Source organism: Microbacterium hydrocarbonoxydans, assembly GCF_011752045.1.
Taxonomy (GTDB): domain Bacteria; phylum Actinomycetota; class Actinomycetes; order Actinomycetales; family Microbacteriaceae; genus Microbacterium.
Genome location: NZ_JAAKXW010000001.1, coordinates 1,413,443 through 1,527,320, shown reverse-complemented (window position 1 = coordinate 1,527,320; position 113,878 = coordinate 1,413,443). Strand labels below are relative to the sequence as shown.

The window sequence follows — 113,878 nt, the reverse complement described above, 5'->3', positions numbered from 1 at the left end:
GCCTCGTTGACCTTCGTGATGCCCTCGAAGACCGCCTTGCTCGAGGTGTCCTCCGTGACGGCGCCGACGACCGCGCTCGGCGTGCCGTAGGGCGGGGCGGAGAGCGTCTGCGCGTGCTCCGTCGAGGTGGCGAACTTCATGAAGTCGACCGCGAGCGCCGCCTGCGGCGACTTGGCGTTGATGAGGTAGCCCTCGGGGGACCCCTCGATCGCCGCCGGGTCTCCCTCGGCGCCGGCGCCGGCGGGCAGCTGGAAGATGCCGAAGTCGTCAGCGGTGACCTTCGCGCCGTCGACGGTGATCGAGTCGAACTCGAGCACCTCCTGGTAGTACATCGCGGCGCGGCCGCCGGCGAGGGCCTCCTGCGCCGTCGTGTACAGCACGCCGTTGGTGCCCTTGCCGGAGTCGGTGCAGGTGGTCACCAGCTCGCTGAACTGCTCCAGTGCCGTGACGTAGCCGGGGTCGTCCCAGGTGGCGGTCTCGGGGTCGAAGTCGGCGTGCAGGACGTCCGAGGGGACGTTGTAGGCGAACAGCTGCTGCAGGTAGTGCAGGGCCGGCCAGCCGTCCTTGTTGCCGAAGGCGATCGGCTCGTATCCTGCATCCCGCAGCGGACCGCAGGACTCGATGAGCTCGTCGAAGGTGGTGGGGACCTCGATACCGGCGGCGGCGAACGCGGCCTTGCTGTAGCCCATGAACTTGCCGTTGTTGTACAGCGGGATGCCGTAGTACCTGCCGTCGTACTCGAAGGCGGACAGGGAGCCTTCGCCGAACGTGTCGCCCCATTCGGTGCCGGGGGCGATCACCTCGGTGAGGTCGGCCGCGATGCCGCCGCGCACGAAGTTCTCCGCCCAGTTGCCGGTCCAGGTGAAGAAGATGTCCGGGAGCGCCTGGGATGCGGTGAGCGTCTTCGTCTTGTCCTTGATGGACTGGTCGGTCTCCTGGATGAGCTCGATCTTCACCTCGGGGTGGAGCTCCTCGTACTCGGCGGCCAGATCCTCGAAGTACGCGTCGAGCGGGTCGCCCCCGAACTTGGTGAGGATGCTGAGCTCGCCCGAGTACTCGGGGTCGGCCGAGATGTCGGCCGCGGGCGCGGTCGGGGTGCTCGCGCAGCTCGCGAGGGTCAGTGCGGTCGCCGCCGCGGCCACGACTGCGAGGGTGCGTGGAGTGCGCATGTCTTGCCTCTCTTCGGGGGCGATCGAGGCCGCCTTCGGGCGGCGACCGATCCGCCATTGGATTTCGGTGCCTGGATGGCGAGTGTAGCCAAAAGCTGATACCGGTACCACCCCCAATCTCGGAATGGGTCCGCGCTTTCTGGAAAAGCTCGAATCTTGCACGGATTGTTGACCGCATGACAGGATCTGTGCCAGCATGACTGCCACCTGATACCGGTACCATAACCTCGCTGCGGAAGGCTTCACCGCCGACCCGCGCTGGAAAGGAACTCCTCTGATGCTCGGCTTCGACGAAACCGCCTTCCGTGCGCAGACGGCCAGTGCCGTCGCGCTCCGCCCCCAGATCGAGAAGCTCGTCGACGAGCTGCTCGCCCAGGGCATCGACAACGTCCTGCTCGTCGGATCCGGCGGCACCTACGCGCAGGCGTGGCCGTATGAGCTCTTCGCTCGCGAGCGCTCGACGCTTCCGGTGCGCGCCGTCATCGCCGCCGAGCTCGTGGTCGCCGGCGATGCCCTGCTCGGCAAGACCACCGCCGCCGTCTTCACCTCGGTCTCCGGCACCACGGAAGACGTCCTCGCCGCGATCGAGTACGTGCGCGACGCCGGCGCCACGACGATCGCGTTCACCGGGCACGCCGACTCGCCGATCGCCCTCGGAGTCGACCACGCGCTCGTCTCCGAGCCGAAGACCTGGCCGTTCGACATGCAGCTGCTCCTTCTCGTCGGGCGCCTCCTCGAGCGCCGCGGCGAGTTCGACGGTTACGCCTCCCTGGCCGACGAGCTCGTGAACCTCCCCGACGCGCTCGTCGCCGTCGCCGAGCAGGCCGAGCCGGCGGCAGCATCCTTCGCCGAGGCGCACAAGGACACCGACTACTACTTCCTCATCGGCGGCGGGCCGCTGTGGGGCTTCACCTACCTGTACTCGATGTGCATCCTCGAGGAGATGCAGTGGCTGCGCACCACCCGCGTGCACAGCGCGGAGTTCTTCCACGGCTCGCTCGAGCTGCTCGAGGAGGACACGGCGGTGCTCGTCTTCCAGGGCGAGGACCGCACGCGTCCGCTGACCGATCGCGCCGAGGCCTTCGCGAAGCGGATCACGAACGACGTCACCGTCTTCGACACCCGCGAGTACGCCCTCGAGGGCTTCAGCGCCGAGAACCGTGCGCTCATCGCACCGATCGTCCTCGATACCGTGATGGGCCGGGTCAGCAAGCACCTCGAGCGCGTGCGCGACCACTCGCTCGACCTGCGCCGCTACTACCGCGTCATGGCGTACTGAAGCAGGCGGAACGGACCATGCGAGTACTCGGCTTCGGCGACAACATCATCGACCGCTTCCTCGACCGTGGCATCGACTACCCGGGTGGGAACGCCGTCAACGTCGCCGTCTATGCGCACCGCCACGGTGCGCACGCCGAGTATCTCGGGGTGTTCGGCGACGACGACGCAGGGTCGTTCCTGCGGGCGTCGATCGAGGACGCCGGCGTGCCCACGTCGCGCAGCCTCGTCCGCAGGGGGGAGTCGGGGGTCTCCTCCCTGCAGGTCGTCGACGGCGACCGCACCTTCCTCGGCTGGAACGGCGGCGGTGTCACCGTGCGCGAGCCGATCGACCTCGACGACGGACGTGCCGAGTATGCGGCATCCTTCGACGTCGTGCACTCGAGCGTCTACTCCGGCGTCGAGTCCCAGCTGCCTCGGCTGCGCGAGACCGGCGTGCTCGTCAGCTTCGACCTGTCGAGCGAGCCGGAGTACCGCGCCCCGGCGTACCTCGACCGGATCGCGCCGTTCGCCGACGTCGTGCTGCTCTCCTGCGCCCACCTCGACGAGGAGGCCTCGTTCACACTGCTCGAGGATGCCGTGCGGCGCGGCGCCGGTCTCGCCCTGGGTACGCGCGGCGTCGATGGCGCGGTCGTCGCCGACGGCCGGAACCGGATCGCCGCACCGGCGCGCCTGCTCGGCGGCGAGGAGCGCCTGGTCGACACGATGGGATGCGGCGACGCGTTCGTCGCGGGATTCCTCGTGTCGCTGCACGGCGACGGCTGGCGTCGCTCTCATCGGCCGGAGGCGACGGCGCTGGGGCGCGCCCTCGAGGCCGGAGCGGATGCCGCTCGCGACCAGTGCCTCGTCGAGGGGGCGTTCGGCCGCGGGCGGCGGACCCCCGCCGCGGCTAGCATGAGGTGAGCCGATCGAAAGGGGCGAAGCGGGTGACGAACGAGCGTGCCGCGCCGCCCACCATCTCGGAGGTGGCCGCTGAAGCCGGAGTCGGCAGGGCCACGGCCGCACGCACGCTCGGCGGCTACGGCTACGTCAGCCCCGAGCTGCGCGAGCGAGTGCTCGAGGCGGCCGCGCGCATCGGCTACCGCGCCAACGCGCTGGCCCGCAGCATGTCGACCGGGGTCACCCACACGATCGGCGTGATCGTAGCCGACATCGCGAACCCGTTCTTCGGCGGCGTCGTGCGCGGCATCTCCGACGCGGCGCGCCCTCGCGGGGTCGACGCGCTGGTGCTCAGCACCTACGAGAAGCTCGCCGAGGAGGTCGCCGCGACCGACGTGCTGGTGGACAAGCGCGTGGACGGCATGATCATCGCCTCGGCTGCCCTCGACCCGGCATCCGCCGAGCACATCCTCCAGGCGCGCTCCCGCGGCATCCCCGTGATCCTGGTGGACCGGGTGATTCCGGGACTCCACCTCGACGCCGTCGTGATCGACAACCGCACGGCATCCCGCGACGCGGTCGCCCGGCTGATCGCCGAGGGGCATCGCCGGATCGGGTTCGTGTGGGGGCCGCCGGTCGCGGAGCGGCCCGCACGCCGCCGGGACTTCGTCGACGTCGGCGCCGGCAACCTCTCCACCGACGGCGATCGTCTGCAGGGCTACCTCGACGCGCTGGACGACGAGGGCATCGCGTTCGATCCGGAACTCGTGATGGTCGGACTGAAGAACGAGGACCGTGCAGAGGCCGAGGTCGGGCGGATGCTCGCGCTCGCCGACCCGCCGACGGCGCTGTTCTGCACGGAGACGGATGCCGTGACCGGCGCCCTCCGGGCGATCCGGAACGCGGGCCTGCGGGTGGGGCGCGACGTGTCGCTGATCGGCTTCGACGACAGCTCGTGGGCTGCGGTGATGGAGCCGCCGCTGACGATGATCGAGCAGCCGATGCTCGCGCTCGGCGCGCGGGCCGCGGAGGCGCTCTTCGAGTTGATCGACGGGAAGTCGGATGCCGTGCGCGTGCACACCCTCGACACGCGGCTCATCGAGCGCGCATCGGTCGCGCCGCCGCGCGCCGCCGGCTCCTGACGCCCCGGCATCCGTCCGGGCTTCCGGTCAGGCTCCGGTCCGGGTCTCCGGTCCGGAAGACGGGGTGTCCAGATCGACGGTCCGCCGGGCGGTCTGGATCGCTACCTGTAGAACAGGAATGCCCACGCGAAGAATCCAAGGCATCCGAAGAGAAAGATCGCGAGCGCAATTCTCATCGCCGATTCCACGGCCGAATTGGGCGTTCGGTAATAGCGTCGCATTCTTCGGTCGTATCTGCGTCGGGCTCTCGACCGCTGAGCCCGGGACGGGGATTTCGCAGAGCCGCCGCGGAGATCGGTGACCACAGGTCTGCGACTCAAATGCTGGCCAGCACGGGGTTGCTCGGAGTCAGGTCACTCCAGTTCACCGTGCCCGTTCCCGCGATGACCGTGCCCACGCTCGAAGGCGAGGTGATGTCGAAGCACAGGCTGTAGGTGCACTCGACCTGGGGAATGGGGAGGATGGGGATGAAGATCGCCGTGAAGGTCATGCACAGTCGCGTCGGGACCTTCGGAGTGTAGGGAGGGAAGAGGTCGTTCGGCATGTTCACGTTGCCGAGAACGGAGAAGGTCGACGTGAAGCCGCTGATCTGGCCGATCGTCCCCACACCCGTCGTGCCGCCGATCGTGTAGTCGTGCTTAGTGTTGTCGCTGAATGAGATGCTGCCGCCGACCCCGACGATCGTATAGCCGGGCTTGAAGAACCCCGTGTCGCAAGCCGAACTGTCGAGGTTGAAGACGATGCTCCCGGTCACCGTTCCCAGGTTGAGGACGGTGACCGACTGTGCGGTGAAGGCGCCCAGCGAACCGGTCTGCAGGCACCCGCACCCCGGAGGATTCGTGCTCGCGGCAGCGAGCGGCATCGCGACCGCGGCGGCGACCACCGGTGTCGACCAGGCGAGCCCCTTCGTCATCGTGCGACGCGTGATCCCGCCGCTTCGGTTCGCGTCGTGCTCGGTCGTTCGGTTCATGGAAGCCCCCAGTTCTGTGCGCTGCTCCCTCGATGCAGCGTCATTTGCCTTCATTAGACAGATACCGGGCGCTTCGCGATTCTTACTCGGAATATCGGTATCCCGACCTGAATATCGATATGTATTAGGGAGCCTCGTGCCATCAGGTGTTGCGGAAGAGGAGAGGCATTTCGGGGCGGGGGAGGTAATAACCCTGCGAAACGCCTCTCCTCCCCAGACAGAGGACGGTCAACGATGACGACTATTACGCGAAGACGAGCGCAATATCGGCATTCTTCGGATGCGGTCGGCGACTTGTGCTCGGCAATTCACGCAATGAGGTGAAGAGCGCGCGCCGCACGTTCGGCGAACTCGGCGTCGCCGGTTCTCATCGCCCGCTGCAGTTCGCGGCAGCTTCTGCGCATCTGATCGAGGTCATCGGCACTCGGCACGAAAAGTCGGAGATTCCTCCGAAGGACGATGACCCATTCATCCGACAGAAGCTGATAGAAGCGATTGCAGGCGTGCCTTCGGAGGCAGGTGAGGAGGTCGATCCGCGTGCTCGCGGAGGCGACGGGATCCTCGAGCACACGACCGAGGGCTTCGACGAGGGCGATCGCCTCTGCCCGCTGCTCCGCAGTCATTCGGCCGATCGCCATCCGGGCCAGGGCGCCCGCGTAATAGCCCGCCGCTTCCATCGATTCCGTGATCTCCTCAATCGTGACCGAGGTCACGACGGTGAAGCGACTTGGCTGGATCGACACCATGCCGAGGCGTTCCAATCGCAGCAGGGCTTCACGAACCGGGGTGCGTGAGACATGCAGTTCGGCCGCGATCTCCACGTCACGGATGTAGCTCCCGGGAGTGAGGTCACCGACCACGATGCGTGACGCCACATGACGGAAGACGTCCTCGGAAAGCGGCTGTTTGGTGACATGTGCGTGCTGGGTCATCGATAGTGGTTCCGATCCTGGTCCTCAGTGTCGAGATCATCGGAACTGTGTTTCATGACGCGTATATCGGGATACAGCACGTTGTCGCTGGGGCTCCGGTCGCAGTTCGGCACGGTGCGTGTGCCGCGGACTGTGCCGAACTGCGACCGGAATCAGATCGGGCCTGACTGGATGCCGGTCAGGCGGCGGCCGCGCGGAGCCCCTCGATCAGGGGAGTGGTCGGCCGGCCGATGAGACGGGAGAGGGTGCCGTCGGTGTCAGCGAGGGCGCCGTCGCGGATGCCGGCGTCCAGGGCGGCGACGAATCCCGCAGTGCCCTCGTCGAGGCCGGCGGACTGCAGCGCGGCGAGCTGCTCGTCGAACGCGAGCGCGCGGTACTCGACGGGCCGGCCGACGAGCTCCGTGGCGACCTCGGCCAGGTGCGCGTAGTCCCAGGCGACGTCGCCGCCGAGCTCGTAGACCTCGCCGATGTGGCCGTCCTCGAGCGCGACGACGGCGGCGGCATCCGCGAAGTCCTTACGGCTGGCGGAGGCGACGCGTCCCTCGCCGACGCCGGCGGCGATCACGCCGGTCTCGGCGGCGCGGGCCACGTCGGCCGCGTAGTTCTCGGAGTACCAGTTGTTCCGGAGGATCACCGCGGGCAGGCCGGATGCCGCGATGAGCTCCTCGGTCGCCTTGTGCTCCGGCGCGAGCACGAGCGCGCTGGTCGTCGCCTTCGGCGCACTCGTGTACACGAACTTCGAGACACCCGCCGCGACGGCGGCGTCGATGACGGCCTGGTGCTGCGCGACGCGCTGACCGACCTCGGAGCTCGACACGAGGATCGCGGTGTCGACGCCCTCGAGCGCCGCGGCGACCGTCTCCGGCTCGGTGTAGTCCAGACGGGCGACGCGCACGCCCAGATCGGCGGCCTTCGCGACGTCGCGCGCTCCGGCGACGATCGACTGCGGGTCGGCTCCGCGCTCGATCAGGCTCTCGATGATGAGGCGGCCGAGCTGCCCGGTCGCGCCGGTGACGAGGATGGTCATGGGTGAGTCCTTTCGTTGGGATCACCCGGGACAACAGCATCCGCGGTCATGAACATTCCAACAGAAGGGTACCCACTTTGAAGTAAGGTACCTACATGACGGTGAGTTTTGCGCAGATAAAGGCATCCACGCCGATGGTCTTCGACCCGGGATGCAGCACCCGTGTCATCCTCGATCACGTCATGAGCAAGTGGGGCGTGCTCGTGCTGTCGTCCCTCTCGGACGGCACCCGCCGGTGGAGCGAGTTGCGCCGCGAGGTGGGCGGCATCAGCGAGAAGATGCTCGCGTCGACTCTGCGCACGCTCTCGGACGACGGGCTGGTGCATCGGGAGTCCTTCCCGACGGTGCCGCCGCACGTCGAGTACAGCCTGACCCCGCTCGGGCGGGACCTCATGGAGCGGATGCTGCCGCTGGTCGAGTGGGTCGCGGAGCACTCGGACGGCATGCTGGGACGCTCGACTCGTACCGAAACGGATTCAGTCGCACCACGGGGCTGACGCACACGGATTCCGTCGCGAAAACGCGTAACTTGACCAGGGAACCGCGGCGGCCCTACTGTTCACTTCATGTCAACGACGCCCATCCACCTGGAACGACCCGACGGCAAGGGGCTGGCGGCCGGCACGCTGGGACTCTGGGGATCCACCGTCATCGGCCTCGCCTCCACCGCACCGGTCTACTCGCTGGTCGCGACTCTCGGCTGGGTGGTCCTCGCCGTCGGCGCGCAGGCGCCGATCGCGTTCATCCTCGCGTTCATCCCGATGCTCCTCATCGCCTTCGCGTATCGCGAGCTCAACAACGCGGTGCCAGACTGCGGCACCACGTTCACCTGGGGCACCAAGGCGTTCGGCCCATGGATCGGCTGGATGGGCGGCTGGGGCGTCGCCGTCGCAGGCATGGTCGTGCTCGCGAACCTCGCGCAGATCGCCTCGGTGTACTTCTGGGCGCTGTTCGGACAGGACCTGGAGAACAACGATCTGCGGGTCGTGCTCGTCGCCGTGCTGTTCATCGCCGCGATGACGTGGGTGAGCTGGCGCGGGGTCGAGATCGGCGAGCGCATCCAGAACGTGCTCCTCGGCGTCCAGTACCTCGCACTCGTGGTCTTCATCGTGGCGGTCTTCTGGCAGATCGCCACGGGCAACGCCCCGAACGCGATCCCGTTCTCCTGGGAGTGGATGAACCCGTTCGCGTTCACCTCCTGGTCGGGCTTCACCGAGGCGATCCTGCTCGCCCTGTTCATCTACTGGGGCTGGGACACCTGTCTCGCGCTGAACGAGGAGACCAAGGACCCGAAGCGCATCCCCGGGCGTGCGGCGCTGCTCACGACCGTCATCCTGCTCTTCACCTACGTGGCCGTGACCATCGCGGCGATGATGTACGCCGGCCTCGGCGAAGACGGGCCGGGGCTCGGCAATGAGGCGAACGCCGACGACTTCTTCCTCGCCATCAAAGACGGACTCCTCGGTCCGTTCGGCTGGGTGCTCGTCGTCGCCGTCATCATCTCGTCGATCTCCTCGACCCAGACCACCATCCTCCCCACGGCCCGCGGCACTCTGGCGATGGGTGTCTACCGCGCCCTCCCCGAGAAGTTCAAGGACGTGCATCCCGTCTACAAGACGCCGTCCTTCTCGACGATCGTCATGGGGGTCGTGGCCATCGCGTACTACGTCGGCATGACCCTGATCAGCGACAACATCCTGCAGGACTCGATCCTCTCGCTCGGTCTTGCGATCGCGTTCTACTACGCGATCACCGGCTTCGCGTGCGTCTGGTACTTCCGGGCCGACCTGCGCCGCTCGCCGCGGGACTTCCTCTTCAAGGGGCTGTTCCCGCTGATCGGGGCGCTCCTGCTCACGGGCGCGTTCGTGCAGTCCGCGATCGACATGTGGGACGTCGACTACGGCTACACCGTGCTCTTCGGCATCGGCGGCACCTTCGTGGTCGGCATCGGCTCGCTGGCCGTCGGCCTCGTGCTGATGTTCGTCTGGTACCTGTTCCCGCGCTCGAAGCGGTTCTTCCGCGGCGAGAGCCTGAACCGGCAGACTGAGGTCATGGTGCCGGAGGACGCCGCAGAGTTCCCGCGCTCGATCGATGGAGGGATCTGACATGACCGTCGCCACCGCCGACCTGTACGACGAGCTCGAGGAGGGCATCCAGTCGCTGCCGCTGCAGCTGCGCTCCTTCGGGAGGCGGCGCGCGTTCGACGGCCCGATCCGCACGGTGCGCTGCTTCGAGGACAACGCGCTGCTGAAGTCGGTGCTCTCGACTCCGGGCGAGGGAGCGGTGCTCGTCGTCGACGGCGGAGGCTCCCTCAACCGGGCGCTGATGGGCGACATGATCGCCGAGCTGGCGGTCTCGAACGGCTGGGCGGGGGTCGTGATCCACGGCGCGATCCGCGACAGCGTCGCGGTCGACGGGCTCGATCTCGGTGTGAAGGCGCTCGGCACGAACCCGCGCAAGAGCACGAAGCTCAGCACCGGGGAGGCGGACGTGACGCTCGAGTTCGGCGGCGTGACCTTCCGGGTCGGGGCGCGCCTGTACAGCGACGAGGACGGCATCCTCGTCGAGCGCTGAGGCTCGGGTCGAGCCTGCCCTAGGCTTTTCTCCGTGCGCATCCGCCTCGACATCGCCTATGACGGCACCCACTTCCGCGGGTGGGCCAAGCAGCCGAATCTGCGCACCGTGCAGGGCACCCTGGAGGCGGCCCTGGCCCGCATCGTCGGCAGCGACGTGCAGTTCGTCGTCGCCGGGAGGACGGATGCCGGCGTGCACGCCGCCGGTCAGGTGGCGCACGTCGACCTCGACGAGGCGCAGTGGTCGCGGATCGAGGCCAGGCACGGCCGCGCGGCGCATGACCCTGCCGGCTCGATCGCCGGGCGCATGCGCGGGGTGCTCGGCGCCTACCCCGACGTGACCGTCACGCGGTCGTCGATCGCCCCGGACGGGTTCGACGCCCGGTTCTCCGCGGTGTGGCGGCGCTACCGCTACCGGCTCGCCGACGAGTCGTCCGGTTACGACCCGCTGCGCCGGCACGACACGACGACCCACCGCGGCGCGCTCGATGCCGAGGCGATGGATGCCGCCGCCCGCACGCTCATCGGACTGCACGACTTCGCTGCGTACTGCAAGCCGCGCGAGGAGTCCACGACGATCCGCACGCTGCTCGACTACCGCTGGACGCGCGACGAGCTCGGCGTGCTCGTCGCGGAGGTGAAGGCCGACGCCTTCTGCCACAGCATGGTGCGCGCCCTCGTCGGCGCCTGCGCCGCAGTGGGCGAGGGGCGACTCGATGTCGACGACCTCGTGGTGCTCCGCGATGCCCTCGAGCGCACCAGCGAGTTCAAGGTCCTCGCCGCGCGGGGACTGACACTGACCGAGGTCGGGTATCCGGCCGACGATCTGCTGTCGGCACGGGCCGAGCAGACGCGCGCCCGCCGCGAGATCCCCGGCGAGTGACGCCCGCCTTCGGGCACCGCGTCCGACAGGAGGGGCGACACCCGGAGAAGTCCCCGCTCGCGGGGCGGACGCGAGTAGCGTAGGAGCGATCATGAAGGTCATCTCCTACAACCTGCGCAAGCATCGGGCGGCCGGCGAACTCGTCGCGCTGCAGGAGCAGCACGACCCGGACGTCCTCTGCCTGCAGGAGTGCGATGTGCAGGAGCTGCCTCCGCGGGTGGGCGACCTCGTGCTCGCGCTGGCGACGCAGGGCAACCGGCTGGGCCTGGCGGTGTACTACCGCAGCAGCGTCTTCCGGATGGATGCGGTGAAGACGATCGGGCTGAAGAAGTCGCTGCACGACCACCTGCTGCGTCCGGCGCATGAGCGCGTGCTCGGCGTGCGGCTGCACGACATCGATGACCGGCGCGACATGATCGTCGCCTCCTTCCACGCCGCGCCGCTGACCGCGCTGAACTCGCTCCGCCGGCATCAGATCCGTGCGGCGCTCACCGAGCTGGAGAAGCTCGGCGAGGGGCTGCCGGTGCTGATGGTCGGCGACTACAACTACCCGGTGTTCAAGGAGAACCTCGGCCAGACGGTCCGCGACCACGGCTACGCGCTCACGCTCAGCGACGACCACACCTACACCCGCTACCGCGTGTTCCGCGGGCACTACGACTTCGCGACCTCTGTGGGCTTCGAGATCGACAAGGTGACCACGCTCCCGCAGGGGTCGAGCGACCACCGCCCGATCCTGGTCACCGCACGGCCGCACTGACGCTCGAGTTCCGGGGCGGGTGCCCCGGCGCGCCACATGCGTACCCCTCAGGCCGCGCCGACGCGGAACGCGGCCCGGTGCGCGGCGGGGCTCACGCCCAGGCGCTGACGGAAGTGCAGTCTCAGCGACACGGCGCTGCCGAATCCGGCGAGCTCGGCGATGCGCTCGACGGTGTCGTCGCCGCCTTCGAGCAGGGTGCGGGCGGCGTCGACGCGCTGGTCGAGCAGCCACTGCTGCGGGCTGTTCGCGGTGCGCTCGCGGAACCGGCGCGTGAACGTGCGCCGGGAGAGGTGCACCGAGGCCGCCCAGGTGTCCACGTCGATCGGGTCGGCGAGGTGCGCGCGCGCCCACAGCATGGCCCGGCCGATCGGGTCGTCCGCGGATGCCGCCACAACGGGGGCCGGGATGTACTGCGCCTGCGAACCGGTGCGATGAGGGGCGAGCACGAGTGCCCGGGCGAGTGCGGCCGCGGCGAGGCTGCCGTGGTCGGAGCGCACGATGTGCAGGCAGCAGTCCAGCGCTGCAGCCGCGCCGGCGGAGGTGATGACGTCGCCGAGGTCGGTCCACAGAACGTCCTCCCGAACGGTCACGGCGGGCTCTGCCGCCGAGAGGCGCGGCGCGGCCGACCAGTGCGTGGACACCTCCCGTCCGTCAGCGACCCCGGATGCAGAGACCACGAAGGTCCCCAGGCACAGCCCGACGATGCGCGCCCCGCGGGCGTGTGCCGCGCGCACCGCGTCGAGCAGCTCCGCGGAGGGGGAGACGGACTCGCGCCAGCTCGGGATCACGACGAGATCGGCCTCCGCCATCGCCTCGAGTCCGGCATCCACCTGGATCGCGTACCCGGCGCCGGTCGGCATCGACCCCGGATGCTCGGCGCACACCGTGACGTCGTACAGGCCCTCGACGCCGTCGAGCCCGGCGCCGCCGAACACGAGAGTCGGGACGGACAGGTGGAAGGGGCTGATGTGCGGGAACGCCAGCACGGCGACACGGCTGCGACGACCGGGATCAGACATGGCCTGATCCTATCGAACACGCGCCTTCAGGCCACTGGAGGCCGACGAGCGGATGCCGAAGACTGGGGCCATGACAACGATCTCAGCCCTTCTCGTCGGCGGTCCGACCCTGCACTTCACCTATGCGGGACTGTCCTTCCTCACCGACCCCACGTTCGACGAGCCGCGGGAGTACCCCGGCCCGATCACGCTGTACAAGCTCACGGGACCCGCCGTGCCGGCATCCGCCGTCGGCCCGATCGACGTCGTCCTCCTCTCGCACGACCAGCACGAGGACAACCTCGACGAGGCCGGCCGTGCGCTGCTCCCGGAGATCCCGCTCGTGCTGGGCACCGAGGACTCCGCCGCGCGCATCCCGCACATCACCGGCCTCGCGCCGTGGCGGCAGCACCGCGTCGGCGACGTGGTGATCACGGCTGTGCCCGCCCTGCACGGCCCGGAGGGTGCCGAGGCGCTGACCGGCGTCGTCACCGGGTTCGTGCTCGAGGCGGAAGGCGAGCCGACCGTGTACGTCTCCGGGGACAACGCCTCCGTCGACCTCGTGCGCGAGATCGCCGGGCGATTCCCTCGCATCGACATCGCGGTGCTCTTCGCAGGGGCGGCGAACGTCGGCCGCTTCGGCGACGTCGACCTCACCCTGAACGCCCGCACCGCGCTCGAGGCCGCGGAGGTGCTGGCGGATGCCATGATCGTCCCCGTGCACGCCGAGGGCTGGTTCCACTTCTCCGAGACGCGTGAGCGCCTGATCGGCATGTTCGAGCACGCCGGCCGCGGCGACCGCCTGCGTGTGCTCACGGCGGGGGAGCGTGCTGAGCTCTCCTGAGCATCCTCGAAACGCCCCGCCGGCGAGTCCGGCGGGGCGCACGTTTTGGGGGAAGCGGCCCTGATGACGTAAGCTGTCACTTTGGTACTCGACTGCCGGGTGCCACGAACGTGAGCCCTCCACTGGCGTGTTCCCCGAAGTCCTGAACTCAGGCCACTGGGAACCACCCCGGAGTGGGATTCACGAACCTCTCCGTTCGAACAAGAAAGCAGCACTATCGTGACGCGCACTTACACCCCGAAGGCCGGGCAGGTCCAGCGTGACTGGGTCGTCATCGACGCCACCGACGTCGTCCTCGGCCGTCTGGCTTCGCACGCCGCCGCACTCCTGCGCGGCAAGCACAAGCCGACCTTCGCCAACCACATCGACTCGGGTGACTTCGTCATCATCGTGAACGCCGAGAAGGTCGCGCTCACCGGTCAGAAGCTCCAGAAGAAGATCGCCTACCGTCACTCGGGCTACCCGGGCGGCCTCAAGGCGACCACCTACTCCGAGCTCCTCGAGAAGAACCCGGTCCGCGCTGTGGAGAAGGCCATCCGTGGCATGCTCCCGAAGAACAGCCTCGGCCGCCAGCAGCTGGCGAAGCTGAAGGTGTACACGGGTGCCGAGCACCCGCACGCCGCTCAGCAGCCCACGCCGTACACCCTCGACCAGGTCGCGCAGTAAGCGCCGTAAAGACTTAAGGACATACTCGTGGCTGACATCCAGGACACCACCGAAACCCCCCAGAACTACTCGACCTCGACCCCCGAGACCGACGCAGTCGAGGCGGCTCCCCGCCCCGTGCTGAGCGTTCCGGGCGCCGCTGTCGGCCGTCGCAAGCAGGCCATCGCCCGCGTGCGCCTGATCCCCGGATCGGGCACCATCACGGTCAACGGCCGCACGCTCGAGGACTACTTCCCGAACAAGCTGCACCAGCAGCTGATCAACGACCCGTTCACGGTCCTCAACCTCGCCGGCGGCTACGACGTCATCGCGCGCATCTCCGGTGGTGGCCCCTCGGGTCAGGCCGGCGCGCTGCGTCTCGGCATCGCTCGTGCCCTCAACGGCATCGACGCGGAGAACAACCGTCCGACCCTGAAGAAGGCCGGCTTCCTGTCGCGCGACGCTCGCGTCAAGGAGCGCAAGAAGGCCGGTCTCAAGAAGGCCCGCAAGGCGCCTCAGTACTCGAAGCGTTAAGGTCCACCGGTTCCGATGCCGATCTTTGGCACGGACGGCGTGCGAGGACTCGCCAATGGCGTCCTCACCGCCGACCTGGCGCTCACCCTGGCCCAGGCGACTGCTGTCGTCCTGGGCCAGGGCCGTACTGCGGAGGCTCGCAAGGCCGCAGGCAAGCGACTCACCGCAGTGGTGGCCCGCGACCCCCGGGTCTCCGGTCACTTCCTCACGGCCGCCGTGGCGGCGGGCCTCGCCTCCTCGGGCGTGGACGTGCTCGAGGCGGGCGTCATCCCGACGCCCGCGCTCGCCTTCCTCGTCGCCGACCGCGACGCCGACTTCGGCGTGATGATCTCGGCCTCGCACAACCCGGCGAAGGACAACGGCATCAAGATCTTCGCCCGCGGCGGGGTCAAGCTCCCCGACGTGGTCGAGGAGCGCATCGAAGCGGCCATGGCCGGTGAGAAGCTGCGCCCGACCGGTCCTGACGTCGGTCGCATCATCCGGTTCTCGGATGCTGAGGACCGCTACGTCGTGCACCTGCTCGCGTCGCTGCCGAACCGCCTGAACGGCATCAAGGTCGTCCTCGACTGCGCACACGGCGCGGCCGCAGGAGTCTCCCCTGAGACGTTCCGCGATGCGGGCGCCGAAGTCATCGTGATCGGTGCAGACCCGGACGGCTGGAACATCAACGACGGCGTCGGCTCGACTCACCTCGACAAGCTCGCAGAGGCTGTCGTGCGCCACGGTGCCGACATCGGGATCGCCCACGACGGCGACGCCGACCGGTGCCTCGCTGTGGACGCCGAGGGCAAGGTCATCGACGGCGACCAGATCATGGCGATCCTCGCGGTGTCGATGAAGGAGCGCGGACACCTCACCGACGACACCCTCGTCGCCACGGTGATGAGCAACCTCGGCCTGCACGTCGCGATGCGCGAGCACGGCATCACAGTGCGGCAGACCGCCGTCGGCGACCGCTATGTGCTCGAGGACATGAACGCCGGCGGCTACGCCCTCGGCGGCGAGCAGTCCGGTCACGTCATCATGAGCGAGTACGCCACCACCGGCGACGGCCTGCTCACGGGCCTGCACCTGGTGGCCGAGATGGCGCGCCAGAACAAGACCGCGGCGGAGCTCGCGAGCATCATGACGGTGTACCCGCAGGTGCTCATCAACGTCCGTGGCGTCGACAAGGACGCCGTGGACGACCACGAGGGCGTGCAGGAAGCCGTCCGCGCGGTCGAGGCCGAGCTGGGCGAGTCCGGGCGCGTGCTGCTGCGCAAGTCCGGCACCGAGCCGCTCGTGCGCGTGATGGTCGAGGCCGCAGATGAGGAGTCGGTGCAGAAGCACGCCGAGCACCTCGCAGACGTGGTGCGGGAGCACCTCGCGCTCTGATCTGACGAGCGCTCCGATCTGACGAGAAGACGACACCGGCCGGTGCTGAGCGATCAGCGCCGGCCGGTTCTTCGTGTCAGGCCGGACGCAGGGCCCGCCGCTAGGGCGCCGTGCAGATGCGGAACGTGCCGCTGTCGACGAGCGTCTCCGTCGTGCAGGGGAGGCCGGTGAGACGCGGAACGCCGTCCATGGCCGGTGCATCGAACAGGCCGACGTGGGCTCCGGTCATGACGATCGGGGCGACGGCCGCGCCCCATGGCTCCGCGGCGAGCCACTCGATGTCGTTCTCGGCGACCCAGTCGGTGATGGCTTCGATCTCCGCGCGCTGGCGCTCGAGGAGCCAGATGTCCGAGCTGGAGAGCGAGGCGATGTGGAGCGCTGCTCCCGCGGCGACGATGAAGGCCAGGGCGGATGCGGCGACGGTCCCGCCGATCCGCGCGGTGCTTCCGACCCGCACGGCGTCGCCGTGCGGTCGCATCCGCATCACCGACCACAGTGCGACGGCCGCGATGATCGGGAAGAAGGCGAAGACCCCGGGGGCTGGATGCCGAACCCACAGGGGGAGGCGCGATGCCGTGGCCCACCAGCCGACGAAGGCCAGCGCGCCGACGAGAGCGGCGAGGCCGTAGGCGATCACCAGCCTGTCTTCCTTCGCGGCCGATCGAGCCGACATGATGAGTCCGGCTGCAGCGAGTCCGAGGGTCAGGATCGCGCAGGCGATCGCCACTCCCGCGGGGAGCGACCAGGAATCGGCGAGGGTGCCGAGCTTCTGCGTGATGCTCGTCGCGGCGTCGCCCTGACCGCCGCTGCGCACGAAGCCGGCGAGTGCACGCAGGTGCTGAACGTATCCGGAGGGGCCGAGGGTAAGCAGCGCCGCCACTTCCAGCAGCAGCGTGGGCACTCCGGCGAGGAGCAGCGGCAGCCAGGAGCGGCGGAGCGCGGCCCCTGCGCGAGCCCAGCCGGTTCCATCGGTGAGCACCCATATCGCGACGGCGAAGGCCGGGAGGGCGAGCAGCGCGATGAGCTTCGCCTGGAGCGCGAGTCCGACGAGCAGGCCGGCGAGCCAGGCCCGGCGGGGGAGGACGACGAGGGCCCACACGATCAGGGCAGCGGCCGGGATCTCCCCGAGGAGGTCTGCCGGCCCCTGGATCGGAGAGAAACCGGCGCTGGTCGTGAACGCGAGCGGGACGGCGACGGCGAGCAGGGCCGCCCAGCGTCCCCCGATGCGGTGGCCGAGCACCGCCGATCCGGCAAGGAGCAGGATCCAGTAGGCGAGCGGCACGAGCCGCGCCGCGATGACGGGATCGATGCCGGTCGCCAGCAGCGCCGCCACCGGCAGCAGCACGACGGGACCAGTGGAGATCCGAGGATCGAAGGGCGTGATCATCGAGCCGGATAGGGCGCCGTCGCTGGAATAGCCGAGACCGGCGAGGAGATTCCTGGGCACGGTGAGGTTGAACGCCTCGTCCTCCCAGAAGCGCCAGATCACGAGGCTGTGCCAGGCGAGGATCGCATGCCCCACGAGCAGGGCGGCCGCAATCGCCCAGAACAGGATCGTGCGGGCGCGGGTCATGAGGCGGCGGCCTCCGGAAGGCGGATGCTGCGCAGCGGCGCGGACGGGCGCAGGGAGAGGCTCCAGGCTTCGCGGAGAGCGGATGCGACGAACTGGCGGAGGCGCTTCGGGGGGAGGCGCACGGCGGCGGCGCGGCCCCACATCGTGCCCTGAGCGGATGCTCCGCGCCGAGGGATGCTGGCCACGCGGACGTAGCGGACCCGGAAGCCGGAGCGCGCCTCTGCCAGCGAGAAGTGCACGTGCGGCACGGACGCGTCGGCGGGCAGCGCGTCGACGAGGGCGCGGATCGCCGAGGGACGGTACGCCCGCAGCGGAGTGTTCACGTCGGGGACGCGGCGTCCGGCGGCCGAGGCGATCAGCAGGCCGACAGCGGCGGTGAGGACCTTGCGGTACCACGGGTCGGTGCGGCCGTCGCGGATGCCGTGCACGACGTCGGCCTGCTCGCGGACGAGGGCGTTGATGAGCCGGGGGAAGTCGGCGCCGTGGAACTGCCCGTCGCCGTCGACGTGGACGAGCACGTCGGGCTCGGCCGCGAGTCCGAGGCGATAGGCGGCCAGAGCGGTCGGTCCGTGGCCGCGGTTCTCCGGCTGCACCTCGACCGTCACATCCGCGACGTCGTCGAACACGGTGGGGGTCGCATCCGTCGACCGGTCGTCGGCGATGTGGAAGGTGACCTCGTCCGCGAGCGGGGCCACGGCCTCCCGGATCTCGTCGATGAAGCCGCGGATGCCCTCAGCCTCGTTGAAAGCCGGCATGACGATGGCGAGGCGATGGAGGGTCACGTGGTTCCTAGACGGTGGTGGAAAGCGCCGGTGTGCGCACGAAGTAGCCTAGTAGAGCCATGGATATCCGTTCTCGACTGCGCCGACTCGCCGGTGTCGGCAGCCGCTTCCTCATCGTCGGCGCGGTCAGCACCCTCATCGAGGTGGGCGTCTTCAACCTGCTGGTCTATGCGTGGGGTGTCGACGTGATCGCGGCGAAGGTGATCGCGTCGCTGGTGGCGCTGGTGAACGCGTACATCGGCAACAGGGAGTGGACCTTCCGTCACCGCGACCGCCGCGGCCGTGTGAACGAGCTCGTGCTGTTCCTGCTCACCAACGCCGCGTGCACCGGGCTCGGCGCGCTCCTGGTGTGGCTGGGCGTCGAAGCGGCGGAGGCCGCGCTCGGGCGCACGCCCGGTCCATTCATCGTGAACTTCGTGAACCTCGTCAGCATCGTCGTCGTCGTGCTCGTGCGGTTCGTGCTGTACCACAAGCTCGTCTTCCGGGTCTCGCCGAAGGCCGAGCCCGCGGCTGAACCCGGCGAGCTCGATCAGCGATAGATCAGGAACGCCCAGAGCAGGAAGCAGACGCTCGCCGTGACGAGCACGACGATCCCGATGCTCTTGAGAGCGTCCAGCTTCCGATTCGGGGCGCGGTAGTAGCGATTCATCTGGCGGCGGTGGCGCCGACTGGTGCGGTGCCGGCCTGGCTGTCGTTGGGTGGTCATGGGCCCGGAGCCTCGGTTGCGCGTGCGTATGCCATCGGATCCCTCAATCCCTCAAGGCGTGCGGCCCGCCGTTCCCTCGAGGGCGTGCCGCGCGGAGCATCGCTCCGTACAAGAGTGATACCGCGCTCCACGGAGGCGTGGGCACAGCCACGGCCCGCAATTCCGGAATGACGGAATGGGATGGTTCTTCGACTTGAATGAAGAGCGGGCTCAGCCGCGCTCGCTCCAGGCGAGCTGCTCGATGTAGCGCAGCAGCACGCCCTCGCGCAGCGCCCACGGCGACACCTCGAGCTCGTCGACCTTGAGCAGCGTCATCGCCGCGTGCAGCGAGACGGCTGCCGCCACGATCTGGAACGTGCGGTCCGGGGTGATCCCTGGCAGCTCCTGGCGGGCGGAGGCGGGGAGCCGCGCCAGCCGGGGGATCCATGAACCCAGGGCGGCCCGGGGCAGCAGCATCCGCTCGTCTCCCGACCAGCCGGGCACCGGATAGCCGACGAGGCGCGCGAGCGACCTTATGGCCTTCGAGGATCCGACCACGTGATCGGGGCGCGGGAGCGCCGTGAACTGGGGGAGCACCTCCTGCAGGGTCGTGGTCGCGTGCTCGCGCAGCCGCTCCACGTCGTCCTCGCCCGGCGGGTCGTTCGGCAGGAACTGGATCGTCATTCGTCCGGCGCCCAGTGGGACGGATGCCGCGGCATCGGGAACCTCCTCCGCGCCGGCCGCGATCTCCAGCGAGCCGCCGCCGATGTCGAGCAGCAGCAGCTGGCCTGCCGACCAGCCGAACCAGCGTCGCACCGCGAGGAAGGTGAGCTCCGCCTCGGTCTCGCCGTCCAGCACCTGCAGCGGCTGCCCGAGGGCGGCCTCGATGCGGGCGATCACCTCGGCGCCGTTGCGGGCCTCGCGCACCGCGCTCGTCGCGGTCGCGAGCAGCGCGTCGACCTTCTCGGACTCGGCGACCTCGCGGGCGCGGGCGACCGCCGTCTCGAGGGCGACCACGCCGGCCTCGGAGATCGAGCCGTCGTCGGTGAGGTAGCGCATGAGACGCAGGATCGACCGGTCGCTCGTCGCCGCCAGCGGCCTCCCGCCGGGGTGGACGTCAGCGGCCAGCATGTGGACGGTGTTGGAACCGATGTCGAGAACTCCGAGGCGCACCGTATGAGACTATTCCTCCTGGGGGAGCACTGGGGGAAGGAGAGGCCGTGATGGAGATTCCGCCGCGCCCTGCGCCGCCGGCCGTTCCCGCCTCGGCTCGCGTGCCGTGGTGGCGTCACATGACGCCCTGGGCGATCGTCTACGGCCTCGTCGTCGCGTACATCGTGTTCTGGCCGACGCCCTCGGACTTCGGGCTCTCGCCGTGGCTGCGACGGATCGCCGCGATCGTGCCGGCCCTGACGCCCATGCGCGTGGAGTTCGCCGCGAACATCCTGCTCTTCGTGCCGCTGGGCATCGGCCTCGCGATCCTGCTTCCCCGGCATCGGTATCTCGTGCTGCCGCTCGGATTCCTCGCGACTCTCACGATCGAGAGCCTGCAGGGGCTGCTGCTCTCCGGCCGCGGCGCCACTGTGATCGACCTGATCGCGAACACGGCAGGGGCCTGCGTGGGGCTCGTCGCCGTCGCCGCCTTCGAGGGGCTGATGAGGCACCGCACGGGACCTCCGCTCGCCAGCCCGCCTGCGAGCCCCTGAGTGTCAGGCGCCGGCCTTCGCGCGGGCGCGCCGCTTCGGCTTCGGCTTGGTCTTCGCCGGGCTCAGCTCGGTCGGCGCCTGCTCGAAGTCGTGCGTGGAGCCGTACGTGTATGCGCCGTAGCCGTAGCTGTCCGGCCCCTTGGTCGGAAGCATCGTCACGACGACGCCGAGCAGGTCGACGCCGGCGGTCTCGAGCGTGCGGACGGTGCCGCTGAGCTCCTGCTTCTTCGTCTTGCCGGAGGCGGCGGCGAGGATCACTCCGCGAGACTTCTTGCCGATCACGGCGGCGTCGGTGACGAGCAGCAGCGGCGGCGCGTCGATGAGCACGTAGTCGAAGTACTCGCCGAGGGGCTTGAGCACCTGATCCATCGCCGCCGAGCCGAGAAGCTCGGACGGGTTCGGCGGGATGCGGCCGCTGGCGAGCACGTAGAGGTCGTTCTGGCCCCACTTCTGCAGGGCGTCGGGGGTGTCCACCCGCCCGATGAGCACGTCGGTGAGTCCGACACCGCCCTCGATGCCCAGGTAGTCGGCGATACGGGGCAGGCGGAGGTCTCCGTCGATGAGGCAGACCCGGGCTCCGGTCTCGGCGAGCGCGATCGCGAGGTTCGCCGTCGTGGTGGACTTGCCCTCGCCGGGGCCCGAGCTGGAGACCACGAAGATCCGCGGGCCCGACGTCACGTCGAGGAACTGCAGGTTGGTGCGCAGGGTGCGGAAGGACTCGGCGCGGGGGCTGCGCGGGTCGTCGTGGACGATGAGCGGGCGCTTGGTCGCGTTCGGGTCGAAGGCGATGCCGCCGAGCATCGGCCGGTCGGTGATGTGCTCGATGTCGTGCAGGGTGTGGATGCGGGTGTCGAGCACCGTGCGCAGAAGTGCGATGCCGATGCCTGCGGCCAGGCCCAGGACGCCGCCGAGGATGATGAGCATCCGGACGTTCGGACTGGTCGGCGCCGTCGGTTCGGCGGCGGGCTCGGTGATTGTGATCTGCACGGGGCTGGTCGCCCCCTCGGCCGCGGGCTGCTCGAGCGTGCCCTGGACGGCGGCGGAGAAGCTCTGGGCGACCGCGTCGGCGATCTTCGCCGCCCGCTCGGGGTCGGTGTCCGTCACGTCGATGTCGATGAGCACGGTGTTCAGCGGCGTGGTCGCGGAGATCCGGGAGGCGAGCGCGCCCACCGAGGTGTCGAGGTTCAGCTCCTCGATGACGGGCTCGAGCACGAGTGCGGTGCCCACGACGTCGACGTAGCTGGTCACCATCTGGCGTGCGAAGGTGGTGCCCTGCACGAGATCGCCGGTCGCGGCTCCCTCGGTGCGCACCGAGACGTAGAGCTGCGTGGACGCCACGTACTTGGGCTCCTGGAGCAGGGCGTAGGCGGTGCCGCCGCCCAGCCCGAGCAGGAGGAGCACCAGGATGAGGATCCAGTTCTTATGCAGGATGCGCACGTAGTCGCGAAGTTCCACGAGATTCTTTCGTCCAGTTGTCGGAGGGCGCTGTCCCCGTGCGCTCAGACCTTGGCCCGCTGCGCCCCATACGCATACGTGCCGTATGCAGTTCTGTCCGCTCCTGTCGTGGGGAGCATGGTGACCACACTACCGAGAACACGCGAATCGGCGGCTTCGATCCGCGTCACGGCGTCTGCGAGGCGGGGTTTCGTGGTCGTGCCGGCGGCCGCCACGAGGATCGTCCCGGTGGCGAAGCGCGATACGACGGCAGCATCCGTCACCAGCAGCGTCGGAGGCGAGTCGATGATGACGACGTCGAACACGGAGGTGAGCTCATCGACGAGGTGCGACATCGCGGGGGAGCCGAGGAGCTCGGCGGGGTTGGGCGGGATCGTGCCGGCCGGGAGCACGAAGAGCGCCCCGCGGCCCCAGCGCTGGATGACGTCTCCGACGGCGACCCGTCCGGCGAGCACATCGCTCAGGCCGATGCCTCCTTCGATGCCGAACCGCTCCGCGACGCGCGGGAGGCGCATGTCGGCGTCGACGAGCGCGACCCGCTGTCCCGTCTCGGCGAACGCGATGGCGAGGTTGGATGCGGTGGTGGTCTTGCCTTCGCCGGGGCCGGAGCTCGTCACGACGAACACTCCCGGCTCGCCGCGGGGGAAGAGGAAGCGCACATTGGTCCGGAGGGTGCGGTAGGCCTCGGCGATCGGATCCTGCGGGTCCGAGGCGACGACGAGCGGGCGGGTCATCGACTTCGGGTCGAAGGCGATGCCACCGAGCACGGGAGCGCTGATCGTCGTCTCGAGGTCGCCGAGCGCGTGGATGCGGGTGTCGAGCACGGTGCGCAGGAGTGCGATGCCGATCCCGGCGGCCAGGCCCAGCACGGCCCCGAGGACGAGCGACATGCTGACGTTCGGCGCCGATGGGATCAGCGGCACCTGGGCGGACTGCAGGGAGATCACGCGGATGCGGTGGGTGGCATCCGCCGTGCCGTTCTCGAGGCTCTCCGTCACCAGGGTCGAGAAGCTGTCGCCGATCGCGTTGGCGATGCGCGCCGCCTGGCCGGGGTTGGGGTGGCGGACCGTGATCGTGATGATCGTGCTGCGGAGCCCGGCGGATGCCGTCACCCGGTCGGCGAGCGCCGCCGGCGTGGTCGACAGCCCGAGGTCGTCGATCACCGGCTGCAGCACGGCCGAGCTCGTGATGATCGTCCGGTACGTCTCGACGACCTGCTGGGCGTAGCTCGTCCCCTGGGCGAGTTCCACCGGCGTGGCGGCTTCGCCGGCGGAGACCGAGATCATCAGATCCGTGGACGCATCGAAGCGCTGCGGCGTCAGCATCGCGACCAGGGCACCGCAGGAGATGCCCACGAGCAGGCCTGCGATGATGACCGTCAGGTTGCGTCGCAGAACCCGCACGAGGTCGATTAGATCCATGGATGCTCCAGCCGGCGACAGGTATGTTCGTCTGTGAAACACTATCCGCACTCTCGCCAGCGCCCGGAAGCCTCATGACCTCTTTCGCACACCTCTTCCCGAGCGGACCCCGCGCGCAGGAGGAATCGGGGGTCTTCGACGACCATCACACCGTGCGCCGCCTGCGGGAGATGATCGGCGATCCGCGTGACGAGATCGACATGGCATCTCCCCGCTCCGGCGCGCGGCTGGCGCAGCTCGTCGCCGAAGCGAAGGCGGACCCGGCCCCCGCGCTCGCCTGGGAGCCGGCCGCCGCGGGGAAGCGGCCCCGTCGTCGCATGGACGTGCTCTCCGCGGCCGCGGCATCCCTCGCGATCGCGGCACTGGCCGTCGCCGGCATCGTCGCCGGCGTGCAGACCGCGAACGCCGACCCGGCCGGCGATGCGATGCAGTCGCTCCGCGCCGACGAGGAGTCGATCCGGAGCGCCGAGAGCGCGCTCGCCGCGACGCACGAGCGCCTCAGAACCGGCCTGGAGACAGGAGCAGCGGATGCGGCGACACTGCGAACCGCCGTCGACGCGGCCCGTGAAGCGCCGGCGCCGTGGCTGGGCTGGAACGAGACGGCGGACGTGCTTGACCCCGCCGTGGCCGACGAGATCCTCGCCGAGATCGACAGGTACACCGCGGCGCTGCAGTCGGTCGTCCTGGCGGATCTGCCGGCGCCCTACGAACAGCGCGATCTCGACGCCGACTCGCTCGAGGAGGTCGGGTCCGCGATCGGCGCAGCGCAGGAGCATCTCGATGTGCTCGACGCGACGACCGAGGCGCTGAGGGAGATCAGGGCCGGCGTCGACTCGATCGACACCGCGCATGCCGCGGCACTGGAGGCCCTGTCCGCGCGGTTCGCCGAGAGCGGTGCCGCTCTGGTCGAGGAGTACGAGAATGCGGACATCGAGCTTCAGGAGGCCGTGACGGCGGCGGCCGCGGCGGTCGGGACGTCGAAGCTTCAAGGGCAGGCGGGCGCTGCGGCTGTGACCGCGTACCGTGACGCGGTCGTGGCGCTGATGGCGGATGAGCCCGTCGAAGAGGAGCGCCCGCGGACGAGCAACCCCGGAGCGGACACGGAGACCACCGAGCCGGGCACGACCGACCCCGGCACGACAGACCCTGGGACCACGGATCCCGGAGCGACGCCCCCGCCGGAGCCGACGGATCCCATCGTGATCCCGCCGGTCGAGGGCGGCACGGAACCCTGATCACTGCGGCGCGAGCCCGGCCGGTCGCGGACCGGGCGTGCCCCACCGGTCGTTGAGCGAGCGAAGCGAGACGAAACGAAACCCCGCCGGTCGTTGAGCGAGCGAAGCGAGACGAAACGAACAGCCTTCTTTCCCTTCCTCTGTCGAATCGACGAACAATTTCTTCCAGCAACTGTGGAATCATGGGTGACAGTGCTTGGGGGAGCGCAGAGAAAGTGGATGCAGGTGGGGGACGAGATCATTGAGGCGTCGTTGACAACCGGAGGAGTGCCCGTGGTGCGGTCGACCACGGAGGCGCAGAAGCGTCGTCGCGCATTCGCGGCCGCCGTCGACGGCGCAGCCTGGACGTTCGGCATCGTGCTCGCAGTCGCCTTGCGCTTCGAGTTCATGATGGGCCCACGTGGCTGGATCGCCACGATCCTGCTCGGCCTGATCGCCGCCGGCATCCACATCGGGGCGGGTTACTACCTCGCGCTCTACCGCGGTCGCTTCACGTACGGCTCCTTCGAAGAGGTGCGCGTGCTCGGGCTCCTCGTGCTCGTTGAGACGATCCTGATCGCGCTGTTCATCATCCCGCTCGGTCCGCTGATCGGGGTCCCGCGTGGAACGTCGCTCCTCGCCGCGCCGATCGTACTCCTGCTCATGTTCGGCGTGCGCTACCTGGCGCGCCTCACGATCGAGCGTGCCCGCAAGCCCGGGGCGGATGCCGAGCCGGCCATCGTCGTCGGCGCCGGCTACATCGCCGACCGCCTACTGCACCACGTGAACACCGATCCGACGGCGACTTTCCGGCCGGTGGCGCTTCTCGACGACGACCCCGCGAAAGCCAACCTGCTTCTGCGCGGTGTCCCCGTGATTGGCCGAATCGATGACGTCAAGGAAGCGGCTGAGCGCACCGGGGCGACCATGCTCATCGTCGCGATCGGCCAGGCCGACAGCTCTCTGCTGCGCAAGCTCAGCGATCTCGGCGAGAAGGCCGGCCTCCGCGTCGCCGTCACCCCGACCCTCGCCGACCTGCAGTCGGGCGCCGAGTCGCCCTCCGACGTGCGCGACATCAGCATCGAGGACCTCATCGGCCGCAACCCGGTCGACACGAACGTCGAGCAGATCGCCGGTTACATCACCGGCAAGCGGGTGCTCGTCACCGGGGCCGGCGGATCGATCGGATCCGAGCTGTGCCGCCAGCTCGCGAAGTTCGGTCCGAGCGAGCTGATCATGCTCGACCGCGACGAGACCGGGCTGCAGATGGCTCAGTTGGGTACCGCAGGCCACGGCCTCCTCGACACGAACGACGTGGTGCTCGCGGACATCCGCGATCCCGAGCTCATGAACGCCCTGTTCGAGGAGCGTCGCCCCGAGGTCGTCTTCCATGCCGCTGCGCTGAAGCATCTGCCGATGCTCGAGCAGTACCCCGACGAGGCGTGGAAGACGAACGTGCTCGGGTCGCTCAACGTCATCCAGGCCGCCCGTCGGGTCGGCGTGACGACGTTCGTCAACATCTCCACCGACAAGGCGGCGAACCCGACGAGCGTGCTCGGCCACTCCAAGCGCGTCGCCGAGAAGCTCACGGCCTGGGCCGGCGAGGAGACCTCGATGCGCTACCTCTCGGTGCGCTTCGGCAACGTGATCGGCAGCCGCGGCTCGATGCTCCCGACGTTCCAGCGACTGATCGCCGAGGGGAAGCCGATCACGGTCACCCATCCGGAGGCCACCCGCTACTTCATGACCATCCCCGAGGCGTGTCAGCTGGTCATCCAGGCTGGAGGTATCGGCCGGGCGGGGGAGGTGCTCATCCTCGACATGGGCGAGCCGGTGTCGATCCTCGAGGTCGCGAAGCGCATGATCGCGATGTCGGGCAAGAACATCGAGATCGTGTTCACCGGGCTCCGCCCCGGAGAGAAGCTGCACGAGGAGCTCGTGGGTCACCGCGAGAACCTCGAGCGGCCCTTCCACCCGAAGGTGTCGCACGCCCGCGCCGATGTGATCAGCCCCGAGCGCCTCGACAAGGCCGGCTGGGAGGCGCGGATGAAGGCGAACCCGCGCAACAACGACACGGCGATCATCGAACCGATCAACCTGGAGAAGGCTCAGCACTCGTGAACGACCGCATCTACATGTCGTCGCCCGACGTCACCCAGCTCGAGGAGGATGCGGTCGTTGCCGCGATGCGCTCCGGCTGGATCGCCCCGCTCGGCCCTGACGTCGACGCGTTCGAAAGAGAGCTCGCGGAGCGGGTCGGCGTCGCGCACGGGGTCGCCCTGAGCTCGGGCACGGCGGCATTGCACCTCGGCCTCATCACGCTCGGAGTGAAACCGGGCGACATCGTCGTGACCTCGACCATGACCTTCGCCGCCACGACGAACGCGATCGTCTACACCGGCGCCGAGCCCTACTTCGTCGATGCCGACGCGGCGACGGGCAACATGAGCCCGAGGCTTCTCCGCCGCGCTCTCGAGCGGCTCCGGGATGCCGGCGAGCATGTCGCCGCGATCGTGCCCGTGGACCTTCTCGGCAAGGCCGTGGACTACACCGAGATCCTCGCGACCGCCGACGAGTTCGGTGTGCCGGTGCTGGCGGACGCCGCCGAGTCGCTCGGAGCCGTGCACCAGGGCAAAGCGGCCGGTTCTTTCGGGCGCGCCTCGATCGTCTCCTTCAACGGGAACAAGATCATGACGACCTCCGGTGGCGGGATGCTGCTCACCGACGACGCCGAGTTCGCTCAGCATGTGCGCTACCTCGCGACCCAGGCCCGTCAGCCTGTCGTTCACTACGAGCACACCGACGTGGGCTACAACTACCGGATGAGCAACCTCCTCGCGGCGCTCGGACGCGCCCAGCTCTCCCGCCTCGACGACATGATTTCGAAGCGCCGTGAGATGCGAGAAGAGTACAAGAGCCTCTTCGCCGATGTGGCGGGGGTCGAGGTGTTCGGTGCCGAGGGCGACGAAGACGACAACGTGTGGCTGACCTCGATCGTCGTGGATACGGATGCCGCCGGCTGGACGCCCGACGAGCTCACCGCCGTGCTCTCCGCACAGAACATCGAGAGCCGTCCGCTGTGGAAGCCGATGCACCGCCAGCCCGTCTTCGCGGGCTACCGCGGTGAGATCGACGGCACCTCCGAGGCGCTGTTCGAGCGAGGGCTGACGCTTCCCAGCGGATCCGCCCTGAGCGTCGATCAGCGTGAGCGGGTGCTCGGCGCGATCCGCGGCTTCTTTGGTGGTCGGTGAAGTGCCGCACCGTCTCCACCGGTACGACAGGCTGAAACGCATCCTCGACATCGGAGGCGCCGCGATCAGTCTGCTCGTACTGTCGCCCGTGATCGCCGTCACCGCTACACTCGTCGCGTCGAAGCTCGGTCGGCCCGTGATATTTGCCCAGGCGCGCCCAGGCCTCAACGGCCAGATCTTCACGCTCTACAAGTTTCGCTCGATGCGTAACGTCGATGTAGCGAAGGGATGGGTGACGGACGAGCAACGCCTCACTTCGTTCGGTGAAACGCTCCGCGCGACGAGCCTCGACGAGCTACCGTCTCTGTGGAACGTACTGCGCGGTGACATGAGCTTCGTCGGACCGCGTCCGTTGCTCGTGGAGTACCTTGAGCGGTATACCCCGGAACAGGCTCGGCGGCACGAGGTCCGCCCCGGTATCACGGGACTCGCGCAGGCCAGCGGGCGCAACACTCTGACTTGGGAACGCAAGTTCGCTTTGGACGTCGAATACGTGGATCGACGGAGTCTGAGCGTCGACCTTCGCATCCTCGTCGCAACGGCGCGCTCGGTGCTGGCGCGTGAGGGGATCACCGCTGAGGGGCACGTCACCATGAGCAAATTCGGAGACGAGCGTGGCTGAAGACATCGTGGTCATCGGGGCGGGAGGCTTCGGCCGTGAGACGCTCGATGTGATCGAGGCGATCAACGCCGCTGCAGACGAGCCGGTGTGGCGTGTAGTCGGGGTGGTAGATGACGGTCCAGCAGACGTGCAGATGGAGCGACTGGCTGCGAGAGGATACACGCACCTCGGATCGCTGGCGGAGGCCGCAGACGCGCTGACGGCTTCGTGGTCGATCGTCGCCATCGGCGCATCGCGGATCCGAGCGAGGATCGCAGCTCAGATAGACGACCTCGGGGGACGAGTTGCGACGTTGGTGCACCCTCGTGCTGTCGTGGGCTCGCACCTGCGAATCGGTGAAGGGTCGGTGGTTTGCGGGGGGGTCCAGCTGTCGACGAACGTCGATCTTGGGTGTCACGTGCATGTGAACCCCGGTGCGATCATCGGCCATGACTCGATGCTCGAGGATTTCGTGTCGGTGAACCCCGGCGCAGTGATCTCAGGCGACGTACGTGTGGGTGAAGGCTCGCTCGTAGGAGCCGGAGCCGTCGTACTTCAGGGACTTGCTGTGGGGGAGTATGCGATTGTGGGGGCTGCGGCGTGCGTGACGCGTCCGGTAGCGGATGGTGTCACAGTGATAGGCGTGCCCGCGCGATGACCGGGAAGCAGCGTCTATGCGTAATGGTGACGAGTCCGATCACGGCTACGACTTTCCTCAAAGGGTACTTGCGCTTTCTCCAGGATGACGCGTGGGAAGTCAACCTGATCTGTGCCGACGGGAAGGGGCTCCGACAGTTTGCTGAGCGAGAAGGTGTGAACTTCAGGCCTCTTGTGATGAGGCGTGACCCGTCGCCGTGGAGCGACATTCGATCTGTGATACAGGCATACCGTCTCCTGCGAAGAATCCAGCCCGACGTTCTCGTATATGCCACACCGAAAGCGAGTCTGGTGGGTGCGCTCGCTGGGGCGCTAGCCCGTGTGCCGATCAGGGTGTACGAACTTTGGGGGCTACGGCTCGAAACGTCCGTCGGTCTAGCGCAGAGAGTCTTTCGGGTACTTGAGACGCTGACGGCTCGGCTGTCGACGTTGGTGATCGCCAACAGCCGCAGTTTGGCCGAGCGAGCGATTCAACTTGGCGTCAACGGTGGCCGAGACATCGTGGTGCTCGGGCACGGATCGTCCCACGGTGTGGATGCTTCGTTCTTCTCGCCGCTTGCAGCGATGCCTGACCCCGATCTAGAGACGCAGACAGCGGTTGTCAAGAGCGGGACTCCGGTGGTCGGCTTCATCGGACGACTCCACCCGGACAAAGGCATCGACACGCTCGCCGAAGCTTTGGGTATTTGTGTCTCGCGCGGACTCAAGTTTCAGCTCTTGGTGGTCGGCGGGGACGAGGGAGCCGGCCTTTCGCAACTACTCGAACCAGTGCGCGCCGAGATACCTGTGCACGTCGTTGGTCACACCCCTGATCCCCGGCCCTACCTCCGGATGATGGATTTGTTGGTATTGCCCAGCAAGAGAGAAGGATTTCCGAACGTGGTGCTCGAGGCAGCCTCCATGAAAGTGCCCGCCGTGGTCTCCGACGCCACTGGGTGCGTTGATTCGGTCGTGGCGGACGAAACCGGAATGATCGAGCCGGTGGGCGACGCGAATAGCTTTGCCGCCGCGATCACAAGATTGGTTGAGGATGGCCGTCTGCGGGCGCAGATGGGAGCAGCTGCCCGCCAGCGGGCTGTTGCTCACTTCGCTCCATCCGACGTGTGGGCTCTGCACTCCGCGCGTTGGAGGTCGACGGGACTGGCGCAGTGAACGCTCATCGCTGCGTGAGGGACTGCAAGTGATCGTCGAGGTCATCCGTGGACTCAATATGGGTGGGGCGGAGACACTCCTCTTCACAAGACTCCGATATCTCAAGGCCAATAGACCCGAGCAATTCAAACGAACAATAGTCGTGAACACGCTCGGCACGTCGTCGTACTACACAGAAGCACTCCACGAACTTGGGGTCCCTTTGATCACGTTGCCGTCCGCCAACCCGATCGTCGGGGCGATCGAGCTCCGTCGATTTCTCAGATCGACGAACAACGTGTCAGCGATCGTGTTTCATTCGCCAGTAACCTCCTACTTCGAGAAGTTGCTGAGATTCGTGCGCTCCCGCCCGGCTCAGCCGCGAATCATCGACGTGGTCCACAGCACCCGCTATCGGTCGATCTATCGGGCTCTCGGAGCTCTTCTAGACCGCAAGGCAGATGTTGCTCTTGCGGTGAGCGACGACGTTGCAGCAGCCTCAACGACCGCTCACTTCCGGCAGGTAACAACTCTTTTCGCTGGTGTCGATGTCGACCGAATGCGAACGTGGGTGGGGGACAACGCGGGAGCGCCGTCTGACCTTCGACGGGATGAAGGAATCCCCGCCGAGTACCGCTTGATGGTGGCGGTGGGAAGTCTGATTCCGCTCAAGGGTCACCGCTACCTCATAGAGTCGCTCGCGGATTCGCGCCTCGAAAAGGTTGCGCTCGTGCTCGTGGGTGACGGGCCCGAACGATCGTCCTTACAGTCACTGGCCAAAGCTCTCGGCGTGTGCGACCGAGTCAGGTTCGCGGGTCGAGTTCCCGACGGTTGGCGCTGGACTGCCGTCGCCGATCTGATCGCGCACCCAAGTGAGTACGAAGGGCTACCGGTCGCTCTCATGGAGGCCGCGGTGTTGGGCACGCCGATCGTGGCCACGAATGTCGGCGGCATCAGTCAGGTGTTGCAGAAGGGCGCAGATGGCGTTCTCATTGAGCGCCAAGATCCCGAGTTACTGGCCGATGCGATTTCCGATGTGCTTGCACGGACCCCCGAGATCAGCTCCATGTTTGTGAACCGTGCGCGGTCAGATTCATTTTGGTCCATGCGGCGATACGTTGATGAGTTCTATTCCGTTGTCGGATCGGTTGCGGACTCGCGCTAGACCGTCACCTGGAACCGGGTGCGCTGTCCGCTTGTCTGGAAACCACTAAGCCGAGCACCCAGCTCATTACATCAGCTACAGCAAGGGCTGTGTACAACGCCAGGAGGCTGGGGACTAGGCCCAGTCCCATGGCCAACGTGAGTGCAATCGCCGCCAGCAGCAGCAGGACACGTGTCGACTCAACGAGTGTGAGCACTCTGGCACGACCAAGCACTCGGAAGGCGCTCCTGACGGGGTTGGCAAGCATCCGGGTCGCAGCCACGACGGCCATTGTCTGAGCGATCACGGCGGCAGTGTGCCAACCGTCGCCTAGAAAGACCGGAAACGCTACAGGGGCGAGGATATATAGCCCTAGGAGGGCGAGTATCGCCGGCGTAGTGAGCCAGAGCGATGTCTTGAGGTAGACCCGTGCTTTGTGCGTGGTGTCGTTGCGCAGTGCCTGCGAGAGTTCTCCCGTGAACACCGAACTGGCAGCCATCCCGATGAGCGCCAGTGGAACCGCGACGAGTCGTTCGGCCATCCCAACCTGACCGCCCTCGGCTACTCCGAAGTAGAAGATGACGAAGAGTAGGGGAGTCTGTTGCGCGAGCAAGGTCAAGGCCGTCATGGGCGCGAATACCAACGGGAATCGCCAGTACTCGGCAACGGCGTTGAGGCATTCCCGTAAGCTGACACGTCGGGTGTACTGGCGCCCGTAGGGAGCCAAGAGCACTGCTCCGAGTGTTGTCCCGATCAGCGCGCCGGTGACGAGTCCGCTGAACCCGGCGGAGCGTGCGAGACCGCCGAACGATAGTTGGGCTGTCGTGATGGCGATTGATTGAGCAGTGTTCCGATTCCCGATGCTGCCGTATCGGCCATTGCGCACCGCGAGCTGGGTGAGAACCGTGGCTAGTCCCGTCACAATGAGGAGGCCGGGCACTGCTAGCGCAAGAAACGGGCGCAACTCAGGATCGATCGTCGATGGAGTGGGCCCCCACGCGACCACGCACGAGAGCATCACCGCAACAACAACGAGCACCGCTATGCCGGCGAAGGCGATCGGGGCGACCTCGCGGTCCTGGCGAGGTTGTAGCACGGCTTGATCAAAGCCGAGCAGGGCGACAGGCGTCAAGATCGCGACGATAGAGAGAGTAAAGGTCAATACACCGAACTGATCTGAATCGTAAATGCGCGACAAGAATGGGAGCGCGAAAAAGGTGAGTACCTGGCCAACCGCGGTCCCCGCCAGGATCTGGGCGAAGCCGCGGCGAGGCGAATGACGATCTGAGTCCATACTGTAGGCGCCCTAGTTCGCGCTGGAGTGAATCGACCGTGATCCAGAGATCTCCTGTCGGAACTCGTTGAAGTCAAACTGAATAGTGCGATAAGCGTGCTTGGACTCCGGGGCCATCACTCGGTGAATTGCCTCGAGCAGGGTCCTGTCCTCCGTGTCGGCGATGAGGGAGATGTAGGGGCATCGCCCAGCAATCCAATCGTGATAAGTACCCGTGACCTTGTGGTTGGTGTTCGGCAGTACTACGCACGGAGTGCCCGTCACGGCGGCGAAGATCATTCCATGGAGCCTGTCGGTGACAACCAGGGAAACACTCCGGTACAGATCAAGGGTGGACAAGGGTAGCCTGTACGAGTCTGCTTGATCGACTTCTTCGTTCGGTACACCGTGATCGCGGTCAATAATGGTTCCGTGGCTCTCCGCGACGCGGCGAATACGCTCGTGATCCGCAGGCGTGAGGGCTCGTTCTGTGTCTGTACGAAGCGCCAGCAGGACGCCCTCCCGGCTCTTCTCGGGGAGCGACTGGTAGTCCGTGATCAACGAGAGCACGATGTCTGGTGCGAAACCGACGTGCCCTGGAAAGAAGTCCTTCATCGTCGAGTAGCTGGTCGTCTCGCGTGCGAACAGCGTCAACCAACCAGCGCTCTTTGAAAGAGCCCGAGCCTCCCGGCGTGCACTCAGTTCGCGCTCGGGACGGTCCATGTAGATGATCGACTGCGGGAACGAGATGATTCTTTGGCCGCGCAGGTACTGCGCAACAAATTCGCGCCCGAGTTGTGCACGAGGATAGAGGTCACCCATGCTTCCGCCACCGACGAGGAAGACGACGTCACGAGGACTCAACTGACGTCGGAGGCTTCGCAATACACGATAAGTGTTACGAATGGGAACGCTCTGCACGCTGAACTGCGGAGCGTTGAGTTGGAGGAACCGCTCCTGGGCGTAGCCGATAGCCAGGTCGCCTATGTTCCCGTAGTCAGGGACCAGCATAATAACAGCATTTGGCCGCGACGGGTCCAACTTGATACCGCCGCCTGAAGCCGCCGTCATGAACCTCTGATAGGCGCGAGCGAGCAACATCTTTACCCTCATCGAGGCTCCTTCTGGAGTTTTTGGCGAGTCATTTGGCTTAACCGGACACGAAGCAATCCGAGAGCGCGAACAGCCTTGGGGCCTGCGAATGCAGCGAGGGCGAAGCCTCTTGCATCCATCCGGTTGCGAGCGTCCAGGAGAACCTCTCGGCGATACTCACGCAAAGGGGAAACAACTTCTGGAGCAACGGCTGATGCAGCGGCAAAGGAAGGAAGCTCTGAAATGTAGAAGACGCTCTCCATGAATGCGCGGGCTCGTGCGGCGCTCACCACCCGTTCCCCCAAAGGGGCAACTGCCGCGATCGCCTCAGACGCGAACCTTATGGCATCCATGCGTCGGTGTATCTGTTTCTGGGCAGTGATACTCGTTGGTCGCTGGATATAGAAATACGTCGCGTCATGGGTCAACGCGACGAGATTCGCGCGCCCAAAGATCCGATACGTGACGGGAAGATCCTCATAAAGCGCGCCCTCGGGGTATCGGATTCCGTCGAAGAGTTCGGCGCGGTAGAGCTTCGCCCAAGCGCTATTAGTCACGCCACGCTGGTGGAAGAGGCGGGTGAGCGCGGTTTCTCGATCAAGCAGTTCGGTAGCTTCGCCGGATGTCCTACCGACGCTGGGGTAGTCCGGTGTTGGGTCGACAGCGACGAAATCGGCAACTGCGACATCTACGCCCGGGCTTTCGAATGCGGCGACGAGCCTCGCGACGTGGTCGTGCGACACGACATCGTCTCCGTCGACGCAGAGTAGGAACGGGCTATTCGCGGCGTCGATCCCCGAGTTCCTTGCCGCCGAAAGTCCGCCGTTAGGTCGATGAATGACTCGAACTCTGCGGTCATGCTCTGCGAACCGGTCACACATTTCGCCACTGGCGTCTGTCGAGCCATCGTCCACGAGGATCACCTCGAGGTTTGAGTGAGTCTGCGCGAGTATGCTCTCTACACAAGGCCGGAGGTACTCGGCCACGTTGTACACCGGGACGATGACGCCGACGCGTGGAACCTCCTGTGTTGGCATACTCGTGGCTTCCCATCTCGCGGCAATTAGCAGTACTTCCGCGGGACGACGGTCGGAGAGCTGCTCGGTTCTAACGATTCTAACTGGCCCCCTGTCCGGCGAAGGAGCGGTTGTTGAACTGCGCAGAGGAAGCCCGCCCCTATCGAGTCGGGTAGCGGCGCTGGCGAGCAAAGGGTGCGCGACTCGCTGTGGGGCCCACAGCATTCGGGGATGACGAAGCTCGTGGTGGCGCGCTTCCCACGAACAACTTACGTACGCCGTGTAGTGAGTCGTCGACGGTCATCTCCGTGGATCTGTGGCCCTCCCTCTCCGCGCTATCCTCGAGATGGTCAGCGATGAACACAGTGCGGCCTACAATGCGGACTCGTGCGATAGCCGCTCCGCTTGCCGGTAAGAAGCGGTTAGACATGCGAGAAGCCATCTCAAGAGCGGTGGCGGCGACCACGGAGCGGCTGTGAAGAACAATGACGCGAAGGGGGCTAGGCGAGCATGATCGGTGAGACCAACACCCGTGCCTTGACTCTTGAAGACAGCGCGATACTTGCCCACGCCCTGACGGGGTGGATAGCTTCGTCTGCCGGGGTGCGCGCGCTTGCGATTAAGGGCCCCGTTGCCGAGCACTACCAGCTCAGAGATCCCTGGGTGTCAGCTGACGCGGACATCCTTGTTGAACCGTCTCGTTTTCAGGTGTTCTGTCGAGAACTGGAGGCCCGCGGATGGCGGCAACGCGTAGCCCGCCCCACGCCGTCGATCCTTGAGTCGCATTCGACGACCTATATTCACCCGGATTGGCCGTGTGATATCGACGTACACAACTCGTTTCCTGGATTCTTCGAGGATCCGAGCGTTGTGTTCGACGAACTCTGGTGTAAACGAGGAACTATGGTCGTGGCCAACGTCGCTATCACGATTCCCTCACGTCCAGCATCGGCTGCGATCGGAGCGTTGCACGCGCTGAGGAATCTGAGTGTTCCGCGGCATCAGCGCGAACTGGCCTTCGTGACTCGAGCGATCGTTGAAGCGTTCACGGACGGCGAGCGCAGTGAGTTTCTCGAGCTCGCTCGTCGTGGAAGGTCGCTGTGGGTTCTCACAGACATCATCGAGATCATCGCCCCCGGCGGCACGAGGGTCGACGTGACGCCCGAACAGATGCGCGTCTGGGTCACCAACCTCAAGTATGGGGCGGACGGATCAGCCGTAGGTTGGTTGATGGCCGCAAGCGTCGGGTCTCTTCGACAACGAGTGGCGACCTTGGCGGCCGCAATCTGGGTGCCCAGAGACCAGATCCCCCGTAACGATCCAGCGGTCGTGCCGACGCGTCGCGACGCATGGGCACACCAGTTAATTCGGTGGCGCCGCGGTGCACGGGCGCTTGGCAGGTACCTGGCCGGACAAGCCAGACGTGGGAGTTAGAACCCTCCGCCGAGAATTAGGACACGACCGTCCGCGATGCAGTGATGCTTCGACTCCTTCGCGCTGACCGGAGATTCTCTCGACGATTGCGCCAGAGTGTGTACCCAAGTGCGGCAATGGGGATGAGTGCCATCAGCGGCATGAGCCGCATTCTCACGACTAGCCCGTAGTTTCCAGCTGTGATCGAAAGGATCGCGACGAGAGTCAGCGAGATCGTGATCATCACGACGACGGATCGCGGGAATCTCCGGGAGGCGGGTTTCCCGATGGCGCGCGCGTTGCGGACCGTGGCGATGGCGAGCACAGCACCGACAACGCAGAACAACCAGAACAGGTTCGAGATGATAGCGAGCAGAATCGCCCCGCTGCCATTGAACTCATGCGGGAAGGGTCCGAACGCGGCCCTCGGAAGGTTGAACAGGATGATGTCGACGATGCTGCCCGCCTGATACGCGGTGTCGCCGCCCTCGAAAGCGCTCGAAGCATCGGAGAGTGCCTGGTTGCGGAGGGCGATGCTCTCCACGCTCAGATCGGCGGTGCTGTCAACGTAAGTCCAAGTGAGCGTAAAGATTCCAAGGAAGACGGGAGCGACGATCATGACCCGCGCAATCGAAGATCTGAACTTCGTCGCGTAGACGACCACCCCACTCAGTAGGAGGCCGGCGACAACGCCCATCGCTACTTGTGCCCTCACGGAGAGCATGATCGTCGCCGCAAGCGCCACGAGCACCAGCGGCCCGAATCGCGGCTTCGCGAGAAACTTTAGGAAGCCCAGGATCATGATCCCCACGAGGAACATGCAAATGATCTCACGCAGCATTCGGGGTGCCCAGATCGCAGTCGCCGGGCAGAGCGCGGAGAAATAGCACGAGAACAGAATCGCTCTGTTCGCCGAGCGCTCAGGAAGTTGTAGCTCTTCTGTGGCCGTTGCGGTTAGTGCCCCGACAACCGGCACGAGCAGCACGAAGAGCAACATGCCCAAGGCGATCGGGACAAGCGGCGCTGGTTCCGTCGCGGCATACAGGGGGCCGATGATCCATGGATACCCCTCCTTGCCACCGTGGAGGCCTGTGGGGAGTTGATCGTGACCGAGCAAGTAGTCGGCGACCGCGATCGATTGCTCGTGCCATGTCACCTCGTCGGAAACGAGATAGGGGTCTACCGTGAGGCGATAGAAGAGCGCACCGACACTGGTGGCAACGGCAACGAGCATAGGACCGAACACGGATACCTCTCGGGGGATGCTGCGGCGAATCGCGCCTGCCGCGAGCAACGTCCCGAATCCGAGGAGTGTGATCACTGTGATCGAGGGGAATGAGAACGCGTTCTCGATCACTGGTTCTCTCACGGATTTCCTCTGGATAGGTCTCGAGCGTTTCCTCCGAGCGTAGTCGGCACCCGCGCCCCTCGTCGCCAATCGTGTGGCGCACCGTGACGCGCCGATGCCCCCCGTTCGGTCGATTCACTGGTTTAGGTTCTCCTAAAACCCTCCGGGTTCTTCGACTGCCAGTTCCAGGCATCGCGACACGCATCCTCGAGTTCGAGGCGAGTACGCCATCCGAGTTCCGAGTTTGCACGCGCAGGGTTTGCAATCGACGTTGCGACATCACCGGGACGCTCCGGCGCGAGTTCATATGGCACTGGCCGTCCGGCAGCCTTCTCGAATGCCTTGACGACCTCGAGGACGCTGTAGCCGATGCCGGAGCCGAGGTTGTACAAAGACAGGCCGGGCGCGGCGTTGAGAAGGGCCGCAACATGTCCAGCGGCGAGGTCGACGACGTGAATGTAGTCACGAACACCAGTGCCGTCGACCGTGTCGTAGTTCGCACCGAACACACGTAGCCTCTCCCGTCGGCCAGCTGCGACCTGCGCCACATACGGCATCAAGTTGTTCGGGATGCCTGCGGGATCCTCGCCGAGGAGTCCAGACGGGTGGGCGCCAACTGGGTTGAAGTAACGAAGTAGAGTGGCAGAGAGCTCGGGCCATGCTGACTGCACGTCCCGGATGATTTGCTCGTTCATCGCTTTGGTCCACCCGTATGGGTTCGTGATGCCTACCCCGACAGGATGCGTTTCGTCTATGGGGTTGGTCTGGGGCGACCCGTAAACAGTTGCAGATGAGCTGAACACAAGTTGCGTCACATGCCTGGAGCGCATCACATCCAGCACATTAAGTGTGGTATCGAGGTTCGTTCGGTAGTAGGCGAGGGGCTGCTGTACTGATTCAGCTACAGCCTTGAGACCCGCAAAGTGGACCACCGCCTCAAAGTCGCTTCTCTCGAGAGCAGCGGTCGCTTCGGACTTGTCAGCTAGATCCGCCTTGATGAACTGAACGGCGACCCCCGTGATCTTCTCTACCCGGCGCAGTGATTCAGAGTTCGAGTTTGAGAGGTCGTCGACCACGACGACATCGTGCCCGGCCTCGATCAATGAGACCGCGGTGTGGGAGCCGATGAAGCCGGCACCGCCGGTGAGAAGTACGCGCACACTGAGACCCTATCGAGATGGTGGCGTCCTCGTGGCCAATGGAGCGGGCGGACCGCGGCGGCAGGCTTGAGCGTGTGTCTCGATAGACTAGGGATATGTCCGAGCGGATTCTGGCGAGCGGTGGTAGCGCGATCCAGGTCGATGCCGCGGGACAGAAGCTTAGGGCTCGGGTTCGCGTTCATGATGAGTGATCCCTCCAGTGAGGCGCCGCCGGACGCGCATGATCCTTCTCGTCGGAGCTATTGGCAATTGCAAGCTGCGGCGTTGGCGGATACGCGGGGTCGCGTCGTGGCGATGGTCGCTCTCGATGGCTCTGAGCAACGCGATGTAGTTGAGTATTTTGCAGATCGCTATTGCTACGTGATCGATGAAGCCGTTGGCCTGGATCTGCACGGACGTGTTGTCAATTGCCGAACATCGAGATCGGGCACGACAGATTCTGTTCCTGGAACCTCAGCCTGTACTCCGGCAGGAGATCAGGCTGTCGGCCGTCGCTTACCAACGTGGTTGGCCAAGATCGTTGTGCTCGACTGTGACTCTGAATCTCCAGCTCTTCCCACAGTCGAGCACCTCAGTCTTGAATCAGCGCTCCAAGCTCTGGTGCCGATGAGTCGCGGGTTACGCAAACTACAGGCTCCGTTGCGGACTATCGAAGCAGTTCTGGCCGCCACGGGAGGTGCGGTTCGGATCCGCTATCGTCACCCCTCAACTCTCTCATCATCGCTGGCGGATTTCCTCGAGTTCGAGCCACCGTCACGCCCGGCGCGGGTACGTTCGGAATCGGCTTTTGGGGTGGTCGATCTGCAGGCATCTCGAGGAGATCGCTTCTTTAGATCTGCCGTGCTCGATGCGCTCTCCTTGGAGTTCGATAAGACCGCGGTGCTGTTCGCCGGCACAGCAAGCGATGAGTTACGGGTCTTAGACAAGATTGAAAGCGACGTTTGGAGAGCTGCATCGGGATCACCACGCGAAGCCCTAGAAGCAGCTTGGAATATGGGTGGCTCGCAAGACGACCGAAAGCGCACGGGTGGCCTAAGCGAGGTATTGCGCGGCATGGTTTCTGGTGGCTTACTGAGCAACGATCCCGCCTGGAGGATAGGCGACGCCGTCGCGTGGACATACTCTCGCGATCGAGTAACGGTGCTCAACCTTGAGGCATCGTCGCCTCAGCCGATCGTGCTTGAAGGGTCAGCGATCATCATCTGGTCGATCATTGCTGGGAACGGCTCGATTCTGCAACCGCGACTGATCGAAGAGTGCGCAACCAGCGTCGGCCTAGACGCTTCAGTGGTCACTGGTGATGTTGTCAGGGTGCTGCATGAGTTGCACAGTCGTGGAGTGCTCGTCCCATGCTGACGGAGCAAGCAGATGCCGCTGATCTGCGGTTGCGACGCGGCGCGGACATAGCCCGTCGCGCGAACGGTTCACGAGACCGGTCGCCGCGACTCGCGGGCATCAGATTCCGTCGACCGGGTGCCCGGTTCGTGATTTTCGAAACGTGTGATGGCCTTCGCTTAGACCCGCGCACCTGGTTTCATCGGCGCCATGCTCGTGGTGCTCCGGGCTCCTGCTCGCGCTGCACTGTCCGGTGAGTCTCACCCGGGAGAGCATCCAGTCTAAGAGAGATTTCCCTGCTTCCTAGTAGGTGCGAACCATGCTTAACTCCCCGATCTGCTGAGCTTGATATCTCTTGGGCAGCGTGCCGCTGGTGAGAATTCAAGAAATGCCGCTCAATAAGCCAGAACATCAGGTACGCGACCCCGACTGCCAGCGGCAGGCCGACGAAAGTAACGAGCATGTACAGCATGACTGTCGGAATTTGGAGTGGTAGGAGTAGAAGATTGAAGAGGCCAAGAATTGGGCTGTGGAAGAGGTAAATGCTGTACGAGATCAACCCGAGGAACATCATCGGACGTGACTGGAATGGCACGGCGGCGCGCGGGGTGCCCGACGAGAGGGTCCGACGACCGGCCCATATCAAAGCCGAAGCAACCGCTAAACCCGCGATGACTTCCACGAAGGGGTCTGCAGGAACATCGAACAGCCGGGGGAGTGCGGCGGCTGGGATGATCGCCAAGGCCAGCGTGATGGTCGTGGGCCCAGCCCATCTCTGCTCCGAATTACTCAGGGTCAACTGTGCAGCCAGCATCCCGACAGCGAACAGGGCGACTAGCCATGGGTGCGCGAAGGTGCCTGTCTGCAACGCGACGGGGATCATCGTCACAACCAGAAGGGCACCGACGACCAGTGTGCTGGGAAGCCGACGCCACAGGGGCAGAAGGGCGAAGGACATGACGAAGTAGATCTGCCACTCGAGGGCGACGCTCCACAATGGACCGTTGATGGTGAACATCTGGTGAGGAGACAGGTTGTGCAGCAGAAGCAAGTGCGCGACCACTGACTCCAAGGTGACGGGGAGCTTGGAGTCCCAGGCCGTCCCCGTTGGCTGCTGCATCACCGGGACGATGGCGATCAGCAGTAGCGCGAATGCCATCGCCGCGTAGTACGGCGGCAGGATTCGTCGGGCACGCCGCTTGATGAACGCGCCAACACCGCCACGGAATGTGAGGTCCCGCGTTCGAGTGACGGGAAGCATGAGGACGTATCCGGATAGGACGATGAACACCGGTACACCTACATAGCCGAGCCCGATAACCTCCTTCCAAAGGGGCATCGCTGCCTCGGCATCACCAGTCCTGCCGGTGAAGAGGTACGCGTGGTATGCCGCGACCAACAGGGCCGCGCCCCCGCGCAACCCATCCAGATACCGGAACTCGACTCTCTTGGGTGTGGGCACGGGGGCAGTCTACTGACTGCCCCCACACGCGCTCAGCAGTAGGCTTGGACGTGATGAGCGGAACGACCGGGGCATCCGCATTGCGCGGCGATGACGAGAGCACAAGGCTTTCGGATGGATCAGGGTTCCTTCGCAACGTCGGACTCTATATCTATGTGTTCTACGTGATCTACACTCCGACGTTCTCGGCATCATTCTTCGCGAGCAAGTTCTTCATCTTGGGTGTGCTGGCCCTGCTCTTAATTGTTCATGTCCTGTTCACTCGGCAGCAGCGCGTGTTCGAGCTCCTCAATTACGAGCCACTCAAGCGGTTCCTGATCGTGATGTTCGGGCTGAGCCTGTTCGTCGCGCTCGTGCACCTTGCAACTCACCCAGAGGTTGAAAGCTTCGTAGACCTGCGCATCGTACAGAACAACGTCATCCTTCTGATGGCGATCCATGTCACTTTCATCATCTACCTATGCAAGAGTCGTGGATTCACAGCTGAATCCTCGCTTTCGATGCTCTACAAGCTCGCGGCTTTCCAAGGGATCTGGGGGCTGATGTCGTTTGTGTTTCCGCCGCTGAAGGAAATCTCAAACTGGCTGTACGAACTCGCAGCCGGCGACCGTGGCGATTACTTGCTGAGTTCCCGCATTTATGGCTTTATGGGCGAGTACACGTTCGTGACACCGATCTATCACGGAATGCTCGCTGCCGTCGCAGTATATTTCACATTGAACTATAGGTTCCGTGGTATCCGTTACGTGCCGCTGATTCTGGTTGCCATCCTGCTTAACGGGCGCACCGGTATCATCGTGTTTGCAGTCATGGCGGTGCTGATGATCCTGGGGCAGACTTTCCGGGGAAAGATTGGCGCGGTCATTGTGAGCCCTTTGGCGAGGCTGTTCACGGTTGCCTCACTGGCGGGCCTCATGTCAGTGGCATGGTTCGTTGTGTCGCAACTCAGTCCGATCACCGCACGATTCCTCCAGGGGCTCGTCGAGGACACCAGCGCGCTGGTGAATGACGGGTCGCTCCAGGGGAACTATGGTGTCCTGTTCTCGGAAGTGCTCGTCGTTCCTGAAGGACTCGCGCTCATATGGGGGACCGGAGACGACATCTATGCGAATGAGGGTTTCAGGACAGACGTCGGGCTGACGAATGACCTGTTTATGGGTGGACTCATCTTTGTTGTCCTCGGTTACGGCACGCTGGCCTACTTTCTTCTGAAGGACTCGAAGCCTGACACCATCCTTTTCGTCGCGCTCTTTGTCGGCTTCGCTATCGGAATCCTGAAAGGGCAGATCTTCATCGGTACACCCGTCCTATTCCTATTCGTATTCGTAGTCCTAGTCCACAAACAGATCATCGAGGGTGAGATGCCTGCAAAGATCGTTTGGCCTGCAACGCGCCATGACCGAGCGGCCTGAGCGGCATTCCCGCGTGTCGCGCCTCACAGCGTGGTGAGTGTCGCGCGAACGACACGTTCGACCTCGCCGATCGCGGGGGTGAGCTGCGAGGTCGACAGGTCGTAGGTCCGCTGCGAGCGCCGGTACGGGTCGATGACGTCGTCATCCTCGGCGCTGGCGGGAACGCTCATGCCCCGCTGTGCGCCGACGGCCGCGACCACGGCGCCGAGACGCTCGCGCGGCGCGCCGTCTCCGGCATCCGCCGCATCGCGCGCGCTCTCGGACGAGAGCGTGGCGGCGAGGCGGGCGAACTCGCGGAGGGTGAACACCCGCCGGAGTGCCTCGGGCAGCAGCTGGACAACGTGGGTGCGGTGCTCGCGTGACATCGTGAGGATCAGGTCGGCCTCGCGGAGGTGCGACGCCGTGAGAAGGCGGGCGCGGTGCGCTGCGGCGTCGTCAGCGGTCGCTCCGAGTCCGAGCGAGAGCTCGCGTGACTGTGCATCCATCTCGTGATCGACGAGCGCATGCGTGCCGGCGCTGTGGAACCGTACGCCCAGGTCGCCCAGACGGGAGCGCAGCAGAATCTCTGCCATCGGCGAGCGGCAGATGTTGCCGGTGCAGACGATCAGGATGGTCGGCGGCTCGGAAGCCTCTTCCGCCACGGGGGCTGGCTCCGGAGCGGCGGCCGACGCCGGCTCAGTCGGAGCGGGATGCAGATCCGGCAGGCCGGAGGCGCGGAGCGACTCGAGCAACTGACGCCGCTCTCGTCTGCTCATGCCGGCATGCAGATGCGGCGAACCGGAATCAGTCATGGTTCCAGCGTACGGCGACGTCGCCGGAGGTAGCCTGCGAACAGCACAGCGACCGCGCATCCGATGACCGTGCCCAGCGTGTTAGCGATGAGGTCGGACAGCGTGGAGAACCGCGTCGGGAGCATCAGCTGGACGAGCTCGATCGCCCCGCTCGTCGCGAAGCCGGCCGCGACGATCCGCCCGCGCGGCACTGTCGGCCAGGCGACGGCGATCAGCAGGCCGAAGGGCACGAACAGCGCGATGTTCGCCAGGAACTCCATGATCGGATAGGCGATGTCGTAGGGGACGCCGAAAACGCCGAGCCAGGTCGCGACCGTCGCCACGATCCCGGTGACCCGTGCCGCCTCCGCGCCGGGCAGCAGGGTGACGAGGAGGAGAGCGACGAGGTACGGCGCGAGAAGGATGCGCGACCAGAGCTGCAGGTTCCGAAGACCCCTCGACGGGCTCAGCGAACCAGTTCTACCGTTCCGGTCCGCGGTGCGAGGCTGCGTCATGAGCGGCCCACGAAGGCGCGGATGGCGTCCGCGAATCGCTCCTCGCGGAACGGCGCGGTCACCGCATCCGCGTCGAAGGCGGGGAGCGCGATCGCTCGCTCGATCGCGGATGCCAGGTCGCCGGCATCCGTCGAGGCGGCGATCACGCCGCTCACGCCGTCGCGGATCCCCTCGAGCTGGCCGCCCACCGGGCCGGTGACGACGGGCGTGCCCGCCGCCTGCGCCTCCACCGGCACGATGCCGAAGTCCTCGACGGCCGGGAACACGAACACCGACGCCTGCTGCATGAGGGCGTAGAGCAGCGCATCGGAGGGGGAGAGGACGACCTCCACCGGCACCTGGGCTTCCGCGGCGAGGGCACGCAGATGGTCCTCCTCCGGTCCTCGACCGGTGATCACGACCGGCATCCCTGCCCGCTCACCCGCCCGGATCACGAGGTCGAGCCGCTTGTACGGAATGAACCGCGAGGCGCCGAGGACGAACGGTCTCGGCAGACGTTCGAGCAGCCGGAGCTCCGCGGCGTCGGTGACGGCGTCACGCCAATCCTCCCTGGCGCGGATGCGGTCGACGGCGACGGGCGGGTGGATGACGACGGCATCCCGCCCCCATGCCTCCGCGATGCGCTCCCGCACGAAGGCGCTGTTGGCGGCGATCGCGGTGGGCTCCTGCGCGCGGCGCCTGTCGAGGCGGCGGAACAGCGGTGCGACGGCCCTGACCACGGCCTTCTCGCCGCGCTCGTCGAGCTCCGGGTTCCAGATGTAGCGGGCGGGGGTGTGGGCGTACACGTACTTCGGCACGTCCTGGCCGAGCAGCCGCGCGTGATGCGCGAAGAGATGCGAGCTCACGAGCATCCAGTCGTAGGCCTGCGCCGGGCGGAGCCGTCGCCAGGCCGCGGCGGTCACCGGGAGCGCGAGCGCCTTGTGCCGGCGCAGCGGGGTGCGCGCGAGCCAGGTCTCGATCACCCGGCGGTCGGCGAAGCGCGCCGGCGCGTCATCCCACAGGCACTGGATGTCGGCGTCGGGGAACGCCCTGGCCATCGCGGCCAGCACCTGCTCGGCACCCCCCGACGACTCGATCCACTCGTGGACAAGAAGACCTGACACTCAGGGACGCCCCATGCCGTGATACGTCCAGCCGGCGGCGCGCCACTCGGCGGCATCCAGGCAGTTGCGGCCGTCGACGACCACCCGGCCGTGCGTCAGGGCGCTCACGTGGGCGGCCGACATCTGCCGTCGGTACTCGTCCCATTCGGTGACGACGAGCACGGCATCCGCGTCCCGCAGGGTCGTGTCGCGGTCGACTTCGTAGGTGAGCTGCGGATGCAGCCGCCGGGCGTTCTCGATCGCCTGCGGGTCGGTGATGACGACGTCGGCGCCGAGGCCGTTCAGCCGCACGGCGGCGTCGAGGGCGGGGGAGTCGCGCACGTCGTCGCTGAACGGCTTGAAGGCCGCCCCGAGCACCGCGACCTTCTTGCCGTGCACGACGCCGCCCAGGGCATCGACGACGAGCTCGACGGCGCGGTCGCGGCGGCGCATGTTGATGGCATCGACCTCGCGCAGGAAGGCGACCGACTCGCGGCGCCCGAGCTCTTCGGCGCGCGCCGCGAACGCGCGGATGTCCTTCGGCAGGCATCCGCCGCCGAAGCCGATGCCGGCGCCGAGGAACTTGCGGCCGATGCGGGCGTCGTGCCCGATCGCGTCGGCGAGCTGCGTCACATCCGCGCCGGTGACCTCGGCGATCTCCGCCATCGCGTTGATGAACGAGATCTTCGTGGCGAGGAAGGCGTTCGCGGCGACCTTGACGAGCTCGGCGGTCGCGTAGTCGGTGACGATGAACGGCGTGCCCTTCGCGACGGCCGGGTGATACACCTCGCGGAGCACCTGGGCGGCGCGCTCCCCGGCGGGGGTCGCGGGGACGCCGGCGACGAGCCGGTCGGGATCGATGGTGTCCTGCACCGCCCAGCCCTCGCGGAGGAACTCGGGGTTCCACACCAGCGTGGCGCCGGCGGCCTCCACTCGCGGGGCGAGGCCGGCCGCCGTGCCCACCGGCACCGTCGACTTCCCGGCGACCACGTCGCCCTCGCGGAGGTGGGGGAGGAGCGCGTCGAACGCCTCGTTCACATGACTGAGATCGGCCGCGTGACCGCCCTGCTGCTGGGGGGTGCCGACGCCGACGAAGTGCACCGCGGCGCCCGCGGCCGCGGCGATGTCGGTGGTGAACGTCAGTCGACCGGATGCGACGCCCTCGGTGAGGATGTCCTGCAGGCCCGGCTCGAAGAAGGGCGCCTCGCCGCGCGAGAGCGCGTCGACCTTGCGCGGATCGATGTCGATGCCCACGACCTCGTGCCCGATCGAGGTCATCGCGGCCGCATGGACGGCGCCCAGGTACCCGCAGCCGATGACCGACAGTCGCACGATGTGTTCCTCTTCCCAGTGAGGGGGCGATGTCCTCTCATCATGGCGCATTTCGGTGACGGTACTGCCAACGGGAGGTGACTGTCCCTAGGCTGAGCGGGATGAGTGCCGACGAACTGACCTCGACCGCAGCGACGCGCCGTTCCGACCGCCGCCGCGCCGGACGGATGCCGATCCCGGATGTGCTCCGCGGAGTCGCGATCCTCGCGATGCTCATCGCCCACGCCGGTCCCTTCGTCCCGAACATGCCGAAGGTGCTCCTGTACGTCCAGTCGGACATCAACGACGTGGCCTCGCCGCTGTTCGCCCTGGTCATGGGCATCTCCGCGCAGCTGGTGTGGAACCGCCGGGACGGCCTCGCCCGCACCTGGCTGCAGCAGACCTGGCGCGGCATCCTCCTCTTCGCTCTCGGCATGTGGATGTCGACCTGGGGGTCGTGGGTCGCGATCGTGCTGCAGGCGCTCGGGGCCCTGCTGATCGTGGGCGTCCCCCTGCTCCTGCTGGGCACACGGATGCTGATCGTCGCGGCCGTGGCCATCCTGCTGATCAGCCAGCCGCTGATCGCCCTCGCGCGGGGCGCCCTCTGGATCTTCACCCAGCCCGGGTTCGTGATCGAGCTCGCGAACGCCGTGGCGCTCGGACCCTCCTACCGGCTGATCAACCTGCTGCCGTTCTTCCTGCTCGGCGCGCTGCTGCTGCGGCACGGCTTCACCCGGGATCGGATGCTGTGGATCATGGCCGCGATCGCCCCGCTCGCGTACATCGCGAGCTTCGCGATCGACAAGCTCACCGATGCGGAGGTGAAGTCGGGCGACTACCTCGACACGCTGCATGACATCGGGCTCGTCTTCGCCGTCTACGTGGCCGTCGTGTTCGCCGCGACCGCGCGGGCGCGCGGCGAGTGGGAGCGCGTCTTCGTGCCCTTCCGCGCCTGCGGCCAGCTGGCGCTGAGCCTGTATGTGCTGCACGTCGGCCTCATCGCGCTCTGGGCGCGCGCGAACGGCTTCCCGCAGGGCAACGAGCCGCTCGGGTGGCTGCTGATCGTGCCGGGGATGGTCCTCGTCGCCTGGGTCTGGTGGCGGTTCGCCGGCGTCGGCCCGGTGGAGTGGCTGATGGGCCTGCTCACCGGGCGGCCGAAGCGGCTGCGACCGGTTCGTTAGCGCCGGAGTCAGCCGGCGGCATCGGCACTCGCCTGCGCCTGCGCCTCGACGATGCCGCGGACCAGGGCGTCGATCTCGTCTTCGCGGTGTGCGACCGGCGACGCGACGAACGGATGCTGCAGGCCTCCGAGGAGCACGGCGGAGGGGATGCCCTCGATGCCGAGGGCGTTCTTGGCGGCGCGGGCGCCGTAGTAGGCGAAGGGCGCGGCCTCGGGGTACTTGCTCGCGAGGAAGTCCGGGCGAGAGGAGGTGGCGACGCGGAGCAGAACCGAGGAGCCGATCTGCTCCTGCCACTCGGGCAGGCGCTTGGCGACGGCGGCGCACTTGCCGCACTCGGCGGACAGGAACACGAGGAGCACCGGCGCGCCGGCGCCCAGGACGTTGAGCGGAAGGGTGACCCCGTCGCCGCTCACGAGCTCCGCTGCGGGGAGCGGATCGCCCACTCCAGCGGCGATCGTCGGAGCGGCGGATGCCGAGGCGGCGGGGTCTTCGGAGGGGCGGCGCAGGCGGACGAGGGCAGCTGTCACGACGGCGAGCGCGACGAGTGTCCAGGCCAGGGCGGTGAACAGCACCAGCGTCGCTTCGGCGGTGAACAGTTCGACGACCAGCGCAGGACGTGAAGCCGCGGTGACGGCCGCGATCGTCGACGCGATGATCAGCACCACGTTGCGAGCCACCGTCCAGCCGGTGACGCGATCGTCGGCGGACAGCGGGCCGAAGCATCCGCAGTCCACCTCTTCACCGCGTCGGAGGACTCCGATGAGGAAGACCGTGAAGACGGCGAACGTCCCCAGCGCGAGCGCCGCGGACGCGGCGCGCAGCCAGCCGGAGGTGAGGAGGAGGGCGAGACCGAGCCCGATCTCCCAGAGCGGCACGGCGGCGGCGATCCAGCGGCGCTGCGCGAAGGCGGGGACGCCCAGTGCACCCATGCTGTCGAGCGTGCGGGCGGCTCGTCCGAGCTTCGTCGCGCCCGAGAAGAGGAGCACGAACGCGACGAACCCCGTCGAGAACATGGAGATGAACTCGACGGGGTTCGCAGGCATGAACCTCAGGTTAGCGTCAGATGAGGTTACAGGTCTGGACGGCCAGCGAGCCGGAGACCAGCGGGATGCCGAGCGAGCCGAGGTTGACCGCCGCGGCCGCCAGCGAGCCGGTCGAGCCGGTGTTGTCGCCGCCGTTCGCGTCGGCGGTCGTCTGGGTCAGCGTGAAGCTGCTCAGGGCGCCGACGTTGATGAGAGCGTCGTAGACGTTGATGAAGACCGTCGAACCCTGCGGGATCGGGTTGGTCAGCGTGAGGATGAAGCCGCCCGCGGTCGTCGCGATGCCCGCCACGGTCGCCGAGACGACAGCCTCGAGGCCGCTGAGGGTGAGCAGCGCGTTCGGGTCGGTGAGCACGTACTGGGTGCCCGCGGGGATGTCGCCCTGGGTCGCGGTGATGTTGAAACCGCGGGTGGCGCCGGCGGTGATGCCGAGGAGTGCGAGCGCGCTCTCCACGGTGCCGACGAGGCCTGCGCCGACGATGCCCTCGAGGACCGAGATGTCGTAGTCGTTGTCGCAGACGCCGGTGACGGCGCCGTTCCAGGTGACGGTCGAAGCCGCGGCGAGCGGCGTGGCGGCGGCGACCGCGATGACGGGCAGCGACCAGGCCGCACCCTTGACGAGGGTACGGCGCGAGACGCCGTCCTTGGGCATGAAGGAGTTCTCTTCAGACATGTTTCTCCGGTGGTCTTCCGCTCCAGGGGAGCGGACGGTGTGGGGACTGCCGCACAGGGCGGCCTGTCTGAAGATTGGCTGAACGGAGAGGTCAGTCTGGCGGCGTTGTCGCACTCTGATCGAACCCTGTCGGGAACTGATCGAGACGCTGGATCAATATCGCGGACGAGCGCCGGAAAGTCGCGTCGGGAGGGGGATGGAGGCGCCGGCAGCTGAGGGGCGCCGCGCCTCCATCCAGGGTGGCAGCGGGTCTGGGGTACCCGCGCACGAACCGGCGATGCCGGTCTTGCGTCCCCGGCGATCTCACCTATCTGAGGGGGGAGGGAGGTATCGAGATCGTCAGAATCGGATGCATATGACAGCGTCGGGTGCTTGGTATGCCACTGACAGGCACACTATCACGTTCTGGTATTCCAGGAAAGGCGCTCTAATCTGAAGCTTACAGGGGAATGCCGAGGCACCTGTCGCGGCTCGGTATGCCAGCAGTTTTCAGGATGGCCTGCCAGTGATCGACGACGGTGGGAGAATGATGTGAGCGGAGGGAGGGCATGAACATGCAACGGGAAGCGGAGGGCGACGCGGCTCGCGTCGCAGCGGAGTTGCGGGCCCGCATCCTCGACGAGACGCTCCCGAGCGGGCAGCGCCTCGTCGAGCGGGCCGTCGCCGAGGAGTTCGGCGTCAGCCGCGTTCCGGTGCGGCAGGCGTTCAAGATGCTCGCGAGAGAGGGCCTGCTCGACCGCCGTCCGAGGGGCGGGAGCGTGGTGCACACCCTCACCCTCGCGGAGTTCGCCGACCTGTCGGAACTGCTTCCCGCGTTCGACGTGCTCGCCAACAGCCAGGCCGCCACGCGCCGGGTCCCCGGCGACCTGCCTGCCCTCCGTGCGGCGGCGGATGCATGCATCGCCGCCGTTCGTCGCGGAGACCGTGAGACTGTGCATCACGCGGGCCTCGACTTCCGCCGCGAGGTCTACCGCGTCTCCCGCAACGTCGCCCTCCAGGACGTGAACCGCGTCCTCGACGGAAGGCTGCGCCGGCTCGTTCTCCCCGCCGCCGACGAGGAGCGCTCGATCGCGCTCTACGAAGGCATCTACGCCGCGATCGAGGCGGGCGACGCCGAAGAGGCAGCGGCTGCGCTCGTCCGCTTCCTCGCCGCCTTCCAGACGACCAACCGCGAACGCATGATCGACGCGCTCGACGCAGGGGAGCTCCCGACCCCGGTGCAGTCGTTCCTCCCCGGAGCATCCGTCGCGGCGCCTGCGGGCGCGGCTGAGCCGACGCCGGCGCCGTTCGAGTCCGAGGCGGATCGCGTCCTCTCCTGCCTGCGGGCGCAGATCGTGCGGGGGCAGCGGTCTCCCGGCGACCCGCTGTCCGAGCGGGAGCTCTCGAGCGAGTTCGGGATCAGCCGGATCCCGATCAGCGAGGCCATCGAGAGCCTCGTCATCGAGGGGCTCGCCTGGCCGGGAACCGCACGATCGTCCGCGCGCGTGCGCGGAGTCTCCGACGCGGAAGCGGCCGACCTCTTCGCTGTCTCGTCGGCTCTGAGCGCCGCCGCGATCAAGCTCGCGGCCCAGCGCGCGACTGCTGCGGACATCGCGTCGCTCGAGTCCCTCCTGCAGCGACAGCACGAGCTCGCAGCATCCGCTGACTCGATGGCGTTCGTCGAGTCGGTCTTCGACTTCCGCGACATCCTGCATGCGGTCTCCGGCAACTCGCTCGTGCCGGTGATCGGCGGGATCATCGATTCGCGCCTGCGGCTGCTGTCCCACTCCCTGAAGGTCGACGACTCCGCGCTGCGAGCCGAGCGACTGGCGATCGACGCGCTGATCATGAGGGACACCGTTCTCGCCGACGCCGTCGTGCAGGGGTACAGCGCCGGCCCCGCTCGCCGATTCCTCGACGCACGCGGCTGACAGGCCGGCGCCGGCGTCATGCCCCGGCGGCGTCTCCCGACCGGGGAGTACACTGTTCATGTCTGTCTGAGGGGACATGACGCTCCGGCGTCGACCCGATAGGACGAACATGATGGAGAAGGCGACGTACCCGGTCGCTGGGACCACAGACACCCGTGCAGAGCACGGCGTCTGGAGACGCGCCGTGGTGGTGCGCAGACACCTGGACGCAGGCGAGAAGAGCATCTGGGCCGAGACGGCCGCGGAAGGCTCGGTGATGCTGGTGCTGTGCTCCGGCTCGGTCACCTGCCTGAACGCACTCGCTCCCGAGCCGAGGAGCGATCCGGCCTTCGTGATCCGCGGCGGTGGAAGCATCCTGCTGCGGGCGGAGTCCGATGCGACCGTCGTCTCGGTGCGCGTCCCCGTGACGGCGCCGCCGGGAGAGGCGGATCCCGTGGCCGTCGTCGACGATCCCGAACTCAGCGCTGCCGCCTTCGCCTTCGCCTCGGCCCTCCTGGACGCGCCGCGGCCCGACGGCGGCGGCGATGCGGTCGTCGAGCGGATGCTGTCGGAGGTGGCCCTGCAGCTGCGGGGGATCTCCCGCCCGGAGAACCTGGGCTGACCGCTCCCGCGGTGTCATACTGAGACCACGCTTGAGGGGGCGCAGTCATGGGGACGAACACGAGGCAGTCGCGCGGAAGCGCCGCGGTGCCGTCGTGGCTGCGCGACCTGTGGGGTGACGCGTGGCGATGGGTGCTCTTCGCCGGCGGCGTCGCTGCCGGAGGGTATCTCCTCCTCGACCGCGGCGTCGCAAACGGCATCGTCACCGCGGCGGCCATCGGCGCGCTGCTCGTCGGCGCCGTGCTCAGCTCCTCGAAGCCGATGGCGATCGCGCTGATGGCGACACCCGCCTTGTTCGTCGTGGAACGGGTCGGTCTCGGCGGCGGCGACCTGACGGCATCCGATGTGGCGCTCGCCGCGGCTTTCGGATCGGCAGTCCTTCTCGGCGATCGCGACCTCAGCCCGCCGCTGAAGGCCCTGCTGCGACTCAATCTGATCTACCAGTTCACGACGCTGTTCACCGTCATCGTCAACCCGTTCACGCAGAATCTCATCGAGTGGTTCCACGCCTGGCTCCTGATCTCGGGTGCACTGCTGGGCGGATGGGCCATCGGCCGGGCGGGGAAGGCGCGCTTCGCTCTCATCCTCGTGTATGCGGTCGCGACGCTGATCGCGCTGGGCACCCTGACCGGCGCCGCTCTGATGATCCCCAGCGGCGAGATCGAGGCGGTCTACCCGCAGTGGCCGTGGTCGATGCACAAGAACTTCGCGGGCGGGGCGCTCGCCTTCGCCGCCTTCGTCGCCTACGTCAACCCCGATTGGGCGCAGATCCCGAAGCGGTGGGCGCGCAGCGCGCTGGTGCTCTTCCTCGTCGCCCTGCTGCTCACCCAATCCCGGCAGGCGATGGTCGGCTTCCTCGTCGCCCTGCTCGTCCACGTCGTCCGTCAGGGCGCCGCCCGGCACTGGGTCCTGATCACCGCGATCGCCGTGCCCGGAGTCGTGCTCATCGTGCAGAGCGTCATCGAGCAGATCGAATCGCAGAACCGCTTCAACTCGGTGTATCAGCGGCTCGAGTGGATGGGCGAGGTGTATGCCCTCTGGAAGCACTCGCCGATCTTCGGGCATGGGCTGCGCTACTGGTACGTGCACCCGACGGCGAACTTCCAGCCGCCGCAGGCCGAGCTGGAGGTGATCGCCTCCGCCGGCATCGTCGGGCTCCTGGGTTTCATCGCGATGTGGCTCGGCATCCTCATCGTCCTCTGGCGCGTCGACCGGCGATTCGGGATGCTGGCCCTCGGGCTGGTGCTGGCCCGAATCGTGCAGGCCCAGTTCGACCTGTTCTGGGTGTCGGCGCAGGTCTCCATCCCGTTCTTCATCGCCGGTATCTGTCTCGGGGCACAGGCGCTCGCGGTGACGGCAGGCGATGCCGGGGGATTCTGGAACGAGAAGCACCACCGGGCGAGTCGGCGCTCGCGCGCGCTTCCCGCCCGGGCAGCCCGGCGCCGAGAGCGCGCCCGAGATCAGCTCGTGACGGCCGGCCCTGAGGCCCGCGCGTAAGATCGGTCAAGACACTGGGGGTATGAATGGAGATCCGCGACTATCTTCTGGCGCTGCGGCGCCACGGGATCGGGATCGTGCTGCTGGTCCTCGTCGGCCTCGGCGCAGGCTACGGCTGGGCAGCCATCCAGACGCCGGTGTACCAGGCCTCCGCCAGCGGATTCCTCAAGACCCAGATCACCGACCAGGAGGGCGTCGCTCTCGCGCCGAGCGCCAGTGACAGCTTCGCGAAGGCGAAGGTGCAGACGTACCTCGACATGGCGACCTGGACCAACGTCGCCGAGTTCGCCGCCGACGAACTCGGGATCGACACCGCGCCGGAGAACCTCGTGCGGCAGATCGCCGTCGTCAACCCCCAGAACACGGCCATCCTGAAGATCACCGCCACCGGCTCGACACCGGAGGCCGCCCGCGATCTCGCATCCGCGTGGGTGCGCGGAATGACGGCGACCATCGACGAGTTCGAAGGCGACGGATCGCCCGGTTCCGCTCCGGTCGGCATCATCCTCGGGGAGTCCGCCTCGCTGCCGACGTCGCCGAGCTTCCCCGACGAGCGGACGGCGCTGCTCGTCGGCGGTGTGCTGGGCCTCGGCGCCGGCATCGCCTTCGCCCTGCTGCGGGCGCTCTCCGACCGCCGGGTCCGCGCGGGGGACGATGTCGAGCAGCGGCTCGGGGTCTCCGTGCTGGGGAGCATCCCGAACGTCGGCAAGCACGACCCCTCGCAGCGTCTCATCGACCTCAGCGACACCTCCACCAAGGGCGGGTTCGCCGTGGCGGAGTCGCTGCGCGCGCTGCGCACCAACCTGCAGTTCATGGACGTCGACCATCCGCCGCGTCGCATCGTCGTCACCAGCGCCCTCCCCGGCGAGGGCAAGTCCACGGTCGCGGCGAATCTCGCCACGATGCTCGCCGCGAACGGCGAGCACGTCGCGCTCGTCGACGGCGACCTGCGTCGCCCTACCGTCGCGGTGACCATGGGGCTGCTGCCCGGAGCGGGCCTCACCGACGTCCTCGCGGGACGTGCCGAGCTCATCGACGTGCTGCAGCGCACGCAGCGGGTTCCCGGGCTCGTCGTCCTCGGCGCAGGAACGATTCCGCCCAACCCCAGCGAGCTGCTCGGCTCCGACCGGATGCGGTCGCTGCTCGCCGAACTCGCGGAGCACGCGATCGTCATCATCGACGCGCCCCCGCTGCTGGCCGTCACAGACGGTGCCATCCTCACCCACCAGGCGGACGGCGCGATCGTCGTCGTCACCGTCGGCAGCAGCACGTATGACCTCGTCGACAAGGCCATGGACGCGCTGGAGAAGGTGTCCGGCCGGGTCCTCGGCGTCGTGCTCAACCGGACGCCGCTCTCCGGCGGCTCCACGAACTACGGGTACGGATACCACCCCCACGAGCCGACGGCGGCCGAGGAGCCGGAGGCGAAGGCCTCACGGCACCGGAACGTCCGCACCGCACCGCGCCCCGGCGGCGGCGTGGTCCGCACCGGGCGGAAGCCGCAGCCACGATCGGAGCCCCAGCCCGCGACACGCCGGGACGACTTCGATGAGGACGCAGCTCTCGAGGAGCTGTTCGACGAGGCCGCGATCGAGACGGCGAAGCCGAAGCGACAGCCCAGCGGTAGACGTGGCACCGAATGACGGCCCGCTGCGCGTCGCGCTGATCGCCTCCTCCTTCGCGCCGCACGTCGGGGGCGTCGAGACGCACGTCGATCGCGTCGCGGCGGAGCTCTCGGCCTCGGGACACGAGGTGGAGGTGTGGACGGTCGACCGTGGGATGAGGCCGGATGCGGCGCCCCCGGCAGTGGTCCGCTACCTCCCGACACCGCTGCCGGCCCAGTCGGCGAGGGGAGCGCTGCGAATGCTCTGGGCGATTCCCCGGGCCTGGCGCGCGTGGCGGCGAGCCCACCGCCGGTTCGCGCCGGACATCCTCGCCGTGCAGTGCTTCGGGCCGAACGGGCTGTACGCCCTGGCCCTGCACAGGCGGTTCAAGACACCCCTCGTCGTCAGCTCCCACGGAGAGACGCTCGGAGACGACGGAGGGGTGTACGCGCGCTCCGCGCTCCTTCGTCGCGGGCTGCGGTCATCGCTCGCGCTTGCTGCCGCGGTGACGGCGCCGAGCACCTACGTCCTCGACGATCTCCGTGGCCGGTTCGGTCTCGAAGGCGGCACGATCGTGCCCAACGGAGTCGACCTCTCCCTCGGCGTCGAGGACCCCGGCAGTCCGCGCCTCCCGCTGGTCGTCGCGGTCGGCCGACTGGGCCGGATGAAGGGGTTCGATCTCCTCATCACCGCGATGGCGCAGCCCGGGTTCGAGTCGGTGCGCCTGGAGATCATCGGCGACGGCCCCGAACGCGCGCGGCTCCAGCGGCAGATCGACGCCGCAGGACTCGGCGAGCGGATGCTGCTGACCGGCGCCGCGGATGCGGAGGGCGTGGCGCGTCGCATCGCAGCGGCATCCGTGCTCGTCGTGCCGAGTCGCTCGGAGTCGTTCGGGATCGTCGCGCTCGAGGCGTGGCGGGGCGGCGCGGCGCTCGTCATGACCTCGCGGGGCGGGGCCTCGGACTTCGTCCGCGACGGGGAGGACGGCCTTCTCGTCGACCCGGAGGACACCGACGCACTGGCCACGGCCATCCGCAGCCTCATCGAGGATGAAGGGCGCCGACGCCGGTTCGCCGAGGCCGGCTCGCGCCGGGTGCCCGAGTTCACCTGGGGCCGGGTGGCGAGCGCCTACGAGCGGCTCTTCGCGCGGGTCCGCGACGAGGCTCGGGGGCGAAGCCGGTGAGGTACGAAGGGAGCGTGCGGCGGCGTGGGCGGCAGCTGCGCCGCTTCGCCGAGGCGCTGCGCGAGCCGCGGATGCGCGACGGAGGCGCCATCGTCCCCGCGTTCTGGTGGGACGGACACCCGAACTTCGGCGACGACCTCACCCCGTGGCTGCTGCCGAGGTACGGCTTCGCTCCGCAGTATCGCGAGCCGCGGGCGGCACGGCTCATCGGGGTCGGCAGCCTGCTCGAGTTCGCGCCGCCCGACTTCACCGGTGCGATCTGGGGCACCGGGCTCATGCATGACAGGGCGCGTCCGCTGCCGGCGGCGACGGTTCTCGCTCTGCGAGGACCGCTGACCGCCGAACGCATCGGGCTGCGAGAGGAGGTCCCGTTCGGCGACCCCGGCCTCCTCGTCGCGCGCCACCTTCCACGACCCCGGAGCGACGGACGGATCGCGGTGGTGCCGCACGGGCATCATCGACCGCACGAGCTGCTCGACCGGCGTGTGCACGACGCCGGCGAGGCGGCGCGCGTCGTGAACGTGCATCAGCGCGCGCGGTCCGCGGTGCGCGAGATCGCCGCGAGCCGGGCCGTCGTGACGACGTCGCTGCACGGTCTCATCACGGCCGACTCCTACGGCATCCCCGCCGTGTGGACGACGCTCGACCCTCCCCTCGGCGGCGGCGACTTCAAGTTCCGGGACTACGAGGCGGCCGTGACCCCCGGGCGCACGCGCTTCCGCGAAATGGGGGCAGCGCTGGACGAGATGCTGGACGACGTCGAAGCACCGGACAGGGCGCGGGTGATCGCGATGTCCGACGCGCTCGAGGCGGCGCTCGCGCGGGCGCACGGGCTGCCGCTCGGGCAGCGTCCCTTTCCCTCCGGCGTGCTCCAGGCGCTGCGAGGCCGCTGAACGCGCACTCCCGTCGCAGTCAGCCGGGTCGCAGAGCCAGGGATTCCCGAGCGCGACCCGAGCGCGTGTCGGTCAGCGGCCCAGAGCCTTCCGCAGCGGACGCAGCGCCGGAAGGGAGGCGGCCCTGTGCGCCATCCCGGATGCCGTCTCGCGTGCACGCAGGGCTGCCGCTCGGCGATGATCGGAGGCGCGCCAGTGCCACCCGATCTGCTTCGCGTAGTCGCGAATCTCCCGCGGATAAGGCCCGTCGGATGCGAGCACGCTGGCGATGAAGGCGTCCCGCCGCTCGAGGTAGGGCGCGAGGGAGAACGTCCGCGGACAGAAGTCCTGCAGGTGCCCCGCCATCTCGAGCGTCAGCATCGCGCGCATGCACTTGGGGCACTGGGAGCAGTTCCGCGTGCGTGCCGGATCGTCGTCGGTGCACACGTCGAGGTAGCGGGACTCCGGGCGGCCGATCAGGGACAGCGTCTTCTGCACGCGCGTGAGCCCGGAGTTCGCGGAGCTCACGGTGACCGCCGACGTGGAGAGCAGCGGGACCAGGAAGGGATCGAAGCGAGCGATCTCCCCCGACGAGTCGATGCGGACGAAGGAGAACGGGATCGCCGAGGCGAGGTGCAGATGACCGATCCCCGCCCCGAGCAGGTGGGGCACAGCGGCGTTGCGCATCGTCACCGACTGGATGAAGCCGATGCGCGGGTAGTGCTCGTCGAGGTTGCTGTCCACGGTCACGAACGGCAGCCCGAACTCCGCGGCCGCCTCCGCCAGCGGCGCCCGCCTGGCCCGCCACAGCGCTTCGCCCTCGTGACCGTGCGCGCCGACGTTGTTGTTCAGGAGGTGCGTCACGCGCAACGACGCCGGCGCGTCGTCCGCCCACAGGTACTCGGCGAGCGTGGCGAACGAGTCCACGCCGCCGGAGAAGCCGGAGGCCACCCCGGCGGCGCGCGCGGCCGGAACCTCCACGGCACCCGCGGTCACCCTGATCGGGTGCAGGCCGGGGTGGATGAGCCGCAGGAGCAGCTGCAGATCGCCGTTGGCCTGGTGCAGCAGCGAGTCGGTCACCGTGCCGCCGACGTGAAGATCGCGCCCCTCCTTCATCGCCGGCATCAGCAGGCCGATGGCGACATGATCCGCCCGGTCCCCGAGCAGCTCGGCATGGCGCCCCTCCACGGAGAACCACAGCGGACGGCGTCCGCTGACCTCCGACACGACCCGGACGCGATCGTCTTCGCGTTCCACGCGCGGAGTCTGGGCGACCATCGCTTCCATGCGCTCATTATGAGTGCGGACGCGGCGGTCAGCGCAAGGAGTTCCAGATGCGTGCGTGCCCGAGCGCGCTCCGCTCCCAGGTGAACGCGGAGGCATGCTCGCGCGCGCCTCGGAGGAGGGCGGCCACGGCCGCGTCGCCCGACGTCGCATCGATGATCCCGGCGGCGATTGCGGACGCATCCGGCTCCACGAGGATCGCGTGCCCGGCGGCGACCTCGGGAAGGCTGCTCGTGTTCGCCGCGACGACCGTGACGCCGGCCGCCATCGCCTCGAGGACGGGAAGGCCGAAGCCCTCATAGAGCGACGGCACGACGACGACGGCGGCGGCGGCCACCAGGCCGGGCATCTGCTCATCCGGAAGGCGGCCGAGAAGTCGAACTCCCGGCATCCCCTCGAACAGGGCGGTGCGCTCGGGATGCGGCGGTCCCGCCAGGGCGAGGACCAGGTCCGGGCGCTCGCGGTGCACGCGCGGCCACGCCTCGGCGAGGGCGGGGAGGTTCTTGCGCCGTGCGGCGCCGCCGGCGTGGAGGACGTACGACGCGTCGAGTCCGAGGGAGTGCCGAGCGGCGGCATCCAGCGGCGCCGCGTCGAAATAGCGCTGGTCCACGCCGTTCGGGACCACATGCGGATCGCGGATTCCGAGAAGATCGACCGCCTCGGATGCGGTGAACGCCGAGACGCAGATCACGGCGGCGCTGCGCCGGAGCTCTTCAGCGGCAGCACCGACCGGAGCGGATTCGTCCGCGAACCGCCACGCGACCACGTCGTGCAGAGTCGCCACATCGGCGTGAGGGGAGGGCGGCAGCTCGAGAGCCATCCGATGCGACACCGTGTCACGGCCGTACAGGAGACGTCCGAGCGCGCGACGGGCGGCGACCGGAGCGGTCGCCACACGGCCGAGCGGAAGCCTGCGGTTGCCGGGGAGAGGCGAACGCATCGATCGGAGGTCCAGTTCGCGGACCCGCCACGGCCGGCCCGCCACCTCTCCGAGGGCGGCGGCCGCACGCGAGGTGACCTCGCGCTGGTACACCTGGGCGCCCATCGGGGTGTCGGTCACGATGGTCGCGATGGACAGGCGAGGAGTGCTCACCCTGCGCGCTTCCGTCCCGGCCGCAGCGACCTCAGGAGCCGTGCCCCGCGCCCGAGCATCCGGTTGAGCGCTCCGTAGCGGCGCTCCAGGACCTCCAGCCGCGCCGCCTGCCGGGTGTGCTCGTCCTTCAGCGTCCAGTAGCGACGCATGATCTCCTCGACATGATCGCCCCAGATGCCGGTGTTGCGGCGGACGACGTCGAGGCTGTGCTCGAGCTTGCCCTCCTCCGTCATCCGCGCGGTCACCTGCGCGGCGTGCCGCCGGTATTCGTAGAGGGGCTGATGGACGATGCGTGCGGTGCGTCCGGTGGCCAGCAGTCGGACCCAGAACTCCCAGTCCTGCCCGAACTTGAGGCCGGTCGCGAACCCGCCGAGAGCGATCCAGTCGCTGCGCCGGAATGCGGAGGCCCCGGGGATCGTGTTCCCGAAGAGGATGTCCGCGACCGAGTCCGTCGGGGGGAGCCGGTCGATCCTGTCGTGGGAGCCGAAGAAGCGCAGGTCGGTCGAGACGACGCCGGCCGCGGGATCGTCGTCGAGCACGGCGGCGACCTCCGCGCAGAGAGAGGGACGGATGCGGTCATCGCTGCCGACCGGCATGATGTAGTCGGTGTCGAGCGCCCCGGCGCCGGAATCGAGTGCGACGCTCGTTCCGCGATTCTCCGGGTGCCTCACGACTTCGACGCCCTGCGCCGCCCAGCGGGCGAGAGACTCGAGCGTGCCGGGGTGGGTGGAGCCGTCGTCGACCACGACGACGCGGCACTCGACAGTCTGCGCCAGCGCGGAGGCGATGCACTCGTCGATGTACGCGCCGTCGGTGTTGTACACCGGGATCACGATCCCGATCGAGCCCGTCCCCATGTCCCAGCTCCCCTCAGCCACCTGAATTCTAGGCCCGCGTCGACCGCTCAGTGGTGACCTTCGATGATCGTCCAGGACGGATCGAGCTGGTAGGCGTCCGTCCCGGACTCCGTCCGCGCGTGGAAACGCGGCATCACGATCCGGGCGTCCGGGTGCAGAACGCCGGCGATGTATCCGCCCCAGTAGGAGAACGTCGAATTGGTGCCGATGAGGGTGCGGGACCCCGACACCGCGAGGAAGTTCCCGACCGCACCGCGAGGCTCGTAGACGACCTCGTCCGCATGGCGGCCGAGCAGGGCACCCAGGTGCTCTTCGCACCACTCCGGGTCGTCGGACACCAGCCGGATGCGCGCTGCCGGTCCTACGGCCTCGAGCGCCTCGGCGAGGTAGCCGGCCTGGTCGAAGGCGTAGCGGACCCGGAGATGCTCGTGCGCGTAATAGTCGCCGCGACGGACGTTGACGACGACGGTGCCGGTGTCGTCCCTCGGAATCATCGGGGCGAGGACCTCGGCGATGAACGCGTCGAGGGCCTCGCGGCTGAACTCCTCTCCGAAGCGCTGGTTCCAGGAGTGCTCGCCCCAGTCCCTGCGGTCGTGGAACCGCAGCTGGTCCCTGGCGATGGTGAGGTCGCGGAGTCCGGGGAAGGCGTCGAGCCACTCCTCCATCCCCGGGGCTTCGAGAACCATCCACGGCCGGCCCGCCGAGCCGGCCTCGTGGGCGTGCAGCCAGAGGTAGAGCCAGTTGCCGAAGCGGAGCCCGACGGGCGGCGTCATCGTGACCACGCGATCTCCGCGCCGGAAACGGTCGACGGTGACGGTCGTCGCACGTCGGGCACGCCAGGCGAGGTGGCGCGAGATGCGTGCTGGCAGGCTCAGAGGTTCGGGCACGCAGTCATGATAGGGCGCGTCCCGGCACGGTGAGAACGTCAGCGCCGCAGTGCGGCACGGATGCTCTCGGCCTGCGCCCCCGAGCGCTCGGCAGGCAGCGGGCCGCGGCGCGCCTGGCGGAGTGCGGCGCCGGCGCCCCAGGCGATCCCGAGGATCGAGACACCGAATCGCTGCATCCGCCTGCCGAGTCCGCCGGCCTCGCGGACCGCACGGAGATCCGCGCGAATCCATCGCCGCAGCAGAGGGGAGCCGAGTCCCGCATAGCGTGCGAGGAGCACCATGTGATTGCGCCGGCCGTACAGCTTGTAGCGGGTGTCGAAGCGCCGGCCCTTCACGTGGGGGGCCGGGAGGTGGTCGACGGCGGCGTCGGGGGCGAACACGGTGCGGCCTCCGAGGCGCTTCACGCGCAGGAACATGTCCGTGTCCTCGCGCATCGCAGTGCCCGGGTAGTCGTCGCGGAAGCCGCCGAGCCGTGCCACGATCTCCCGGCGGAACGACATGTTCGCGCCGATGCCGTGATCGACGTCGAGCATCCCCCCGGGCAGCGAGGCGAATCCGGCCGTCAGCGTGCCGTCGTCACGGAGCCGGCCGACGGGAAGATCGTAGACCTCCTCACCGGGGAGGAGGTTGCGGGTGCGCCCGGCGACCGCATCGGGGGCGGGATCCGTGGCGAAGGCCTCCACGATCCCGCGCCGCCAGCCGGGGGAGACGACGACGTCGTCGTCGAGGAACGAGATGAGCTCCCCGTGCACGTGCAGCAGCGCCTCGTTGCGGGAACGCGTCATCCATCCGGCGAGTTCCGGCCGGTGCAGGTACTTCACGCCGGGGAACGCCTCGGCGGCCGCGGGGCCGTCGTGCTTCGCCGATGCGTCGACCACGATCACCTCGATGTCCTCGCCGGCGTGTTCGGCGAGAGAGCGCAGGCAGCGGATCATGAACGCTGAGCGCTCGTACGTGACGATGCACACGCTGAGATGCGAGGCGGACATGCGGCTCAGCTTAGCTGTAGGCTCGCGGCGGAAAGGGCTGGAGGTGCAGGCGATGGCGGACCCCACGGTCACGGTGATCATCCCGACGAACAAGGGTGGCCGCTACCTCGCCGAGGCCGTCGCATCGGTTCGCGCACAGACCTCGCCCGTGCACGAGATACTCCTCGTCGACGACGGCTCACCCGCTCCCGGACTGGCGGACGTCGCCGCGGGGCTGGGGGTCCGCCACCTCCGGCAGGAGCCCTCGGGACTCTCCGTGGCGCGCAACACGGGGGCGGCCGCCGCCACCGGCGACTGGATCGCGTACCTCGACGACGACGACGTGTGGCATCCCGAGCGCATCGCCGAGCAGCTGCGCGGGCTCGAGGCGGCACCAGACGCCGTCGCGGCCTGCACCGGGGGCTGGTACATGGACGCGGACGGCGTCCCGTTCGGCACTGGATGGGGCGCGCGACCGGCGTCCGCGGCGCAGCTGATCGCCTACGAGACTCCGCCGCCTCGGATCACGACGCTGCTGATCCGCCGCGAAGCCTACCTGGCGGTCGGCGGATGCCGCAGCGCGATGGAGCCTGCCGAGGACAACGACCTGATCCTGCGGCTGCTGCAGCACGGCGAGGTGGCCTCGATCGACCGGCAGCTCGTCGGCTATCGCAGGCACGGTGCGAACATCACCAGCCGCGGTCTCGCCGGACGGGAAGCCAACCGCCGGGTCCTCGCGGACCGGATCGAGGAGGCGCGCGTGCGCGGCGACGACGGGATGGCCGGGCTGCTCACGCGGCATCGGCGAGCCTTCCGCCGCTACGCGGCCGCAGACAATCTCGGCGAGCTCATCGATGCGATGCGACGACGCGACTGGCGCTACGCCGGGCTGCTCGGACTGTGGGGGCTGCGTCGCGCCCCGGCATCCTCGCTCTCGGCGCTCGCGCGCAGGGTCACGCGGCGCGCCGGCAGCAGCTGAAGGTCAGAGCGCTGCCGCGCTCGCTCAGTCCAGCGAGCCGAGCTCGACCAGGCGCGCGAACTCCGCGTCCTGCGCACGCACCTCCTCGAAGGTGCCCTCCGCGGCGATCCTGCCGTCTCGCAGATGCACCAGGTGGTCGACGGAGCGGATGGTCGAGAGCCGGTGCGCGACGATCACGATCGTCATCCGGCCGCGCAGCTCCTGCAGGGTCTGGGCGATCTCGTGCTCGGTCGCGTTGTCCAGCGCGCTCGTCGCCTCGTCGAGCACGAGCAGCCGCGGCCTCCGGTACAGGGCGCGCGCAAGCCCGACGCGCTGACGCTGCCCGCCGGAAAGCCGGACACCGCGGTCGCCGACCACGGTGTCCAGGCCGTCGGGAAGCTCGCTCAGCAGGTCGGCGAGCTGCGCCTGACGCGCCGCCTCATGCACCCGGTCGAGGTCGATCGAGCCGGCTTCCTCGCCGAAGGCGATGTTCTGGGTGATCGTCGCGTTCAGCAGGAAGACGTCCTGGGGCACGACGCCGATGCCGGAGTACCAGGAGGCGAGGTCCTCATCGATTGCCCGCCCGCCGCTGCGGATCGTCCCGGACGTGGGCGGCAGCAGGCCCAGCACCAGGTCGACCACGGTGGTCTTGCCCGCGCCGCTGCCGCCCGTGAACGCCGTCGTACGGTTCTCCGCGATCGTGAGGGTCAGGCTCGACAGCACCGGCTGCTCGGCATCCGGGTACGCGAACGTGACCTCGTCGAGGACGATGTCCCCGGAGTAGCCGGGACCGCCCCGGGGTTTCTCGTCGTGGCTGCCCTCGGCGGTGAGCTGGTCGATCGTCTCGACCATGATCCGCAGCCCCGCCTGGCTGGAACGGGCGGTGGCGAGGCTCGCGCTGACCCGGTTCATCGTCGGCAGTGCCCGCATCGAAGCGGTGGCGAAGAGACCCAGGATCGGCACGACCTGCCCTCCCTGGCCCGTTGCGAAGAGGATCAGCGCGATGCCGACGATCGCGACGATGAAGGCGATCTCCAGCAGATAGCGAGGCACGTCGGACATGAAACCCATCTCCCGGCGGAGATGCGCGCCATGCAGGCGCGCGACGCGGAAGCGCCGCACGAAGGAGGCCGCGCTCGAGGTGAGCCTGGTCTCGCGGAAGCCGTCGAGGCCCGGCATGAGCGCCTGCCATGCCTGGAGGCTCGACTCGGCGAGCTCCTCGCCGATGCGCAGCTGGCGGGCGCGGAGGATGCGCTGGGCGCCGAAGACGAGGCCGCCGAAGAGGAGCACGGCGAATGCGGTGACCAGCGGCGCGGCGATCGCGAGCACCGCCATGATCGCCAGGAGCATGAGCGCGTCGGTGCAGATGTTGACCACCGCGACCAGCACGCTGGCAGCCTGGCTCGTGCAGTCGTTGATGTTGCGGTAGACGACGCTCAGCGAGCGTGAGCGGTGCGCGGTGTAGGGGGAGAGGACGTAGCGGCTCATCATCTCGGACGAGGCCAGTGCCGCAATGCGCGAGGTCCTGCCGAGCAGCCACCACCGGAACGCCATCGCCCCGGCGCTCTTGACGATGAACGCCAGCGCCACGAAGCCGGCGAGCAGCGGGATCAAGGTGGAGAGCTCCTCGGAGCCGACGAACCGGGCGACCGCCTCGAGGAAGGCGCCCTCCGGGGCGCCGGACGTGATCAGCTGCATCAGGGGGATCATCGCCGCGACGCCCGCCATGTCGAGCAGGGCCAGCGCGACGGACGCCGCGACCGTCGAGCCGATCCAGCGGCGCGGACGGGTGTCGGTGAGGAGAAGCAGAGCCCGGAGCTGCTGCGCGAGGCCGGGACGGCGCTCGGAATCGGTCATCTGATCCTCCCAGGCAGAGTCCCTGCCGACGACGGGTGTTCCCTGCAGAGCGGTCTTACGCTATCATTCACATCAAGTCGCACTGTGTCTTGGGGACATGGCGCCTGGGAACTGGGCCCAGACGTCGACCGGCGACCGGGATTCTGGGGAGTTCAACCATGGTTGACAATGCAAACACGTCCGAGGGCATCAGCCGTCGCACCGTGACCAAGGCGATGGCCTGGGCGGTTCCGGCGATCGCCATCGCCGCACCGGTGCCCGCATTCGCGGCATCCGGCGAGACCATCATCATCACGCCCGGCGCGGCCTGTAAGGCGCCCGGTGCGAGCTGTGCCCCGATCATCAAGGGTTACAGCGTTCCGGCGACCGTGTACAACCCGGATCAGAACCAGGATGCATGGGTCACGGCCATCTCGATCAACGTCAACACGAGCGGCCTCAACTTCGGGCTCAACCCGATCCCCGCTCTGCCGTGGTTCATCCCGGCCGGCCAGTCGATCAATGTGAACTTCAACGCGACGAGCCAGAACAGCGCCAACGGCGTGTTCGACCTGGGTTTCCTCGTCACCTGGGGGCACGAGCAGGACGGTTCCGACACGGACCACGCGCCCATCCAGGTCACCGTCAGCGTCCCCGGGACGCCCCCCGACTGCTGCAAGTGATCGTGTGAAGGCCCCGCCGCGTGCGGGGCCTTCGTTTTGGACCTGCATCCGGGAAGGATCGGAGGCTCACGCGATCGAGGCGATCACGTCGCGCATCTGCGAGACCCGCGTGCTCCAGTCCGCCACCTCCGCAGGCCCGTCAGGCAACGGGGATGCGACCGCATCGAGGATCGCCTCGGCGAAGTCGTCGTGCCCGGCGATGCGGATCCGCGGATCGGAGGCATCGCGGAACCCCGCGACCGCCGTCGACACGACCGGACGCGCTGCAGCCTGGTACTCGTACAGCTTGATGGGGTCGAGGCTGTCGGTGAACGACGTGATCAGGTGCGGCACGATCAGGACGTCGGCATGCTGCAGGTGGCCGGGCACGTCGGGGCGGTTCAGCGGGCCGAGGCGCCGGACACCCGCGCCGTCCAGCGCCTCCTGCACGCTGGGCGACAGCAGGTCGGGGCCTGCGAGCACGATGGCCACCCTGCCCGCGAGCTCCCGGGCGATGCGCGCGCAGAGCGCCGCATCGAGGCGGTCGCTGTGGAGGGTGCCGAGGTAGAGGGCGACCGGACCCGACGGCAGGCCGCGCGGACGTGCGCCAGGGGTGCTGTAGGCCGCTGCGTCCACGGCGTTGGGGATCAGGCGGATGCCGTCGCGGGCTCCGCTCTTGCGGCGCACGAGCTCCGGCGAGCAGGCGACCACGGCGTCCGCCCTCTCCAGCAGCAGCCGTTCACCGGCGGCGATCCGCGACAGCTCCGCGGGCGGGCGCGAGGCGCTCAGCCAGTCGTCCGTGATGTCGTACATCGTCGGCCACCCGGTGCGGGACATCAGCGGCGCTCCTGCAGGGTCGTTGACCCAGAGCCGGGGCGCGGTGAAGCCGAGACCCCGTGCGGCGCGCACGATCGCGCGCATGCGCCGCCCGTCTCCACCAGGGTCGATCCGCCGGGGCAGCCATTTCACGGGACGGATGCTCCAGAGACGTTCCCGCACGAGGCGGAGCCCGTGGCCGGTGCCCGGGCGACGCCTGCCACGCAGATCGTGCAACGGGTCGACCGGCGGCTCGACGAACAACACGCGCAGCTCGGGGTCGGCATCGAGGAGGCCGGCCACGAGGTACTGGTTGCGGCGCCAGACCTCGTCCCACCCTTCGAGGGAGAGCACGACGAGATCGGTCACCGGCGCCTCCTCTCCAGCGCGGAGCGGTAGACGGCCTCTGTCCGGGCAGTCTGCCGTGCCACGGAGAACTCCCGGCGCGCGCGGTCACGCGCCGATTCGGCGAGGCGCCGGCGGCGAGCCGGGTCGTCGGCGAAGGCCCGCAGCGCCTCGGCGGCATCCGCTGCATCGTCCGGGCGGAAGAGGGCGCGCGAGTCGAGGTCCTGCAGCAGATCCAGATGACCCGCTGCGCCCGCCGCCACCGGAGCGACCGAGTGGGTCATCGCCTCCAGCACGGCGAGCCCGAGCCCTTCGACAGGACAGGTCGCCAGCAGGATGGACGCGTCGTCGAGCTGTGCCGGCACGTCGTCCCGGAAGCCCAGGAACCGGACGGAATCGCTCAGGCCGAGGCCCGTGACGAGCTCCGACAGCGCGCTGCGTTCCGGCCCCTCGCCGATCACGTCGAGGAGCCACCCATCGTCGGCCAGACCGGAGCGGGCGAAGGCGTGCAGGCCCACCGCCGTGTGCTTCTCCGGCTGCAGCCGCTGCACCATCACGATCCGGGGCAGAGCACCCGTCGAACCGGTGGTCGCCTCCGGGACGCCCGTGTGCACGACGGTGCTGGGGACGCCGATCGCGTCGGCCACGGCCCGGCTGACCGAGATCTCGGCATCCACGCGCCGGCCGATGATCGATTCGACGGGCAGCATCCGCGTGCGGCCGCGCCGGCTGGCGAAGTGCCGGGTCGAGACCAGTGCGCCGCGTCTGCCGGTGAGCGCCAGTGCGCAGGCGGCGTCCGCCGCCGTCATATGCGAGTTGACGACGTCGGCGCGGAGACGGCGCACCTCGCGGAACACCTGAGCCGCCCGTGCGGCGGGGATGGATCGGACGCCGACGGCCTCGAGCGGCTGCCGCATCCGGCCTGGCTCGCCGCCGATCACGGTGACGTCGTCTCCGTGCTCCGCCTGGGCCCTCGCCAGGCGCAGCACGAACTGCTCGACGCCGGCGAACCGGTCGGAGGCCACAGCGTGGACGATGCGCATCACCCTGCCTCGCGGAATCTCGCCTCGACTCGCACGGGACCGAGCCGGTGGATCGCCGCCCGCCGCCGGGCCTGCGTGCGGCGCTCGCCGCGAAGGAGGATGGCCCGGGCCATGGCGCCCGCCCACCCGGCGAACCGTGCGAGTCCCCAGCCCGCGGCGCCGAAGTGCTTGCGGTAGTATCGCTCCTGAGACGCGAAGAAGTACGCCTCCCGGCGGCGCGGGTCCGAGCTGGTGCCGCCGGCGAGATGCAGCGCGCTCACCTCGGGAACAGCGCGATGCTTCCAGCCGAGGCGGTGGGCGCGATAGGCCCAGTCGGTCTCTTCGGCATAGAGGAAGAAGCGCTCGTCGAAGCCGCCGACCTGCGCGAGCGCCTCGGCGCGCAGCAGGAGGACGGAGCCGATGACGAACTGCGGCCCCCCTGCCGCGACGCGACCGAGACCGACCGCGTCGAGCAGCGCGCGCCAGGGACCGGGGAAGGGCCACTCGACGCGAGCGGCATGCCCGGACCCGTCCACCTGCGCAGGGCCGACGCTCGCGAGACGCGGATCGGAGTGCAGCGCCCACTGCAGCGCGTCGATGACGGCCGGTTCGACCTCGGCATCCGGGTTCAGCAGCAGCACATCGGCCCCGGGGAGCATCCGGTCGGCGAGCGCACGGTTCACGGCGGTGCCGAAGCCGAGGTTCGCACCGGGGTTGCGGTAGCGGATGCCGAGCTCCGCGCAGAGCGCCGCGATCTCCGGCCGCGAGGAGTTGTCGATCACTGTCACGGCGAGGCCAGCCACGGGAAGGAGGGCGCGGCGGAGCATGTCCACCGAGCCGTACGCGACCACGACGATCTCGACGCCGCGCTTCTCAGCGGGTGCCGGAGCCGTCACCGAGCGGTAGAGCTCGCGGTAGGCATCCGCGACGCTGTCCCAGCTGCACTCCGTGGCCCGCACGAGACCGGCCGCGATGAGCTCTGCCCGCCGCGGTCCCGCCGCGGCGACCAGGTTCTCCGCCAGCGCCTCGGCGTCCCCGGTCGGGGAGACGATCCCGGCTCCGCCCACGACGTCGGGAAGCGCCCCGGCATCACTGGAGACTACCGGCACTCCCGCGGCCATCGCCTCCACCGCCACCCGGCCGAACTGCTCCGTCCAGCTCGCCGTGGGCATCGACGGCACCGCGAGCACGTCGATCGAGCGGTAGAAGGACTCCACCTCTTCAGGGTCGACCGGGCCGAGGATCTCGACGCGGTCGGCCACTCCGCGCGCCGAGGCCCAGGCCGGGAGCTCCTCCGCGAGGGGCCCCGATCCGGCGATCCGCGCGCGCAGGCGCGCGTCCCGCGCCAGCGCGTCCAGCAGCGTGCCGAATCCCTTCTCCGGCACCAGGCGCCCCAGCATCCCCACCGTGATCGGGTCTTCCGGTCGCACTTCGTGCGGGTTCTCGGCCACGGGACTGTGACGAACTGCGACCGGAGCGGCCCCGGGCGTGGCGGCGGGCGCGTCCACGCCGAGCGGGATCACGCGGGCGCGACCGGCGAAGCCCTTCGCCTCGACGATGCGCGCGGCCTCGGTGTTGCAGGCCGAGATGCCCGAGGCGGTGCGCAGCGCCCAGCGCTCGAGCATCCGGAACGGGAGCGGGTAGCGCTTGTGGAGGTTCTGCGCCGTGTACAGGACGACAGGCGTGCGGCTGCGACGGAGCATCCGCAGCAGGAGCACCTCCGCGGTGCTCAGCGCGAAAGGCTCCTCGTGCAGGTCGATGACGTCCCACCGCTCGCCGAGCGCGCGCCAGATCGGGCGCGGGTCGTACAGGAACAGGGCCGGATGCGTCCCCACGGTGCGCGCGGGGATCACCTGCTCGTCCGGTGCGGCGTCGAGGTCCACCCACACTCCGCCGGCGTGCCAGCGTCGCGCGGTGATGAGGGAGACGTCCTCGCCACGCGCGCGCAGGGCGCGCTCGCGTCCCCGCCATGCGGCGATCGCGGCGCTGTGCGAAATCCGCAGCACTCGCACGAAGCCTCCCCAAGATATGCTCTGTCTGAGCAACCATAACCGTCCATCGGTGCGCTGGGGAGCGCGGACGGCCAGCAGGTTTCCTGGGGGGAGGGCAGCCGTGGACCGCACGCCATCGGGCACGCGCGGTCCTCGCGTCGTGCACCTCGATCACACCACCGTCCGCGGGGGCGCCGAGCTGGCCCTCGTCCGCCTGCTGACGGCGGATCCGCAGTGGATCCCCGCGGTCCTCGTCCCTGCGGTCGACGACGTCGACGTCTTCACGCAGCTCCCGGCGAAGGTGGTGCGGCGCACGTGCGGAGTGCGTCAGCAGGCGGGCGGCAGCGGCCGTTCGGCGCTGCGCCTTCTCGGTCTCTCCGCACGCCTGCTCGCCCAGGCGGTGCTCACCCGGCTGCACCCGCTGGTCCGCTCCGCCGATGTGGTGGCGGCCAACAGCTCGCGCGCGGCCGCGTACGCCGCCCTCGCGCTGCAGCTCTCCCGCACCCCCCTCGTCGTCCACCTCCGGGACATGATCGACGAGGAGAGCCTCGGCGCCCTCGGATACCGGCTGATGACCCGCCTCATCCTCCCGAGGGCGGATGCCGTCATCGGCAACTCGCAGGCGACCCTGGCGACCGCCCTCCCGTTCCTCCGTGAGGGCGTGATCGCGACGGCCATCCCCAGCGCCTCCGGCCTCGTGCTCGCCCCGCCGCGCCCTCGGCGCGAGGGACCGCTGCGGATCGGGATGCTCGCGCGCATCGACCCGTGGAAGGGGCAGGCCGAGCTGCTCGAGGCGTTCGCCGACGCCTTCCCCGACGGCACGGCGGTGCTCGAGCTCGCCGGCGGCGCACCCTTCGAGCACGAGGCCTTCGCGGAGCGGCTGCGGAACAGGGCTGCGGAGCTCGGAGTCGGCGAACACGTCCGCCTCCTCGGCCACGTGGACGACACCGCCGGTGTGCTCGCCGGATGGGACATCGCGGTGCAGTACTCGACCCGCCCCGAGCCGATGGGTCAGAACGTGCTGCAGTACCTGGCGGCAGGTGTCGCGACCGTCGTCGCCGACGAGGGCGGTCCCACCGAATGGGTCGAGGACGGCGTGAACGGCATCCGTGTCGCGCCGCGCGATGTCGCCGCGCTCGCGCAGGCGCTGCGGCATCTCGCCGACGATCGCGACGAGCGCGAGCGGCTCGCCGCCGCCGCCGTCGCGACACCCGGCCTCCTCGACGACTCCGCCGTCGCGGCGGCGCACGCCGAGGTGTTCCGCGACGTGCACCGCGTCCGCCCCGGCCACCGCAGGCGGGCATAGGCTGACGCCGTGGACGCGATGGAGACGACGCCGATCGCGCTCGACGTGCGCCTGGAGTTCAGCAGGGCGGCGATCCAGGTGATCGCCCGCGACGTCGGCATCCGTCTCCTGCACATCAAAGGCGGGACGGTCGACCCGCAGGTGCGCACCGGCCGCCGCGGCGGCAGCGACGTCGACGTGATCGCCGACCCCCGCCGGGTGCCGACGCTCCACGCCGAGCTGGTGCGGCAGGGATGGGTGGTCTACAGCTCCTTCCTGGAGGGCTCTCCGTTCGGGCACGCGCAGACGTATCGGCATCCGGAATGGGGCTACCTCGACCTGCACCGCCGGTTCCCCGGGGTGCGGATCCCCGACGAGGACGCGTTCGACCTGCTCTGGGCCGATCGCGCGTCGTATGCCGCAGCGGGCATCGACTGCGTCACTCCCTCGGTGGACGCGCAGGCGGTGCTCTTCGTGCTCAACGCGGCCCGCGACGTCGACGCCCTGGGCGAGGAGGCGGCGTCGCTCTGGCGCCGGCAGGACGAGGAGGAGCGCGTGCGCCGCTCGCGACTGGTGCGGGCCCTCCGGGCGGAGGTCGCCTTCGCCGCCGCGCTCGGCGACCTGGAGCGCTACCGCGGGCGCCGGGAGTATCTGCTCTGGAAGACGGTGTCCCGTGGCGGGACCAGGGCCGTCGAGTGGTGGGCGCGCATCAAGGCGGCGCCGACCGTCGGAGAGGCGCTGCAGACGATGCTCCGCGCCCCGCTGGTCAACCGCGCCGTCCTCGCGCATGAGCTGGGACGCGAACCCAGAGTCGGCGACGTCATCCGCGCGTTCGTGCGCCGGCTCGGTCGCGCCCTGCGCCCGAGATCCGGGGGAAAGGAGCGGAAGACGTGACGCGCCTCATGAGGGGCACTGACGTCGGGGTCGTGGACGACGGCATCCGGGTGTTCGCCGCCGCACTGCCGCAGGGCCCGATCGTCGTGCTCGCCGGGATCGGGGCGGTCGTGTGGCGTGCGGCCCAGGGCGCAGACCTCGCGGGTGTCGCCGCCGTGCTCGCCGCGGACGGCGTCAGTGAGGACGGCCAGGCCGAGGCCGACGCGGAAATGTACGTGCAGGCGCTGCTCGAGGCGCATCTGCTGGAGGAAGAGGACGCATGACCCCCACGGTGCTCGCCGCCGCCCCGCTGATCCTCGCCGGGGTGCTCGTCGTCAGCGGGATCGCCAAGCTCCGGCATCCGGAGGACGCCGCCGACTGGGAGGATCTCGGCATCCCGGCGGCGCTGCGCCGCTCCTGGCTCATCCGGGTGCACCCGTGGGCGGAGCTGGCCCTCGCGGTCGCGCTCGCGCTCCTGGGCGGCGTCCTCGGGGCTCTGGCCGCGGTCGTCGCGGTGCTCCTCTTCGGCGCCTACCTGGTGCTCGTGGTGCGGCGCCGCGCGAACGCTCCCGATGCCTCGTGCGCCTGCTTCGGCAGCCGCCGGCCGATCACCGGGGCGACCATCGTGCGCAACGCCTGGTTTCTTCTGCTCGCCGCACTGGCTGCCGCGGTGACCTGGACCTTCGCCGTGCTCGGCGGCGCCTTCGCAGCGCTCGGGGCGGACGGGGGCTGGCTCGTCGCGCTCGCCGCATCGGCGCTGACCGCGACCCTCATCCTCTGGCAGCCCGCGGACTCCGCGCCCGTCACAGCGGAAGCCGGCGTGCCCACCGTGGGCGGCGCCGGCCCGGACGGCGGCGAGCCGGGCGAGTACGTCCGGATGCGCACGCCCGCCGTTCCGGTCATGCTCGCCGACGGACGGACCGTGAACCTGCGCCAGCTGGCGCAGTACGGGCCGATGCTCCTGCTCGCCGTCAAGGAGGGCTGCGGCGCCTGCACGCGGGTGATCGAGGCGACGCCCCGCTGGCGAGCACTGCTCCCCGAGGTGTCGGTCCGGTTCCTGCTGTGGCCGGTTCCGGGGAACAGCGAGCTCACGGAGCTCGAGGAGCCGCAGTCCCTGCACGATCCGTTCATGTACGTGCAGGGCTCGATCGCCGACTGGGCGACGCCGGCCGCCGTGCTGATCGGCGCCGACGGCTACCTAGCCGGCGGACCGGTCTCCGGCTACGAAGAGGTGTCCGCGTTCATCGGCGACATCTACGAGAGCCTGCACGGCGAGCGGCCGCCCGCAGAGGGCTGAGGTCAGCCGCAGCCCTCTGCGGTCAGGGTTTCGCCGACCGGGCGCACCATCGGCGTGTGCTGGAGATCGAGGGGGCCGTACTCGCCGGCAGCACCGGTGAAGGTCGCGGTCACGGTGTGTGTCTGGCTCGGATCGTTGATCACGGCCACCTTCACCGCGCCGCGACCCAGATGCTGCACACCACCGGCCGGGACAGGCTGGCCATCGACGGTCACCCCCGTGAATGTGGACCCCACGGGGCCGTAGAAAACGAGATCCGTCGCGACCTGACCCCGGGGGAAGTACTTCGTCGTGTGAATCGCACGTGGCAGTTCACGAGCCTGATCGGGTGTCACCGTGTTCGTCAGGGTCGCTGTCGTCGTGAATGCCGGGCTGTCCGGAGCAGAGCACTGCGTCGACGTCGCGGCGAGGTCGAGCTGCATGTAGTAGTCCATCTTGCTTTGGGTGAAGTCGTTCACGTATACGCCCAGGAGCGTGCGCTCCTCGTTGGTGCTGGGCAGCTTCCCCGACAGCTTCGACTCGCCGACCAGCGCGGCCTCCGCCTCGGTGGCGGGGGAGTACAGGAGCCGGTTCTCGTCGACCGCGAGGGTCAGGGCCTCGAGCAGAGCCTTCGGCTCGGCGCTGCCGGAGGTCAGTGCGTCGAAGACCGACTTGGCCGCGGCGGCGAAGAACGCATCCTGCTGATAGCCCTCCGGGTAGGTCACATAGGCCTGGTTGAGCAGGAGTGAGACGGCGTTGTCGCTCGTGAGCGTCACGGGTTCGGGGTTGGCGGTGAAGGTCCGGCCGTTGATCTCGGCGGTCGTCGGCGGAACCACGGTCGGACCCGTCGCCTTCAGCAGGTAGCTCAGCGCCACCGGATCGAACGACACGACCGCATCGACAGGCGTTCCGAATGACTCCGCCCAATATGCGCGCACGACCGCGACGGTCTCGCTGAAGTCAGGGCTCAGCGTCGCGTCGGAGATCCAGCGGCCCATCTTGTCGCCGTAGAGGGCGATGGTCTCCGGGTCCAGCGGCACGATCGGTTCCGGGCGCGCGTTCTCGAAGTCACCGCTCGAGGCCTGCTGCGTGATGCTGATCTTCCCCTGATCCGCTGTGATCAGCACGAGCGCAGCGGGATTGCCTCCGGTTCCACGGGCCTCCGCGTTGTTCTGGAAGATCATCAGGTAGTTGCGCGGTCCCTCTGCCCCGAGAGCGGTCGGGAGGATGCCGATGATGTCCTTCGCCGGGCCGAGCATGGGCTGCATCTCGTCGACGGCATCCGTCAGCTTGGAGAGCGCGCCCTCCACCTGGGGGATCAGCGCCTCGCGGTCGATCGAGTCGAGGTCGTCGGCCGCCTTGGCGACGGCATCCGCAGCCTGCGTGACCGTGTCCTGCATCCCCGCCACGGCCGCGAGGTCGATGGCTCCGTTCACCGGCTTGAGCGCGTTCACGCTGAGCGTCGTCGCCGGGGTGAGCGCGTCTGCCACCAGATCGTCGGTGACCGCCGCCGCCGTGCGGACGGCGTAGAGGTTCGGTCCCACCACCGGCACCCACTCGAGGTTCTTCCACGTCTCGTCGTCGGTCTGCTCGCGGGCATCGGCGGTGAGCGCGGCGAGCTGCGCCGCAGTGCCCTGCGCACTCTCCGGGTCGCCGCCGAGGATCTGGTCCTTCACCGTCGTCGCCAGCGGCATCGCCTGCTCGAGCGAGTCCTTCGCCGCCATCGCGCGGTCGTACACGCGCTGGCCGACGACGACGGTCACGGCCGCGAGCGCGATGAGCACGAGGAGGATGCCGACGGGAACCCAGAAGCGGAAGCTGCGGAGAAGTGGCCGGCGCGGACGGTCGGCGCGGCCGGCGCGCTCGGCTCTCGTGGTCATGGCATCCATCGTAGGAGTGCGCGCCGAGTGAACGGTGTGAGCTCAGTAGGCCCCGCGGCGCTCCAGCACCGCGCGCACCGTCCGCCACATGATCACGAGGTCGCTGGTCAGGGACCAGTTCTCCACGTAGTAGAGGTCGAGCCGGACGCTGTCGTCCCAGGAGAGATCGGAGCGACCGCTGACCTGCCAGAGGCCGGTGAGGCCCGGCTTGACGAGCAGGCGGCGCTGCACCCACTTCTCATAGGTGTCGACCTCGCTCATCAGCGGAGGGCGCGGTCCGACGAGGGACATGTCCCCCCGGAGCACGTTGATCAGCTGCGGGAGCTCGTCGAGGCTGAACCGGCGCAGCACACGGCCGATGCGGGTGACGCGCGGGTCCTCCCTCAGCTTGAACAGCACGCCGTTGCCCTCGGATGCGGGGAGGAGCTCGAGCAGCCGCGCCTCCGCGTCGACGACCATGGTCCGGAACTTCAGCATCGTGAACTGACGGCCCTCGTGCCCGACCCGGCGCTGACGGAATAGCGCGGGCCCGCCGTCGCGGCGGACCATGGTGCTCAGCGCGAGGAAGACCGGGCTGAGGACGATCAGCGCGAGGAGGGACACAACGATGTCGAAGGCGCGCTTGGTCGCGTAGCGGTAACCGCTGAACGACGGGTAGTCCACGTGGATCAGCGAGAGTCCCGCGACCGGCTGCGCATGGATGCGCGGACCGGCGATGTCGGTGAGCGCAGCAGCGACGATGAGGTCGACGTTGCGCGACTGCAGATCCCACCCGAACTGGCGCAGCTGAGCGGGGGTGATCATGTCGGAGCCGCTGTAGACCACGGCATCCGCGTCCACCGAGTCCAGGCGGCTGAGGGCGTCGTCGAGATCGCCCATCACCGGGAGGCCGGGAAGCAGAGCCGTACCCGCCCCGCGCTCGGTGAACGCCCCGATGATGGCCATGCCCGATGCGCTGTCCCGGCGCATCTCCTGTGCGATGTGACGGGACTTCGCGTGCTCGCCCACGAGCACCACGCGCGACAGGCACTGCCCCTCGGCGCGACGCGTCCTGAGCCACCGCCGCCACGCCCAGCGGCTCCCGATGAGGGCGGCGAGCCCCGCGGGCAGCGCGACGAGCAGGTAGCCGCGGGCGACCTCGGCGCCCAGCAGGAACGCGAGGATGGCGAGGAGGCCGAACACGCGGATGCTCGCATCCGCCACGCGACGGTACTCCTGTGAGCCGGCGCCGATGACCTTCGCATCCCAGGCGCCGTAGAGGCGGAGGCCGAGCAGCCAGGCCGCGACGAAGAGCACCGACACCGAGGTGTAGGCGATGTCGAAGCCGGCTCCGGTCACGCCCGGGATGAACAGGTCGGCGCTGGACTGCCCGAAGCGCAGCAGCTGCGCTCCGAAGACGGCGCAGACGATGATGACGGTGTCGCTCAGCAGCAGGCGCCGCGCGTATCCGCGCTGCCATCGTGCCGGCTGCGCCGCGGATGCGACCGCGAGCGTCTCCGCCGTGCGTACCGCCTCCACGGTACGGACGTGCCTCCTGCCCTGCCTCGACGGCAGGGCAAGGTCCCCAGATATTGCCACAATCTCTCCCCAGAGAAGTGCCCCAGTAGCGCCCTGCAGAGCAGGCCGACGCTCCCTTCCCAGTAGGGAGCGATTTCACCGATGCCCCAGGAATCGGTGTTTCCTCCGCCGAAGCGAAGGCCCAGTCCGCAGTCTAACCCCGAGGTGCACTTTCTGGTAGAGCGAATATGCACCTTTGGTCAGGCTGGTTCTACAAGCCGCTCCACCGGGTGGCGGGCCACAGGATCGCGACCGCGCGGCCGACGATCTGCTCGCGCTTCGCCCAGCGCCAGCAGCCGGGGGAGGGGGACTCCGGTGCGCGGCAGGCGATCGCCGAATCGGCGGACACGGAGCGGTGATCGCCGAGCACCAGATAGGAGCCGGCGGGGACCGTCACCTCGTCGAAGCAGCGGCGGGAGGCCGGTTCGGAATCGCAGTCCACGCCCTCGCCGAAGGGGAGGTCCTGGAAGACGTACGGCTCGTCGAGCGGCTCTCCGTCGACGATGAGGGACCCGCCGACCGTGCAGCAGCGCACGGTCTGGCCGGGCCCGGCGACGATGCGCTTGATGAGCGTGTGCGGTCCGGAGGGGCCGAAGCCCGTCGTCTCCCCGAGCCAGCGGAGGACGTCCTTCAGCGGGTTGCCGGATGCCGAGGTCGAGACACCCCAGGAATCGTCGGCGTCGAAGACGATCACGTCGCCGGGGGCGGGGTCGGCGCCGATGTATGCGAGGCGGTTGACGAGCACCCGGTCTCCCGGCTGCAGCGTGCTCTCCATCGAGCCGGAGGGCACGAGATAGGGCTTGGCGACGAACGAGAGGATGAGCCCCGCGACGACGAAGGCCAGCACCAGGTGGAACCAGAAGCTCCCGGTGATCCGGCGTCGCAGCGATACCGGTTCCTCTGTGCTCACGGGGTCTCCTCGGGGTGCTGGACGCTGACTGCCACCCTACCTTTCCGGCGCGGCGCGGTTGGCGCCCTGTAGTAGGTTTGAGCGGGGATCTTCAGGCTTTGGAACGACCGGAACAGAGGGACTGCTCAATGGACCTGCGCCACTATCTGCGCGTCTTCCGCGCGCACTGGCTGGGCATGCTTCTTCTCGTGGTCGCCGCCGTCGCGATCGCCTTCGGGTGGACGCTCCTGCAGCCGCGCGTGTACACCGCGGACGCGACCGCCATCGTGCAGGCGACAGCATCGGGTGACGATGTCGGCTCGAAGATGCTCGGCAATCAGCTGGCCTCTTCGAGCGTCAAGACCTACGTGGATCTCGGCACCTCGCGCTCGGTGGCGGAGCGCGTCATCGAGGAGCTGGAACTCGACACCACCCCGGATCGGCTCGTGTCGCAGGTCACCGTCACCAACCCGCTCGACACCTTCTCGCTCAAGGTGACGGCGACCGCGTCGTCTCCCGAGGGCGCCAGGGACATCGCCGAGGCGTGGGTGCGCGGCATGGCGGCCGAGGTCAACCTCCTGGAGACCGCCGACGAGGAGGAGGCCGGACTCGTGCACCTGGCAGCGATCGACTCCGCGCGCCTCCCGGAATCCCCCTCCTCGCCGAACACCCGGCTCGCGCTCGCCGTCGGCGCCCTCATCGGCATGGCGGTGGCGTTCGGCTACGCGATGCTCCGCTACACCCTCGACCGCCGGATCCGCTCGGTGGACGCGGTGGAGAAGGAGCTGGGCATCGCCGTCGTCGGCACGCTCCCCGAGGAGAAGTCCTTCACTCCGGAGAATCGCCTGATCCCGCAGGACGGCGGCAATTCGGCGAACAGCGCCCATGCCCACCTCTTCGCGATCGCGGAGGCCATGCGCGAGCTGCGCACCAACATCCAGTTCATGGACGTCGACAACCCGCCGCGGGTGATCGTCGTGACCAGCCCGCTGCCCGGCGACGGAAAGTCCACCACCGCGTCGAACCTCGCGATCACCCTCGCGTCCAGCGGGGAGCGCGTGCTGCTCATCGACGGCGACCTGCGCCGGCCCATGATCGGCAAGATCTTCGGGCTCGTCGAGGCCGTCGGGCTCTCCGAGGTGCTCTCGGGACGAGCCGACATCACTCAGGTCGCGCAGCGCATCCCCGGCCGCGACAACCTCATCGTCGTCGCCGCAGGCAAGCTGCCGCCGAACCCGAGCGAGGTGCTCGGCTCGGTGAAGATGCGGGACATGCTCCAGGCCGTCTCACGGGAGGCGATCGTGATCATCGACGCTCCGCCGCTGATCCCGGTGACCGATGCCGCGGTCCTCGCGCAGCATGCCGACGGTGCGATCATCGTCGCGACGGTCGGTAAGACCACGTTCGAGGTGCTCGGCAAGGCGCTCGGCAACCTCGCGCGGGCGAACGCCAGGGCGCTGGGCGTCGTGCTCAACCGCGTGCCCCGTCGCGGCAGCGGCGCCGCATACTACGGCTACCAGTACCACGGCGACTACTATCGCGCCGATTCCGAGGAGAGCGAAGAGGACCTCGCCCCGGGACCGCGCCGCCGGCGTGCGGCGGTCGAGTGAGGCCCGCCGCGTGACGACGAGGATCGCCGTCTCGGCTCTCGGCGCGGTGATGGAGCTGGAGTTCGGCGACCAGGTGCCAGCCGACGTCGTCGAGCGCGTCCGGCGCGCCTGGTCCGGTGCCGCCGCGCCCGAGGGTGCCGCCGTCGACCTGAGACGCGACTTCGGGCAGGTGCCCGACGCGGAGCGCTTCATGGAGCAGCTCTCGACGACCGTCACGCTCGACGCGCTCGCTCATGCGCGAGGGCGCCTCATGATGCTGCACGCGGCGGGGGTCGCGCTCGACGACGGTCGGGTCATCGCCTTCACCGGCCCGTCCGGCCGCGGGAAGACGACCCTCAGCAGAGTGCTCGCCAAGGTGCACGGCTACGTGTCCGATGAGACGATCGCCTTCGACCGCGACCTGCGCGTCCACCCGTACCGCAAGCCGCTCTCTGTCATCCGGCACGGGATGCCGAAGGACCAGGTCGCGCCCGCCGAGGCTGGGCTGCGCCCGCTGCCCGACGCGGATCTGCGTCTGGCGGCGATCGTCCTCCTCGACCGCGACCCGTCCGCGGGGGCGCCGCAGATCGAGCACCTGCACTTCCTCGACGCAGCCCCCGAGCTCGTCGAACAGACGAGCTACCTCGCCGAGCTCGACGGCACCGTCGCCACGCTCGCGGAGCTCTGCGACCGTGTCGGCGGCGTGCGCCGCCTGCGCTACTCCGAGGCGGCCGATGTGCCGGCGATGCTGGAGTCCCTCTTCGCGGATGTGCCGGCTCCGGAGCGCTGGAAGCGGGCGCGGTTCGCGGTGGCGGATGCCGAAGGCGGCCCGGCCGTGGCCGACGCCGTCGACTACGGGGACGCGATCGCGGTGCTCTCCGACCGGACCCTGCGCGTGCTGGCCGGCATCGCCCCGACCGTGATCCGCGCCGCGCAGTCCACTGACGACGTCTCATCGATCGTCCGCGCTGTGCGGGAGCAACACGGGGATCCGCCTGCGGGCGACGCGGAGGACCTCGTGCGGGCGGCGCTGGCGGAACTCGCCGGCGCGGGACTGCTCCGGCGCGGCTGAGCGCGGCCCTCAGCTGCTGGAGGGCGCCTCAGGAACCGCGGGCTCTGAGCGCGCCCGGGGACGGCAGCTTCTCCGCGCTGAGCGCCCTGCGCATCTGCAGCGCGCTGGTGAATCCGGAGTGCCGGGCGATCTCATCGATGCCGAGGGTGTCGTACTGCGGGTTGCGCAGCAGCGACTCTGCGAGCTCGACGCGCATCCGCCGCAGCGCGTGCAGCGGCGTCGTCCGCTCGCGGGCGAAGGCGCGCTGCAGCTGGCGCATCGAGACGTGCAGGTCCTGGCTGAGCTGGGCAGGCGTGAACGAGGCGTCGTCGCGCCGGGCCATCATCACGGTCCTGGCTCGTTCGATCAGCGGCGCCGCCGCGACCTCGAGGTGCTCGGAGGCGTGCTGCTCCAGCAGGGCGCCGAAGGCCATCTCGACGAGGAGCCGCTCGATCGCATAGCGGGCGACGCCGGAGGAGTCCTGCGTCGCGGTGACGAGGGAAGAGGCGAAGGAGTGCACCGCCGTCAGCAGGGGTGAGTTCGCGATCGGCGACGGCTCCGGCGCCGCCGAGCTGGCCAGCTCGGAGAGCGCATCCGGCGGCAGCCACACCGTGATGAGGTCTGCGGGGTCGCTCCACCCGACGGCGGTCTCACTCACCGACGGCAGGAAGAGCCCTCTGGCCTGCGGGCCGTCCGGGGTGCCGACCGTCTGCCCCTCCGCGGCGATGACCAGCGCCGCATAGGCGGAGAGCACCGCGGGCGGCTTCCACTTCCAGCGCCCGGGGAGCGGCTGCATCCGCGATACGCACACCGAGCGGAAGGCGCGACTGGAGACCAGGCCACTGCGATGAGCGTCCTGGTCGAGGTGCGTCTGAATGAGCTGTGCGGCGTTCGGGGATGCCATCGGTCTGGAAGGGTCGATCGGGAGACCCGCTCCTGTCGGGACGGCGGAACGGGCCGTTGTATCGCCAGAGTACAGCCACCTGCGCACGCCGACATGCGCATCTGCGCGCGGCGGCCGCGCCGCCGTGCCGATTCCGGGTCAGGAGCTGGCCACGCGCACCACGCGCTCGACCTGCTCCAGAGCGGGGAACAGCTCCCGCGCCGACTGCTCGTACACCTCGGTGGAGCGGCGGTACGGGTCGATCACGTCGTCGTCCGCGGAGGCGACCCCGGCGAGACCGCGGCGGTGCGAGAGCGCGGTCACGGCGCTGCGCACGCGCGAGCGCACCGTCGTACCGGCGTCGGCGGCCCGCCGCACCTCGTCGTCGGTCATGCTCGCGGCGAGGCGGGCGAACTCGCGCACCGGGAAGACGCGGTGCAGCCGGCTCGGAGCGAGCTGCACGGCGAAGGCGCGGTGCTCCCGCGTCATCGTGAGGACGAGGTCGGTGTCCAGCAGCATCCGCTCGGTGAGCAGACGCGCGCGATGGCTGCTCGCGTCGTACTCGCGCGCTCCGCCCGCGACGGCCAGAGACCGGGCCTGCGCGGTCATCTCGTGGCCGACCAGCGCGTGCGTCCCCGCGCTCGCGACGATCACGCTGCGCTCGTCGAGCGCGACGCGCAGCATCACCTCGGCGAGCGGCGAACGGCAGATGTTGCCGGTGCAGACGGTGAGCAGCGAGAGCGCGCCCACCTCATCGCTCGCCTCGGCGGGGGCAGGGTCGAACAGCAGCGACAGCGGCGAGCGCGTCGCGGGCGCGGGTGCGGCCTCCGGCGTCTGAGTCTGAGCAGCCAGCGACCTCCGGCGCTCGCGTCGGGTCAGCGGCGTGGCCGGAGCGCCGATTCCACCGCCCGGCTCCCCCAGAGAGCCGCGATCCTGAGATCGGTGCATGACGTACAGCCTAGAGGTTCCACGCTTCGCGGGGCACCGCGAATCGGATCGGCGCAGGAGTGCGCCGGCCGGCCGCGGATGCTCCGTACCGATACTCTGCGCCGATGGCCGGGCCGTCGCCCTGAGGGCGCAGTAGTGTCGGAGGGACGCCGGCGTCTTCCGGCGGGGTCTGCTCGTCTGCTGGGGCGGTGAGCGGGGGAAGATCGGGCTTCGCGTGCCCCGGCGCGGACTGCCGAGGGCGCGATGGCCGACTCGAGGAGGTCGCTCTCCGACGTCTTCGGAGACTCCGGCGTGCCGGCCCGGGATCCCGACCCCGGACGCGGATTCGGCACGGGACTCGACGAGTACTTCCAGCAGCTCGATGAGGAGACGGCACCGGCGAGCCCGTCTGCGGGCGCCGCATCGCCCGTGTCGCCGCTCGATGCCGGGACCGCGCTGTCGCGGCTGGCCGGGCGGTGGCGTCCCAGCCGGCTGAGCACGGCCATCGTCGCGGCGGCCGTGGTCGTCGCGCTCGCCGGCGTCGCCGCGGTCGCCGTCACGGGACAGGTCGCGCCGCAGGCGGAGGAGGCGCCGGCCCTGGGCCCGTTGACCTCCGCTGAAGCCCGACTCGCGGACGCGGAGCGGATGCTCGACGGAGCGGTGGACCGGATCGCGGACATCCGAGAGGACGGGGCCTTGGCGGCGGAGCGGGCGGGGACGATGCTCGCCGCGCTCGCGGGCTTCGCCGACGAGGATGCCCGCACGACCGCGCTCGCCGCCCTCGAGGCGTACCGGGCCGGCGCGGAGCGCGTCGTCCTCGAGGAGGGCCCCGAGCCCTACGCTCGGCCGGAGGGAGCACTCGGCGCGGAGGAGGTGACCGCCGCGGTCGACGACGTCGAGGGCCGCCGGGCGTCCATCGAGGAGATCCTCGCCGCGGCGGCCGTGGCGGAATCGGAGCTGCTGGCGCTGACCTCGGCTCTGGCCGCCGCGCGTGACTCCTTCCTCGCCACGATCCCCGCGTACGCGGAGGCCCTGATCGCGGAGAACCCGCTGGCGGAGCAGGAGTACCGGACCGCGGTGGCCGAGGCTGCGGCATCCGTCGCCGCGCCGGAGGCCGGTGAAACCGCCGTGCAGGAGTATGTCGCCGCCGTCGCCGCGCTGCGGGCCGATCAGGTCCGCGCCGCCGAGGAGGCGAGGTCGCGGGATGCGGAGCGTCCGCTGCCGACGCCCGTCCCCTCCGCCCCTCCTGTGCCGCAGCCGTCGCAGCCCCCGCCCCCGCCGCCGTCTCCGGAGCCGACCCCGGATCCCGAGCCCAGCCCGCCGCCGACGCCGGAGCCGTCCCCCTGACCGGGGCGGCGCGGAAACGCGCCCGAGCACGGCCGTTACGATGGATGCCGTGACCACCGCCGACTCCACGCTGCCACTGTCGCCGTACCGGGAGATCAGCCGCGAGGACTGGGCGCGTCTGGCGGCCGGACTCGATCAGCCGCTCACGGAGACCGAGGTGGTCGAGCTCCGAGGCATCGGCGACCGTCTCGATCTCGCGGAGGTGCGCGAGGTGTACCTCCCGCTGAGCCGCCTGCTCAGCCTCTACGCGACGTCGACGAAGCGACTCGGGGCGGCGACCTCCGCCTTCCTGCAGGAGGAGGACTCGACGACGCCGTTCATCGTGTGCGTCGCCGGCTCAGTCGCGGTGGGGAAGTCGACGATCGCCCGTCTGCTGCGCGAGCTCATGTCGCGGTGGCCGGGCACCCCGCGGGTCGAGCTGGTCACCACCGACGGCTTCCTCTACCCGAACGCCGAACTCGAGCGGCGCGGGCTGATGGACCGGAAGGGCTTCCCGGAGTCCTACGACCGGCGTGCCCTGATCGAGTTCCTCACCGAGGTGAAGAGCGGCGCCGCCGAGGTGCGCGCACCGTTCTACTCGCACATGCGCTACGACATCGTCCCCGACGCCCACGTCGTCGTCCGGCGCCCCGACGTGGTCATCGTCGAGGGGCTGAACGTGCTGCAGCCGCCGCCCGCGCCGAACGACATCGCCGTGAGCGACCTCTTCGACTTCTCGATCTTCGTCGACGCCGAGACCGCGCACATCGAGAACTGGTACGTCGATCGCTTCCTCGCGCTCCGTCAGGGGGCGTTCTCGAACCCGTCGTCGTACTTCAACGTGTTCGCGCATCTCACCGACGAGGAGGCGATCACCACAGCCCTCGGGTACTGGAACGAGATCAACATGCCGAACCTCGTCGAGAACGTGATGCCGACCAAGCACCGCGCGCGCCTGGTGCTCAACAAGGGAGCGGACCACTCCGTGGAGAGCGTGCTGCTCAGGAAGCTCTGACGCGCGCCGGCATCCGCGGTCCGTGAGATGGGTTCGTTCGGAACCCTCGCAAAATTGCCCGATTACCCTTGACCCCATGTGTGGAATCGTCGGATACGTGGGCCCGCGCCCCAGCCAGGACATCCTTCTCGCCGGGCTCGCCCGCCTCGAGTACCGCGGCTATGACTCTGCCGGCGTCGCCGTCATCGACGACGCCGGCTCGCTGGGCATGCGCAAGAAGGCCGGAAAGCTCAGCGTGCTGCGCGACTCGCTCGCCGAGTCGGCCCTTCCCGACGGGAGCACCGGCATCGGGCACACCCGCTGGGCGACGCACGGCGGGCCGACCGACGTCAACGCCCACCCGCACCTCGCGGACGACGACAAGCTCGCCGTCATCCACAACGGGATCATCGAGAACTTCTCGGCCCTGCGCGCGGAGCTGATCGCCGAGGGCGTGACCTTCCGCAGCGAGACAGACACCGAGGTCGCGGCCGCGCTGCTCGGCCGCGAGTACGCGAACAACGGCGGCGACCTGCAGCGCGCCTTCCGCGATGTCGTCAACCGGCTCGAGGGGGCGTTCACGCTCCTCGCGATGCACCAGGACCAGCCGGGCCTCGTCGTCGGCGCCCGCCGCAACTCCCCGCTGGTGATCGGCCTCGGCGAGGGCGAGAACTTCCTCGGCTCCGACGTCGCCGCGTTCGTGGAGCACACTCGCAAGGCGCTCGCGATCGGCCAGGACCAGATCGTCGCCATCACCCCCGACGCCGTCACCGTCACCGACTTCGCCGGCACGCCGGTCGAGGCCGAGCCGTTCGACGTCTCCTGGGACGCCGCCGCCGCGGAGAAGGGCGGCTGGTCGTCCTTCATGGCCAAGGAGGTCGCCGAGCAGCCGGAGGCCGTCGCGAACACCATCCGCGGCCGCATCAAGGACGGGCAGGTCGTCATCCCCGAGCTCGACGGCCTCGACGACCTCTTCATCGGGATCAACCGCGTCATCATCACGGCCTGCGGCACGGCATCCTACGCAGCCCTCGTCGGCAAGTACGCGATCGAGCAGTGGGCGCGCGTCGCCGTCGACGTCGAGCTCGCGCACGAGTTCCGCTACCGCGACCCGGTGATCGGCGAGGACACCCTCGTCGTCTCCATCAGCCAGTCCGGCGAGACCATGGACACCCTGATGGCGGTCAAGTACGCGCGCGAGCGGGGCGCCCGCACCCTGTCGGTGTGCAACACCCAGGGCGCGACGATCCCGCGCGAGTCGGATGCCGTCGTCTACACGCACGCCGGACCCGAGGTCGCCGTCGCCTCGACCAAGGCCTTCTCGGCGCAGATCACCGCGCTGCTGCTGCTCGGCCTGCACATGGGCCGCGTCCGCGGCACGGTGACGGATGCCTCCGCTGATGTCGCCGAGCTGCTGGAGCTCCCGGAGAAGATCGCGAAGGTCCTCTCGTCGGAGCAGGCGCATGTGGAACAGCTTGCTCATTGGATGAGTGACACCCGCTCGGTGCTCTTCCTCGGCCGTCACGTCGGCTTCCCGATCGCCCTCGAGGGCGCGCTGAAGCTGAAGGAGATCTCCTACATCCACGCCGAGGGCTTCGCCGCCGGCGAACTCAAGCACGGCCCCATCGCCCTCATCGAGGCCGGTCAGCCGGTGTTCGTGCTGGTCCCGTCGCCGCGCCATTCGGCGCTGATCCACTCGAAGGTCGTCTCGAACATCCAGGAGATCCGCGCCCGCGGCGCCAGGGTGATCGTCGTGGCCGAAGAGGGCGACGCCGCCGTGCTCCCGTTCGCCGACGAGGTCATCCACATCCCGCTCGCCGGGGCCATGTTCGAGCCGCTGCTCGCCGTCGTCCCGCTGCAGATCTTCGCGATGGCGCTGGCCACCGCGAAGGGCCTCGACGTCGACCAGCCGCGGAACCTCGCGAAGTCCGTCACCGTCGAGTGATCCGACTCCTCCCGAACCGCCCCGGCTCCGTGTGAGCCGGGGCGGTTCCGTCTGCGGGGCGAGCCTCCGATGTACGGGGAGCGCACCCGCGCCGTAGTGCACCTGCAGGTTCAGATCACACCTGCAGGTTCGGATGCGGGAAACCGACCTGCATCCGTGTTCTGCGCCTGCAGGTGCAGGGGTTTCTGCACCAGCAGGTGTGGGGACGGCATCAGCTCCGGTCCGGCGGGATCCAAGAGGGATGCCTGGGCCGGTCAGGCACGCGCGCGATCGAGCGCGGCGCGGATCGCGTCGACCACTGTGGCCCAGTCGTAGACGACCTGCGCGAAGTCGAAGCGCAGGCACTCGTAGCCGGCCCTCGACGCCGCGGCATCCCGAACCAGGTCCCTGTGGCGGTTCACAGGTCCGTCGTGATTCTCCTTGCCGTCAACTTCGAGGATCAGGCGGCCGCCGACCACGAAGTCCACCCGGCCGACGCCGTCGATCTCGACCTGGCAGTCGAGACGGATGCCGAGCACGTGCAGCCGCAATCGGAGCAGCGACTCGAGGCCGCTGTCGGCATCAGGTCTCACGAGATCGAGAAGCCACTCAGCCGACTTCGGCAGCTCACGGCGGATGCGCTGCCGATCGAAGGCGGAGATCAGGCGCCGGTTCCAGGCCGATTCATACGCGGCGAAGAACGCCTCCTGGCCGAAGCAGCGGTAGGCGTGCACGAGAGCGGCTGCGACGGGCGCGAGTCCGAGCGGGGCCTGTCCCGGGGAGTAGTGCACGACGCACGAACAGGGGTGGTGCGGATGTCGACGCCCCGAGCGTCCCAGCCAGACGTGGACCTCGCCGTTCGGGTCGGCGAGCATCCAGATCCCGCGTGCGCGCAAGGCGTCAGCGCACGTGAGCGCTCCTCCATGCGCGGCGGCCGTCACGACTTTCGGATCCGTCGTGGGCAGTACGAAGACACCGGGGCGGAGGCGTCGGATGCGGCCGGCCGCCACCGCATCGGACAGCTGGGTTCGGGAGCATCCGTAGCCCTGCAGGAGTGTGCCGCGGGCGATGCCGTCGAAGCGGGCGATGAGGTCCTCAGGCTCGAACATGCTCCGAGCATCCGCTTCCGGCGACGTCCACGGGACGGATCCGGAACGATTGTGGAAGGATCCGCGCCTGTGCAGGAGAAGTCGGGACTGCATCGCGGCCCGGCATCTCCACATGCAGGTCCATATGACAGTTGCAGGTCGACATCCGGAGAATCGGCATCCATGTGGAATCTGGGCCTGCAACTGTCGGGAGCCGTCAGGCTGGGGAGCCGAACGGAAAGCCCGACGGATGCCGGAGCGCGCGGCCCGGGTAGGCTGAACGGGTGATCATCGGGACCGGCATCGACCTCGTGGACATCCCGCGGTTCGAGCGGACCGTCGCACGCACCCCCAGGCTCCTCGAGCGCCTGTTCACGCCGAGCGAGCGGGCGCTGCGTCCGCACTCCCTGGCCGCGCGCTACGCCGCCAAGGAGGCTCTCATCAAGACGCTCGGCGGATCCGACGGCGTGCACTGGACCGAGATCGAGATCGCCTCCGAGCCGTCGGGGCGCCCGCATTTCGTCCTCAGCGGCACGACGGCGCAGGTCGTGATCGAGCGGGGGATCACGAAGCTGCACCTGACGCTGACCCACGACGCCGGCCTGGCGGCGGCGTTCGTCGTGGCGGAGGGGGAGCCGCTGTGACCACGCCCTTCAGGGAAGCGACCATCGACCTCGATGCGATCGCCGACAACGTCCGTCATTTCAGGAGACTCACCCAGACGGACGTCATCGCCGTCGTGAAGGCGAACGCCTACGGCCATGGTGCGGCCGCGGTCGCCGTCGCGGCGCTGTCCGGTGGGGCGACCCGCCTCGGCGTCGCCGAGATCGCCGAGGCGCTGGAACTGCGCCGCGCCGGGATCACCGCGCCGATCGTCGCGTGGCTGCACGCCCCGGGGGAGCGGTTCGAGCATGCGGCCGCCCAGGGCGTCGAGCTCGGCATCTCGTCCTTCGACCAGCTGGAGGCCGCCGCATCGGTCGCGAGCGTCGACCACCCCGTCGGCGTGCACCTGAAGTTCGAGACCGGGCTGTCCCGGAACGGCATCGCGCCGGCCGACTGGGGCCGGGTGCTCGCCGAGGCGGCGCGCCTCGAGCGCATCGGCCGGCTGCGCATCGTCGGCCTGTTCAGCCACCTGTCCAACACCTCCGCCGAGGACGACCGCGCCGCGCTCGCGCGGTTCCTCGAGGGAGTGGATGCTGCGGAGTCCTTCGGCATCCGTCCGGAGATCCGCCACATCGCCGCGACCGCCGCCGCGATCGACCTCCCGGAGACCCGGCTCGACGCGGTGCGCATCGGCATCGGCATCTACGGCCTCTCGCCGTTCGACGGCCGCACCTCGGCCGAGCTCGGCCTGCGCCCGGCGATGACGCTGCGCGGCGCCGTCGCCGCGGTGCGCCGGGTGCCGGCAGGGGCCGGCGTCTCGTACGGGTACGACCACCGCACCGATCGCGACACCACCCTCGTGCTCGTCCCGTTCGGCTACGCCGACGGGGTGCCGCGTCACGCCTCCGGACGCCTTCCGGTGTCGATCGGAGGTCGCCGGTACACGAACGTGGGTCGCATCGCCATGGACCAGTTCGTCGTCGACGTCGGGGATCACTCCGTGTCGGTCGGCGACGAGGTCGTGCTCTTCGGCGATCCGACGCTCGGCCTCCCCTCGGCGGCGGAGTGGGCGGATGCCGCCGGCACGATCGACTACGAGATCGTCACGCGCATCGGTCCCCGGGTGCCGCGGAGGGCGTCGTGAGCGTCGACCCCGGCATCGCCGGGCGTCATGAGATCGCGACCTCCGAGGCCATGGAGCAGCTGGGCTTCCGCTTCGGCGAGCAGCTCGAGGCCGGCGACCTCCTCATCCTCACCGGCCCTCTCGGCGCGGGCAAGACGACCTTCACCCGCGGGCTTGCCGAGGGCCTCGGAGTCCGCGGACCGGTGCAGAGCCCCACGTTCGTGATCGCGCGCACTCACCCCTCGCTCGTCGGACGGGCCCCGCTCGTGCACGTGGACGCGTACCGCCTCGGCTCCGAGGCGGAGCTCGAAGACCTCGATCTCGACCTCGCACGCGCCGTGGTCGTCGTCGAATGGGGGCGCGGCATGGCGGAGGAGCTCGCCGACGCCTGGTGGGACATCGAGCTGGAGCGCCCGGTGGGCGGTGACGAGGATCTCGACCCGTCGGAGCTGGATGCCGATGCGCCCCGGATCGTCACCATCCGGCGTGAGTCCCGCCGAGGCGGCGCGCTCCGCATCCGCGACTAACCTGGAGAGGTGATCCTCGCCGTCGACACCTCCCTGGGCACCGCCGTCGCCCTCATCGACGCCGACGGCGCACTCCGCTCCGAAGCGAACACGACCGATCCTCTCGGCCACGCCGAGGTCATCGGCGACCTTCTCGTGCAGGCGCTCGACGCCGCAGGTCCCGGGGAGGTCACCCACGTCGTCGCGGGCATGGGGCCTGGGCCGTTCACCGGCCTGCGGATCGGCATCGCCGCGGCGCGCACCTTCGCGCTCGGACGCGGCGTTCCCGTGATCGCGGTCCCGAGCCACCACGCGGCCGCGCTCACGGCGCTCGGCACCGGGAGCGGCCCGTTCGCGATCGTCACGGACGCCCGCCGTCGCGAGGTCGCGATCACCGTCTTCGACGGGACGGATGCCGACGGCATCCCGCATGTCTCCGCCGACACCGTGCTCGTGCCCGCCGTCGAGGCTGACGCCCACCTGGACGGCATCCGCCGCATCGACGTCGCCGCGCTCTCCGCCGCCGACCTCGCCAGAGTCGGGGCGCGTGCGCACGCTGCCGGTCGCGTGCTCGCCGGCGAGGAGCCGCTGTACCTGCGCCATCCCGACGTGGTGCTCCCCGGCGCTCCGAAGCGGGTGGGGCTGTGACCCTGCGTGCGGCCACCGCAGAGGACCTCGACGCCATCATGGGCATCGAGCACCGGTCCTTCCCGACCGACGCCTGGAGCCCGGAGACGATGGCCGCGGAGCTCGCGAGCCCGCACGGCCGCTACCTCGTCGACGAGGAGGACGGCGTCCTCATCGGCTACGGGGGGCTGCGGCACCTGGCCGGATCGGCGGATGCCGACATCCAGACCATCGCCTTCGACTCGGCGCACCGCGGGAAGGGCCGCGGGCGGGCGCTGCTGCGCGCCCTGCTCGCCGAAGCCGCGAACCGGGGCGCCCGCGAGATGTTCCTCGAGGTCCGGGCGGACAACCCGGGGGCGGCGGGGCTGTACCTCTCCGAGGGCTTCAAGGAGATCGGCAGGCGGCCCCGCTACTATCAGCCGGACGATGTCGATGCGGTCGTGATGCGCCTCGACCTGCGGGCCCGGGCAGGGCATGCGACCCGGATCGTGGAGGGAGCCGAATGAACGAGCCGCTGGTGCTCGGCATCGAGACGAGCTGCGACGAGACCGGGATCGGGATCGTCCGCGGCCGCACGCTGCTGTCGAACATGATCGCCTCGAGCATGGACGAGCACGCCCGCTACGGCGGCGTCGTGCCCGAGGTCGCCGCCCGCGCGCACCTCGAGGCGCTGCAGCCCTCCATCGACGCCGCGCTCGCCGAGGCCGGCGTCTCCCTGCACGACCTCGATGCCGTCGCGGTCACCAGCGGCCCCGGCCTGGCCGGTGCGCTCATGGTCGGCGTCGGCGCGGCGAAGGGTCTCGCGGTGTCCCTCGGCAAGCCGCTGTACGCCGTGAACCATCTTGTCGGCCACATCGCGGCCGACATCCTGACCCCTGAGTCCGAGCCGCTCGAGTACCCGACCGTCGCGCTCCTCGTGTCCGGCGGGCACACGTCGCTGCTGCACGTGCGCGACCTCACCACCGACGTCGAGCTCCTCGGCGAGACGATGGACGACGCGGCAGGGGAGGCCTTCGACAAGGTCGCCCGGCTGCTGTCGCTGCCGTACCCCGGCGGTCCCGAGATCGACAGGGCGGCCGCCGACGGAGACCCGGACGCGATCCGCTTCCCGCGCGGGCTGTCCAAGGCATCCGACCTGGCGAAGCACCGCTACGACTTCTCCTTCTCCGGCCTCAAGACGGCCGTGGCCCGCTGGGTGGAGCGGTGCGAAGCCGACGGCATCCCCGTTCCCGTCGCTGACGTCGCCGCGAGCTTCCGCGAGGCGGTCGTCGACGTGCTCGTCACGAAGGCGCTGGCCGCCTGCACCGACCTCGGCGTGCCGCGCCTGCTGCTCGGCGGCGGCGTGATCGCCAACCGCCGGCTCCGCGAGGTCGCCCTCTCGAGGGCGGCGGCGGCCGGCGTGACGGTGCGCATCCCGCCGCTGTCGCTGTGCACGGACAACGGCGCGATGATCGCCGCCCTGGCCGCCGAGCTGATCTCCTCGGGCCGCCGCCCGTCGACCCTCGCCTTCGGCGCCGACTCGACCCTCCCGGTGACGGAGATCCAGGTCGCGGAGAGGCTGGCGGAGGCGTCATGAGCGACCGGCCGGGCACTCCAGGCGCGACGGGTTCCGGCCCGGCGCAGGACCGTGCCGACGCGCTGATGCACACGAGCATCGAGGGGCCGAGCGGCGAGGTCGAGCGGCCGGCGGGATCCGCGCGGCTGCCCGGTGCACGCGAGGGCGGCTACACGAGGCTCCCGACCGGACCGGTGGGCGTCGAGCCGGTTGTGGCCAGCGGGCCCGACGTCGACCACCCCGAGAGGGACTCCGGCTGGGAGCCCTCCGCGGGGTCGGCTCATGTCGACGAGACCCGACTGGCGCCCTGGGCGCTGCTGGCCGCGATCGTCGCGCTGGTGGCCTCCTTCTTCGTGGGGTGGGGAATCCCCCTCGCGGTCGTCGCGGTCGTCGCGGCGATCATGTCGCTGCGCCGACCGGCCGAGAGCCGCGCGATCGGCCGCTGGGCTCTGGTGCTCGGCCTCTGCGCCACGGTGTACAGCCTCGGCTGGCTGGTGTGGGCCGGCATGCAGTTCGAGAGACTCGGCTGAGACGATGCCGGGTTCGGCCGAGCACGACGAGCTGCGCACCCTGCAGGCACGGGCGTACGGTCGTCACGGCGGACTGACGGATGCCGAGGCGGCACGGCTGCACGAGCTGCAGAGGGCGCTGCGCGGAGCAGCAGCCGCATCGGGCTCCGCGCGCTCCGGCGGCGAAGACGTTCGGCACTCCGTCGACACCCGCGTTCGGGAGGAGGTGCCGCGCTCCGGTGCCTCCCTCGTCGGGGAGGAGAACGCACGTCCGGGCGGAGGAATCCCGGCGGAGGCTCCTCCCCGGCATGCGAACTCCTCCGGTGCGGCGCAGGACGAAGCGGATGCCGGCGCGCAGGAACTGCCTGCGGGGGATGGCCCGGCGCCTCCGGTCGATGCGACGACCGACGACGGCGAGAGCGGGCCACCGGCATCCGCCGGCCGGTTCCGCAGTCCCCGCCCGCGAACGATGATCGTCGGGGCGGTGCTCATCGCCGCCGCAGGGGTCGCGCTCGGCGCTGCCGTGTTCGGGGACCGGGAGCCGCCGCCCGTGGCGCTCACCGGCGAACAGCAGGAATGGCAGAACGAGCTCCTCGCGAGCGCCGAATACGACGCGGGCTCCCTCCGTGCGATCGGCGAGGAGGCGGGCGCCGTCGTCTGGTACGCGACGAAACAGGACGGCACGCTCGCCTGCGTCATCCTCAGCGATGGGGAGAACACCAGCCCGTCCTGTGCTCCGGCGGAGGATGCCGCGGTCGGAGGGCTCTTCGGTCAGTTCCGCACGCCCGCGGGCGAGGATCATCGCGAGGTGTTCGCACAGATCCTGCTCGACGCCGAAGGCGACCCGGCGGTGTCGGTCTCGAGTTACGTCGTCGGTGACAGCGGCGTGGCGATGCAGTACGCGACCGAGGAGGAGGAGGCGATCGCGGAGACTCTCCGCGAGTCGGGCTTCGACGCCGGATCGATCCGGGTGGTCGGTTACGACGGCGAGGTGCCCGTGTGGCTCGCCCTGCGCACGAACAAGCCGCAGGAGTGTCTCATCTACGACGGCTCCGAGCCCGATCCTGCGATGGACTGCGCGGACACGGAGGAGCTGTGGCAGGGCGGCGGCTCGCTGATCGTCGACCGCGAGGACGAGAAGGACGGGGAGCTCACCCGCTTCGAGTACGTGTACGGCGGCGGATCGTCGTACCTCACCCTCACCAGGGGGATCGAGCCCGGCGATGCCTCCGAATGACGATGAGGAGCTGCGGACGCTCCAGCACAAGGCCTACGGACGCGACGGCGGACTGACGGATGCCGAAGCGGCGCGTCTCCGCGAACTCGAGGACGCCCGAAGCGCGCGAGCCGAGGCATGGGACGCCGCGCGCGTGCGGGAGGAGAACCCGCGTTCGGGCGGAGGAATCGAGGCAGAAGCTCCTCCCGAGCGTGCGAACTCCTCCCGAGCGGAGGCCTCCGATGTCAGGGAACGCGATACTGCGGCGACGTTGCACGCCAGCAGTACCGAGCAGGGCGCGCCCTTGAAACGGGGCGTCGACGCGGCCGCGCCGCCCGCGGGTTCTCACAGCGCATTGCGTCGGTACTGGAAGGCTGTCGCCGCGGCATCCGCGGCGCTGGTGATCATCGGTCTCGCCGCCGGATGGCTCCTCTTCGGCCGGCCGGGGCTGCCGTCCGCGGTGCCCGCGGGCCAGCAGGATGCCCTCGCCATGATCGAGAAGCGCGCCTACGATGCCGGGTCAGTCCGCTTCGTCGGCGAGAAGCACGGCGTAGCGGTCTGGCGCGCGACGATGGACGGCGGAGCTCGCGAGTGCATCGTCATCACCCATGAGCAGCGACAGGGAGCGCAGTGCCGAGTCGTGGATGAGCCGCCGAAGGAGTACGAGTTCGATGGACTCACGACGTCGATCGAGTTCGAGGAGGACGGCGAGGCCGTCATGGTGTGGGCGTCGATCGTCGCCGACATCTCCGGAGAGCCGGTGACGATCGTGCAGCGCTCGGTGATGAGTGCCGGGGGGTGGGAGAGTCAGTACACCGAGGAGCAGCTCGTCGCCGTGCGCGTGCTGGAGGAGGAGGGGTTCGCCGGATCCGCCCTGCAGATCATCGGCTATGACCGCGACCTCCCGGTGTGGCAGGGCTGGCGCGGCGACGAGACCTGTCTCGCTGTCGTGGTCGACGGCGAGACACAGGTGAGCTGCGGCCCGATCGGCGCCGAGGAGGAGTCCCTGAGACTCCGTGTCGGCGACACGGAGTACGAGTTCGGGCCTGGCACCGGGGTGTTCACGATCATCCGCTATGCGGCGCCGTCCGAGGGCTCTGCCGATCCGCTCGAGCTCGGCGGAGAGCACGGCGATCCGATCGAGGTCACGCCGGAGACGGCGGAGCCCTGACGCCTACCCGGCCGCCGGCACCCGGTCGGCGAGGATCGCCCGGCGCTGGTCGCCGATGCGGGTGAGGATCAGCGTCGCTGATTGATCGCCCTTGAGGGTGAGCTTCTTCCGGAACGCCGCGGGATCCACGTCCATGCCGCGCTTCTTGATCTCGAGGGTGCCGATCCGATGGGCCTTCAGCACCGCGCTGATCGCCTTCGGATTCGCCGGCATGATCTCCCGCACGCGGAAGGACTGCACGAACGGACTCGTCAGCGCGGCATCCGACGTCAGATAGGCGATGCGCTCGTCGACCATGCCCGCATCCAGGGTCCGCGCGACGTCTCCGATGAGCCGGGCGCGGATGACGGCTCCGTCCGGCTCGTGCACGAACGCTCCGAGCTCCCGGACAGGGGCGTCCTCGGCATCCGCCCCCGCCGTCAGCTCGTGCGAGCGCTCGCCGCGGATGACCAGCGCCGCGCGGCGCACGCCCTCGCGAGCGAGCGCGCCGGTCCACAGCACGAGCTCGACCACGCTGCCGTCCGCGCTCACCCACTGCGCCTCCGCGTCGGCGGGGAGCGCGTCCCGGTCGTGCCCTGGCCCCAGCTTGATCCCGGTGGGGATGCGCGCGGCCAGGTCGAAGGCCCAGTCCAGAGAGGGGGAGTAGTCGTCGGCCGACACGCGCCGGGTCTCGCTGTGGCCGGAGGTGCGTCGGGCCGGGTCCATCCAGACAGCGCGGTTTCCCGGGCCTCCGAGATCGGCGCCCTCCGCGGTCGCATGCACGACCGCGGCGTTCGCGCCGAACGGTGCGAGGTTGTACGCGGCGATGGCGGCGGTCACCTCGTCGGCGTCGACGGCGAGCACGTCGAGACCGGCGCCCGCGAAAGCGAGTGCGTCCCCGCCGATGCCGCAGCCCAGGTCGGCCACGCTCGTGATGCCGGCCGCGCGCATCCGCTGCGCGTGCCGGGCGGCCACGCCCAGCCGGGTCGCCTGCTCGAGTCCCGCGCGGGTGAACAGCATCCGCCCGGCGAACTCCCCGAACTTGGCCTCGGCCTTCGCGCGGAGGCGCGCCTGACCGACGACGGCCGAGACGAGGTCGGGGGAGTGCCCAGCGGCGCGCAGCCGCGACACCGCCGTCGCCACCTCGGCGACCGAATCGATCGGGCCGAGCGCGTCCAGCAGCTCGAGGCCCTCGGGCGTGAGCAGTGCGCGCAGCTCGGACATCTCCACCTCCTCAGCTTAGGCGGGTGTCTCTCGTCCCGCGGCGCTGGCACTCGCATTGCATGAGTGCCAGCCGACCGCCTAGACTGGCGTTAGCACTCTCGGGTTGAGAGTGCGAACGAGTCTTTCGTGTCAGCGTCAAGAAAGAAGAGGTAGACCGTGTCGGTTTCCATCAAGCCGCTCGAGGACCGCATCGTCATCAAGCAGGTCGAGGCCGAGCAGACCACCGCGAGTGGCCTGGTCATCCCCGACACCGCCAAGGAGAAGCCCCAGGAGGGCGAGGTCGTGGCGGTCGGCCCCGGTCGCATCGATGACAACGGCAACCGCGTCCCGCTCGACGTCGCCGTCGGCGACCGCGTGCTCTACAGCAAGTACGGCGGCACCGAGGTGAAGTTCGGCGCAGACGAGTTCCTCGTCCTGTCGGCTCGCGACGTCCTGGCGGTCGTCGTCCGCTGATCTCAGCGGCCCAGGTCGCTCGAAAGAGCCCGGATGCTCAGGCATCCGGGCTCTTTCACATCCATCCCGGCATAAGGTTGCATTATGAATACAGTCACCTCGCCGCGCTCCGGACAGACCTCCGGAGTCGCCTACGGGGTCGCGGCCTACCTGCTCTGGGGGATCTTCCCGCTGTACTTCCTGCTGCTCGCACCGACCGGCCCGTGGGAGGTCGTCGCCTGGCGGGTGCTGTTCTCCCTCGCCTTCTGCCTGCTCCTGCTCACCGTCACCCGCGGCTGGCAGGCCTTCGGGGTCATCGTCCGGCAGCCGCGGCTGCTCGGGTGGACGGCGCTCGCCGGCGTCCTCATCTACGTCAACTGGCAGGTCTTCGTCATCGGCACCCTGACCGGGAACGTCGTCGAGACCAGCCTCGGCTATTTCATCAACCCGATCACCACCGTTCTGCTCGGCGTCTTCGTGCTCAAGGAGCGCATCCGCGGACTGCAGTGGACGGCGATCGCGATCGCCGCGGTCGCGGTGGTCGTCATCGTCGTCGCGTACGGATCCTTCCCCTGGATCGCTTTGACCCTCACGGCGACCTTCGGCGTCTACGGGCTCATCAAGAAGCAGATCGGGCCGGCCGTGGATGCCGTCAGCGGGCTCACGCTCGAATCGTTCTGGCTCATCCCTATCGCGGTGGTCCAGCTGGTCATCGTCGCCACCACCCCGGCCGGGATCAGCATGGGAGCGAACGGCCCCTGGCACGTCGTGCTGCTCCTCTTCGCCGGAGTCGCGACGGCGGTGCCGCTGCTGCTGTTCGCGGCGAGCACGCGACGCGTGAACCTCACCGTCATCGGGATGATCCAGTTCATCACCCCCGTGATGCAGTTCCTCATCGGCGTGGTCGTGCTCGGGGAGCCGATGCCGGCGGAGCGCTGGATCGGCTTCATCCTCGTGTGGTTCGCGATCGTCGTGTTCGTGATCGACCTGCTGACGGCGGGGCGCCGGGGACGGCGCACGGCGCAGGCCGAGCTCGTCTGATCCTCAGGTGCAGCCGGGGCGGAACCCGGTGCCGGATCGTTAACGCACCGAAATCTAAGCTCCCACCACGCGCGGGCACGACGCTCTAGGGTTAGAGCACCCGACCGTGGTCACAATCCACGTTCAGTTACGCAAGGGAGCATCATGAACGCACTGAAGGGCTCGCGCACCGCGAGGGTCTTCGCCGGGATCGCGCTGCTCAGCGCATCCGCACTGGTCATCGCCGGCTGCAGCAGCACGCCGAGCGAGGAGCCGTCAGACGGCGGCGACAAGCCGGCCGCCGACCTCACGCTGAAGCTCGGCTCGCTGCTGCCGCAGACCGGTGCGCTGGCCTTCCTCGGCCCGCCCATGGAATCCGGCGTCGGACTGGCCGTGGAGGAGATCAACGAGGCCGACGCGGGCGTCACCATCGAACTCACCGCCGAGGACGAGGGCGACACCGACACCAAGGCGTTCGAGACCTCGATCACCAAGCTGCAGGGCGCGGGCGTCTCCGCGATCGTCGGCGCCGCCGCATCCGGCGTCTCCCGCCTGATCCTCGACGGCAACGTGAGCGCGGGCATCCTGCAGATCTCGGCGTCGAACACGGGTCCCGACTTCACGGACTGGGACGACGACGGTCTCTATTTCCGCACCGCACCCAGCGACCTGCTGCAGGGCGAGGTGCTCGGCAACCTGATCGCCGAGGACGGCCACAAGACGCTCGGCGTCATCTACCAGAACGACGCCTACGGCACGGGCCTCTTCGAGAACATCCAGAAGACGTTCGAGGGTGCCGGCGGCGAGGTCGTCGCGAACGCCTCCTACAACGTCGGCGACGGCCAGTTCGACGCGCAGGTCGAGACCATCAAGGCTGCCAACCCGGATGCCGTCGCGATCGTGTCGTTCGACCAGTTCAAGACCATCGCGCCGCTGCTGCTCAACGCGGGCATCACGCCCGACAAGTGGTACCTCGTGGACGGCAACCTGTCCGACTACGGCGCGAAGCCCGACACCAACTTCTCGTTCTCGCTCAAGGGCGCGCAGGGCACCAAGCCCGGACCCGCGCTGGAGGACGACTTCGTCGAGCGCCTGCAGGCGTCGTGGACGGCTGCAGGAAACGAAGAGGTGAAGGACTTCACCTACGCCGCTGAGGCCTACGACGCGGTCGTCCTCGTGGCGCTCGCCTCTCTCGCCGCAGGCTCGACCGAGGGCGCGGACATCGCGGCCAAGATGCAGGAGGTCTCCGGCGGTTCCGGCGACGGCGAGAAGTGCACGAGCTTCGCCGAGTGCGCCGAGATCATCAACGGGGGCGGCACGGCCGACTACGACGGCTACTCCGGCGAGGTCACCTTCGACGAGAACGGCGACCCGCAGGGCGCCACGATCGGCACCTACAAGTACGAGGGCGACGACAACCTCATCACCCGTACGAACTGAGAGCTGAGCGAAGGCCCCGGATGCGCGCATCCGGGGCCTTCGTCATGCCACGGTCCTCGAGCGAGGAGCGCAGACGTGAGGAGAGGGCGGATGCCGCAGCATCCGCCCTCTCCTCACGTCTCGTGCGCTCAGGCTGCGTCCGTGCCCAGCGTGCCCAGGTACAGCCCGATCACCTTCGGATCGTTCAGCAGGTCGCGTCCGGTGCCCTCGTAGGCGTCCTTGCCCTGGTCGAGCACGTAGCCGCGGTCGCAGATCTGCAGGCAGCGGCGGGCGTTCTGCTCCACCATGATGGTCGTGACCCCGGCCTTGTTGATGTCGGAGACGCGGATGAACGCGTCATCCTGACGGACGGGGGAGAGGCCGGCCGACGGCTCGTCCAGCAGCAGCACCGAAGGGTCCATCATCAGCGCGCGCGACATGGCGACCATCTGGCGCTCGCCGCCGGAGAGCGATCCGGCGCGCTGCTTGAGGCGCTTGCCGAGCTCCGAGAAGATGCCGGTCACGAACTCCAGGCGCTCCGCGTAGATCTTCGGGTTCTGGTAGAGCCCCATCTGCAGGTTCTCCTCGATGGAGAGCGAGGGGAACACGTTGTTCGTCTGAGGGACGAAGGCCACACCGCGCTTGACGAGCCTGTCGGCCTTCAGCCCGACGATGCTCTCGCCGTTCACGGTGATCTCGCCTCCGCGCACGTTCACGAGGCCGAAGATCGCCTTCAGCAGCGTCGACTTGCCTGCGCCGTTCGGGCCGATGATGCCGATGAGCTCGCCCTGCCGCGCGACGAGGTTCGCGCCGTTGAGGATGTTCACCCCGGGGAGGTAACCGGCGTGCACGTCGGTCAGCTCGACCACGACGTCGCGGTCGTCCGGTCCCTGCGCTGAGCCGGTCGAAGTGTCGTCGCTCATGCGGTTCCCTCCTCGGTGTTCTCCGCGGCCAGCTCGGCCTCTGCCTCGGCCTCGATCTTCTCGCGGAGCTTGATGGCTGCGGTGTCGGCGAGCACGGGGATGCGTCCGGTGACCGCACCGAGGTCGACGTCCTGGTGCGCGCCCAGGTAGGCGTCGACCACCGCAGGATCCTCCATGACCTCCTCCGGCGGGCCCTCAGCGACGACGCGGCCTTCCGCCATCACGACGACCCAGTCGGCGATGTGGCGCACCATGTGCATGTCGTGCTCGACGAAGAGCACGGTCATGCCGAGCTCCTTGAGGTCGAGGATGTGGTCGAGCAGCGACTGCGTAAGCGCCGGGTTGACGCCGGCCATCGGCTCGTCGAGCATCACCAGAACCGGATCGCTCATCAGTGCTCGGGCCATGTCCAGCAGCTTGCGCTGACCGCCCGAGAGCGAGGCGGCGAAGTCCTTCTCCTTGGCGTCGAGCTTGAAGCGGGTGAGCAGCTCCCGCGCCTTCGCCTCGATCTCCTTGTCCTGCTTGCGCCACAGGAACGGGAACAGGCTCGACCAGAAGCCCTCGCCGCGCTGATGCGGGGCGCCGAGCTTCATGTTCTCCAGCACCGTGAGGAGCGAGAGCGACTTCGTGAGCTGGAAGGTGCGCACCTGGCCCATCCGGGCGACCTTGAAGGAGGGGACGCCGGCGAGGCTGGTGCCGTTGAACGACCAGGTGCCGCTGTTGGGCTTGTCGAAGCCGCAGAGCAGGTTGAACAGGGTCGTCTTGCCGGCGCCGTTCGGTCCGATGAGGGCCGTGATCGCACCCCGCGGGATCTCGACGTGATCGACGTCGACGGCGGTCAGACCGCCGAATCGCCGCTGCACGGCGTCCACGACCATGATCGGGTCGACCTTGGCGACGCCGGGCTTCGCTGGCCCCTTCGCGAGTCCGGTCGTCTTCGGGCGACGGATGCTGCCGGTCGCCGGCGTTTCCGGGTTCAGTTCACTTGACAAAGGTCATCTCCCTCTTGTCGCCGAGGATGCCCTGCGGGCGGAAGATCACGAGCAGCATCAGCGAGACGCCGATGAGGATCTGGACCAGCGTGGACGCCTGGTTGTCGGTGATCGGCAGGATGCCTGCGCGGGACAGAGCGGGGAGCATGTTGGCGAGGAACGAGTACACCACCCAGAACAGCACCGCGCCGAGCGTGGGGCCGAAGACGGTGGCCGCGCCGCCGAGGAGGAGGATCGTCCACAGGAAGAACGTGAGCGAGGTCGTGTAGCTGCCGGGGACGACGGCGGAGGGGAGCACGAAGACGATGCCGCCCGCCGCGCCGATCACGCCGCCGACGACGAGCGCCTGCATCTTGTAGGCGAACACGTTCTTGCCCAGCGAGCGCACGGCGTCCTCGTCCTCGCGGATGCCCTTGAGCACACGTCCCCAGGGGCTGCGCATCAGCGACCACACCAGGGCGATCGCGAGGCCGAGCAGCACCAGGCCGAAGACCCGGTTCCACAGGTCGTCGGCGCTGAAGGTCCACGGGCCGAATCCGTAGGTGCCAGGGGGGAACGGGTTCGCGTCGCGGAAGCCGCCGTTGTACTGGGCGAGTCCGTCGGCGGAGTTCGTCCACTCGTCGAAGACCTGGGTGGTGAACAGCAGGCGCACGATCTCGCCGGCGGCGATGGTCGCGATGGCGAGGTAGTCGGCGCGCAGGCGCAGGGTCGGGATGCCGAGCAGGATCGCGAACAGCGCGCCGCCGAGGAGTCCGATCAGCATGCCGACCCACCAGGGCAGGCCGAAGCTGAGGACGGAGATCGCGTAGCCGTAGCCGCCGATCGCCATGAAGGCCGCCATGCCGAAGTTCAGCAGGCCGGCGTAGCCGAAGTGGACGGCGAGACCCGTCGCCGCCAGGGCGTAGGCGATCGTGACCGGGCTGAGGAGATAGACGGCGGTGTTGGAGAAGATGCTTCCGAAGTCCATGATCAGCCCAACCTTTCCTTGCGACCGAGCAGGCCCTGGGGCCTGACCAGGAGGATCACGATGAGGACCAGCAGAGCGCTCGCGTACTTCAGGTCGGAGGGGATCCAGAGCGTGGAGACCTCGACGGCGATGCCCACGATGAGCGAGCCGAACAGGGCGCCGAACGCGGTGCCGAGGCCGCCGAGCGTGATCGCGGCGAAGATCAGGAGCAGCATCTGGGCTCCCATGTCCCACTTCACGCCGGGGCGGAAGTATGCCCACAGGATGCCGGAGATCGCGGCGAGGGACCCGGCCAGGATCCACACGTAGCGGATGACCCGGTCGACGTCGATGCCCGACGCCGCCGCGAGCTGCGGGTTGTCGGAGATGGCGCGGGTCGCCTTGCCGATGCGGGTGCGGGTGAGGAACCACGCGACGCCGATGATGACCACGATGCTCACGCCCATCCCGATCAGATCGATGTACGAGAGCGAGACCGGGCCGAACTGGATCGGGGCGGGGCTCGCGCCGGGGAGCTGCCGGGTGCCGCCGCCGATGAGGAACTGGAAGAGGTAGCGCAGCGCGAGCGAGAGCCCGATGCTGACGATCATCAGCTGCACGACGCCGAGGCCGCGGTGACGCAGCGGACGCCAGAGGCCGGCATCCATCGCCCAGCCGAACAGGCCGCCGCCGACGACGGCGGCGACGATGCCGAGCCAGAGCGGGAGGTGCCAGAACGAGGTCGTGACCAGGGCGACGAGTCCGCCCCAGGTCACCATCTCGGCGTGCGCGAAGTTCGACAGGCGCGTGGTGCCGTAGATCAGCGCCGCGCCCATCGAGGCCAGCGCGAGCAGCAGGCCGAAGTTCAGCCCGCCGACCAGGCGGGAGAGCAGCTGGTCGATGAAGGTGACCGTGATGCGCTCGCCCTCGCCGAGGAAGAGGTTCATGATCTTCGTGCCGGTGAGGCCGAACTCCACCTCGAAGGACGCGGTGGTGCCGGCGATCGGCTGCGTGCCCTCCGGCAGCTGCGCGGCGTCGACGATCACGCCCTCCGGGAGCGTGTCCTCGTCGACGGTGAGGGTGTACTTCTCCTTCTCGGGGACGTACAGGCGCCACTTGCCCTCGGCATCCGTCTCCGTCTCGCCCTCGAAGCCGCTGCCCTTGATCGTCATGACGACGCCCTCGACGGGCTCGTCCTCGAACGTGATGATGCCGCCGAAGTAGAAGTCTGTGATCTCCTGACCGTCGTCCGTCTCCTCGGCGGATGCCGGGGAGGGCGGCGTCAGCACGAACGCCGACAGCGCGATCAGGATGCCGAGAAGCGCGACCAGCCAGGGGCGCTTTCGATGCACGGCGAATGTTGTGGGTGCCACGCAACCTCCACTTTGAGTGCTCCCGCTGCGGCATCGGGTGTGAACCGCAGCGATGGACGACGCACTTGAGCGTAGTGCGCGATCCGCGAATCTCCTATACGGGTGGAGCGAGGGCCGGTCCCTGGGAATGTTCTCGGGCGTGTCTCGCTTAGAATCTACATACGATTTCCCGGCTCGCCCGGCCCTCGTTCACCCCCGCACGCACCCGGAACAGCGCCATCAGCGCAGGAGGAGCATCCATGGACCAGCACGACCCCTTCGGCTTCGTCGGACTCACGTACGACGATGTGCTGCTCCTCCCGGGGCACACCGACGTCATCCCCAGCGAGGCGGACACCTCGTCGCGGGTGACGCGCCGGATCTCGGTCGCGACCCCGCTGCTCTCCAGCGCGATGGACACCGTCACCGAGGCCCGCATGGCGATCGCGATGGCGCGCGAGGGCGGCATCGGCATCCTGCACCGCAACCTCTCGATCGCCGACCAGGCCGCGCAGGTCGACCGCGTGAAGCGCAGCGAGTCGGGCATGATCACCGACCCGATCACCACGAACCCCGACGCGACCGTGGAAGAGGTCGACAGGCTCTGCGCCCAGTACCGCATCTCGGGCCTGCCGGTCGTCGACGACGAGGGCCGCCTCGTCGGCATCATCACCAACCGCGACATGCGTTTCGTCTCCGGCTTCGAGCGCCAGACCACGTTCGTCAAGGACGTCATGACCAGCGAGAACCTCGTCACGGCTCCGGTCGGCGTCGCGGCCGGAGAGGTCATCGCGCTGTTCGCCAAGCACCGGGTCGAGAAGCTGCCGCTGATCGATGAGGACGGCAAGCTCGCCGGCCTCATCACCATCAAGGACTTCGACAAGAGCGAGAAGTACCCGCTCGCCACCAAGGACGAGCAGGGCCGCCTGCGCGTGGGCGCGGCCATCGGCTTCTTCGGCGACGCGTGGGAGCGCGCCGAGGCGCTGCGCGACGCCGGTGTCGACGTGCTCGTCGTGGACACCGCCAACGGCCAGTCGCAGGGCGTGATCGACCTCGTCAAGCGCCTCAAGGCGGACGAGTCCTTCGCCCACATCGACGTCATCGGCGGCAACGTCGCGACCCGTGAGGGTGCTCAGGCCCTCGTCGACGCGGGCGTGGACGCCGTCAAGGTCGGCGTCGGTCCCGGCTCCATCTGCACCACCCGCGTGGTCGCCGGCGTCGGCGTGCCGCAGGTCACGGCCGTCTACGAGGCGTCGCTCGCCGCGGGTCCCGCCGGCATCCCGGTGATCGCGGACGGCGGCCTGCAGTACTCCGGCGACATCGCGAAGGCGCTCGTCGCCGGCGCCGACGCCGTGATGCTCGGCTCGCTGCTCGCCGGCACCGACGAGTCGCCGGGCGAGATCGTGTTCCAGTCCGGGAAGCAGTTCAAGCAGTACCGCGGCATGGGCTCGCTGGGTGCCATGCAGACCCGCGGCAAGCAGACCTCCTACTCGAAGGACCGCTACTTCCAGGCCGACGTGCCCAGCGACGACAAGCTGATCCCCGAGGGCATCGAGGGCCAGGTCCCGTACCGGGGCCCGCTCTCCGCGGTCGCGTACCAGCTGGTCGGCGGTCTGCGTCAGTCGATGTTCTACGTCGGTGCCCGTACCATCGAGGAGCTCAAGCAGCGCGGCCGGTTCGTGCGCATCACCGCGGCGGGGCTCAAGGAGTCGCACCCGCACGACGTGCAGATCGTCGTCGAGGCGCCCAACTACAAGCGCTGACGCACTTCGCGCAGAGGGCCGGAAGCCGTGGGCATCCGGCCCTCTGCCGTCGTCGGATCCGAGGGCTTCCGGATGTCGGGTGCGCGGCGTAGCGTGCGGGTATGTGCCGCAACATCGTTCCGCTGAACAATCTCGCGCCCGCCGCCACCGATGAGGAGTGTCACGACGCGGCGCTCCAGTACGTGAGGAAGATCGCAGGGACGACGAAGCCGTCCAAGGCGAATCAGGAGGTCTTCGATCGTGCTGTCGAGGAGATCGCTCACGCCACACGGCATCTGCTCGCCGGTCTCGTGACGACGGCGCCGCCGAAGAGCCGCGAGGAGGAGGCGGCCAAGCGCCAGGCGCGCTCGGCCGACCGCTACGAGGCTCTGCGCGCATTCCAGCAGGAGAAGCGCGCGGCGCGCGCGGTCGGGTGATGCTCGGGGCTTCGCCAGGAGGACATCGGATGTTTCCCGGCCGTCCATTCGCGGTCGTTAGGGTGCGGAGTTCCGACCCGACCCGAAGGATCTCCGCATGTTCGACCACGACACCCACGGCGCCCTCCCGATCGACACCGACGCCGAGCTTCGTCAGCTCGGATTCTCGCGCCGCGAGATGCTCCGCACAGCCGGTATCGCCCTCGCAGCGGGCGCCGTCGCCACCATGGCCGGCAACGCGAGCGCGGCGCCGGCCTCGGCCAGCACGTTCGCCGGGACGACCGCCGGCGAGCCCGAGGCGCTGAACTGGCTCGTCGGCGATCACCACGTGCACACCCAGTTCAGCCACGACGCCAAGTACCGGATCGCCCAGCAGCTCGACGCCGCCCAGCGCTACGGGATCGACTGGCTCGCGTTCACCGAGCACAGCAACGTCGCGCACGCCGAGCGGGGCCTGGCGTCTGCGCGCGAGCAGATCCAGCATGAGCGCGAGACGCGCGGGATGCTGCTGTTCCAGGGCCTCGAGTGGTACATCCCCGGAGCCGAGCACGCCACCGTGCTCGTGGAGCCGGGCGCCGACGACGCCCGTACGCTGCGGGCGTTCGAGCTCGCGTGGGACGGCAAGCTCAATCGCTGGGAGCGTCCGGTCGACGCCGCGCAGGCCGCGGAGTTCGAGCGTCGCGCCGCGGAGGCCATCGCCTGGCTCGGAGCGCAGAAGCGCGCAGGGGTCGTCGGCGACGCCGTGGTGCTCGCGAACCACCCGATGCGCCTCGGCATCGACTCGCCGCACGAGTTCCGGCTCTGGCGCGACGCCGCTCCCGACATCATGATCGGCATGGAGGGAGCGCCCGGCGCCCAGGCATCGGCGATCAGCCAGCACGCCGGCCCCGGTGATCAGCGCGGCGAGTACGTCAACTCGCCGCGTCCCGACAGCTGGCCGGGCTATCCCGCCGACGCCTACCGTCCGTACGGCGGGTTCGACTGGGCCACCGCCACGGTCGGCGGACTGTGGGATGCACTGCTCGCCGAGGGCAAGCCGTTCTGGATCACGTCGAACTCCGACAATCACCTCACCGCGAAGGACACCTGGGTCACCGGGCCTTATCCCGACGGGGAGCCGTACGCGAGCCTGCCCAGCGAGTACGACCGCTGGGCGGTGCTCGGCAAGCGCCCTGATCCGATCGACACCGGCGTGCCCCAGGGCGGCAGCGATTTCTGGCCGGGTCAGTTCTCGCGCCTGCACACCGGTGTGACGACGCGCTCCTACGCTGGCGTGCTCGACGCCATGCGCCGGGGACGCATGTGGGTCGACCACGGTCATCTGCTGAGCGGCTTCGACGTGCGCGCGCAGCTCACGATGCCCGGGAAGGGGAGGGGCCGCGGCAACGGCGCGGGAGGCGGCTGGGGAAATGCGGCCGGACGCAGCGTCACCCTGGGCGGACGCCTCACGGCGAAGCGCGGCCAGGATGTGGTGCTGACGATCACCGTCACGACGACCGACTACGTGAACGCCGCCGGCATCCTCCCGCAGCTTGCACACGTCGACCTCATCGCGGGACCCATCACCGGACCGGCTGCCGATGCCGACGCGATGCGCGCGCCGGAGACGCGGGTCGTCCACCGGTTCGACACCACCGCCCGACGCGGCACGTTCACTCTCACACACGTCTTCGAGCGCGTCGAACGGCCGTTCTACGTGCGGTTCCGCGGCAGTGATGGCAAACGCAACGGCACCGGCTACCACGGGGCCTCCGTGGATCCCGCGGGGCCGATCCGGCACGGTGCCGGTGAGGGCGACCCGTGGCTGGACACCTGGTTCTACGCGAACCCGATCTTCGTCGACGTGGTCTGAGCGAGGTGCGCCGAGGTCGCACGCGCACTGATAGCCTGGTCGGCTCGCCATTCGCAGGTGCGGGCGGAAGGACGGCCACGCACGGTGGGCTATATCGATGTCTCCGGGATCTCTCTGACACTGCCCGACGGGAGACCCCTGCTCGACGAGGCGACGTTCCGGGTCGGCGCAGGCTCCACGAGCGCGCTGATCGGGCCGAACGGCGCAGGCAAGACGACGCTGCTGCGGATCATCCGCGGCGATCAGGCGGCGGACGCCGGCGTGGTCACGATCGACGGCGGACTCGGCGTGATGGACCAGTTCGTCGGTCACGGCGAGCCCGGCCAGACCGTGCACGAGCTGCTCGTCCGCGTCGCCCCGCGGCGCATCCGCGAGGCGGCCGAGGCGCTGGAGGCGGCGGAGAACGCCCTGATGGAGCGCGACGAGCACGACGCGCAGATGGCCTACGCCTCGGCGATCGCCGAGTTTGCGGATGCCGGCGGCTACGAGCACGAGACGGTGTGGGATCAGTGCACCGTGTCGGCCCTGGGCGTGCCCTATGAGCGGGCTCGCTTCCGCGAGCTGACCTCCCTCTCCGGTGGAGAGCAGAAGCGGCTGGCGCTGGAAGCCCTGCTCCGCGGTCCCGACGAGGTGCTGCTGCTCGACGAGCCCGACAACTACCTCGACGTGCCCGCGAAGCGCTGGCTCGAGGAGCAGCTGCGGCAGACGCCGAAGACGGTGCTGCTCGTGTCGCACGATCGCGAGCTGCTCGCCCGTGCCGCCGACCGCATCATCACCCTCGAACCGGGCGGCGCCGGAGCGACCGCGTGGGTGCACGGCGGCGGCTTCGGCACCTACCACCAGGCCCGCAGCGATCGGATGGACCGGCTCGACGAGCTGCGCCGCCGGTGGGACGAGCAGCACGAGAAGCTGCGCACCCTCGTCGCGAACCTCAAGGTCAAGGCGGCGGCGAACGACGGCTTCGCCTCGCGGTATCAGGCCGCGCAGACCCGTCTGCGGAAGTTCGAGGAGGCCGGCCCTCCGGAGGAGCGTCCACCGGAGCAGGAGTTCGACATGCGACTGCGCGGCGCTCGCACGGGCAAGCGCGCGGTGGTCGCGGAGCGGCTGGAGCTGACGGGACTGATGCGGCCCTTCGACGCCGAGGTCTGGTACGGCGACCGCGTCGCGGTGCTCGGGTCCAACGGCTCGGGCAAGTCGCACTTCCTGAGGCTGCTCGCACGCGGCGGCACCGATCCCGACCCCACGCTCGGTCACGTCACGTCGTCGGGGGAGCAGCTGAGCGAGGTCGCGCACACGGGGCGCGCCGTGCTCGGCGCGCGGGTCGTCCCCGGCCTGTTCGCCCAGACCCACGCACACCCGGAGTTCGTCGGGCGCACGCTGCTCGAGATCCTGCACCGTGGTGACGAGCGCCGTGCGGGCCTGCCGCGCGACGCCGCGAGCTCTGCGCTCGATCGCTACGGGCTGGTGCGGCAGGCGCAGCAGACGTTCGAGTCGCTCTCCGGCGGCCAGCAGGCGCGATTCCAGGTGCTGCTGCTCGAGCTCTCCGGCGCCACGCTGCTGCTGCTCGACGAGCCGACCGACAACCTCGATCTGGAGTCGGCGGAAGCGCTCGAGGACGCGCTCGCCCGCTTCGAGGGCACCGTGCTCGCCGTCACTCACGACCGCTGGTTCGCCCGCTCGTTCGACCGCTTCCTCGTCTTCGGCTCCGACGGCGAGGTCTACGAGGCCGACGAGCCGGTGTGGGACGAGAAGCGGGTGGTCAGGGCGCGCTGAGCCGCTCAGCGACCGAGGCGGAACGGCTCCGCGGCGCGAGCCGCCGGATCGAGCGCGAGATCGGCGAGCACGGCCCCGACACCGGGGGCGAACTTGAAGCCGTGACCGGAGAATCCGGCGCCGACGACGATGCGGCCGCGGCGATCGAGCACGAACGCGCTGTCTGCGGTCGACGTGTAGGTGCAGCTGACAGGCACGGCGGATGCCGGGTCGAGGCCCGGCATCCACTCACGCACGTACTCCGCGAGGGCGGCCGTGTGCGTGGGGCGGTGCGGCCGGGCGTCGGGGTCGACGATGTCCCCGACCTGATGGAAGCCCACCTTCACGCCTTCGCCGGGGGTGGGCATGCCGTACACCGTCCCCGGGTACGCGGCCGGATCGACGTAGTGGTTGAACGAGGGCCAGATCGCGTCCGTGACAGGGGAGAAATGGGCCGGCGTCTCCTCGGTCACGGCCAGCGGCGGCAGACCGAACGACGGCAGCATCCGCGTCGTCCACGCGCCCGCCGTCACGACCACGGCGTCCGCGTGCAGGAGGCCCGCGGGCAGTCGCAGCGTGACTCCGGCATCCGTCTCCTCGATGCCGAGCACGGGCGTCTCCCAGCGCACCTCGCCGCCTCCGGCGGCGATCCGCCGCTCCAGCTCCGCCATCGCCGCCGCCGCTCGTGCCACGCCCGCATCGCGGGAGAACAGCACCGTCTCCTCGAAGCGCATCCCCGACCAGCGGGCGGACGCCTCCGCGCCCGACAGCAGCTCGGCGTGGATGCCGCGTGCGGTCAGCCGCCGAGCGATCGCGCCCGCGTCGACCGCGCCGTGCGTGACCAGCCCGTGCAGCCGCAGCAGCGGCTCGCCGCCGACGTCTCCGAGCGCCTCCCAGCCCGCGCGGGAGCGCACGAGCAGGTCGAGGTAGTGCTCCTCGTCGTACGCGTTGTTGAAGTTGCGGGTGGCGCCGTGCGAGGCGCCCTCGTGATGACCGCGCGCGAAGCGCTCCAGCACCACCGGCCGCCGTCCGCGCCGTGTGAGCTCCCACGCGGTCGCCAGCCCCATCACGCCGCCGCCCACGACGGCGACGTCCACGGCATCCGCTCCCATATCCGCCTCCCGGAGAGTCGGTTCCAGTCTCCCAGCCGCGGGCGGGTCCGCGTGCCGGGTAGTCTGGTGGGGTGACCATGGAGATCGAGCTCGGCCGAGGAAAGCGCGCGCGACGCGCGTACACGTTCGACGACATCGCGGTGGTGCCGTCTCGGCGCACGCGCAACCCGGAGGACGTGTCGACCGCATGGACCATCGACGCCTTCGGCTTCGAGATCCCCGTGCTGGGCGCCCCGATGGACTCCGTCGTGAGCCCGCAGACGGCGATCATGCTGGGCCAGCTCGGCGGCCTCGGCGTCCTCGACCTCGAAGGCCTGTGGACGCGGTACGAGGACCCGGAGCCGCTGCTCGCGGAGATCGCCGGACTCGGCGACGACGTCGCGACCGTGCGGATGCAGCAGCTCTACTCGGAGCCCATCAAGCCGGAGCTGATCACCCGCCGCCTGGCCGAAATCCGCGAGGCGGGCGTCACCGTCGCCGGCTCCCTCACGCCGCAGCGCACTCAGGAGTTCTACGACACGGTCGCCGCCGCCGGCGTCGACCTGTTCGTCATCCGTGGCACCACGGTCTCCGCCGAGCACGTCTCGAGCGTCGACCAGCCGCTGAACCTGAAGAAGTTCATCTACGACCTCGACGTCCCCGTCATCGTCGGCGGCGCGGCGACGTACACGGCCGCCCTGCACCTCATGCGCACCGGCGCCGCGGGCGTGCTCGTCGGCTTCGGCGGGGGAGCGGCTTCCACGACCCGCGCCACCCTCGGCATCCACGCCCCGATGGCGACCGCCGTCTCCGACGTCGCGGCCGCCCGCCGCGACTACCTCGACGAGTCCGGCGGCCGCTACGTGCACGTGATCGCCGACGGCGGCGTCGGCACCTCCGGCGACATCGTCAAGGCGCTGGCCATGGGCGCGGATGCCGTCATGCTCGGCGTCGCACTGGCCCGCGCCACCGATGCACCGGGTCGCGGCTTCCACTGGGGACCCGAGGCGCACCACCCGAAGCTCCCGCGCGGTCGCCGCGTGAGGGTCGGCGGGATCGGCACGCTCGAGGAGATCCTCTACGGCCCGGCACCGATCGCCGACGGCACGGCGAACCTCATCGGCGCGCTGCGCAAGTCGATGGCGACCACGGGCTACTCCGACCTCAAGGAATTCCAGCGCGTCGAGGTCGTCCTCGCGCCCTACGAGTCCTGAGGCACCGCACCGCACCGTGACATCCCCTGCGCTGTTCCCGCCCACTCTCCGTGAGGTGATGCTCCGGGGACGCTGGATCGGGATGCTCCTGCTCTGCCTCGTCGTAGCCGGGGTCTTCGCCTGGCTCGGGCAGTGGCAGCTCGGGCGCGCGATCGAGACCGACCCGCCACCGCCGGGCGCGACGGAGAAGGTGCGTCCGCTGAGCGACGTCGTCGCGCCGGGGGAGTACCTCCCGGAGCCGCTCGTCGGGCAGCGCGTCGAGACCACCGGCTCGTGGATCCCCGGCGACTTCATCGTCGTCTCGAGCCGTTTCAACGACGACGTGCAGGGGTACTGGGTGACCGGGCAGCTCCGCGTCGCGGAGAGCACGTCGATCGCGGTGGCGATCGGCTGGGCGCCAGACCGGGAGACGGCGGATGCGGCGGTGGAGGCGCTCGACGCGGATGCCGACGGCTCCGAGGTCTCGGTGACCGGCCGGATCATCTCCGATGAGGGCCCCTCGGCGCCGCCGCGTGATGACCCGGGGCGCCTGGACCGCATGTCGCCGGCGGCGCTGCTCAGCCGGTGGCACGACGTGGACCAGCTGGACGTCTACCGCCCGTACCTGGCGTCGGCGACGGCATCCGCAGGCCTCGTCGACATCTCCTCGCCCGCGCCCGAGGAGCAGTCCCCGGTCAACTGGCTGAACATCTTCTACGCCGCCGAGTGGGCCATCTTCGCCGGCTTCGCGTTCTACCTCTGGTACCGACTGGCGAGGGACGCCTGGGAGCGCGAGGTCGAGGATTTCGAGGACTCCGCCGGGACGGCATCCGCCTGACGATCTGCGCATCCGCGCACCGCGGAATGCGCACCTGAGCGGCGTTTTGTGCGCTCCCTCTGAACAGGTTGTGCGATCCGGTGATCGCCGGATGACGAAACGGCAAACACCGTTGAGGATGTCCGGGCCGCTCCGTATGCTCCCATCCATGTGTGTGCGCCATGAGCGCTCGCTGCGACGGTTCCACGAGAGCTGTCGCCTGACCCGAACGAGGAGACAGCACCGATGATGTCCGCCCCCGACGCCGAGAACCGAGAGGTACCGGTGTCACTCCGCAGAAACAGGGGGCGCGTCGGCGCCCTCGCCCTCACCTGCGTCGCAGCCCTGGGCGCCGGCGCCCTGGTCGCGACCCCTGCCGCCGCGAACACCTCTGGGACGGGGGTGGTCATCAACGAGGCCTACCTGTCGGGAGGCAGTGCGGGTGCAGCGTTCACGAACAAGTTCGTCGAACTCCACAACCCGACAGACGCACCCGTCACGCTCGACGGCATGTCGCTCCAGTACCGCTCGGGCACCGGCACGGCCGCGTTCCAGGGTGTGGCGCCGCTCACCGGTGAGATCCCGGCCGGCGGCTACTTCCTCGTGCAGGGCGGCAGCAACGGCGCCAACGGCGCGGCCCTGCCCACGGCGGACGTCGTCAGCACCCTCAACCCGAGCGGCAGCACGGGGACGCTCGCCCTCGTCGAGGGCACCGCCGCGGTCACCCTCACCCCCGGCTCCGTCGTCGGCGCCGCCGGCGTCGTCGACCTGGTCGGCTACGGCACATCGAACACCTACGAGACCAAGGCAGCCACCGCGCCCGCGGGCAACACCGACGTCAAGTCGCTGAACCGCACCGGCGGAGCGGACACCGACGACAACAGCGCCGACTTCACGCTGTCCGCCACGATCACGCCGCAGAACACCGGCGGCACCGAGCCGGAGGAGCCGGAGGAACCCGCCAAGGTCTCCATCGCCGAGGTCCAGGGCACCACCGACGTCTCGCCGCTGAGCGGTCAGACCGTCACCGTCGAGGGCGTCGTCACGGCCGACTACCGCACCGGCGGCTACAAGGGCATCACCATCCAGACCGCCGGTTCCGGTGGCGCGACCGACGCGACGCCTGGTGCATCCGACGGCGTCTTCGTCTTCCTGAACGCGCTGTCGCCGACGCTCGCGATCGGCGACCTCGTCTCGGTGACCGGCACGGTCAGCGAGTACTTCGGTCAGACGCAGATCAACCCGACCGCGCTGTCCGGGATCAGCGTCGTCCAGGCCGGCGCCGGAGTGCCGGCGACGACGCCGCTCGCCGACACCGTGCTCGGCGCCGACCGCGAGCAGTACGAGAACATGTACGTCGCCCCGGCGGGCGCCTACCGCGTCGCATCCAGCCACCAGCTGTACAACTTCGGCACCCTCTGGCTGAATGTCGGTGGCGAGCTCAACCAGAAGAGCACCGAGGTCGTGCGCCCGGGTGACGAGGCGGCGGCGATCACCGCGGCCAACCGCGCCAACCGCATCCTGCTCGACGACGGCTGGTCCATCCAGGTCTCGAACAGCGGCCACCCCGCCGACCAGCCGTACTTCACGAAGGACGTCGTCGTCCGCAACGGCGACACCGTCGACTTCGGCGACAACGGCTACGTGCTGCAGTGGGGCTTCAACGACTGGCGCCTGCAGCCGGTCGTCCCGATCGACAGTGCGTCGCCGGCGGACCTCAAGGTCGGCTTCGCAGCGACCAACCCGCGCGTCGACACGG

105 protein-coding genes (2 of these 105 cut by a window edge) are annotated in these 113,878 nt (G+C 69.1%); 61 read left to right on the top strand and 44 right to left on the bottom strand.

All coding sequences use genetic code 11. From position 1 onward, the window contains the following. Window positions 1-1,169, bottom strand: the 5' portion of a protein-coding gene (locus G6G98_RS07140) for an ABC transporter substrate-binding protein (protein WP_164232923.1). 148 nt of this gene lie to the left of the window's left edge; 1,169 of the gene's 1,317 nt are visible here — the first part of the coding sequence; it begins with the start codon at window positions 1,167-1,169; its stop codon lies beyond the left edge, outside the window. Window positions 1,170-1,446: 277 nt separating this feature from the next. Between G6G98_RS07140 and G6G98_RS07135 the strand changes: the two genes are divergently transcribed. The 3 genes from G6G98_RS07135 to G6G98_RS07125 all read left to right on the top strand — a co-directional run bounded on the left by G6G98_RS07135 (window position 1,447) and on the right by G6G98_RS07125 (window position 4,468). Continuing rightward, window positions 1,447-2,448 (top strand): SIS domain-containing protein, encoded by a 1,002-nt coding sequence (locus G6G98_RS07135; RefSeq protein WP_067349301.1) that lies wholly within the window; start codon window positions 1,447-1,449, stop codon window positions 2,446-2,448. Between the two features lie 17 nt (window positions 2,449-2,465). After that, window positions 2,466-3,350 carry a PfkB family carbohydrate kinase gene (locus G6G98_RS07130; RefSeq protein ID WP_067349304.1) on the top strand — a complete coding sequence of 295 codons (885 nt, stop codon included), beginning with the start codon at window positions 2,466-2,468 and terminating at the stop codon, window positions 3,348-3,350. 62 nt (window positions 3,351-3,412) lie between these two features. Beyond that, window positions 3,413-4,468 (top strand): LacI family DNA-binding transcriptional regulator, encoded by a 1,056-nt coding sequence (locus G6G98_RS07125; RefSeq protein ID WP_243842031.1) that lies wholly within the window; start codon window positions 3,413-3,415, stop codon window positions 4,466-4,468. Window positions 4,469-4,784: 316 nt separating this feature from the next. On the opposite strand, the gene G6G98_RS07120 is transcribed toward G6G98_RS07125, so the two are convergent. The 3 genes from G6G98_RS07120 to G6G98_RS07110 all read right to left on the bottom strand — a co-directional run bounded on the left by G6G98_RS07120 (window position 4,785) and on the right by G6G98_RS07110 (window position 7,397). Further along, window positions 4,785-5,492: a hypothetical protein gene (locus G6G98_RS07120; RefSeq protein ID WP_166706068.1), complete on the bottom strand. Its 708-nt coding sequence runs from the start codon at window positions 5,490-5,492 to the stop codon at window positions 4,785-4,787. 254 nt (window positions 5,493-5,746) lie between these two features. Continuing rightward, window positions 5,747-6,370 (bottom strand): GntR family transcriptional regulator, encoded by a 624-nt coding sequence (locus G6G98_RS07115; RefSeq protein ID WP_164232929.1) that lies wholly within the window; start codon window positions 6,368-6,370, stop codon window positions 5,747-5,749. A 178-nt stretch (window positions 6,371-6,548) separates the two neighbouring features. Further along, window positions 6,549-7,397 carry an SDR family oxidoreductase gene (locus G6G98_RS07110; protein ID WP_067349315.1) on the bottom strand — a complete coding sequence of 283 codons (849 nt, stop codon included), beginning with the start codon at window positions 7,395-7,397 and terminating at the stop codon, window positions 6,549-6,551. A gap of 95 nt (window positions 7,398-7,492) precedes the next feature. Between G6G98_RS07110 and G6G98_RS07105 the strand changes: the two genes are divergently transcribed. From G6G98_RS07105 to G6G98_RS07085, 5 genes are all read left to right on the top strand, one after another. Next, window positions 7,493-7,894, top strand: coding sequence for a winged helix-turn-helix transcriptional regulator (locus G6G98_RS07105; RefSeq protein WP_164232931.1), 402 nt, complete (start codon window positions 7,493-7,495; stop codon window positions 7,892-7,894). A gap of 69 nt (window positions 7,895-7,963) precedes the next feature. Then, complete coding sequence (locus tag G6G98_RS07100; RefSeq protein WP_067349321.1) at window positions 7,964-9,502, top strand: APC family permease; 1,539 nt, start codon at window positions 7,964-7,966, stop codon at window positions 9,500-9,502. A 1-nt stretch (window position 9,503) separates the two neighbouring features. After that, entirely contained in the window at window positions 9,504-9,971 is a 468-nt protein-coding gene (gene rraA / locus G6G98_RS07095) for a ribonuclease E activity regulator RraA (protein ID WP_164232933.1), read from the top strand. A 33-nt stretch (window positions 9,972-10,004) separates the two neighbouring features. After that, complete coding sequence (gene truA, locus G6G98_RS07090; RefSeq protein WP_164232935.1) at window positions 10,005-10,853, top strand: tRNA pseudouridine(38-40) synthase TruA; 849 nt, start codon at window positions 10,005-10,007, stop codon at window positions 10,851-10,853. Between the two features lie 91 nt (window positions 10,854-10,944). Further along, entirely contained in the window at window positions 10,945-11,613 is a 669-nt protein-coding gene (locus G6G98_RS07085) for an endonuclease/exonuclease/phosphatase family protein (protein ID WP_067349332.1), read from the top strand. A gap of 47 nt (window positions 11,614-11,660) precedes the next feature. On the opposite strand, the gene G6G98_RS07080 is transcribed toward G6G98_RS07085, so the two are convergent. Continuing rightward, entirely contained in the window at window positions 11,661-12,632 is a 972-nt protein-coding gene (locus G6G98_RS07080; RefSeq protein WP_164232938.1) for a GlxA family transcriptional regulator, read from the bottom strand. Between the two features lie 70 nt (window positions 12,633-12,702). Between G6G98_RS07080 and G6G98_RS07075 the strand changes: the two genes are divergently transcribed. The 4 genes from G6G98_RS07075 (at window position 12,703) to glmM (ending at window position 16,008) form a co-directional block, all read left to right on the top strand. After that, window positions 12,703-13,455, top strand: coding sequence for an MBL fold metallo-hydrolase (locus G6G98_RS07075; RefSeq protein WP_243842030.1), 753 nt, complete (start codon window positions 12,703-12,705; stop codon window positions 13,453-13,455). Between the two features lie 219 nt (window positions 13,456-13,674). Beyond that, on the top strand, window positions 13,675-14,121 hold the full coding sequence (gene rplM / locus G6G98_RS07070) for a 50S ribosomal protein L13 (RefSeq protein ID WP_067349343.1): 447 nt from the start codon (window positions 13,675-13,677) through the stop codon (window positions 14,119-14,121). A gap of 27 nt (window positions 14,122-14,148) precedes the next feature. Continuing rightward, window positions 14,149-14,634, top strand: a complete 486-nt coding sequence (rpsI, locus tag G6G98_RS07065; protein WP_067349346.1) for a 30S ribosomal protein S9 — start codon at window positions 14,149-14,151, stop codon at window positions 14,632-14,634. A gap of 15 nt (window positions 14,635-14,649) precedes the next feature. Then, window positions 14,650-16,008, top strand: coding sequence for a phosphoglucosamine mutase (gene glmM, locus G6G98_RS07060; protein WP_164232942.1), 1,359 nt, complete (start codon window positions 14,650-14,652; stop codon window positions 16,006-16,008). A gap of 100 nt (window positions 16,009-16,108) precedes the next feature. Here glmM and G6G98_RS07055 read toward each other — a convergent pair whose 3' ends face one another. Together G6G98_RS07055 and G6G98_RS07050 are read right to left on the bottom strand one after the other, a co-directional pair. Beyond that, entirely contained in the window at window positions 16,109-17,581 is a 1,473-nt protein-coding gene (locus G6G98_RS07055; RefSeq protein ID WP_164232945.1) for a hypothetical protein, read from the bottom strand. Next, a complete protein-coding gene (locus G6G98_RS07050) occupies window positions 17,578-18,363 on the bottom strand; it encodes a glycosyltransferase family 2 protein (protein ID WP_164232947.1) in 786 nt (261 codons plus the stop codon). Before G6G98_RS07050 ends, G6G98_RS07055 begins: the two co-directional genes overlap by 4 nt. Before the next feature lie 59 nt (window positions 18,364-18,422). On the opposite strand from G6G98_RS07050, the gene G6G98_RS07045 reads away from it, so the two are divergent. After that, entirely contained in the window at window positions 18,423-18,902 is a 480-nt protein-coding gene (locus G6G98_RS07045) for a GtrA family protein (RefSeq protein ID WP_067349358.1), read from the top strand. On the opposite strand, the gene G6G98_RS07040 is transcribed toward G6G98_RS07045, so the two are convergent. Both G6G98_RS07040 and G6G98_RS07035 read right to left on the bottom strand, forming a co-directional pair. Further along, the gene (locus G6G98_RS07040) at window positions 18,893-19,069 is read right to left on the bottom strand and encodes a hypothetical protein (RefSeq protein ID WP_164232949.1); all 177 of its coding nucleotides are present in this window, start codon (window positions 19,067-19,069) and stop codon (window positions 18,893-18,895) included. The two genes, G6G98_RS07045 and G6G98_RS07040, sit on opposite strands and share 10 nt — an antisense overlap. 210 nt (window positions 19,070-19,279) lie before the next feature. Further along, complete coding sequence (locus tag G6G98_RS07035) at window positions 19,280-20,221, bottom strand: Ppx/GppA phosphatase family protein (RefSeq protein WP_164232951.1); 942 nt, start codon at window positions 20,219-20,221, stop codon at window positions 19,280-19,282. Window positions 20,222-20,271: 50 nt separating this feature from the next. On the opposite strand from G6G98_RS07035, the gene G6G98_RS07030 reads away from it, so the two are divergent. Beyond that, the gene (locus G6G98_RS07030) at window positions 20,272-20,754 is read left to right on the top strand and encodes a VanZ family protein (protein ID WP_164232953.1); all 483 of its coding nucleotides are present in this window, start codon (window positions 20,272-20,274) and stop codon (window positions 20,752-20,754) included. A gap of 3 nt (window positions 20,755-20,757) precedes the next feature. On the opposite strand, the gene G6G98_RS07025 is transcribed toward G6G98_RS07030, so the two are convergent. Both G6G98_RS07025 and G6G98_RS07020 read right to left on the bottom strand, forming a co-directional pair. Next, on the bottom strand, window positions 20,758-22,209 hold the full coding sequence (locus G6G98_RS07025) for a polysaccharide biosynthesis tyrosine autokinase (RefSeq protein ID WP_164232955.1): 1,452 nt from the start codon (window positions 22,207-22,209) through the stop codon (window positions 20,758-20,760). Window positions 22,210-22,253: 44 nt separating this feature from the next. Next, window positions 22,254-23,630: a polysaccharide biosynthesis tyrosine autokinase gene (locus tag G6G98_RS07020; protein ID WP_164232957.1), complete on the bottom strand. Its 1,377-nt coding sequence runs from the start codon at window positions 23,628-23,630 to the stop codon at window positions 22,254-22,256. A 74-nt stretch (window positions 23,631-23,704) separates the two neighbouring features. Here G6G98_RS07020 and G6G98_RS07015 point away from each other — a divergent pair, with 74 nt between their 5' ends. The 7 genes from G6G98_RS07015 (at window position 23,705) to G6G98_RS06985 (ending at window position 31,649) form a co-directional block, all read left to right on the top strand. Beyond that, the gene (locus tag G6G98_RS07015) at window positions 23,705-24,865 is read left to right on the top strand and encodes a hypothetical protein (protein WP_164232959.1); all 1,161 of its coding nucleotides are present in this window, start codon (window positions 23,705-23,707) and stop codon (window positions 24,863-24,865) included. Between the two features lie 273 nt (window positions 24,866-25,138). Next, window positions 25,139-26,965: a polysaccharide biosynthesis protein gene (locus G6G98_RS07010; RefSeq protein ID WP_243842029.1), complete on the top strand. Its 1,827-nt coding sequence runs from the start codon at window positions 25,139-25,141 to the stop codon at window positions 26,963-26,965. Continuing rightward, window positions 26,962-28,095, top strand: a complete 1,134-nt coding sequence (locus G6G98_RS07005; protein ID WP_208321432.1) for a DegT/DnrJ/EryC1/StrS family aminotransferase — start codon at window positions 26,962-26,964, stop codon at window positions 28,093-28,095. The genes G6G98_RS07010 and G6G98_RS07005 overlap by 4 nt, the downstream gene beginning before the upstream one ends. Then, on the top strand, window positions 28,085-28,717 hold the full coding sequence (locus G6G98_RS07000) for a sugar transferase (protein ID WP_279587588.1): 633 nt from the start codon (window positions 28,085-28,087) through the stop codon (window positions 28,715-28,717). Before G6G98_RS07005 ends, G6G98_RS07000 begins: the two co-directional genes overlap by 11 nt. Then, window positions 28,710-29,354, top strand: coding sequence for an acetyltransferase (locus G6G98_RS06995; RefSeq protein ID WP_164232961.1), 645 nt, complete (start codon window positions 28,710-28,712; stop codon window positions 29,352-29,354). The genes G6G98_RS07000 and G6G98_RS06995 overlap by 8 nt, the downstream gene beginning before the upstream one ends. Further along, a complete protein-coding gene (locus G6G98_RS06990; RefSeq protein WP_164232963.1) occupies window positions 29,351-30,505 on the top strand; it encodes a glycosyltransferase in 1,155 nt (384 codons plus the stop codon). The genes G6G98_RS06995 and G6G98_RS06990 overlap by 4 nt, the downstream gene beginning before the upstream one ends. A 28-nt stretch (window positions 30,506-30,533) precedes the next feature. After that, window positions 30,534-31,649, top strand: a complete 1,116-nt coding sequence (locus G6G98_RS06985) for a glycosyltransferase (RefSeq protein ID WP_164232965.1) — start codon at window positions 30,534-30,536, stop codon at window positions 31,647-31,649. Between the two features lie 4 nt (window positions 31,650-31,653). Here G6G98_RS06985 and G6G98_RS06980 read toward each other — a convergent pair whose 3' ends face one another. From G6G98_RS06980 to G6G98_RS06970, 3 genes are read right to left on the bottom strand one after another with little or no spacing between them, the layout of a single operon-like run. Continuing rightward, entirely contained in the window at window positions 31,654-32,922 is a 1,269-nt protein-coding gene (locus G6G98_RS06980; RefSeq protein WP_243842028.1) for an oligosaccharide flippase family protein, read from the bottom strand. Window positions 32,923-32,934: 12 nt separating this feature from the next. Further along, a complete protein-coding gene (locus tag G6G98_RS06975) occupies window positions 32,935-34,014 on the bottom strand; it encodes a polysaccharide pyruvyl transferase family protein (RefSeq protein WP_164232969.1) in 1,080 nt (359 codons plus the stop codon). Continuing rightward, entirely contained in the window at window positions 34,011-35,030 is a 1,020-nt protein-coding gene (locus tag G6G98_RS06970; protein ID WP_279587587.1) for a glycosyltransferase family 2 protein, read from the bottom strand. Before G6G98_RS06970 ends, G6G98_RS06975 begins: the two co-directional genes overlap by 4 nt. A gap of 489 nt (window positions 35,031-35,519) precedes the next feature. Here G6G98_RS06970 and G6G98_RS06965 point away from each other — a divergent pair, with 489 nt between their 5' ends. Next, window positions 35,520-36,443: a nucleotidyltransferase family protein gene (locus G6G98_RS06965; RefSeq protein ID WP_164232974.1), complete on the top strand. Its 924-nt coding sequence runs from the start codon at window positions 35,520-35,522 to the stop codon at window positions 36,441-36,443. A gap of 16 nt (window positions 36,444-36,459) precedes the next feature. Here G6G98_RS06965 and G6G98_RS06960 read toward each other — a convergent pair whose 3' ends face one another. Then, complete coding sequence (locus tag G6G98_RS06960) at window positions 36,460-37,779, bottom strand: hypothetical protein (protein WP_164232976.1); 1,320 nt, start codon at window positions 37,777-37,779, stop codon at window positions 36,460-36,462. A gap of 134 nt (window positions 37,780-37,913) precedes the next feature. Next, window positions 37,914-38,930: a UDP-glucose 4-epimerase GalE gene (galE, locus tag G6G98_RS06955; protein WP_164232978.1), complete on the bottom strand. Its 1,017-nt coding sequence runs from the start codon at window positions 38,928-38,930 to the stop codon at window positions 37,914-37,916. A gap of 180 nt (window positions 38,931-39,110) precedes the next feature. On the opposite strand from galE, the gene G6G98_RS06950 reads away from it, so the two are divergent. Beyond that, entirely contained in the window at window positions 39,111-40,286 is a 1,176-nt protein-coding gene (locus G6G98_RS06950; protein ID WP_164232980.1) for a hypothetical protein, read from the top strand. Window positions 40,287-40,464: 178 nt separating this feature from the next. Here the strand turns inward: G6G98_RS06950 and G6G98_RS06945 are convergent, their stop codons facing one another. Further along, complete coding sequence (locus tag G6G98_RS06945) at window positions 40,465-41,727, bottom strand: acyltransferase family protein (RefSeq protein ID WP_164232982.1); 1,263 nt, start codon at window positions 41,725-41,727, stop codon at window positions 40,465-40,467. A 53-nt stretch (window positions 41,728-41,780) separates the two neighbouring features. On the opposite strand from G6G98_RS06945, the gene G6G98_RS06940 reads away from it, so the two are divergent. Continuing rightward, on the top strand, window positions 41,781-43,139 hold the full coding sequence (locus G6G98_RS06940; protein ID WP_164232984.1) for a hypothetical protein: 1,359 nt from the start codon (window positions 41,781-41,783) through the stop codon (window positions 43,137-43,139). A gap of 23 nt (window positions 43,140-43,162) precedes the next feature. Here G6G98_RS06940 and G6G98_RS06935 read toward each other — a convergent pair whose 3' ends face one another. Genes G6G98_RS06935 through G6G98_RS06920 form a run of 4 tightly spaced genes read right to left on the bottom strand, consistent with a single transcriptional unit; the run spans window position 43,163 to window position 46,838 of the window. Beyond that, a complete protein-coding gene (locus G6G98_RS06935; RefSeq protein ID WP_243842027.1) occupies window positions 43,163-43,930 on the bottom strand; it encodes a low molecular weight phosphatase family protein in 768 nt (255 codons plus the stop codon). Next, entirely contained in the window at window positions 43,927-44,424 is a 498-nt protein-coding gene (locus G6G98_RS06930; protein ID WP_164232986.1) for a VanZ family protein, read from the bottom strand. Before G6G98_RS06930 ends, G6G98_RS06935 begins: the two co-directional genes overlap by 4 nt. Continuing rightward, window positions 44,421-45,527 (bottom strand): glycosyltransferase, encoded by a 1,107-nt coding sequence (locus G6G98_RS06925; protein ID WP_164232988.1) that lies wholly within the window; start codon window positions 45,525-45,527, stop codon window positions 44,421-44,423. Before G6G98_RS06925 ends, G6G98_RS06930 begins: the two co-directional genes overlap by 4 nt. Continuing rightward, the gene (locus G6G98_RS06920; RefSeq protein ID WP_164232990.1) at window positions 45,528-46,838 is read right to left on the bottom strand and encodes a UDP-glucose dehydrogenase family protein; all 1,311 of its coding nucleotides are present in this window, start codon (window positions 46,836-46,838) and stop codon (window positions 45,528-45,530) included. A gap of 101 nt (window positions 46,839-46,939) precedes the next feature. Here G6G98_RS06920 and G6G98_RS06915 point away from each other — a divergent pair, with 101 nt between their 5' ends. Continuing rightward, complete coding sequence (locus G6G98_RS06915; protein WP_164232992.1) at window positions 46,940-47,998, top strand: acyltransferase family protein; 1,059 nt, start codon at window positions 46,940-46,942, stop codon at window positions 47,996-47,998. Between the two features lie 8 nt (window positions 47,999-48,006). On the opposite strand, the gene G6G98_RS06910 is transcribed toward G6G98_RS06915, so the two are convergent. Both G6G98_RS06910 and G6G98_RS06905 read right to left on the bottom strand, forming a co-directional pair. After that, window positions 48,007-49,041 carry a TlpA family protein disulfide reductase gene (locus G6G98_RS06910; RefSeq protein ID WP_164232994.1) on the bottom strand — a complete coding sequence of 345 codons (1,035 nt, stop codon included), beginning with the start codon at window positions 49,039-49,041 and terminating at the stop codon, window positions 48,007-48,009. A 16-nt stretch (window positions 49,042-49,057) separates the two neighbouring features. Further along, window positions 49,058-49,711, bottom strand: a complete 654-nt coding sequence (locus G6G98_RS06905; RefSeq protein ID WP_164232996.1) for a hypothetical protein — start codon at window positions 49,709-49,711, stop codon at window positions 49,058-49,060. A gap of 548 nt (window positions 49,712-50,259) precedes the next feature. On the opposite strand from G6G98_RS06905, the gene G6G98_RS06900 reads away from it, so the two are divergent. From G6G98_RS06900 to G6G98_RS06875, 6 genes are all read left to right on the top strand, one after another. Then, entirely contained in the window at window positions 50,260-51,621 is a 1,362-nt protein-coding gene (locus tag G6G98_RS06900; RefSeq protein WP_067349414.1) for a GntR family transcriptional regulator, read from the top strand. A 109-nt stretch (window positions 51,622-51,730) separates the two neighbouring features. Further along, a complete protein-coding gene (locus G6G98_RS06895; RefSeq protein WP_164232998.1) occupies window positions 51,731-52,222 on the top strand; it encodes a hypothetical protein in 492 nt (163 codons plus the stop codon). Between the two features lie 47 nt (window positions 52,223-52,269). After that, complete coding sequence (locus G6G98_RS06890; RefSeq protein WP_164233000.1) at window positions 52,270-53,718, top strand: O-antigen ligase family protein; 1,449 nt, start codon at window positions 52,270-52,272, stop codon at window positions 53,716-53,718. 26 nt (window positions 53,719-53,744) lie between these two features. Next, window positions 53,745-55,361: a polysaccharide biosynthesis tyrosine autokinase gene (locus G6G98_RS06885; protein ID WP_067349425.1), complete on the top strand. Its 1,617-nt coding sequence runs from the start codon at window positions 53,745-53,747 to the stop codon at window positions 55,359-55,361. Continuing rightward, window positions 55,348-56,505: a glycosyltransferase family 4 protein gene (locus G6G98_RS06880; protein WP_164233002.1), complete on the top strand. Its 1,158-nt coding sequence runs from the start codon at window positions 55,348-55,350 to the stop codon at window positions 56,503-56,505. The genes G6G98_RS06885 and G6G98_RS06880 overlap by 14 nt, the downstream gene beginning before the upstream one ends. 14 nt (window positions 56,506-56,519) lie before the next feature. After that, window positions 56,520-57,398: a polysaccharide pyruvyl transferase family protein gene (locus G6G98_RS06875; RefSeq protein ID WP_164233004.1), complete on the top strand. Its 879-nt coding sequence runs from the start codon at window positions 56,520-56,522 to the stop codon at window positions 57,396-57,398. A gap of 72 nt (window positions 57,399-57,470) precedes the next feature. Here the strand turns inward: G6G98_RS06875 and G6G98_RS06870 are convergent, their stop codons facing one another. The 5 genes from G6G98_RS06870 to G6G98_RS06850 are packed head-to-tail and all read right to left on the bottom strand — an operon-like array spanning window position 57,471 to window position 62,487. After that, on the bottom strand, window positions 57,471-58,634 hold the full coding sequence (locus G6G98_RS06870) for a hypothetical protein (protein WP_164233007.1): 1,164 nt from the start codon (window positions 58,632-58,634) through the stop codon (window positions 57,471-57,473). 58 nt (window positions 58,635-58,692) lie between these two features. Then, complete coding sequence (locus tag G6G98_RS06865; protein WP_243842026.1) at window positions 58,693-59,754, bottom strand: glycosyltransferase family 4 protein; 1,062 nt, start codon at window positions 59,752-59,754, stop codon at window positions 58,693-58,695. Further along, window positions 59,751-60,632, bottom strand: a complete 882-nt coding sequence (locus G6G98_RS06860; protein WP_164233009.1) for a glycosyltransferase — start codon at window positions 60,630-60,632, stop codon at window positions 59,751-59,753. The genes G6G98_RS06865 and G6G98_RS06860 overlap by 4 nt, the downstream gene beginning before the upstream one ends. A 26-nt stretch (window positions 60,633-60,658) precedes the next feature. After that, a complete protein-coding gene (locus G6G98_RS06855) occupies window positions 60,659-61,498 on the bottom strand; it encodes an alpha-1,2-fucosyltransferase (RefSeq protein WP_164233011.1) in 840 nt (279 codons plus the stop codon). Window positions 61,499-61,536: 38 nt separating this feature from the next. Further along, on the bottom strand, window positions 61,537-62,487 hold the full coding sequence (locus tag G6G98_RS06850) for a glycosyltransferase family 2 protein (protein ID WP_067349444.1): 951 nt from the start codon (window positions 62,485-62,487) through the stop codon (window positions 61,537-61,539). 52 nt (window positions 62,488-62,539) lie between these two features. Between G6G98_RS06850 and G6G98_RS06845 the strand changes: the two genes are divergently transcribed. Then, window positions 62,540-63,445, top strand: coding sequence for a glycosyltransferase family 2 protein (locus tag G6G98_RS06845; RefSeq protein WP_067349447.1), 906 nt, complete (start codon window positions 62,540-62,542; stop codon window positions 63,443-63,445). A gap of 24 nt (window positions 63,446-63,469) precedes the next feature. Here the strand turns inward: G6G98_RS06845 and G6G98_RS06840 are convergent, their stop codons facing one another. Continuing rightward, entirely contained in the window at window positions 63,470-65,281 is a 1,812-nt protein-coding gene (locus tag G6G98_RS06840; protein WP_164233013.1) for an ABC transporter ATP-binding protein, read from the bottom strand. A gap of 158 nt (window positions 65,282-65,439) precedes the next feature. On the opposite strand from G6G98_RS06840, the gene G6G98_RS06835 reads away from it, so the two are divergent. Beyond that, window positions 65,440-65,943, top strand: coding sequence for a hypothetical protein (locus G6G98_RS06835; RefSeq protein WP_164233015.1), 504 nt, complete (start codon window positions 65,440-65,442; stop codon window positions 65,941-65,943). Between the two features lie 66 nt (window positions 65,944-66,009). Here G6G98_RS06835 and G6G98_RS06830 read toward each other — a convergent pair whose 3' ends face one another. Genes G6G98_RS06830 through G6G98_RS06820 form a run of 3 tightly spaced genes read right to left on the bottom strand, consistent with a single transcriptional unit; the run spans window position 66,010 to window position 70,111 of the window. Continuing rightward, window positions 66,010-67,107, bottom strand: coding sequence for a glycosyltransferase (locus G6G98_RS06830; protein WP_164233017.1), 1,098 nt, complete (start codon window positions 67,105-67,107; stop codon window positions 66,010-66,012). Further along, the gene (locus G6G98_RS06825; RefSeq protein WP_164233019.1) at window positions 67,104-68,126 is read right to left on the bottom strand and encodes a glycosyltransferase family 4 protein; all 1,023 of its coding nucleotides are present in this window, start codon (window positions 68,124-68,126) and stop codon (window positions 67,104-67,106) included. The genes G6G98_RS06830 and G6G98_RS06825 overlap by 4 nt, the downstream gene beginning before the upstream one ends. Then, window positions 68,126-70,111, bottom strand: coding sequence for a glycosyltransferase (locus G6G98_RS06820; RefSeq protein ID WP_243842025.1), 1,986 nt, complete (start codon window positions 70,109-70,111; stop codon window positions 68,126-68,128). The genes G6G98_RS06825 and G6G98_RS06820 overlap by 1 nt, the downstream gene beginning before the upstream one ends. Before the next feature lie 106 nt (window positions 70,112-70,217). On the opposite strand from G6G98_RS06820, the gene G6G98_RS06815 reads away from it, so the two are divergent. From G6G98_RS06815 to G6G98_RS06800, 4 genes are read left to right on the top strand one after another with little or no spacing between them, the layout of a single operon-like run. Then, window positions 70,218-71,402, top strand: coding sequence for a glycosyltransferase family 4 protein (locus G6G98_RS06815; protein ID WP_164233023.1), 1,185 nt, complete (start codon window positions 70,218-70,220; stop codon window positions 71,400-71,402). A gap of 9 nt (window positions 71,403-71,411) precedes the next feature. Then, entirely contained in the window at window positions 71,412-72,275 is an 864-nt protein-coding gene (locus tag G6G98_RS06810; protein WP_164233024.1) for a nucleotidyltransferase family protein, read from the top strand. After that, window positions 72,272-72,538: a PqqD family peptide modification chaperone gene (locus tag G6G98_RS06805; protein WP_164233026.1), complete on the top strand. Its 267-nt coding sequence runs from the start codon at window positions 72,272-72,274 to the stop codon at window positions 72,536-72,538. Before G6G98_RS06810 ends, G6G98_RS06805 begins: the two co-directional genes overlap by 4 nt. Beyond that, window positions 72,535-73,551 (top strand): MauE/DoxX family redox-associated membrane protein, encoded by a 1,017-nt coding sequence (locus G6G98_RS06800; protein ID WP_164233028.1) that lies wholly within the window; start codon window positions 72,535-72,537, stop codon window positions 73,549-73,551. The genes G6G98_RS06805 and G6G98_RS06800 overlap by 4 nt, the downstream gene beginning before the upstream one ends. A gap of 2 nt (window positions 73,552-73,553) precedes the next feature. Here the strand turns inward: G6G98_RS06800 and G6G98_RS06795 are convergent, their stop codons facing one another. The 3 genes from G6G98_RS06795 to lepB form a co-directional block, all read right to left on the bottom strand. Next, window positions 73,554-75,410 (bottom strand): DUF4012 domain-containing protein, encoded by a 1,857-nt coding sequence (locus tag G6G98_RS06795; protein WP_164233030.1) that lies wholly within the window; start codon window positions 75,408-75,410, stop codon window positions 73,554-73,556. Between the two features lie 42 nt (window positions 75,411-75,452). Beyond that, the gene (locus G6G98_RS06790; RefSeq protein WP_164233032.1) at window positions 75,453-76,928 is read right to left on the bottom strand and encodes a sugar transferase; all 1,476 of its coding nucleotides are present in this window, start codon (window positions 76,926-76,928) and stop codon (window positions 75,453-75,455) included. 250 nt (window positions 76,929-77,178) lie between these two features. After that, window positions 77,179-77,877, bottom strand: a complete 699-nt coding sequence (gene lepB / locus G6G98_RS06785) for a signal peptidase I (protein WP_164233034.1) — start codon at window positions 77,875-77,877, stop codon at window positions 77,179-77,181. A gap of 128 nt (window positions 77,878-78,005) precedes the next feature. Here lepB and G6G98_RS06780 point away from each other — a divergent pair, with 128 nt between their 5' ends. Next, on the top strand, window positions 78,006-79,466 hold the full coding sequence (locus G6G98_RS06780) for a polysaccharide biosynthesis tyrosine autokinase (protein WP_067349479.1): 1,461 nt from the start codon (window positions 78,006-78,008) through the stop codon (window positions 79,464-79,466). 10 nt (window positions 79,467-79,476) lie between these two features. Next, complete coding sequence (locus G6G98_RS06775) at window positions 79,477-80,517, top strand: ATP-binding cassette domain-containing protein (RefSeq protein ID WP_164233036.1); 1,041 nt, start codon at window positions 79,477-79,479, stop codon at window positions 80,515-80,517. A 28-nt stretch (window positions 80,518-80,545) separates the two neighbouring features. Here G6G98_RS06775 and G6G98_RS06770 read toward each other — a convergent pair whose 3' ends face one another. Both G6G98_RS06770 and G6G98_RS06765 read right to left on the bottom strand, forming a co-directional pair. Next, the gene (locus tag G6G98_RS06770; RefSeq protein WP_067349484.1) at window positions 80,546-81,400 is read right to left on the bottom strand and encodes a helix-turn-helix domain-containing protein; all 855 of its coding nucleotides are present in this window, start codon (window positions 81,398-81,400) and stop codon (window positions 80,546-80,548) included. A 138-nt stretch (window positions 81,401-81,538) separates the two neighbouring features. Beyond that, window positions 81,539-82,327 carry a low molecular weight phosphatase family protein gene (locus G6G98_RS06765; RefSeq protein ID WP_164233037.1) on the bottom strand — a complete coding sequence of 263 codons (789 nt, stop codon included), beginning with the start codon at window positions 82,325-82,327 and terminating at the stop codon, window positions 81,539-81,541. 243 nt (window positions 82,328-82,570) lie between these two features. On the opposite strand from G6G98_RS06765, the gene G6G98_RS06760 reads away from it, so the two are divergent. From G6G98_RS06760 to glmS, 3 genes are all read left to right on the top strand, one after another. Next, a complete protein-coding gene (locus G6G98_RS06760; RefSeq protein ID WP_164233040.1) occupies window positions 82,571-83,653 on the top strand; it encodes a hypothetical protein in 1,083 nt (360 codons plus the stop codon). A 40-nt stretch (window positions 83,654-83,693) separates the two neighbouring features. Beyond that, window positions 83,694-84,647, top strand: coding sequence for a type I pantothenate kinase (gene coaA / locus G6G98_RS06755; RefSeq protein ID WP_164233042.1), 954 nt, complete (start codon window positions 83,694-83,696; stop codon window positions 84,645-84,647). 76 nt (window positions 84,648-84,723) lie between these two features. After that, window positions 84,724-86,571, top strand: coding sequence for a glutamine--fructose-6-phosphate transaminase (isomerizing) (gene glmS, locus G6G98_RS06750; protein ID WP_164233043.1), 1,848 nt, complete (start codon window positions 84,724-84,726; stop codon window positions 86,569-86,571). A 254-nt stretch (window positions 86,572-86,825) separates the two neighbouring features. Here glmS and G6G98_RS06745 read toward each other — a convergent pair whose 3' ends face one another. Then, a complete protein-coding gene (locus G6G98_RS06745) occupies window positions 86,826-87,659 on the bottom strand; it encodes a DUF559 domain-containing protein (protein WP_164233045.1) in 834 nt (277 codons plus the stop codon). 263 nt (window positions 87,660-87,922) lie between these two features. On the opposite strand from G6G98_RS06745, the gene G6G98_RS06740 reads away from it, so the two are divergent. The 9 genes from G6G98_RS06740 to G6G98_RS06700 all read left to right on the top strand — a co-directional run bounded on the left by G6G98_RS06740 (window position 87,923) and on the right by G6G98_RS06700 (window position 94,948). Continuing rightward, the gene (locus tag G6G98_RS06740; protein WP_067349497.1) at window positions 87,923-88,282 is read left to right on the top strand and encodes a holo-ACP synthase; all 360 of its coding nucleotides are present in this window, start codon (window positions 87,923-87,925) and stop codon (window positions 88,280-88,282) included. Further along, complete coding sequence (alr, locus tag G6G98_RS06735) at window positions 88,279-89,385, top strand: alanine racemase (protein WP_067349499.1); 1,107 nt, start codon at window positions 88,279-88,281, stop codon at window positions 89,383-89,385. Before G6G98_RS06740 ends, alr begins: the two co-directional genes overlap by 4 nt. After that, on the top strand, window positions 89,382-89,891 hold the full coding sequence (gene tsaE / locus G6G98_RS06730; protein WP_432207063.1) for a tRNA (adenosine(37)-N6)-threonylcarbamoyltransferase complex ATPase subunit type 1 TsaE: 510 nt from the start codon (window positions 89,382-89,384) through the stop codon (window positions 89,889-89,891). The genes alr and tsaE overlap by 4 nt, the downstream gene beginning before the upstream one ends. Before the next feature lie 9 nt (window positions 89,892-89,900). After that, window positions 89,901-90,518, top strand: coding sequence for a tRNA (adenosine(37)-N6)-threonylcarbamoyltransferase complex dimerization subunit type 1 TsaB (tsaB, locus tag G6G98_RS06725; RefSeq protein WP_067349502.1), 618 nt, complete (start codon window positions 89,901-89,903; stop codon window positions 90,516-90,518). Beyond that, window positions 90,515-91,003, top strand: a complete 489-nt coding sequence (rimI, locus tag G6G98_RS06720; RefSeq protein ID WP_067349505.1) for a ribosomal protein S18-alanine N-acetyltransferase — start codon at window positions 90,515-90,517, stop codon at window positions 91,001-91,003. Before tsaB ends, rimI begins: the two co-directional genes overlap by 4 nt. Then, entirely contained in the window at window positions 91,000-92,073 is a 1,074-nt protein-coding gene (gene tsaD, locus G6G98_RS06715; protein WP_067349508.1) for a tRNA (adenosine(37)-N6)-threonylcarbamoyltransferase complex transferase subunit TsaD, read from the top strand. Before rimI ends, tsaD begins: the two co-directional genes overlap by 4 nt. Continuing rightward, on the top strand, window positions 92,070-92,582 hold the full coding sequence (locus G6G98_RS06710) for a hypothetical protein (RefSeq protein WP_067349510.1): 513 nt from the start codon (window positions 92,070-92,072) through the stop codon (window positions 92,580-92,582). The genes tsaD and G6G98_RS06710 overlap by 4 nt, the downstream gene beginning before the upstream one ends. Before the next feature lie 4 nt (window positions 92,583-92,586). After that, a complete protein-coding gene (locus G6G98_RS06705) occupies window positions 92,587-93,798 on the top strand; it encodes a hypothetical protein (protein ID WP_067349513.1) in 1,212 nt (403 codons plus the stop codon). A 334-nt stretch (window positions 93,799-94,132) separates the two neighbouring features. Then, on the top strand, window positions 94,133-94,948 hold the full coding sequence (locus tag G6G98_RS06700) for a hypothetical protein (protein WP_164233048.1): 816 nt from the start codon (window positions 94,133-94,135) through the stop codon (window positions 94,946-94,948). Between the two features lie 3 nt (window positions 94,949-94,951). Here G6G98_RS06700 and G6G98_RS06695 read toward each other — a convergent pair whose 3' ends face one another. Then, a complete protein-coding gene (locus tag G6G98_RS06695; protein WP_164233050.1) occupies window positions 94,952-96,157 on the bottom strand; it encodes a class I SAM-dependent methyltransferase in 1,206 nt (401 codons plus the stop codon). A gap of 150 nt (window positions 96,158-96,307) precedes the next feature. On the opposite strand from G6G98_RS06695, the gene groES reads away from it, so the two are divergent. From groES to G6G98_RS06680, 3 genes are all read left to right on the top strand, one after another. Next, entirely contained in the window at window positions 96,308-96,604 is a 297-nt protein-coding gene (gene groES, locus G6G98_RS06690) for a co-chaperone GroES (RefSeq protein ID WP_017203655.1), read from the top strand. 84 nt (window positions 96,605-96,688) lie between these two features. Next, window positions 96,689-97,624, top strand: a complete 936-nt coding sequence (gene rarD / locus G6G98_RS06685; RefSeq protein ID WP_067349523.1) for an EamA family transporter RarD — start codon at window positions 96,689-96,691, stop codon at window positions 97,622-97,624. A 144-nt stretch (window positions 97,625-97,768) separates the two neighbouring features. Continuing rightward, window positions 97,769-99,043, top strand: a complete 1,275-nt coding sequence (locus G6G98_RS06680) for an ABC transporter substrate-binding protein (RefSeq protein ID WP_067349527.1) — start codon at window positions 97,769-97,771, stop codon at window positions 99,041-99,043. Between the two features lie 128 nt (window positions 99,044-99,171). On the opposite strand, the gene G6G98_RS06675 is transcribed toward G6G98_RS06680, so the two are convergent. The 4 genes from G6G98_RS06675 to G6G98_RS06660 form a co-directional block, all read right to left on the bottom strand. Next, window positions 99,172-99,945, bottom strand: coding sequence for an ABC transporter ATP-binding protein (locus tag G6G98_RS06675; RefSeq protein ID WP_067349530.1), 774 nt, complete (start codon window positions 99,943-99,945; stop codon window positions 99,172-99,174). After that, window positions 99,942-100,823 (bottom strand): ABC transporter ATP-binding protein, encoded by an 882-nt coding sequence (locus G6G98_RS06670; RefSeq protein ID WP_243842057.1) that lies wholly within the window; start codon window positions 100,821-100,823, stop codon window positions 99,942-99,944. Before G6G98_RS06670 ends, G6G98_RS06675 begins: the two co-directional genes overlap by 4 nt. 103 nt (window positions 100,824-100,926) lie before the next feature. Then, window positions 100,927-101,904, bottom strand: coding sequence for a branched-chain amino acid ABC transporter permease (locus G6G98_RS06665; RefSeq protein WP_067349535.1), 978 nt, complete (start codon window positions 101,902-101,904; stop codon window positions 100,927-100,929). A gap of 2 nt (window positions 101,905-101,906) precedes the next feature. Beyond that, complete coding sequence (locus G6G98_RS06660) at window positions 101,907-103,256, bottom strand: branched-chain amino acid ABC transporter permease (RefSeq protein WP_243842024.1); 1,350 nt, start codon at window positions 103,254-103,256, stop codon at window positions 101,907-101,909. A gap of 239 nt (window positions 103,257-103,495) precedes the next feature. Between G6G98_RS06660 and guaB the strand changes: the two genes are divergently transcribed. The 4 genes from guaB (at window position 103,496) to G6G98_RS06640 (ending at window position 109,039) form a co-directional block, all read left to right on the top strand. Beyond that, window positions 103,496-104,998 carry an IMP dehydrogenase gene (gene guaB, locus G6G98_RS06655; protein WP_067349541.1) on the top strand — a complete coding sequence of 501 codons (1,503 nt, stop codon included), beginning with the start codon at window positions 103,496-103,498 and terminating at the stop codon, window positions 104,996-104,998. Between the two features lie 101 nt (window positions 104,999-105,099). Continuing rightward, a complete protein-coding gene (locus G6G98_RS06650) occupies window positions 105,100-105,414 on the top strand; it encodes a DUF2277 domain-containing protein (RefSeq protein WP_067349544.1) in 315 nt (104 codons plus the stop codon). Window positions 105,415-105,511: 97 nt separating this feature from the next. Continuing rightward, complete coding sequence (locus tag G6G98_RS06645; RefSeq protein ID WP_067349549.1) at window positions 105,512-107,266, top strand: PHP domain-containing protein; 1,755 nt, start codon at window positions 105,512-105,514, stop codon at window positions 107,264-107,266. Between the two features lie 84 nt (window positions 107,267-107,350). After that, complete coding sequence (locus tag G6G98_RS06640) at window positions 107,351-109,039, top strand: ABC-F family ATP-binding cassette domain-containing protein (protein ID WP_164233052.1); 1,689 nt, start codon at window positions 107,351-107,353, stop codon at window positions 109,037-109,039. A 5-nt stretch (window positions 109,040-109,044) separates the two neighbouring features. Here G6G98_RS06640 and G6G98_RS06635 read toward each other — a convergent pair whose 3' ends face one another. After that, a complete protein-coding gene (locus tag G6G98_RS06635; protein ID WP_067349555.1) occupies window positions 109,045-110,130 on the bottom strand; it encodes an FAD-dependent oxidoreductase in 1,086 nt (361 codons plus the stop codon). Window positions 110,131-110,207: 77 nt separating this feature from the next. Between G6G98_RS06635 and G6G98_RS06630 the strand changes: the two genes are divergently transcribed. From G6G98_RS06630 to G6G98_RS06620, 3 genes are all read left to right on the top strand, one after another. Further along, on the top strand, window positions 110,208-111,323 hold the full coding sequence (locus G6G98_RS06630; RefSeq protein WP_067349560.1) for a GuaB3 family IMP dehydrogenase-related protein: 1,116 nt from the start codon (window positions 110,208-110,210) through the stop codon (window positions 111,321-111,323). A gap of 58 nt (window positions 111,324-111,381) precedes the next feature. Next, a complete protein-coding gene (locus tag G6G98_RS06625; RefSeq protein ID WP_164233171.1) occupies window positions 111,382-112,140 on the top strand; it encodes an SURF1 family protein in 759 nt (252 codons plus the stop codon). 264 nt (window positions 112,141-112,404) lie between these two features. Continuing rightward, window positions 112,405-113,878 carry the beginning of an ExeM/NucH family extracellular endonuclease gene (locus G6G98_RS06620; protein ID WP_243842023.1) on the top strand. It continues 3,116 nt past the right edge of the window, so 1,474 of the gene's 4,590 nt are visible here — the first part of the coding sequence; it begins with the start codon at window positions 112,405-112,407; its stop codon lies beyond the right edge, outside the window.

What these genes read in the sequence shown, in the direction of transcription:
- G6G98_RS07135 (WP_067349301.1), top strand. Translation starts at nt 1,447, where the DNA reads ATGCTCGGCTTCGACGAAACCGCCTTCCGTGCGCAGACGGCCAGTGCC.
- G6G98_RS07130 (WP_067349304.1), top strand. Translation starts at nt 2,466, where the DNA reads ATGCGAGTACTCGGCTTCGGCGACAACATCATCGACCGCTTCCTCGAC.
- G6G98_RS07120 (WP_166706068.1), bottom strand. Translation starts at nt 5,492, where the DNA reads ATGAAGGCAAATGACGCTGCATCGAGGGAGCAGCGCACAGAACTGGGG.
- G6G98_RS07115 (WP_164232929.1), bottom strand. Translation starts at nt 6,370, where the DNA reads ATGACCCAGCACGCACATGTCACCAAACAGCCGCTTTCCGAGGACGTC.
- G6G98_RS07110 (WP_067349315.1), bottom strand. Translation starts at nt 7,397, where the DNA reads ATGACCATCCTCGTCACCGGCGCGACCGGGCAGCTCGGCCGCCTCATC.
- G6G98_RS07105 (WP_164232931.1), top strand. Translation starts at nt 7,493, where the DNA reads ATGACGGTGAGTTTTGCGCAGATAAAGGCATCCACGCCGATGGTCTTC.
- G6G98_RS07100 (WP_067349321.1), top strand. Translation starts at nt 7,964, where the DNA reads ATGTCAACGACGCCCATCCACCTGGAACGACCCGACGGCAAGGGGCTG.
- rraA (WP_164232933.1), top strand. Translation starts at nt 9,504, where the DNA reads ATGACCGTCGCCACCGCCGACCTGTACGACGAGCTCGAGGAGGGCATC.
- G6G98_RS07085 (WP_067349332.1), top strand. Translation starts at nt 10,945, where the DNA reads ATGAAGGTCATCTCCTACAACCTGCGCAAGCATCGGGCGGCCGGCGAA.
- G6G98_RS07080 (WP_164232938.1), bottom strand. Translation starts at nt 12,632, where the DNA reads ATGTCTGATCCCGGTCGTCGCAGCCGTGTCGCCGTGCTGGCGTTCCCG.
- G6G98_RS07075 (WP_243842030.1), top strand. Translation starts at nt 12,703, where the DNA reads ATGACAACGATCTCAGCCCTTCTCGTCGGCGGTCCGACCCTGCACTTC.
- glmM (WP_164232942.1), top strand. Translation starts at nt 14,650, where the DNA reads ATGCCGATCTTTGGCACGGACGGCGTGCGAGGACTCGCCAATGGCGTC.
- G6G98_RS07055 (WP_164232945.1), bottom strand. Translation starts at nt 17,581, where the DNA reads ATGACCCGCGCCCGCACGATCCTGTTCTGGGCGATTGCGGCCGCCCTG.
- G6G98_RS07045 (WP_067349358.1), top strand. Translation starts at nt 18,423, where the DNA reads ATGGATATCCGTTCTCGACTGCGCCGACTCGCCGGTGTCGGCAGCCGC.
- G6G98_RS07040 (WP_164232949.1), bottom strand. Translation starts at nt 19,069, where the DNA reads ATGACCACCCAACGACAGCCAGGCCGGCACCGCACCAGTCGGCGCCAC.
- G6G98_RS07030 (WP_164232953.1), top strand. Translation starts at nt 20,272, where the DNA reads ATGGAGATTCCGCCGCGCCCTGCGCCGCCGGCCGTTCCCGCCTCGGCT.
- G6G98_RS07020 (WP_164232957.1), bottom strand. Translation starts at nt 23,630, where the DNA reads ATGGATCTAATCGACCTCGTGCGGGTTCTGCGACGCAACCTGACGGTC.
- G6G98_RS07015 (WP_164232959.1), top strand. Translation starts at nt 23,705, where the DNA reads ATGACCTCTTTCGCACACCTCTTCCCGAGCGGACCCCGCGCGCAGGAG.
- G6G98_RS06990 (WP_164232963.1), top strand. Translation starts at nt 29,351, where the DNA reads ATGACCGGGAAGCAGCGTCTATGCGTAATGGTGACGAGTCCGATCACG.
- G6G98_RS06980 (WP_243842028.1), bottom strand. Translation starts at nt 32,922, where the DNA reads ATGGACTCAGATCGTCATTCGCCTCGCCGCGGCTTCGCCCAGATCCTG.
- G6G98_RS06975 (WP_164232969.1), bottom strand. Translation starts at nt 34,014, where the DNA reads ATGAGGGTAAAGATGTTGCTCGCTCGCGCCTATCAGAGGTTCATGACG.
- G6G98_RS06970 (WP_279587587.1), bottom strand. Translation starts at nt 35,030, where the DNA reads ATGCCAACACAGGAGGTTCCACGCGTCGGCGTCATCGTCCCGGTGTAC.
- G6G98_RS06965 (WP_164232974.1), top strand. Translation starts at nt 35,520, where the DNA reads ATGATCGGTGAGACCAACACCCGTGCCTTGACTCTTGAAGACAGCGCG.
- G6G98_RS06950 (WP_164232980.1), top strand. Translation starts at nt 39,111, where the DNA reads ATGATGAGTGATCCCTCCAGTGAGGCGCCGCCGGACGCGCATGATCCT.
- G6G98_RS06940 (WP_164232984.1), top strand. Translation starts at nt 41,781, where the DNA reads ATGAGCGGAACGACCGGGGCATCCGCATTGCGCGGCGATGACGAGAGC.
- G6G98_RS06935 (WP_243842027.1), bottom strand. Translation starts at nt 43,930, where the DNA reads ATGACTGATTCCGGTTCGCCGCATCTGCATGCCGGCATGAGCAGACGA.
- G6G98_RS06930 (WP_164232986.1), bottom strand. Translation starts at nt 44,424, where the DNA reads ATGACGCAGCCTCGCACCGCGGACCGGAACGGTAGAACTGGTTCGCTG.
- G6G98_RS06915 (WP_164232992.1), top strand. Translation starts at nt 46,940, where the DNA reads ATGAGTGCCGACGAACTGACCTCGACCGCAGCGACGCGCCGTTCCGAC.
- G6G98_RS06910 (WP_164232994.1), bottom strand. Translation starts at nt 49,041, where the DNA reads ATGCCTGCGAACCCCGTCGAGTTCATCTCCATGTTCTCGACGGGGTTC.
- G6G98_RS06905 (WP_164232996.1), bottom strand. Translation starts at nt 49,711, where the DNA reads ATGTCTGAAGAGAACTCCTTCATGCCCAAGGACGGCGTCTCGCGCCGT.
- G6G98_RS06900 (WP_067349414.1), top strand. Translation starts at nt 50,260, where the DNA reads ATGAACATGCAACGGGAAGCGGAGGGCGACGCGGCTCGCGTCGCAGCG.
- G6G98_RS06895 (WP_164232998.1), top strand. Translation starts at nt 51,731, where the DNA reads ATGATGGAGAAGGCGACGTACCCGGTCGCTGGGACCACAGACACCCGT.
- G6G98_RS06890 (WP_164233000.1), top strand. Translation starts at nt 52,270, where the DNA reads ATGGGGACGAACACGAGGCAGTCGCGCGGAAGCGCCGCGGTGCCGTCG.
- G6G98_RS06885 (WP_067349425.1), top strand. Translation starts at nt 53,745, where the DNA reads ATGGAGATCCGCGACTATCTTCTGGCGCTGCGGCGCCACGGGATCGGG.
- G6G98_RS06850 (WP_067349444.1), bottom strand. Translation starts at nt 62,487, where the DNA reads ATGTCCGCCTCGCATCTCAGCGTGTGCATCGTCACGTACGAGCGCTCA.
- G6G98_RS06845 (WP_067349447.1), top strand. Translation starts at nt 62,540, where the DNA reads ATGGCGGACCCCACGGTCACGGTGATCATCCCGACGAACAAGGGTGGC.
- G6G98_RS06840 (WP_164233013.1), bottom strand. Translation starts at nt 65,281, where the DNA reads ATGACCGATTCCGAGCGCCGTCCCGGCCTCGCGCAGCAGCTCCGGGCT.
- G6G98_RS06835 (WP_164233015.1), top strand. Translation starts at nt 65,440, where the DNA reads ATGGTTGACAATGCAAACACGTCCGAGGGCATCAGCCGTCGCACCGTG.
- G6G98_RS06825 (WP_164233019.1), bottom strand. Translation starts at nt 68,126, where the DNA reads ATGCGCATCGTCCACGCTGTGGCCTCCGACCGGTTCGCCGGCGTCGAG.
- G6G98_RS06800 (WP_164233028.1), top strand. Translation starts at nt 72,535, where the DNA reads ATGACCCCCACGGTGCTCGCCGCCGCCCCGCTGATCCTCGCCGGGGTG.
- G6G98_RS06795 (WP_164233030.1), bottom strand. Translation starts at nt 75,410, where the DNA reads ATGACCACGAGAGCCGAGCGCGCCGGCCGCGCCGACCGTCCGCGCCGG.
- G6G98_RS06780 (WP_067349479.1), top strand. Translation starts at nt 78,006, where the DNA reads ATGGACCTGCGCCACTATCTGCGCGTCTTCCGCGCGCACTGGCTGGGC.
- G6G98_RS06770 (WP_067349484.1), bottom strand. Translation starts at nt 81,400, where the DNA reads ATGGCATCCCCGAACGCCGCACAGCTCATTCAGACGCACCTCGACCAG.
- G6G98_RS06765 (WP_164233037.1), bottom strand. Translation starts at nt 82,327, where the DNA reads ATGCACCGATCTCAGGATCGCGGCTCTCTGGGGGAGCCGGGCGGTGGA.
- G6G98_RS06760 (WP_164233040.1), top strand. Translation starts at nt 82,571, where the DNA reads ATGGCCGACTCGAGGAGGTCGCTCTCCGACGTCTTCGGAGACTCCGGC.
- coaA (WP_164233042.1), top strand. Translation starts at nt 83,694, where the DNA reads ATGGATGCCGTGACCACCGCCGACTCCACGCTGCCACTGTCGCCGTAC.
- glmS (WP_164233043.1), top strand. Translation starts at nt 84,724, where the DNA reads ATGTGTGGAATCGTCGGATACGTGGGCCCGCGCCCCAGCCAGGACATC.
- G6G98_RS06745 (WP_164233045.1), bottom strand. Translation starts at nt 87,659, where the DNA reads ATGTTCGAGCCTGAGGACCTCATCGCCCGCTTCGACGGCATCGCCCGC.
- tsaD (WP_067349508.1), top strand. Translation starts at nt 91,000, where the DNA reads ATGAACGAGCCGCTGGTGCTCGGCATCGAGACGAGCTGCGACGAGACC.
- G6G98_RS06710 (WP_067349510.1), top strand. Translation starts at nt 92,070, where the DNA reads ATGAGCGACCGGCCGGGCACTCCAGGCGCGACGGGTTCCGGCCCGGCG.
- G6G98_RS06705 (WP_067349513.1), top strand. Translation starts at nt 92,587, where the DNA reads ATGCCGGGTTCGGCCGAGCACGACGAGCTGCGCACCCTGCAGGCACGG.
- rarD (WP_067349523.1), top strand. Translation starts at nt 96,689, where the DNA reads ATGAATACAGTCACCTCGCCGCGCTCCGGACAGACCTCCGGAGTCGCC.
- G6G98_RS06680 (WP_067349527.1), top strand. Translation starts at nt 97,769, where the DNA reads ATGAACGCACTGAAGGGCTCGCGCACCGCGAGGGTCTTCGCCGGGATC.
- G6G98_RS06675 (WP_067349530.1), bottom strand. Translation starts at nt 99,945, where the DNA reads ATGAGCGACGACACTTCGACCGGCTCAGCGCAGGGACCGGACGACCGC.
- G6G98_RS06670 (WP_243842057.1), bottom strand. Translation starts at nt 100,823, where the DNA reads ATGGTCGTGGACGCCGTGCAGCGGCGATTCGGCGGTCTGACCGCCGTC.
- G6G98_RS06665 (WP_067349535.1), bottom strand. Translation starts at nt 101,904, where the DNA reads ATGGACTTCGGAAGCATCTTCTCCAACACCGCCGTCTATCTCCTCAGC.
- guaB (WP_067349541.1), top strand. Translation starts at nt 103,496, where the DNA reads ATGGACCAGCACGACCCCTTCGGCTTCGTCGGACTCACGTACGACGAT.
- G6G98_RS06650 (WP_067349544.1), top strand. Translation starts at nt 105,100, where the DNA reads ATGTGCCGCAACATCGTTCCGCTGAACAATCTCGCGCCCGCCGCCACC.
- G6G98_RS06645 (WP_067349549.1), top strand. Translation starts at nt 105,512, where the DNA reads ATGTTCGACCACGACACCCACGGCGCCCTCCCGATCGACACCGACGCC.
- G6G98_RS06635 (WP_067349555.1), bottom strand. Translation starts at nt 110,130, where the DNA reads ATGGGAGCGGATGCCGTGGACGTCGCCGTCGTGGGCGGCGGCGTGATG.
- G6G98_RS06630 (WP_067349560.1), top strand. Translation starts at nt 110,208, where the DNA reads ATGGAGATCGAGCTCGGCCGAGGAAAGCGCGCGCGACGCGCGTACACG.
- G6G98_RS06625 (WP_164233171.1), top strand. Translation starts at nt 111,382, where the DNA reads ATGCTCCGGGGACGCTGGATCGGGATGCTCCTGCTCTGCCTCGTCGTA.